This is a genomic window from Marinobacter sp. AN1 (assembly GCF_026013985.1).
GTDB classification, from domain to species: domain Bacteria; phylum Pseudomonadota; class Gammaproteobacteria; order Pseudomonadales; family Oleiphilaceae; genus Marinobacter; species Marinobacter segnicrescens.
The window spans coordinates 1436175-1549153 of the sequence record NZ_CP110342.1 but is presented as its reverse complement, the minus strand read 5'-3'; the positions used below and the strand labels follow the sequence as shown (position 1 = coordinate 1549153).

Genomic DNA, 112979 nt, shown 5'->3' with positions numbered 1-112979 from the left:
CAGGTATATTCTCCAACCACCGCCGGCGCCAGGCTCGACGCCCAGGTGGAGACGTTATCAAGGCTGGCAGCGGGATCATTACATTGCCAGGCATGCCCCATGGTGGCGGCCCCGACCGGTTCCACCCCGACAATTTCCACATCCGGGCGACAGGCCTTGACCGCCAGTCCCAGCCCGGAGACGAGGCCACCACCGCCCACCGGGCAGACAATGCGGCGCATATCCGGGCACTGATCCAATAATTCAAGCCCCACGGTACCCTGCCCTGCCATCACCCGCAGGTCATTGTAGGGGTGAACCAGGGTCAGCCCGCGGGTTGCGACGAGCTCATGGCAAAGCTCGACTGCCTGCTGAATGCGGCCATGGACGATCACTTCCGCCCCCAGCGCCCGGGTCCGACGGATCTTCAGCTCACTGGAACCTTCCGGCATGACCACCGTGAGTGGCGTCTTCGTCGTGGCAGCCGCCCAGGCCAGCGCAATGGCGTGGTTTCCGGCAGAGACAGTGACCAGGCCACCGGCCAGTTCGCTCCCAGAGGCGGTCAGTACCCAGTTGAGGGCTCCCCGGGGTTTGAAGCTCCCGGTGCGCTGAAGGTTCTCGCACTTCAGGTGAACCCTCTGGCCCGTGGCCTGGTCCAGGTCTTCCGAGTGCCACACCGGCGTTCGGGTCACCCGGCCGCGAAGTCGCTCAGCCGCTTGCCGGATGGTGTCAAAGTCCGGGAGTTCCGCCGGTTCCATAGGTGCCTCCTGGCTCTATTTCCTGAAAAACCTCGGGTTACGTTCGACAAATTCACCGATCCATCGTTCCAGGAATGAGGCTTTTTCCGGGGCCCGCAGATAGCGCCAGCCCAGCAGGGAAATTATCAGCGCCCCGAGGGCATCCACCACCAGGTCCCACATGGTATCAGTGAGTCCTGAAGGGTCACCCAGCATGGGCTTTTGCATATTCATGCCGAACAGCGAATCCATGGTGAATTCGAAGATTTCCCACAGGGCACCGATACCAAGGGCGAAGAGAAAGGCGAAGAAGGCGACGAAGCCGGGCTTCATGTGGACTTCGATCCGCTCCACCTCGTTCATGATATGTACAAGCAGGAATCCGAGGATGCCAAGCAGGACGCCGGAACTGGTGTGCAAGGCAATATCCCACCACCAGAACCGGGTGTAATAGTCTCTCACCTCACCGAGAAACAGCGAGGCGAAAACAAAGCCGATGGCCAGCAATTGCAGTTCCGGGGGGATATGTATCCGGAACCGCCGCTCGAGCAGCACCGGCAGGAAGGTCACCACGATAATCAGGGCAGTGAAAAAACCGGTAAACCAGCGTCCCGCCCAGATGGCAGCCACCACCTCAAGGAGAAGGATAAACTGCAGGAAAAAGGTGATTCTCTGATGGGTAATGCGAATTCGCACTGCCTAGCGAAGCTCCGGTTTTCTCAGGTCAAGGGGCTCATGGAGCGGAGGATGGCGTTCCCGGCACTCCATTCGTTCATACAGGGGCAGGCTATCACACTCGCTGGCATCGCCAGGATAACGCCCGTCCGTTGGCATACCAGTGCCACAACCACCCGCTGCCAGTAGCGACAGAACCACGAGGATAAACCGGGCCATCACAGGGTCAGCACAAAACCAACGGCGACCGCCAGCAGGAGCAACAAAAACCACCGGGCATAGAACTCGCCGGCATCGTTCACCGGGGGAACACTGCGGCCATCCTCCGTGGCGGCGCCTTCGTACTCTGCGATCAGACGCCGGGCCTCCAGGTAATCGTCTTCGTCCACCTGCACATTGGTAAAGCCAGCGGCGCCGATTTCCCCCAACCCGCCCTGGAGATAGTGGCCGCCCACGTGGGCACTGATGCCGTGGGCCCCCAGCAGACCGGCAATGATATGGGCCTCGGTAAGGTCCCGGGCGTTATAGGCTATCTGCATCGTCCGCCTCCCCTGATGGGTACGGGAAAACCCGAAGCAAAGAAGCAGCTCCGGACACCTTGTCAGTGTAGTCACTGCGGTGAGTGCCTGCCTCGCTATTTACGGAATCGTCACCGAATTCGATTGATCGCGGCGGGATTCGCGAATCTGCAGCATGGGGAACTATACTGCGGGACAACGTCTTCCATACGATTTCAAGGACACCGTGTCATGGGAATACTTGTACTCGGACTGATTATTTTTCTCGGTATCCATTCTCTGTCCATCGTAAACGAACCCCTGCGCAACCGAATGGTGCAATCGATGGGCGAAGGGGCCTTCAAGGGGATCTATTCCGTGATTGCCCTGGTGGGCCTGGTGCTGATTGTCTGGGGATATGGCGCGGCAAGGCTTGACCCGGTACTGCTGTACAGCCCGCCAGCCTGGCTTCGTCACCTGGCCATGCTTTTGCTGGTGCCGGTGTTCCCGCTGTTGTTCGCCGCCTACTTCCCCGGCCGGATCAGCCGCACCCTCAAGCATCCCATGCTGGTGGCGGTCAAGCTTTGGGCCGTAGCTCACCTGCTGGCAAATGGCATGGCCCACGATGTGCTATTGTTCGGCGCCTTCCTGGCGTGGGCCGTAGTCGACCGCATCTCCCTCAAACGCAGAACAGCCCGGGACATCCCCACACTTCCTGCACAACCGTTCAACGACCTGATCGCGTTAGTAGGCGGCCTGGCGGTTTACGTGCTGTTCGTGGTCTGGGCGCACCAGTGGCTTATCGGAGTCGCCCCGGTGTAACGGGCCGCGACTATCTGTCACGGACAACCCGGGCGTAAAAGATGACGAAGGGCGGATTCCGGGCTTAACTGTAGTCACAGGCACCAACAATAAAGTGTCAGACGGCAGGAGTAAGACCATGAAAATCGGAATCCCCAGGGAAGTCTATCCAGACGAACGACGGGTGGCTGCAACGCCGCCCTCGGTGCAGAAACTCATCAAACTCGGATACGAGGTGGTCATCGAGGCCGGTGCCGGCGAGGCGGCGGATTACAGCGATGAGAGCTACCAGGACGCCGGCGCCGCCATCGCTGTGGACACCCTCTCCCTCTGGAAGGAATCGGACTTCATCCTCAAGGTGCGGGCACCGACCGAACATCCCGGCACTCACAAACACGAACTCGACATGATTCGTGAGGGTGCGCACCTGGCCGGCTACATCTGGCCAGCCCAGAACCCTCAGCTGCTGGAAAAACTGGCGGAGAAACAGGTCAACGCCTTCGCCATTGATGCCCTCCCACGTATCAGCCGGGCCCAGAAAATGGACGCCCTCAGCGCCATGGCCAACATTGCCGGCTACCGCGCGGTGATCGAGGCAGCCAACCAGTTCGGGCGTTTCTTTACCGGCCAGGTCACCGCCGCAGGCAAGGTCCCCCCGGCGAAAATCATGGTCATCGGCGCAGGCGTAGCTGGCCTGGCTGCCATTGGTACCGCCAACAGTATGGGGGCCGTGGTGCGGGCCTTTGACACCCGCCTGGAGGTCAAGGAACAGGTGGAAAGCATGGGCGCTGAGTTCCTGGAACTGGACTTCGGCGACGAGGAAGGCAGTGGTGGCGGTGGCTACGCCAAGCAGATGAGTGATGAGTTCATCAAGGCGGAAATGGCCCTGTTCGCCGAACAGGCCAAAGAGGTGGATATCATCATCACGACCGCCCTGATTCCCGGCAAGCCAGCGCCGAAACTGATCACCGCCGAGATGGTTAAGTCCATGAAGCCCGGCAGTGTCATTGTGGACCTCGCCTCCGAACGCGGCGGCAACTGCGAGCTGACCGAGCCTGGCAAGGTGGTTGAAAGGCATGGTGTACGCCTGATCGGTTATACCGACCTGCCCAGTCGCATGGCCAAGGTGGCCAGTGATCTCTACGCCACCAACCTGGTCCACCTGATGACCGAACTGACGCCGGAGAAGGATGGCCAGCCAGTGGTGAATATGGAGGACGCCGTGATTCGCGGGGTGACGGTGGTCCACCAGGGCGATGTCACCTGGCCACCACCTCAACCGGAAACACCCACCAGCACCGCACCACCTCCTGGTACGGAAGAACCCTCGCCCGCCACGGCAACAGCGGCAAAGGGTCCGTCACCAACAAAGCGCCTGGCTGGCAAAGTCGCCCTGCTGGCGGTAACTGCGCTCGCCCTCTACGGTGTGGGCGCCTATGCCCCGGAGAGCTTCCTGAGGCACTTTACGGTTTTCGTGCTTGCCTGTTTCATCGGCTGGCAGGTGATCTGGAATGTGACGCCCTCGCTGCACACCCCCCTGATGAGCGTGACCAACGCCATCAGCGGCATCATTGTGATTGGCGCCCTGCTCCACCTGGCCCAGGCTGAACATGCCGCGGTGGGCATCCTGTCCTTTGTGGCGGTGCTGATTGCCATGATCAATGTGTCCGGAGGGTTCCGGGTGACCCATCGCATGCTCAAGATGTTCCATCGATAGGAGGCGTGAATCGTGAGTAGTGGACTGATCAGCGTCGCCTATGTGGTGGCCAGCATTCTCTTTATCCTCAGCCTGGGGGGCCTCGCGCACCAGGAATCTGCCCGCCGGGGTAACTGGTACGGGGTCGCGGGTATTGTTATTGCCCTCGCCGCAACGATGGCCGGGTTCGAGACCGCCGACCTGACCTGGGTTATTGCCGCCATGGTGATCGGTGCAGCTATCGGGCTGCCCATTGCCAACAAGGTGGAAATGACCCAGATGCCCCAACTGGTGGCTCTGCTCCACAGCTTTGTCGGGCTCGCCGCGGTGCTGGTGGGCTTTGCCAGCTATATCGACCCGCTGGTGATCATGGTGGGGGTCGAGCACACCATCAAGCTGGTGGAAATCTTTGTGGGCATCTTTATCGGCGCGGTCACGTTCACCGGCTCACTGGTGGCCTGCGGCAAGCTGGACGGCCGCATCGACAGCAAGGCCCTCACCCTGCCCGGACGCCACTGGATGAACCTGGCAGCAGTGGTCGTATGTGTGCTGCTTGGCGCCGCGTTCCTCGGCAGCGGCAGCATGGCCCTGAGTATTGCCATACTCGTATTGATGACGGTCATCTCAGCTGTACTGGGCGTCCATCTCATCATGGCCATCGGCGGCGCCGATATGCCAGTGGTGGTTTCCATGCTCAACAGCTATTCCGGCTGGGCAGCGGCCGCTATCGGCTTCATGCTGGGCAACGACCTGCTGATCGTCACCGGCGCGCTGGTGGGCAGCAGCGGCGCCATCCTCAGCTATATCATGTGCCGTGCAATGAACCGCTCTTTCATCAGCGTGATTCTCGGGGGCTTTGGCCAGACCTCGTCCAGCAGCACGGCGGCTGATGAGGACCAGACCGTCCAGGAAATTTCAGTGGAGGAGCTGGCCGAGGAGCTGCGCAATGCGGATTCGGTGATTATCGTGCCCGGTTACGGCATGGCCGTAGCCCAGGCCCAGAACGGCATCAGCGAGATCACCAAATTGTTGCGGGACCGCGGTGTCGAGGTGCGATTTGGCATACACCCGGTGGCCGGGCGTTTGCCAGGACATATGAACGTGCTGCTGGCCGAAGCCCATGTGCCTTACGACATCGTGCTGGAAATGGACGAGATCAATGAGGACTTCCCCAAAACCGACGTGGTTCTGGTGATTGGCGCCAACGATACGGTGAACCCGGCCGCCGCCGAGGATCCGGGCAGCCCCATTGCCGGCATGCCGGTGCTGGAAGTATGGAAGGCCCGCCAGGTGGTGATCCTCAAGCGGGGCATGGCTACCGGCTACTCCGGCGTGGAGAACCCGCTGTTCTTCCGGGAAAACAGCCACATGTTGTTCGGCGATGCCAAGGACTCGGTGGACCGGCTGCTGGGCGCACTGAGATAGCACCCGGATATGACGGACCGGCCCCCCGGTCCGTCACGGTCGACCCCGTCTTGCGATAATCGTGTGCAGGCTCGGCGACTGTAAAGACTCCGCAAAACTGGCCGCGAACGCCTGACAGGTTCACCCTGTGCAGGTAAAGTCTTTAGATACAGACACCGAGCAGGACTGAATCCATGCCCACATTCCACCAGATTCCGGTCAAGGCAAACGTCCGTGCAACGCGCAACGCCCTGTTGCTGGTTCTGGCAGTGGTGCTGACCGGCTGTGCCTCCTCGCCGGATGTAGCGGACCGCCGCCAGTCACCCGTCCCGGTTTACGGTACGCCGGTGGCAGGCGATAACGAGCGGGTAAGCCGACTGCAGGACGTGTTCGATCGTTACGAGGGTACTCCCTACCGCTACGGTGGCACTACCGCCAGGGGGTTCGACTGTTCCGGCTTTATCGGACAGGCCTACCAGGAAGCGTTTGGCATGGAACTGCCCCGAACCACCTCGGCCATGCTCAGCCACGGCACGCCCATATCACCGCGGGAGCTTCAGCCGGGGGATGTGGTGTTTTTCCGGATTCGGGGCAAGGAGCAACACGCGGGGATCTTCATGGGCGGTGATGACTTTATCCATGCGTCCACCTCGGTAGGCGTCACCCGCTCATCCCTGAATGGCTATTACTGGCGGGACCGCTTCACCCAGGCCCGACGGTTCGACTGAGCCCGAACAGCTGAGGGTAACGACGCAACACCAGGATCACCACCAGGTCGTACACCGCATGCCACACCATCACCAGCTGAATACTGTCGGTAACAGCATAGGCAATCCCGAATACCGCCCCCAGTGCCGTCGCCACCAGGAAATAGGCCCTCGACATGGCATGGGCAAGTCCGAAAACAACGGCCCCTGCGAGAACACCCGCTGCAGTTCCCAGATGCGCCCCAACCCATCCCTGAATGACCGCCCGGAACAACAGTTCCTCACCAACGCCAGCCAATACCGCGAGGCCAATCAGGACAAGCCATGACTGGGAGCGCACGAAGCGGTGCAGGTCGCGGATGTGTTTCTGCAAACTGTCGGAGGACAGGACATCTGTGACCGAGAATAACAGCAGCAGGCCATAGGTCAGCACGCCACCGGCAACGCCCCAGACAAGATAGCCCAACACCGGCAGACCTTCAGTAGCCACCGGAATATCAAACAGCCACAGGGGCAGCAGCCCCAGGACAACGATGCCCGCCTGGAACAACAGCCCCACCGCCGGAGAAAAACCACGTTTCCGCTTTACTGCCATCGATTACTGCCTGTTGCACCTGTTGGAAAGCCGTTTCGGACCGTGATCACGCGTTGCCGCAAAGGCCTGGGTCTCGAGTCACGGGCCGCCACAAAACTGATCAGAAAATAGACACTCCCGCAGATTCCGCTAGTATTGAGTCAACAGGCACACAATCAGGGAGAGTGAGCCATGAACCTGCCCGTATCCATTCGCCACCTTTGTCTGATAATGACACTTGCACTGACCTTTCTGCCGTTCTCAGCCAGCGGACAGTCGGCTGAAGAACTACTCAAGCAGATCAACGAGCGCAAGGAACGGATCAATCAGTTCAGGGCGCTGCTCAATGACCCGGACCAGACCACCCGGCTCGCTGCACTGGACGTGATGCTCAAATCGGAGGATCCCGCCATGAAGGAGATCGCCTACGGAGCCGGCTTCAGCAGTGCCGATGATGCCATGCGGGCCCTGGCGCTAAAAGGCAAATTCAGGGATCTACAGGTAATTCCTTTCAAGTTGACCTTACAGCAGGAGACCACTGAGACTGAAGAAAAAATACTTCAGAAGTGGGCCGGTACCTACCGCTTCCAGTTGGCTGAATTCGACGAAGCCTCTGGGCGATTCGTATTTGTGGGGAATGACCATAACAGTCGTAACAATGGCCAGGTCAGCGGAACCGGCATGGAATTTCAAGGAGGCTATTGCCGGGGTGATTTTACGCTCGGGGATGGCGCATCACTGATTGGCGAAATACGCTGCCAAGGTGGTTACGAAGGTACCTACATAGCCAGCGCCCGGCTCCACTGAAAGTGCACACTACATGGGCGGAATCCGCAGTTCAGCCAGCCCGACAGAGGATGGGTCACCCCAATGGGAGTGAATTCGCAGCATAACCTGTCTGGCCCGCACTGGCGCAAACCGGACAGTGCGGGCTGGTTCGTTCTGAAAGTAGGTACCCGTATACACGGGCATCCAGCCCCCCTCCCCGGTTGTCCGGATCAACACCTCGAAATCCCTTGGCAGCCGTTCTGGTGGTGCCACTCCCTCGCCCACCAGTTCAACCCGGTCAATGGCCACGGCCCGGTCACCCGCCAGGTCCACAATAACTTCAAGGGGGAACTCTCCTGCCCGGGCCAGCCAGGGTGCCTTGCCACTGCGCAACAGGTTCGTCGCCCGGTGATCGGCGTCCAGCGGTGCGCTGGACCAGCTCAGAACCTCGGTAACAAGGTTGCCTGACCTGGCCGGGCCAGCCTCCGGAGGTTGCTCACTGGCAGGCTCACGCTTCGCGCTGGCCAGTCCGAAGAACGGTCTCAGGGTTTCCAGGGCGCGGTCAAACCGCAAAGCACGCCCCTCACCGGTGTCCGGGTCCACCGACATCAGGAGCCCGACAGGCTGGCTGCCCAGCGTCACCAGGCTGCCACTCAGTCCCTTGAACAACTGGTCCTGTTCACCAACAGGGCTGACGCGGATGTACAGGATGCCTACGTCGGAAATCAACACATGCCTCCGACTGACACTGCCATCGGGGTTTACTGAAACCACCTGACCAGAACCGGCGGAGGCCAGATGGCTGTCAAGGCTCACCACCTGGTCAATGGCGGTGCCGCACCCCGAGGTAATTCCACCGGTAACCCGGAGAATCGCCAGGTCATAGCCGAACACCTGCAGAAGGTCCCCGTCGCCCCGGGGCCGCCCATTGCCTGTGCCAACCAGCGTTGAGAAGAGACTGTCGCCAACAACGTGGGCCGGCGTAACCGCGTAGCACTCACCAAGCCGCCCCATCAGTACCGCCTGGCCCTGCTCTCCAGCGTTGATAAAAGCCTGGCTGGGCGTGGCAGCGAAGGCAGGGGTGGCCAGGGCCAGACATAGCAGCAACCCCTGGATCAGGGTGACAAAAAACCTGTTCTCAGCCATCTCGTCGCTCCCTCAGGTGGATGCCTATTTCGCGGCTTTTCGAGTAGATCTCCAGGGCGGCGAACAGGACCGCCCCCAATGCTGCAAGGGACGCAAGCAACGGATCGTAGAGGAAGCGTGCCCAGCGGTGCGCATAGACCTGGTACCCCGTGCTCCCAAGGCGTTGTACCTGGACATAGCTGGCCGCGCCGTGGGCGATCAACTGCATGGCGTTGAGGGCCTCGGTAAATCGCTCCTGATTGGTGGGCTCCACCCGGATAAACCCTTCCACGACTGCCTGCTTGGGCCCATTTCCGTCAGACTCGTCCCAGAACCGGATGCGGTCACCCGGATCCAGCGTCGTATTCCCGGCGACGTAGCGCGTATTCCTGATCCACTGCTGCTCCAGCACACTGATGCTGCCGGACAATAAAATACTGTCGACCTGCGAGGTGACATCGTCGCCAACGGTCAGCACGCCCCGAAAGGGCAGGATCAGGGGCGTAAGCTCCGGTTCAAAAATCACCACGGCCCAGCTTCCGAGCGTCGTCTCCAGCGGTTCAACACTGTTAAGTGTCCCCAAAGGGCCTGACGGATTCTGGAGCTTGATCCGCAGTGCCTGGATGCCGTGTCGTTGCACCGTTACCTCGGTTCCCCTGCTGATGTTCAGATACGTGTCTGCAGGCAACAACACCGAGTCATCACTGGATGCCAGTGGATCGGTCATCAGCCGACCGCCACCCACAAACCACTGGGAGAAAACCTCATCGGACGTCACCAGGGAGAGGGTTTCCGTGGTCGCCTCTACGGTAAAGATATTGTCCCGGTCTTCGCAAAGGGCTCCCACGGCAGCCAGCAACAGGGCGAACGCGAGAAACGCGGGTATCAAAATGCCACGTTGCCAGGCGACACCCATCACCCTCCCAAATCCAGAAGCCGCCGCTGCTAACCACCCTTTGACGCCACTTTCCCGGGGCCGATCGGTCTGTTCCATTACCGTATTCCGTTTACGGGCAGGTGAACGACCAGGCTGGTAGCCGGCATCATACGATCAAAGCGGCGCCTCATGATCCGGATTTCCAACAGACCGTTGTCCGGTGTTTCCGCCAGCGGCACAGTGCAAACCGTGTCATAGCCGGTGCGCCGCCCAGCGGTAATGGTCTGGCAAGCGAGTGTCTTCGGACCATTCGCCAGGTTGGTCAGCACAGCGAAGGTATCGGACCGACCCGAGTTCACCAGGATGTCCAGGGTGGCGGGTTGTTGCTGGTCAGTACCCCGTGCCGCGACCAAGACCGGACCATCCGGCACCTGCCGGCAATCGCCTTCGTAGCCCAGTATTGCCAGGTCCTTCGCGTCGTAACCGGCGAGCTGGTCCCGGTAACGACTCTGGTACTCCAGGGGAACCACCCCCGAGTCTGCGCCGTCTGGCCAGGTGAATGTATTCTCGGACCAGTACAGGCCGTCCCGGGAAATCACACGGACGCAGATATCATCACTGGCCCGGGTCGCCGAGGCATAAAGTGCCAGGGCGTCACTGGCCGTTGCAGATCCGGCGAGCACACCTGCCACAACCCGACCACTGACCGAGGCCTCCTCGGTAAACCTTTCCTCAAGGCCTTCACCCTTGAGTCGGGCCACAACATCCTGCGCTGACGAAAGGGAAGGAAGTGAAACCAGGGCCGCCATAAGCAACAGCCCGAACCGAACAGCCATAGCATCAATCCTGTTCCTCTGGATTATGCGGCCTGCCTGTACAACCCGGCCCAGAATCAAACCACGGTTATGTCCATAAATATAGCAGGTAACCTGGCGTCGGCATGCGCTTAGCCCAGCCCACTGATGGCCAGGTGCAGGGCGATACCCGCCATCATCAGGCCAATAAGCCCGTCGATGATTCGCCAAGCCACCGGTCGGGACAGCAACGGGGCCAGCGCCGAACCACCCCAGGCCAGCCCCCCGAACCATAGGATCGAGGCGCTGCTGGCACCGGCGACGAACGTGGTGGCACTCTCCTGCTGGGCGCCAATGGCCGGTATCAGCAGCAGCGTATCCAGGTATACCTGGGGATTGAGGAGGGTAACCGCCAGAGTGGTGAACAACACGCCTTTGAGACTCTTTGCCCCGACTTCGCCGGTCTCCAGCCGGTTCCGCCCCTGGCCTGCCCGGACAAACGCCTGCACCGCCAGCCAGCCAAGAAAAACGACGCCGAGCCAGCGCAGCACCTCCAACGCTTCCGGCACGGCCATCAACGCCGCGCTGACCCCGAGCATTCCGGCGCTGAACAGGGCGACATCCGAAATCATACAAAGCCCGGCAGACCACCAGTGGTGCTCCCGCCGGATGGCCTGGCTCAGCACGTAGGCATTCTGGGCGCCGATGGCGATGATAATGCCGCCACACACAAGCAAACCAGTAAGATAGCTTTCCAGCACACCTGCCTCGATGGGTTTTCGGGGAAAAGACGAAAGGATACTCCACCGGCCCGGCATCGCAAGCCTGCGTTTGTTACACTCCTTGTCCAATTCTGTTGAGGTTCATCATGGCAACGTTGCTACGCCTGTCCAACGCCGTAGAACTGGCTGACTGGGAAGTGGAGATCACCCAGATCCGCGCCCAGGGGGCCGGCGGACAGAACGTGAACAAGGTGGCCAGCGCGGTTCACCTACGCTTTGATATCAACCGGTCCTCCCTGCCGCCCTTCTACAAGGAACGTCTGCTGGCCCTGTCCGATCACCACATCACCAAGGATGGGGTTATTATTATCAAGGCACAGTCCTTCCGCACCTATGAGCAGAACCGCCAGGATGCCCTGGATCGGCTGCAGGAGCTAATCAAGGATGCAGTGAAAGTTCAGAAAAAACGTCGGCCGACACGCCCTACCCGCTCGTCACAGCGCAAACGGGTGGACAAGAAGACCCAGCGGGGTAAGACAAAGGCCCTTCGGGGCAAGGTGATGTGATCAGGGCAGAACCTGTTCGGCTTCGTCTTAGTCTTCCGGCTCCCAACCAGCGCCCACCTGCACATGAATATCCCGCGCTGTGACAGGTTCCCCGCATTCCGAGCATACGGTTACCGGTTGCATGACCTTGCCGCAGGCCTTGTGAACATGTTCTATGGGCGCGCCACGCTCGTCAGCCATGTGGCGGTCACCCCAGTTCACCAGCGCCAGGATGACCGGGTGGAGGTCAAGGCCTTTCTCGGTCAGCCGGTATTCCTCACGTAAGGGCCGCTGTTGATAGGGAACCTTCTTCAGTACACCCTCTTCCACCAACTTCTTCAGTCGATCGGTGAGCACGTGCCGGGTGATTCCAAGCCGCTTCTCGAACTCATCAAACCGCCGGATACCCAGAAAGCAGTCCCGCAGGACCATCAGGGTCCACCGATCTCCGACTACGGACAGGGTTCGGGCCAGGGAACAGGGTTGTTGATCAAGCTCTTGCCAGCGCATGGGTGACCTCACCAAGACATTCAGATACAGAATAACTTGACAGGTTCTTTTTTGGAACCGACTATTAGTTAGTTCCAAAAAAGAACTCTTACAACATTCTGGAGGACCCGTCATGTCCAGCAACGAAGTCGCCGTGGTCATTGGCGCAGGCGACGCCACCGGTGGTGCCATTGCCCGCCGCTTTGCCCGGGAGGGTTATACGGTCTGCGCCACGCGGCGTACCGCCGAGGCCCTCTCCCCCCTGACCGAATCCATCGGGGCTGAGGGTGGCTCAGCCCATGCCTTCGGTTGTGACGCCCGCGACGAAGAGGCGATGACCGCCCTGTTTGAACACATTGAGCAAGACATCGGCCCGGTGGCCGTGGTGGTATTCAACATTGGCGCCAACGTCCGCTTTCCCATCACAGAAACCACCGCCCGGGTCTACCGCAAGGTTTGGGAAATGGCGGCCTTTGCCGGCTTCCTCACCGGGCGGGAGGCGGCCCGGGTCATGCTTCCCCGCCAGCGGGGCACCATCATCTTTACCGGCGCCACGGCGTCCCTTCGGGGCAGTAGCGGATTTTCGGCCTTTGCCGGCGCGAAATTCGCTCTGCGGGCCCTGGCCCAGAGCATGGCCCGGGAGCTGGGCCCCCAGGGGATCCATGTGGCCCACAGTATTATTGATGGCGCCATCGACACCGACTTCATCCGTAACAACTTCCCGGACCGTTACGCCCTGAAGGACCAGGATGGCATCCTGAACCCCGACCACATTGCTGAGCAGTATGTGCAACTCCATCGCCAGCCCCGGGATGCGTGGACCCACGAACTGGACCTGCGACCCTGGATGGAAACCTTCTGACCGAAAACAAAACCGGAGCCGAACCATGAGCAAAACCATAGAGTGTTACTTTGACGTAGGAAGTCCTGCCAGCTACCTGGCCTGGACCCAACTGCCTGACCTGGCCCGGCGGCACAACGCCGAACTGGTTTGGAAGCCGATGCTGCTAGGCGGCGTATTCCAGGCCACCGGCAACCAGTCCCCCGCCGCCATCGAGGCCAAGAGCCTTTACTCCCGCATGGACATGCAGCGGTTCGCGAGACGCTATGGCGTTACCCTGAACCAGAACCCGTTTTTTCCGGTGAATACCCTCCAACTGATGCGCGGTGCCGTAGCCTTTCTGGATACGCCCCGTTTCAACGACTATCTGACGGCCGTCTTTAACGCCATGTGGGTGAATGAAGAAAATATGGGCGAACCGGAAGTTGTCACTCGTGTGCTTACGGCTGCCGGCTTCGATCCGGACGATGTGATGACCCGCGCCAGCGACCCGGCGGTGAAGGAACGCCTGAAGGATATAACGACCGAAGCGGTAAATCGGGGTGTGTTCGGAGCACCGACACTGTTCGTGGGCGACGACATGTTTTTCGGACAAGACCGGCTGTGGATGGTGGAGGAGGCCCTGGCCTGAACCGGCAGCCGGTTACCGGGTGTGGCGAGTGCCCTCAGCGAAGCTGGGAATCCTTGCTGCCCCGGCGGTTGAACAGGCTGTTATCGGCCTGTTCCCTGTCCCGCTCACTCTGACAACGTACACACAGTCGAACCCCTGGCAGTGCCTGTCGGCGAGCCTCAGGAATAGGCTCGTCGCATTCCTCACAATGCGTCAGGCTCTCCCCTTGAGGGAGATTGGCTCGGGCCCGTTCGAGGGCGTCTTCCACGGTGCTGTCGATCTGGTCCTGAACCGCACCGTCCTTTGACCAGCCTCCGGCCATATCAGGACTCCTTCCGGTCGGGGGGGATCACCACCCACTCCGGGTCTTCAAATTCACCAATGGGCTTGATTTCCACGAACGGCGCTGCGCTGCGGATAATCTCGGCAATTTCCGGGTTATGCTGCCCTTCCATCGCATCGCGCTGGGCCTTGCTTTCCCAGCTGGCAATGGCGATCAGGCTATTGGGATCACCAATCTTGCGGTGCAGCTCGGTACCCCGGGCGCCCGGAGCCTGCTGAATCAGCTCACTGGCCCTTACCCAGGCATCCGCATACTCCTCCGCGGTGTGTCCCTCTTTGATGCGAACCTCGAAGATAAATTTCACGGGTCCTCCCGGTCAGTCCTCGTAGATCATCTTGCGGGTCATGCCACCGTCCACCACGATATTCTGCCCGGTGACAAACCCGGCATTATCCGAAATCAGAAAGGCCACGGTAGCCGCAATATCGTCGGCCCTGCCGACCCGCCCCGCGGGGTGCTGCTCATGGTCGCGTTGCGACAGGGGCTCAACATTTTCCCCGACGCCAGGCTGTTCGGCCCGCACGTCTATCCAGCCGGGACTGATGCAGTTGACCCGGATATCCGGCCCCAGGCTGACAGCAAGGGCATGGGTCAGCGCCACCAGCCCACCCTTAGTGGCGGCATAGGCTTCTGTGTCAGGCTCAGACTGGAGCGCCCGGGTGGAGGCAATATTGACGATGCTGCCCCGGGTTTCACGAAGATGCCTGATACCATGCTTCGTCATCAGCAGTGGGCCGGTGAGATTCACATCCAGCCGTCGCTGCCAGACTGACAGGTCCAGGTCTTCCACCGGTCCGTTATCCGGGTCGGCAAGCCCGGCATTATTGATCAACGCATCAAGCCGGCCGGCCCACGCCATGGCCTCACCGAGGGCTTGTTCAACCTGGGCTTCCACCGAGACATCTGCGTGAACAAAATACAGATCCCTGGTACCGGGATGCTGTGCAAGGAAATCGCTGGCTGCCTCACCATCGACGTCGCAAAACACAACCCGCCAGCCCTGGTCCAGCAGATGCCGACTAATACCGCGGCCGATACCCCGGGCACCGCCCGTCACCAGCGCAACCTTTTTTTTCTGGCTCAATACTCCCCCTTAAAAAATTTGATGCAGCGCAAGGCCTGTATAGCTACCCGGCCGGACACCGGCCGGGCGACTAATCAAGCGCCAAGTGGCATTGGCGGGGAACTCAGTAGGTAATACCGTGACGGTCGAAGATCTCGTGAACCTCCCGGGCCTCTTCCGGAGGCATCTTGACCCGGATCACCTGTGCTTCTTCATCAATGTAGATAAGGTCCTGTGGGATATCGCTTCCGATCAGGTCCTCCCTTGTGTTGCGGGCCTGTTCAATGCTCTTGAACTTTCCGTTGACGGCTTTGCTCATAATCCATTCTCCTTGTGTCAGGTGCACCTTAAAGAATAGTTGTCCGTCTGATACCTGTAAAACAGCGACAGAAATACCCGGTCGGGGCGCAAGGGCGACCAATTCAAAAATTAAACATTTCTTTACAATCATATACCTCGTTCAGGGGATTCCTGCGTCACCAACACCTGACAGCATGACATGGCGGTAATAATCGAATTAACCATGTCACAGGAGTTCCCATGGAGCAGTTCAAGAAGATCCTCTTAGTCCCGGCCATTGCCTCGGCTCTCGCCCTCACCGCCTGCGGTGGGGGCAGTAGCAGCAGTAGTGACAGCACTGATGGCACTGATGGCACTGACTCGACCGCCAGCGTCAGCGGTGTTGTTGAAGTACCCGCAGCGTCCGCCAGCGCCTTTGCTGACCAGGGCTCGCTGGCATCGCTCGCCAATTTCTTCATCAGCCCGGCCGCTGCCGCGATTCTGGGGCTGGAAGCCGTGGAAGGCGCGCGTGTAGAGCTGATTCGAATTGACAATGATGGCAACCAGGTGGGTGACGTTATCGCCACCACCTATACGTCTACCGATGGAAACTACGAACTGGACCTGCCCACAGGGGTTGACCTGTCCGGCGACCTGATTGTTCGCATCACCGGCACGAACAACGCCACCATGAGCGCGATGGTGGTAGAGCAGGCGATCGACATCAACCCGGCAGCGGATTTCGTTGCCCGCAAGTTTATTGAAAGCGATGCCGACCTGGGTTCGCTCGAACTGTCTGAGGTGGTGGAGTTGCGTGGCCAGGTGGAGGAGTTCGACCTGACCGCTGACCCGAGCGCCGATATCGAAGCCATGCTGGCGATCCTGGACAGCGAACTGGGTGAGTTCGTGGAATCAAGTGTGACCAAGATCTCCACGGAGGAAGGTGATACCAGCAGCATTGCCGGGAACTACTACAGTTCCGCGTTCAGCTACGACCTGCACGACAGCGACCTTGGCCAGGGGGCAACCCTGGGGATCGAGATCTGGCTCAATGACTTTGCCTTTGCGACCGGCACCGACGGCCAGTTGGATATCACCCTCGGCTCCGAGGAGGGCGCCGATGCGGGTCTTAACGGCTACAGCTATGTCTGGTTCGACACCTGGATGGAGGAGATGAACGAATCCTTCCCCGGCACCTATCTCGCCAACGGCGTGCTGACCATTGAAAGCAAGTTCAGCGAAGAGCTGGATACCGATGATGGTTATGGATGGCGCTGGCTGCCCGTTATGCTGAATCTCCAGCAGGTAGGCGACAAGGGGCTGTTCGTATTGCTGTCCCAGGAAGCCAGCGCGCGCTACGCGTTAACCGAGGACAATTCCGGGATCGACCCAGACGCCAAGGAGGGTGATGAAATTTCCAGGGCCCTCGAAATCTTCGCCCGCCAGCCCTCTGGTATGACCGATGCGGACCTGGACGGCGACTTCGGGCGTGTCTATCTCGAGTCCTACCTCAATAGTGGCACCATTGAGGTTCTGACAGAGACCAACACCCTGACCTTTGACGGCGAAGGCACCCTCAATGTGGATGCCCTCTCCGGACACCGTCTGTCGATTTCCCCCTCAGGTGCTGCCTATGAAACAGTATCCGATGTAGCCGAGACCGGTCTGCCGGTGGTGCTGAGCGAGTCCGGTGACGGGGATATCGTCTCCATTGGCGGCGAAAACCAGGACGGATTTGTCAACGATACGTTTGATTTCATCTCGATCGTCAGTGCGGAAGGAACCGATGGTAGTGATGGCATGGTAGGCCAGACCCTGATGGTCAAGTTGCCCGCCAGCACGCCGCAAGTCTCCGGCAAGCGCTATCGCCTGATGTCCCTGTCACTGGGACTGGCAGGCAATACCAGCGATGGCAGCTCAGAAGTGGAAATCAGCAACAGCCAGTTCAACACTTACCTTTCCATGGACAGCCAGACCGAAGCCACTGTTGAAGGGCGCTTTACCAACGCCAGCATTACCGGCCTGGCCGGTGACATGGAAATTGACAAGAGTGCGGATACAGAGACCCTGAGCGGTGCTGTGTCCATCGGTTCCAATGGCGCTCTGACCATTACTGTTCCGGAAGGCGAAGAAACCACCATCATGGAAGGCTTCTTCAACCAAGACGCCAGCATGGCCCTGCTGACCAACCGGTATGGTCTCACCGGCGGTGATCCCAGTGAACTGGGCCTGGTCGTCCTGATCGAAGTGACCGACTGACCTGTAAGCAACGGATCCTCTGGCCCGCCCCGGCGGGCCTTTTTTATGGCACCAGTCGCAGAAGCTGGCCGGATGCAGCGTCCGTAAGCAGGTAAACCAGTCCATCCGGACCCACGCGGACATCCCGGATGCGTACACCAAGCTCCCCCAGCAGACGATGCTGCCCAGGTGGTTGTTCCGCCAGCGATACCCGGTATACCGCCTGGTCGGCCAGTGCTCCAACCAGCAACTGTCCCTGCCAGTCGGGAAACGAATCGCCGCTATAGATAGCCAATCCCGAAGGGGCAATCGAAGGCGTCCAGTGCAGCTCGGGCTGACGTGTGCCCGGGTATTCGGTGAAGGGCGTCACCCGTGCCCAGGTATAGTCCAGGCCATGGGTGGCCACCGGCCAGCCATAATTGACGCCAGCTTCGATGACGTTGATTTCGTCGCCACCCCGGGGCCCGTGCTCATGGGCAATCAGGCGCCTCTTTTCGTGGTCGAACGCCAGACCCTGAATATTGCGGTGTCCATAGCTGTAGATTTCCGGCAATGCCTCCGGGTCTTCAACAAAGGGGTTGTCGTCCGGCACAGAGCCATCCGGGTTCAGCCTTACCAGGGTGCCGAGGTGGCTGGACAACTTCTGGGCTTCCTCCCGGTAATCAAAACCATCCCCCAGGCCCATCACCAGGGTGCCGTCCGGCAGCCAGGTGATTCGGCCGCCATAGTGAGCTGCACCAACCTTGGCTGGCACGGCACGAAATACTTCCTCAACACCCTGCAACTCGCAGTTTGCGAGCCGCCCACGGGCGAGACAGGTATGGTTTGCCTGTTCTGTGCCGCAGGCATAGCTCAGATAGAGATAGCCACTCTCAGCGAAGTCCGGGGCGGGCAGCACCTCGAACAAACCGGCCTGGGCCTGGTTGAACACCTCTGGCATACCGGCGACAGGCTCAGGTAGCAGCTCACCATCCCGGGTAATGATCCGCAACCTGCCCGGGCGTTCTGTAACCAGCATCCGGCCATCAGGCAGGAAGGCCAGGGACCATGGATGCTCAAGGCCGGAAACCACCGTCTCCAGCTGATAACCCGGGCCAGACTGAGCCGAGGCCTGGTCAAATGGCAGAGCCGGCACTGCGACAAGCAGTACAGCCGCAACCGCACTTGCATTGCCTTTGCGACGGGGAGCTGCAGAGGCCATGGCGGCGAATACCCAGCCGGCGATGGCGGCCGTCACCAACATGGCCAGCATTCCTACCGGGGCCCGGGTAGCGGCGATCAGCGTGGGCGGTGGCGCCATGGCATCCACCAGGGTGAAGGTCACCCAGAGACCGACCGCCGCTGCCAGTGCACAGCTTACCCTGCGCCAGGATTGCAGCACACGGCGGGTCAAGGCCATAGCCGTCACCTGTGAAACCAGGAAGCCGACACCAAACACCATCAGGTACACCGGCCCGAACTTGGCCGCGTCTTCGAGGGTGGTACCTAACCAGGTCCCTATACCGATCTCCACACCCAGTCCTCGCAAAGCCAGCAGGTTGATCTGTGTCTGCACGATGGAACCCAGCAGGGCGCCAGTCACCAGGGCAGTAGCAAAGGCCAGGACCACTTTCGACCAGGGTAGACGGTTACTCATAGAACCTCGCTGTCCGGTATTTTGTTATGCTCGTACTGCGACCTGGACGTCCGGGCGATGTCCTGCCGCCCAGTATCCTCGCGTTGACGACTCCAGTGTAGTTTAAGGACGCATCAGTGGAACTCACTTTCCTCGGCACCTCAGCCGGCACACCCACACGGGCCCGCAACGTTACTGGCCTTGCACTGCAACATGGCGGCCCAAGGCATTGGTACCTGGTTGACTGCGGCGAGGGTACCCAGCATCAGCTGCTGAGAACCCGCCTGTCCGTTATGCAGTTGCAGGCCATTTTTATTAGCCACGTCCATGGCGACCACACCTTCGGCCTTCCCGGGCTTCTGTCCAGTGCCTCAATGAATGGGCGAACAACACCGCTGCCGATCATCGGTCCACCCCAGCTGCGGAACTTCCTGGAAATCACCCTTGCCAGTACCGATTCCAGACTGGGTTTTGAACTGCAGTTTATCAACGCCGAGGCCGATGACTTTCACTGGCAGGACGACGCCGTCAGAGTGACCAGCATTCCCCTGTCCCACCGAGTCCCGTGCCGCGCCTTCCGCTTCGAGGAGCTGAGGGTTGAGCGCAAGTTGCTGACCAGCAAACTGGAAGCTGATGGTGTGCCCGCCGGACCGGAATGGGGGCGCATCCAGAAGGGCGAGGACGTCACCCTGCCCGATGGCCGCTACATTGCCAGCAAGGATTACACCGAGATCCCGCGACCACCACGGCGGGTAGTGATCGCCGGTGACAATGACACCCCCGAGTTGCTGGCGGGGGCTTGCAGAGAAGCCCACCTGCTGGTCCACGAAGCCACCTACACCCGGAACGTGGCAGAGCGTGTTGGACCCTGGCCCCAGCACAGCTCTGCCGAACAGGTAGCGCTGTTTGCCCAGGCAATCGGGCTGCCACACCTGGTACTGACCCACTTCAGTTCCCGCTACCAGTTTCGGGCCGGTCGCGGCCCGGTCATCGATGAACTGGCCGGCGAGGCCAGAGGGTTCTATGACGGCAACCTGGTGCTCGCGCGGGATTTCATGCAACTTCGCCTGAACCGGGATCTCTCCCTGGAAGCACTGGATGCGTAAATATACCCACCAATGAAAATAACAGTAGCTTTTCCCGGGGAAGGTGCGTAGATTGGGCGACGTAGGAAAGAGTTAGCAAAGCAGTTCATCAATAAGACGCCCTGTCAGTAATTGTAGTGTACGTCCTGTTTTTGATCCCGCGCGTTTCTTTTCCGCACAATGCTGACCAGCCCAACAATGGTCCCTGGCGGCACATTAATCAGATTGATTTCAGGATATTAAAAGATATGTCTACAGTTACCGGTACCGTCAAGTTCTTCAACGAATCCAAGGGCTTCGGCTTTATCACTCGTGAAGGCGGCCCCGACGTATTCGTTCACTTCAGCGCTATTCAGAGCAGCGGTTTCAAGACCCTGGCAGAAGGCCAGCAGGTTGAGTTTACCGTTACTCAGGGCCAGAAAGGCCCGCAGGCGGAAAACGTTGTTGCCCTGTAAATAACAGGCCACAGCACGTAAAAAGGCAGCTTCGGCTGCCTTTTTTAATGCATGTTATTTATCCCTGACAACTTGCCAGGCAGGCCTGCGCAGGCTGCGCGCGCTACCCAAAGTAATGCCGCAATATCCCCAGAATCAGCACCGCCGCCATCAACGGAATAATCCACCGGGAAATCCGGCTTTCTTTGATCGCATCCCCCTTCGATGCGTGCTTCTCCAGCAGCGGTACCAGGATGAACAGGGCAGCGAACAGAACCACCAGTACAATAAATAATGTCGTCATGTTAGCTACTATGGTGTGCCGGCCGCCAGGTTTCAACGTCGGACACAGGTCCTGTTACCCGTTCGAATCAACAGCAAGGCCCTCCACCAGTGCAGCCATGAACCTTGCCGCCTCACCACCGGTGGCGGCCCGGTGATCAAAGGTTACTGACAGCGGCATGATACGGCGCACAGCAGGTTTACCCTTGTGTGGCACCACCTTCTCCCGGATTTTCCCCGCCCCCACGATCGCCACCTGTGGCGGGCTCACAACAGGGTTGGCGTACTGTCCTGTCATGGTACCGAAGTTGGACAGGGTAATGGTGGCGCCCTGCATTTCCCGGGGCGGAATCTTGCGGGTTGCCACCGCCTCCCGGAGGTTTTCCAGCCCCTGACGCAGGTCTTCCATGGAGCGGTGATTGACGTCCCGCAGCACCGGCACAAAAAGTCCGTCGGGCGTGTCGACGGCAATGCCGATATGCACCTCATCCAGCAGGCGCCGACTCAGGTTATCGCCGTCGAACCAGCAGTTCAGGGCCGGCGATGCCTCGCAGGCGCGGGCTATGGCCTGCACCAGGCGCATGGTAATGTCGGTCCCCTTTGTCCAGTTGTGGATGTCGGCATCCTCAAAGATCGACACCGGCACCACCTGGGCATGGGACAGCGCCATGTTCTTCGCCATGGTGCGCCTTGGGCCTCGTAGTGCCTCTGCCTCTCCCAACTGCTTCTGGTGGCTGGCCTGGCGGTGTACGTCGTCATTGGTAATGAGACCACCGGGGCCACTGCCCTTGATGTTTTCCAGGCTGATACCCAGCCTCTCAGCCAGGGCCCGTACCCCTGGGGTGGCCCGGTTGGCGCGGGCGCGCTTGCTGGAGGGGGCTGCGCCGATAATGAAGGAGTCCGCCTCGCCCTGACCGTCCCTTGTCTGCGAGGACTTGAGTTCGCCCACGACCGTACCGCTGTCGTCGCCTTCTCCCTCGAACGCCAGCAGTGGCTCTCCGGTATGGATAATATCCCCCGCCTCACCGAACAACCTGGCAATAATGCCCGCCTCCGGGGATGGCACTTCGACGATGGCCTTGGCGGTCTCCACGCTCACCAGCACCTGGTCCACTTCAACGGTGTCGCCGACCTTCACATGCCATTCCACGATCTCGGCTTCCGGAAGGCCCTCGCCGAGATCGGGCAACTTGAAATTCCTCATGACGTTACTCCCTGCTAACCCTCGCACACTGACTCAGAGCGCTATCACCTGCTCTACGGCTGTCACGATATCGTCCACTTGCGGCAGGTAATGCTGCTCGTTGCGGTAATAGGGCATCACCGTGTCATAACCGGTCACTCGCACTACCGGTGCCTGGAGGTCCAGGAAGGCGCCTTCCGCAATCGACGCAGCCACCTCGGCACCCACACCACCATTGCGGCAGGCTTCGTGGACAATCACCGCCCGGCCGGTCTTGGCAACAGAGCACAGCAGGGTTTCCCGATCCAGGGGGCTGATGGTGGCCACATCGATCACTTCCGCCGATACACCCTGTTCCGCCAGACGGTCGGCAGCCTGCAGGGTTTCCATGATCGACGCGCCCCAACTTATCAGGGTAATGTCGTCGCCCTCCCTCAGGGTAAAACAGGTGTCCAGGGGCAAGGCCTCGCCATTGTCCATTACCGTCTGGGTCACAGCCCGGTAGATGCGCTTTGGTTCCAGGAAGATCACCGGGTCCGGGTTACGGATGGCGGCCAGTAACAGGCCGTAGGCACGCTGGGGCGAGCTGGGAATGACCACACGCAAGCCTGGAACATGGGCAAACAGCGCCTCGGTGCTCTCGCTGTGGTGCTCAGGTGCATGGATGCCGCCGCCAAACGGAGCCCGGTATACCAAGGGGCAATGGAGCCTGCCACGGGTGCGGTTACGCATACGTGCAGCATGGCTGATAATCTGCTCACAGCCGGCGTAGATAAACCCCATGAACTGGAATTCCGCCACCGGCTTGAGCCCCTGGGTAGCCATGCCTACCGCGGTGCCGGCAATCAGGTTCTCGGCCAGTGGAGTGTCCATCACCCGCTTGTAGCCGAAGCGCTCCTTCAGACCTACCGTGGCACGGAATACGCCGCCATTGGTGGCGATGTCCTCTCCGAGAACCACCACCGAATCATCATTGGCCATTTCCCTTGCGAGGGCCAGGTTGACCGCTTCCACCAGGGTGACCTTGTGGGCAACCGGTGCGCCCTCCCCGTGCCGGATGGCATTCTCTGCAGACGCATTCATGACCTTACTCCTTCGACCTTGCGGGCAAGCCGCTCACGCTGGCCGGCGAGGGCAGCAGGCAATGTCTCGAACAGGTAATCCACCATGGCAACAGGCGGCTCCGGCGCTTTTTCAAGGTAAACATGAACCGCCTTATCCACCTTGTCCCGGCAGTGAGCCTGGAGCTCTTTCTCCTTGTCTGCGTCCCAGTGCCCGGCCCGGTGAAGGTAACTCTGCAGGCGCTTGATACCGTCCTTGTCCCAGGCACTTCGCAGCTCGTCCGCGCTACGGTAGCGGGTGGCGTCATCAGCAGTGGTGTGGTCACCCAGGCGATAGGTCACTGCCTCGATGACCGTAGCGCCCTTGCCCCCATGTGCCCGTTCAAGTGCATGCTCTACAGCCTCGCTGACGGCAAAGTAGTCGTTGCCGTCCACGATGTGCCCGGGCAACCCGCCGCTGACAGCCTTCTGGGCAATGGTTTCGCTTCCGGTCTGCAGGCCACGCGGGGTGGAAATGGCCCACTGGTTGTTGGCCACCACAAACACGACTGGCAGGTGCCAGGCCCCTGCCAGGTTAACGCTCTCCAGGAAATCCCCCTTGGATGTGGCACCATCCCCCAGGGTAACCACGACCGCCCGCTTCTCGTCACGGATACGCATGGCCGAAGCGATACCCACGGCATGGCAACACTGGGTAGCAATCGGAACCGATATCGGCAGGTCCTGGGGGCAAAGTTCCCAACCTGCACTGCCGCGCTCGTCGCCGCCCCAATAGAGCAACATGTTGACCATGGGCACCCCTCGCAGCAACTGCGTAGCCTGGTCACGGTAATAGGGTACAAATACGTCGTGCCGTTCCATGCACTGGCCAATGGCGGTCCCGATAACCTCGTGGCCCAGCACGGAAGGGTAGGTACCGCATTTGCCGGTTCGCTGCAGGGCGATGATCTTCTGGTCCAGGGTGCGGGCAAGCACCATATTGCGGTAGGCATCGAGCAGACGATCTGCATCAGCGGACAGTGCCGGTAATTCATCCAGCGGCTCACCGGCATCGTTCAGGTAGCGGACATAGTCCACCGTAAGCTCATAACGGTCTTTCATCCCCGTCTCCTCACACCGTGGCTTCCCGGGCTTGTGGCCTGTTGCGTCACGATGGCTGTTGGTGGGTGCCCCGTGGATCTCACGGGCCTGTCCCTATTTTCTAGTCGATGGTCAGCAATTGTTCAACGGAAACGAGACACGGTTCTCGCTAATGACCACAAACTGAGACGTTATCAGCTATCGTCTTGTTAATGACAGGGAATCGCACCAGAATTCGCGGCAGCATACTACCTGACGCTTGTCCGGGGCTGCTGCCCTGACACGACAGGCCCGTTCAACAGGACACAAGGACTGAACTCCATGATCCGAAGATTTCCCACCTGCTCTCTTCTGATAGCCCTTGCGCTTTTGTCTCTGTCAGCCCGTGCACTGGAGCTCGGTGACCAGGCGGAAGTGCTAACCAGTGAAAGCGGGATCTCGGCCACCCTCGTGCCCACGGCAGATGGCAGCAAGGCACTGCTCAGGCTCAATGGTGTAGACCATCCGCTGGATGGCGTGGTGATGCTCACTGAGGTGGAGAAACGCCCGAACGACGAACGGGCCTACCGGGCAGAAATCAATGGCAAGCTTCGCTCGGTCGTGGTGTTTGCCCGCTCCTACTGGGCACCCACCGACTACACCGCCTATATTCCGGGGCGTGAAGAGCCCTATGCACTGGTCGCCGACGAAGCGGGCGGTGCATCGGTGGACCGGAAGGCGCTGATGGCTGAATACCAGCAGCAAATGGAACAGGGGGTTCAGGCAGAGCTGGCGCGGTTCGATCGTGACGAAGCGCTGAAGCGGCAGCGCCAGGCACTTGCAGCCATCGACAAGTCTGCCAGCACCGTCTGCGGCACCAGGGTGAAGACCCGGGTGAACTGGGATGGTCTGGGCGATGAGCAACTCAACAATCTGAGCATCTCCGGATACTGCGGCCAGGTCGCGGCGGAAATGGAATACCTTTGCCGCAAGGATAGCGGGTTCAAGCAGAAGGTGGCCGAAATTTCCGAGGTGGATTGCGGATTCGGGGACGCCCTGGACCTGCGCCGGAACGCAAACAAACTGGTCTTCCAGACCCGGGAGGAGGCCGACAATCAGCGTGAAGCCATCAATGGCTTCCTGCAGAATCTCTGAAATGGCTCTGCAAATCCCTGGTGACCTATGGCCTGCCGCCTTTCGGGCTACCCGGAAGGCTCAGGGCATAACCGTGGCCAGTATTGTGGGGTTGTCCGATAACGGCAGGGCGATGATCACACCTTCACCCGATGACGGATACACTCCGGTAAGTCGGGTAATATTCACCTGGTGAGATACCAGCACCACTGGTAACCCCGGCTTCAGCGCGTTCACCAAGGCAATGGTCTGACGCGTCTGCATATCACCGTTTCCCCGTCCGGCAAAGAACGAGTTCAGTGGCGGCCATTCGGTAACCTTCCCTATAGCCATTTCCGTTGCCGTGTCCCGGCTACGACACCATTGGCTGGTATAGACCCTGGCCTCGCCAATACCATGTTTCCAGAGCAATTCCTTCCAGGCGCGGGCCTGCTCGCGCCCCCGGTCATTGAGATTGCGCTGGGTTGAACAGTCATCCAGGGCAAAATTCTCCGGGTCACCCGTACCGGGGGCCAGGGCGTGGCGCAGCATCAGCAAGGCCCTGCCCTCCTGCAGAGCTTTCCAGGCTTCCTCATCAGCCGAGACCGCCGAAGCCGTCATCGCCGAAAGCAGTAACAGCAGAACAGAACAAGCCAGGCGACGCAGGGTCATGGTTTGGACCTCCAATTTCAACCAGCCCTATTATCTACCGTAACCTGCGCCCAACGGACCATCGGCTACCATTACCATCCACACGCGGTTACACTCCCGCCAATATCCAAACCGGAACCGTTACCATGCCAATATGGGTCGATGCCGATGCCTGCCCAGTCCCCATCCGCGAGATTCTGTGCCGGGCCGCCGCCCGCTGGCAGATCAACACCACCTTCATCGCCAATCACTTTATCAAGCTGCCCCCGAGCCCCTGGATTCACGCGCGGCAGGTACCTCACGGATTCGATGTGGCCGACCAGGAAATCGTCGCCCAACTGACCACCGGAGACCTGGTCATCACCCAGGATATCCCCCTGGCTGCGGAGGCCATCGAACAAGGCGCTGATGTCTTCAACCCCAGGGGGCAGGCTTTCACCCGCGAGAATATCCGCCAGCGACTGGCCATGCGGAATTTTATGGAAGAGATGCGCAGTGCGGGCCAGGTTACGGGTGGGCCAGCAGCGTTCAGCCAACAGGACCGAAAGGAATTTGCCGACCAGCTCGACCGCTGGCTGCAGAAGAATCACCGCAAACCCTGACCGAATAATACGCTCGGTTGAAAGTGAGAGGCGCAAGCGTCGGGCAGTAGCATGGAGGCCATAAATAACCAGGACACCCCGGGTATTTACCCCCATAGAAAGGCAGCCAGCACCCGGCCAGTGCGGAACAAGGTAACCGGGACTGGCTTTACCTGACTGGCCTGCGAGATTAGCTGTTTTCGATCCGGAACCCGACCACGAGGCTGACCTGGTAATGGCCTACCTTGCCGTTCTCGATATGCCCCCGGGTTTCCGTCACCTCGAACCACTCCATATTGCGGATGCTTTTGGCGCACTCTGCGAGGGCATTTTCGATCGCATCCTCGATACCGGTTTTCGACGAACCTACCACTTCGGTCTTTTTGTACACGTGATTGGCTGACATAGGATAAACCTCCTGTCGTTTGCTGCATGAAAAGCCACGGCTGTGGCGTTTTGCTCAAGGCTCACGTGTTCAGTGTAGCCCTGACCGGGGAACTTCAACGGTCAGCAGGCATTACGTATGCTTAAGCTCTACGTATGCTTGAGCTCTGCTGGTTCACCCCATGACCAGCAATGATGCGATCAGCATGATGACCATCGCTGTCGCAGCCAGCTTGATACCCTCCTTCACTTCCTGTTCGAACATACACTTCTTCTCCTGTGATGATTCCTGGACCGGCAAACCCGCTTTGGGCCAGGGTAGTAACAAGTCTCCCCTATATTTTAATGATAGTCATTCTCGTTTGCAAAGACTATCTCACAGACTCGTCGTATATACCCTCGTTAGGGACTTCAAACATAACTCGCCGGTAATGTTTCTTTGGTGGCTGGCCCGGTACGGTTGATAAACTCAGGTATGTCCCGCAAACAGCACTCTATGGAGGCTCCCATGTCAAAGGCGCTCACTATGGCGACAACACTGGCGGTAGCAGCCCTGCCTGCATCCCTGGCGGCGGCAACGGTCCACGACTCTGATCAGGCACGGTTCCAGGTCGAAACGGTGGCGTCCGGGCTTGAACACCCATGGGCCATCGCCTTCCTGCCCGATGGCAGCAAGCTGGTTACGGAGCGAGCGGGACGCCTGCGCATCATTCGTGACGGAAAGCTGGCGGATGAGCCGGTTGCCGGCGTGCCGGGAGTCGCAGCCCGTGGTCAGGGGGGGCTACTGGACATCCTGCTACACCCTGATTTTGAGCAGAACCGGGTCGTGTTTCTCAGCTATGCCCACGCCAACGAGGCGGGCATGACCACGCGGGTGGCACGGGCTGAACTCCGGAATGACTCCCTTGAAAACCTTGAAGTGATCTTCGAGGCGGAGCCCCGCTCGGGTACCACCCGACATTTCGCCGGACGCATGGTCATTCCCGCCGATGGCTATCTCTACGTGGCGGTCGGCGACCGCGGGGAGATGGATCGCGCCCAGGACTTCAGCGACGATGCAGGTGCGGTCCACCGGATCACGGTCGACGGCGAGGTGCCTGCCGATAACCCGTTCATGGACCGAGAGAACACCCGGAAAACCCTGTTCACCAAAGGCAACCGTAATATTCAGGGGATGACCCTGCACCCGGACACAGGAGCCATCTGGAGTCACGAACACGGCCCCCGCGGCGGTGACGAGATCAATATCATAGAAGCAGGCACCAACTATGGCTGGCCGGACATTACCTACGGCATCAATTACAGCGGCACACCCATAACCGACGACACCCACAGGGAAGGCATGGCACAGCCGCTGCACTACTGGGATCCGTCCATAGCCCCCTCGGGCATGGCGTTCTATACCGGCGAGGACTTTCCCGACTGGCAGGGAGACCTGTTTGTCGGCGCCCTCAAGATGCAGAAGCTGGTGCGACTGGAGCTGGACGATCGCAGTATAGTTGAGGAGGAAGACCTGATCGCCAGCCTCAACAAAAGGATCAGAGCCGTCGCCATGGGCAACGATGGCCACCTGTGGCTGCTGACGGACTCGGCCGATGGCGAGGTCCTGAGGCTGGTACCGCCCAGCCCCTGAGACGGGTTACCTTACGGAAAGCAACCCTGTGACCCGGAGCCGCAGGGTCCAGGGTTTAATGAGGGTCGTTGGTTCGCTCGGTTTTCTCGTACTGGGGAACGTCATCGGTGATTGGGAACCAGTCAGCCTTGGAACCGGTAAATACATGGGCGCCCGGGCCCTTGCCCAGGGGCTCGTTAATGACACCCGTTCGCAGCCTCAGAATACCTGGAATCGCATCAACCCGGCTATATAGCTGACTACCACAACGGCTGCAGAACGCCCGGTATTTTCCGGGCCGGGACTCAAACTCGGTAATAAGCTCTTCGCCGCCGGTAAAACGGAAATGCACCCGCTGCACCGGAGCGCTGGCTGAAAAGGCGCTGCCATGGGCCCGGCGACACTGGCTGCAGTGGCAAAGTGCTATGGGCCCGAGGGGACCGTCGTACTCAAAAGATACTTCGCCACAAAGGCAGTGCCCCGTCAGCATCGTTTCCAACTCCTTGATTGAACTCTATGAAATACGGTTCTGGTCCGCGCATTCTAGCAACCTCTGCCGGTCCGGGCAGCCCTGTACAAACCGTTGACTTCCCGACATCGGATAACCGGTTCCCTACACTTCGTAACCCGCTGTCACAAAAATGCTTTAATTCCCATAGTCTGCTGTCATTTTTTAACGTTATGTATAGGCCGGGAACATAGTCGCCATACAGAAATTAAGCTAAGGTTAGATAATCAGCCCCCACCACGATGGATGTTCCTGCCATGCTTCTTCGAACACTGACCACAACCGGACTGAGCATCCTGGCCCGCTCGCTGGGAGCAGGCATTATTGCGACCAGCCTGCTGGCAGGCATGGCAACGGCAGCCCTCGCCGAGGGAATGGACAAGCGTATCTGGGGCAGTGAGGTACGCGGCTTCGCGGAGGAGTCCCTGAAGGACCTCAACGGCCTGAGCGTCGCTGCCATTCCAATGGATGGCCCGGGTATCGAACAATACGTCAACGCCGACGCGGTGATGAGCCCCGGCTCCATCATGAAGGTACTCACCACCTATGCGGCGCTGGAAATCCTCGGCCCCAATTACCGCTGGACCACCAGCTTCCTGACTGACGGCACCTTCGAGGGAGACACCCTCAAGGGCAACCTGTATGTCCGTTTCGGTGGCGACCCGAAACTCACCATTGAACGCCTGTGGACGGTGATCCATGAACTTCGTTCGCTGGGGGTCAATACCATCGAGGGGGATATCGTACTCGACGGACAGGTGTTCCTGCTTCCCGACGGCCTGCCGCGATTCAATGATAACGGCAACAACCCCCATCGCCCGTTCCTGGTGGAACCATCGCCGGTGCTCCTTAACATGAACCTGGTGCACTTCCAGGTGCGTGCAGATGAACGAGGTACCCGCGCCTGGTCCACGCCTGCCCTGCCATCCGTCACCATTGACAATCGCATCACCTCCGTGGCGTCGGGCTCCTGCCCCGGTCGCCGGCAAATCGACTGGACCCCGGTATTCGACCAGGCCGGCAAGGTCACCGTCAGGGTGGAGGGCGAACTGCCCGAAGGCTGTCGCACCACAACCTACCTCTCGCTGCTGCCCCACGACCGCTACAGCGGCGAGATTCTCATGTCCCTGTGGCGTGAGCTTGGCGGCACCATCACCGGTACCTGGCGGTCCGGCACGATTCCATCTGACTCCCGGCTGGTGACCAGCACCACGTCACCGGACCTCGTCACCATGATTCGTGATATCAACAAGTGGAGCAGTAACGTGATGGCCCGCCAGCTGCTGCTGACCATTGGTGCCAACAATCGTCACGAGGCAGATAAAGACGACCGGGTTTCAGGCATCCGGGCGATCTATGACTGGTTGGAGGGCAAGGGCATTGACACCCGTGGCATGGTCATTGACAACGGCAGCGGGCTTTCCCGGCATGCCCGCATGAGTGCACGACAGATGTCTGCCATACTGGCCCAGGCCTGGTCGAGCCCCTATGGTCCCGATCTCATGACCTCAATGCCGCTGACCGCGATGGATGGCACCATGGCAAGGCGCTTGCGCAACCTTGGTATGGAAGGCATGGGTCGCATCAAGACCGGCCTGTTGCAGGACGTTCGCTCTGTTGCCGGTTTCACCCGGGACGACAACAACACAACCTGGGCTGTGGTGGGCATCGTCAACCACTCACCGGCCTGGAACGGACAGGCGCTTCTGGACAAAGTGCTGTATTCACTGCACCGCAACCCGCCCACCGGGACAGCACTATCCCAGGCTGATACCCGATAACACCGGCGCCAGCAAAAAAGCCCCGGCCTGACCATCAGGACCGGGGCTTTTTTTGGCGCTGGACTGGCAGGAGCCGGACGGATCAGACTGTCAGGTAACCGCCATCCACATTGACACAGGTACCGGTGGTGTAGCTGGAAGCATCAGAGACCAGGTACAGGACCGTGCCTGCCATTTCATCCGGATGCGCCATACGGTGCATGGGAATATGCTCCATGGCACGCTCACGGATGCTGTCATTGGTGGTCAGGGCGCTCGCAAACCTGGTGTCGGTCAGGCCGGGCAGCAGCGCGTTGACGCGGATATTGTCCGGGCCGAGTTCGCGGGCATAGGCCCGTGTCATGGCAATAACCGCCGACTTGGTGATGGAGTAAATGCCCTGCATGAAACCCGGTGTCACGCCGTTGACCGATGCCACGTTCACGATGGCCCCCGGCTGGCCCTTCTCCTTCATCAGCTTGGCCGCTTCGGCACACATGAAGAAATAACCACGGATATTCACGTCCACTGTCTTCTGGAAGGCCCCCAGATCCGTTTCCTCGATCTTGCCGAAGTACGGATTGGTGGCTGCATTGTTCACCAGGATATCCAGCTTGCCATGCTTTTCGCGTATGTGTTGCCAGATGGATTCCAACTGTTCCATTTCCCCAATGTGGCAGGCCACCGCTTCAGCGCTGCCGCCATTTTCGCGGATACTGCTGGCCACGGCCTCGCAGCCATCGATCTTGCGACTGCTGACAATGACGTGGGCGCCATTGTCCGCCAGCAATCGGGCAACGCTTTCACCGATACCCCGGCTGGCACCGGTAACCAGGGCCACCTTGCCATCAAGGTCGAACAGGTTCTGTTTGCTCATGTATACGCTCCTTCAGTCAATCGTTGATCCATCAGCGGAAAGTGACCAGGTCCTGCCCTTCCGCCTCCAGGTGGCTGTAATTGTTGAATACCGCCAGACTGCGTCGCCGTCCCGAGTACAGCACACGGGTAACACTGGTATTGGCTATCACCTCGTTCAGCGCCAGTGCCTTGCTGTCACTGAGTTCCAGCAGGCTCTGTATGATCACAGCGATAGGGCCGCCGGAGGTAGACACGAAAACATCGCCACCATTGGCCCAGCCGATCAGCTCATCCAGCGCGCCATTAACCCGGGCCTTGAACTCCACCCAGCTTTCCGGGTACTCACCATCATGGTCGCCACTGACCCAACGCTGGACCGCCTGCGTAAAGGTCTGCTGGAAGGCTTTCGCCGGATGCCCGGTAGCGGCCAGGTCCGCCTGCATGCGCTCCCGGTCTGCCCACTCGGGCCGGAAGCGGTGCACCACAGAGGTGTGATCGAATTCGTTGAAGCCGACAGCCACCTGCATGTCGGGAAACGGTGCCCGGTAGCCAGATGCAATGGCCTCCACGGTTTCCCTGTGGCGCTGCATATCCCCACCAATCACCACGTCCGGGTGTACCCTGCCCGCGAGCCAATGTCCTAGTACACGTGCCTGTTCCCAACCCGTTTCAGACAACTGGTCATAATTGTGATTGCCAAAACTGGCCTGGCCATGCCGTATCAGATAAATCGTCGCCACAAGTCAGCCCCCTGCCATGCGTTTGATCCAGCGCCGGCTTTCCCGGTGCATGATATAGTCAAAGGCCCAGGGTGCATGGCGTTTGAGAACCCACAAGCGCCTTTCCTTCTGATGGGGCAGAACCCAGAAATCCCCCTGGCGAACAGCCCGGGCGATATCGTCCGCGACATCCTCCGCACTGACAGACGACCGCTTCATCAGTCCATTGATATTCTGCTGGATTCCCGGCAGGTCCGAGCGCATACCGCTGGCCAGGTTGGTGCGGAAGAACGACGGACACACACAACAGATGTGTATGCCAGCGTCCCGCAACTCCAGGCTCAGGGTTTCTGACAACGCGATCACGCCTGCCTTGGACACGTTGTAACTGCCCATCATGGGCGCAAGCATGAGACCTGCCATGGACGCGACATTGACAAAGGTACCGCTGCCCTGGTGCTTGAACAGCGGGGTAAACACCTTGCAGCCTCGAACGACTCCCAGCAGGTTGATGTCCAGTATCCATTCCCAGTCAGCAATGGTGGAGTCCTCGATGGACCCGGCGGTGGCCACGCCCGCATTGTTGACCACGACATCCACGCCACCCCAACGTTGCTCAAGTTCCGACCGCACTTTTTCCAGGTCCGTCAGCCTGCGTACATCGCAAGGCAGGAACAGCCCTTCGCCACCTGCCGCATTGATCTCGTCCTCCGTAACCATGCCGTCTTCCGGGTTGACGTCACCGATGCAGACTTTCGCACCCTCACGGGCATAATGCAGCGCCAATGCCCTACCCAGGCCGCTGGCACCACCGGTAATAAAGATTCTCTGGGACATTCCGGGAAATCCACTCAAATTTGTCGTAACGGGCCAGTCTAGTGGGGCACCAAGTATTACGCGACTGAATTATTCTAATCCGTTACTATTATCGAAATTCATTCAGTAGCGAGACAGCACCCTGATGGCCTCAAACCGGTTAGATCTTAACCTGCTTCACGTATTCGATACCATTTACCGGGAAGGTAGCCTGACCCGTGCGGCCCGGGCGCTGAACCTGACCCAGCCCGCGGTCAGCCACTCTCTAGCCCGCCTGAGAGACCATTTCGACGACCCGTTATTTTCGCGCCAGGGCAACCGGATGGTCCCTACACCACTGGCACGACGTTTCGTGGAGTCCATGCGACCTGGCCTGAACCAGATTCACAGTGCCGTAAACCAGTTCCATGCCTTTGACCCTTCCAGCCATCGCAAAACCTTCGCCCTGGCTCTGCGCGACGTGCTGGAATCCACTTTCCTGCCCCAGCTGGTTACCCGGCTGAACGACTACCCGGAGATCGAGATCAACAGCCAGCGGGTGGCCCGAAGGGATATGGAAAGTCTGCTGGCTGCAGGCCGACTGGATTTCGCTGTGGACGTGCTGCTACCGATCAGCGACCAGACTGCCCACGAGCAACTGCGAAAGGATCGGCGCGTGGTCATCGCCAGGAAGGGGCACCCGCTGGAGGGTCAGGACCTCACCATGGACAAGTACCTGTCCGCAAAGCACATCCTGGTGTCATCAAGGAATGAAGGGCCTGGTATCGAGGACTTCGAACTGTCCCGAATGGGACTGCAACGCCAGATCCGCCTCCGGTGCCAGCATTACTACGCCGCCTGCCAGGTCGTCGAGGGTTCGGACCTGCTACTGACAATGCCGGAAGGCTACGCGCGTCAGATGACTGCGCGGTCCGATACCTGCATCCTCAACCCACCCGAGGGGTTGCCAGACGTTGATATTCACCTTTACTGGCACCAGGCTTACGAGAAAGAACCAGCACTATTGTGGCTGAGGGAGCAGTTTCACGCCGTGGCGACGGACTACTAGGGCGGCGCCTGAGCCAGGTCACCTGCGAAAAGGCTCAGAAAACCCCGACCACCCAGAGGAAACCGGCAAAGCCGGCACCGGTCAGCACCAGGGCCAGGCTAACAACGCCGAGCCCCCACCAGACCGCGGCAGCGTCTGACACGCCGACATCATGGGCCCTGACAGTGCGGTAAAACGCCCAGGGCCCCAGCAGGAAGGCACCGAAAACCGCAAACACCAGCCCCAGGCACACGCCAGTGAACGTCCAGGTAGCCAGCGCCGTGGCTCGGTCGTTCAGGTTATCAGTGACCTTGTGGCCCTGCAGGAACTTCCGGCAAAGCAACCAGATGAGGCCGTAGAGCACAGCAACAAAGGCAATGCCGCCAATCAGCGTAATGAGACGATAAAGCACCGGGCCTAGCCCCCCTGCCCAATATCCGGAAAACAGGGTTCCGGCAGGGTCTCGAACCCGGGCCTGGCAAAGAGATAGCCCTGGAACAGGCGAATTCCCCGGGTGCGGAGCCAGGCATACTCCTCCACGGATTCAACACCTTCTGCGACGATGCGCCCGCCAAGCTGGGTCATCATGGTAATTATTCCGTTGACGACAGCCTGTTTGTTGGGCTCACGGTCGATATCGCGGATCAGCCCCATATCCAGTTTGAGCAAATCCGGGGGGCTGGCCGTCATCAGGTTGTAGCGGGAAAAGCCGGCGCCGAAATCGTCGATCGCCGTACTGAAACCCATCCCCTGGTATGCCTTGATGATAGACACCAGGTGATCGACCGAAGACAGGTCTTCACCTTCCGTCAGTTCGAAGATGATCTTTCGGGTGTCAAAATTGTAGGTTTTCGCGGCAGCCAGCGTGGTACGGATACAATATTCCGCCTGGTACACAGCGTTGGGCATGAAGTTGATACTGAGCATGGCCTTCATACCCAGGCGGGCGGCGAGCTTGACCGCCTTGACCCTGCAAACCTGGTCAAAGGAATAACGATTCTGCTCGTTTACCTGTGACAGAACGCTCCAGGCACTCTCACCACCGGTGCCCCGCACCAGCGCTTCATAGGCAAAGACAGACTCGTCAAACACGTCAACGATTGGCTGGTAAGCAAACGAAAACTGGAAATCCAGGCCCTCCCCACAAGCACACTGGCCACAATGGGATTCATCAAACAATACTTCTGGCCGCTCCACGCATGCTCCTATGTGTTAGCGAGTAGGAAAGCCTGCTCCTGCATGAAGCTTTACACACAGGAACCCCGTTTCACTATAGACACCCGGCGGGGGTCCGTAAATGTATTAAAAGACTGACGAATCCAGCCTGCCTGACTACACTGATCCAGAGGCCCGGAAGGCGCCTTGGCTCTGCTCCCGGAGCCCTTGCGTTTTCAGTCTGACAAGAGTACCCGTATCCGGGTACCCGTTCTGCAAACAGTTGTAAATTCGCAGCTCATGGAGTGTTGATCTATGCCCGAGCCCCTGCGCATCGCCGTAACGCCCGGCGACGGAATTGGTCCGGAAGTCGTGACCGAGGCGGTTCACTGCCTGGAACGACTGCGGGAGAAACACCAGCTTCCCCTGGAGTGGACACGGTTCCCCTGGCCATCCCACGCCTGGCATGAGCAACATGGCGAGGTAATGCCCGCTGACGCCTTGCAGCAGCTTGCGCGCTACGATGCCATTCTGTTGGGGGCATTGGGTGACCCGGGGCCCATGGATGACCCGGATCGTTACCTGCTTCCGGACAGCGTATCCCTCGCCCCGTTGCTGGAAATGCGCAAAGGCTTCGACCAGTGGGTTTGCGAACGGCCAGCCCGGCTGCTGCCCGGCGCGCGACAATACCTGGCCGACGACCGGGCGCGGGACATTGACATGCTGGTGATTCGGGAGAACAGCGAAGGCGAGTACGTAGGCCAGGGTGGCCGCCTGCGTCAGGGCACCGAACATGAAGTAGCGACCCAGATGGAGGTGTTCACTCGCCGGGGCACAGAGCGCATTATCCGCTATGGCTTTGAACAGGCCCGCCAAAGGGCCGAAGCGAGGCGTGCCGAGGGCCGCAAGAGGGAGTTTCGCAGCCCCCAATGCCGGGTCAGCGAAAGCCAGGTCTGCTTGATCACCAAACGCAACGCCCTCCGCTACTGGGGCGACATGTACACCGAAGTCTTCCAGGAAGTTGCCCGGGACTACCCCGATGTCGCCACCCACCATGAACTGATCGATGCAGCCTGCATGAAATTCGTGCAGGCCCCCTGGGCCTTTGATGTGGTTGTCGCCAGCAACCTGCAGGGCGACATCCTTACCGACCTGGCCGCAGTGCTGTCCGGCGGCATGGGGGTAGCGCCCTCCTGTAACCTGAACCCGGACAACCCGGACATGCCATCCATGTTTGAGCCCACCCACGGCAGCGCGCCGGACATCGCTGGCCAGGGCCTGGCCGATCCCACCGCGATGCTGTTTACGACTGCCCGCATGCTCGACTGGCTTGGCCGTAAGGAACCGGTGTTGGCAAAGGCCGGGCAGGAACTGTTTGACGCCATGGCCGCGGACCTGGCGGAAAACGGCGGCACACAGCGGGATACCCGTACAATCGGAGACTCGGTCCTGGCCAGGTTGGGTTAAACCGGACATAAAACAATGATGCATCCGGCCTCGGGTCCGTGGCAGAATCCTCACCCACTGACCCTTGGGGCGTAGGCAATCCTTACGCCTCCCCGGAAAACAACGAACGAGGTATCGATGGGCAAGCCTGCGGTAATCGGCCTGACCGGTGGCATCGGAAGCGGAAAATCCACTGTAGCAAAGATGTTTGGTGCACTGGGTGTGCACTGGGTAGACGCCGATATCGTGGCGCGAGAAGTGGTAGAACCGGGGTCACCCGCACTGGCAAGGATTGCTGAACACTTCGGCGACCATATCCTTCAGCCCGATGGCAACCTTGACCGGGCGGCTTTGCGCACCATTGTGTTCAGGGACGCCAATGAACGTGAATGGCTGGAAGCCCTGCTCCATCCTACCATTCGCGATGAGTTGGCCCGCCAGCTGCAACCGGACCACTACGACTTACCCTACGTGTTACTGGTTTCTCCCCTTCTGCTGGAGACGGATCAGCATACCCTTGCAACCAGTGCCATCGTGGTGGATGTGCCAGTGGAAACCCAGATCGACCGGACCATGAGCCGCGACGATAATGACCGCGAACAGGTGGAACGGATCATCGCCGCCCAGATGCCACGGGAGCACCGCCTCAGCCGCGCTGACTACGTGATCCGTAATGACCAGCCCCTGGCTGAGGTGGAAAAACAGGTGCAGGAACTGCACAAGCAACTTCTGGACAGCTGTCGGGGATAGATATTGGCGCTCCTTCAATCTGCTGTCCATCGCTACCGGCTGCCGGCCATCGCCCTTATGCTGGCGTTGGGGCTGGGCACACCGGTCCTGGCCGAGCCGTCGGTATCGGAATCCCTGTCACCGGACAACCTGCCTGCCGACTTCTACACCTTTACCCCGGAAGAGTTCTGGCGGGAACCCCGCGACTCCTACTGGTTGAATTTTTCCAACTGGGTGATCCACCACGAGCACGTACAGTCTGAACGTATCCAGATTCTGGGGGCCTGGGCTGATCGCACGTTGTCCGGCAATGCCCGGTCACTGCCCGGCAACGAAAGTTACCTGAGGCTGGGGCTGGCCGCCGAGTCCGAAACCGGCAAACTGGCCAGCGTTGAGCCTGAAGCCCGCTTCAGACTCGACCTGCCCACGGCCGAAGAGCAGCTGAGGGTAGTACTGGAGAGCGAAAGCGATGAACTGGTTCCCCTCGGAGAGCGCCGTCGCAGCCGACAGCTTACTGATGACCAGCGCTCCGACAGCGATGCCACCGGGGCACTGCGCTATCTGTCGGTCATCTCGGACACAATCAACCTGAGCAACGATATCGGTGCCCGGCTGCGCTTTCCCCCGGACGCTTTCTGGCGAGCCACGGCGCGGGGGGACTGGCGGCTGTCGGACTGGCGCGTGGGCGCACGTCAGCGGGTCTATTATTTCCACCAGGACGGCTGGGGCGCATCGTCCTGGCTCGGATTCGGCAGGGACATTGGCAATGGCTGGACCTTCCTGGCCAGCTCCGAGGCAGTATGGGTACACGATGAGCGCCAGTTCGACCTGGCCCAGATCCTGGATTTTCACAAACGGCTCAATAACCGCTCGGAGCTGAACCCCCGGTTAGGTGTACTCGGTGAAAGCCAGCCCACATGGCGGCACACCGGCTACTTTGCAGATGTTACCTGGCGTTACCGTCTCTATCAGGACTGGCTCTTCGGGGAGGTCATTCCCTCGGTTGAATTCCAGCGAGACAATGACTTCAAGGAACACACCGCCTTGCTCGTGCGCCTGGAGATGTTCTTCTCGGGCCGCATCCTGTCACGCTGAGTTTCCCGCAAGCCAAGGAGCTACTGTGCCGCGCCACCCTGCCAGACCTGCCCAAGAAGCTCTCACGCTGACGCCCATCGCAATAACCCGGTCCTGCTTCCGGGACAAGTTTGGCGTGCCCCGCCAGCCTGGCCTGACCCGTCACGCCTGGGCGGAGCTGGTTATCCAGCCCCCGTTCAATCGGGAGGATGCGTTCAGGGGACTGGAAACCTGCAGTCACCTGTGGCTCACCTTCCAGTTCCACGAGGCGGTCAGGGCTGACTGGCGACCAGTGGTCCGACCTCCCCGACTCGGCGGCAACCGCAAGGTCGGCGTTTTCGCCAGCCGCTCGCCCTTTCGCCCCAACAGCCTTGGCCTCTCTGTCGTCCGCAACGAGGGACTGACCCGGCGTGAAGGCGAGCTGATATTACGCATCCGCGACCACGACCTCATAGATGGCACCCCCATACTGGACATCAAGCCTTACCTGCCCTTTGCCGACGCCATCCCGGATGCTCGCATCGGCTGGGCCGGCGAAACGGCACCGGACCGGCTGCCCGTCCGGTTTTCTGATGAAGCCCTGTCCCAGCTTGCCGCCCTCCCCGGAGAGCACTACCCTGATCTGAAAGGGTTGATCGAGGATGTGACCTGCTATGATCCAAGGCCGTCGTTCCGCCGTGGCCGGCAGGACGAAGAACGGATCTACGGCGCTCACCTTTATGACCTGAATGTCCGTTTCAGGTTTGACACTGTCGGTGTTGTTATATTGACAGTCTGTTAGACTGCCGTATGGAATTCTGTATCACAGGGAAACATGTGCCTTGTCTGCATCCAGAGTGATTGCTGCCGTGACCCGAGCGCTCAGCGTACGCCCGCTGGCCGCGCGGCTGCTGGCCTATGTATTACTCTTCAGCCTGGTGGTCGCACTTGTCGCCACAGGGCTGCAGCTGGCCGGTGAGACCAACCGTCGCTTTGATGAAATCCGTAATCTCCAGCAGAAGACCGCCGAGATTATTGAAGGCAACCTCAGCCAACAGCTGTGGCTGATGAACTTCGACGAGGTGGAAAGTATGCTGGGTGACCTGCTCGCCTTCGAAGTCATCCAGCACGCGGAGATCACCACCACCAACGGGCAACAGTTCAGCATCGGCGAGTACCCGGAAGGCGATGTTATCACCCACGAACACCCGTTACGGATTACCGGCTCCACGGTAATCGACACGCCGACGCTCGGCCGGCTCGTGCTGACCTCATCATCCGACCAGGTCCAGACTGCGGTACGGGACCGGGCGCTCACCCTGCTGCTGTTCCAGTCCATCGTGGTCATGCTGGGCACCCTTGGCCTGCTGGTTATTGTGCGCTTCATGCTGTCCCGCCACCTGGAGGCCATGGCCGCCTATACCACCCGGCTCAACCTGGATGCCCTGATCGAACCCCTGCGCCTGCAACGTAGGCCACCGTCACGACCGGACGAGCTCAGCGAGATGGAACAGGCCCTGAACCAGATGCGGGAACGCCTTCTCGAGGAAACCCGGGACCTGCGCCAGGCCAGCCGACAATCCATGGACGAGCGGGACGAGGCGGTTCGCGCCAACCACGCCAAGAACCTCTTCCTGGCCAACCTGAGTCACGAGTTGCGGATACCCCTGCAATCGGTGCTGGGCTATGGCAGTCTGTTGCAGGACACGCGAATGGACCAGGAGCAGAGGGATTACGTTGACACCCTGCTGAACGCGGCAGAAGGCCTGTCTGCCATCATTAACGATTTGCTCGATATTTCCAGCATCGAGGCCGGCAAACTTGAGCTGGATGAAATCCCGTTCGATCTGCGCGAAACCCTCCATGACCTGATCAGCATGCTTGGTCCCAGGGCGCGGGAAAAGGGCCTGGCGCTGGAGCTGAGAGTGGATGACAGCCTCCCCGCCCAAGTCGTGGGAGACCCGATCCGCATTCGGCAGATACTGCTCAACCTGACGTCGAACGCCATCATCTATACCGATTCAGGCCACGTCCTGATCAGTGCGGAAGTGCTTGGGCGCAAGGGTGGCCGATCCCAGGTGCGGTTGTCGGTGGAGGATACCGGCACCGGGATCAGCGCGGAAAACCTGCCACTGATTTTCGAGCCCTATGTCCAGTTCGACGTCCGGGCCCGGCGCCAGTTGCCAGGTGCCGGCCTCGGGCTGACCATTTGCCGGCAACTTGTCAGCCTGATGGATGGCCACCTGGACGTGGAAAGCACCCCCGGCGAGGGTTCAACCTTCTGGGCAGAACTGTCCCTGGCGGAAGCCAGCCAGGACGCCCCCAGAAGCCGTACCAGCCTTGGCCATGTCCGGGGGCGCCGTATCCTGGTGGTTGATTCCTATGCGCTGTCCAGGAAAATCACCCTGGAGATGCTCGCGCGGCTGGAGGTCGATATCGAAGCTGTACGCTCCGGCGCTGAGGTACTGGCCACCCTGACCACCGCCGGCGAAGCTGGCACGCCCTTTGACGCCGTCATACTGGACGGCTTTGTCCCGGACATGGAGAGCGATCTCCTTTGCCGCAAGATCCGCGAGAACCCGGCATGGCAGGACACCCGAATCTTTGTCCTCTCCGCCAACCCCCAGCGGGGCGATGGCGAACATTTCCGGGAAGCCGGGGCTGACGCCTTCCTCAGCAAGGCGCTGCGAGAATCCCGGCTGGCGCCCATGCTTAACCAGTTATTCGAGGATGCGGATCAGGGTGATCGCCGCTTCCTGACCCGCTTCTCGTTGCAGAAACCGATGCCGCCCCTGCCTGTGCCAGCTCCGCTACCCTGCGGCCCGATGCAGGTCTTGCTGGCCGAGGACAACCCGGTTAACCGGGCGCTGACACAACGATTACTGGAAAAACTGGGTTGCCAGGTAACCACTGCGACCGATGGCCAACAGGCCCTGGAGGCCTGGCAGCAAGGCAGCTTCGACCTGATCTTCATGGACTGCATGATGCCCCGGCTTGATGGCTACGAAGCCACGCGGCAGTTACGGGCACAGGAAGCCCGGAGCGGAGCGGAGCACACACCGGTGGTCGCCCTGACAGCCAGCGCCATGGAGCAGGACGAAGAGCACAGCCGCCAGGCAGGCATGGACATCTTCGTGGCCAAGCCGGTTAACATCGACATGCTGAGGGCAGTTCTGGAACAATACTGCGCGGAACACAAACCGGAAACTGCGCGAGAAACCTGATGCAAGTAGATTGCCCCACCTGCAAGAAACCCGTTGAGTGGAACGACAAGAACCCTCATCGTCCGTTCTGCTCCGACCGTTGCCGCCTGATCGACCTCGGCGCCTGGGCCAGCGAAGACTACCGTATCCCCTCCCAGCAGCCGGTATCGGAAGACGATCTGCTGGACTCACTGCAACAGCAGGGCTCAGACAAGCCCCACTGAATCGTCCGCCGGCTGAACGGAGTTTAAGTTGAGCACCACCAGCACCGTCGGTAGTATGCGGAAGCGTAACTGACGTGATCCGAGAAGAATGATACAACCAACTTTCAGAGGTATCCCATCATGCTGTTCAGGACTTCTGCCATTGCCCTGCCTGTCGCCCTCTCCCTGGTGGCAGCGCCAGCCATTGCCGCCGATGCAGACTTCAGCCTGACCAATGAGTCCGTAAAGGGTCAGATGAATTTCTTTGACGCCCGCTCGGACATCCAGGCAGGCGCAGGCTATACCTATCATGAAGGCAGCCGCCACCTGATCAACGGCGACTTCCACGCCCAGGGGCGCACGGCGTTGGGCAATCTGCCCACAACAGCCGGCATCGGTTTCCGCGGCCTTGCGTGGGACGACGACGATGACCTGGATGGCGGCGCGGTGGGTATCGGCGGCTTTGCCACCGTGAATATCCCCAACGTTCCGGGCCTGTCCTTCACCGGCAGCGCTCACTATGCGCCCAGCATCCTGTCGTTTGGCGACTCCGATGACCTGACGAACCTGGAACTTCGTGCCAGCTATCGCGTTATCCGCAACGCGGATGTCTTTGCCGGTTACCGGTACATTAACACCGACCTGGATAACAGCAACGGTGATATCAACCTGGATGAAGGCGTCCTGGCTGGCATCAAGATTTTCTTCTGATACAAACCTGAACAGAATTATCCTCGTAGTCACTGGTACACTCCCGATTACCGGAACCAGCTGCGAGGATTCGAATGTCTGCAGGTTTGAGAAGTCTGATGTTGTTTGTGCCCCTGGCGGCGGTAGCGCTCTGGGGCACACTGTACTCTCCCCCTCCCCTGGACCGCACCGCTCCGGACGACGATATCGAGCTAGCCTCCTTGCCAGACCTGCCGGACTGGATTCTTGAACCCCTGCCCAACTTCGACCTCTACCAGGATGTCACCGAGAAAAAGGCCGCCTTCTTCTCCTACCTCTATAGCCGTACCGTGCTGGTTAACAGCCGGATATTGCTGGAACGTCAGCATCTTCAGGCACTTCAGGCCAAGGAGTCACTTGATGATGCCGACAGGGACTGGCTCGCAGCCCAGGCCGAACGACTGCGGGTGGACGAAGACAATGGTAGTGATGAGATGTTCCGTTTGCTGTTGAGACGGCTGGATACCGTCCCGCCTTCACTGGTACTCGCCCAGGCCGCAAACGAATCGGCCTGGGGTACCTCCCGCTTTGCCCGGCAGGGCAACAACCTTTTCGGCCAGTGGTGTTTCTCCCGTGGCTGCGGCCTGGTGCCGCTCAACCGCCCTGAAGGAGCCAGCCACGAAGTTGCGAGTTTTCGCTCTGCCTACCACTCAGTGCGGGCCTACGTGCAGAACCTGAACCGACATCCCGGCTACAGGGCGCTTCGGGACCTGCGAGCCACCATTCGTGAGAAGGGTGAGCATCCCACCGGTGTGCAACTGGCCGCCGGTCTGGGCAGCTACTCGGAACGAGGCGAGGAATACATCCGGGAAATTCGCAGCATGATCCGGTACAACAACCTGGTGTGGTACGACCAGAAGTACCGGGACATCATCGTCCACCGGGACAACATCGAGGGCCTTCTGGAGCTGGCAATAGCCCCGGAAGAGCACCTCCAGCCTGACTATCAAACATCACCGGATACAACATCGGCCAACTGAAAAGGCGCCCTGACGTCAGGCCTTGTGCGGAGCCCCCAGGTACTCCCGTGACTGCATTTCCAGCAGCCGGGACTCGGTCCTCTCAAACTCAAAGCCCAGGCGACCGCCGGCATAGAGGTCGGTGATCGGCGCTTCCGCGGAAATGATCACCTTGACGTTGCGGTCGTAGAACTCGTCAATCATATTGATGAAGCGACGGGCCTGGTCGTCCTTGTCACGACCCAAAACCGGCACATTCGACACTATGATGGTCTGGAACTCCCGGGCCAGCTCGATGTAGTCATTCTGGCTTCGGGGGCCATCACACAGCTCCCGGAACTCAAACCAGACCACATCATCGGCATGGGCCCTGGCCTGCAACTTGCGGCCATTCACTTTCAGGTTAAGGGAGTGGCTGGCAGCCTCCACCGCCAGGCTGTCAAAGCTCCGCCTGAGGCTGATATCCGCCTGCTCGTCCAGTGGCGAGTGGTAAAGCTCTGCCTGTTCAAGGGTCCGCAGACGGTAATCCACGCCACCATCCACATTGACCACGTCGGTGTACTTCTTTACCAGGTCAATGGCAGGCAGGAAGCGGGCGCGCTGCAGGCCATCCCTGTAGAGACCGTCCGGCTGGATATTGGAAGTGCACACTAGCGAGACCCCCCGACTGAACAGTCCGTCCATCAGGGTAGCCAGGATCATCGCGTCGCCGATGTCGGACACGAAGAACTCATCAAAACAGATTACCCGGGCCTCATCGGCAAAGCGGGCGGCGACCTTCTCAAGGGGGTTCTTCTCCCCCTTCAGCTGCTTCAGTTCATTATGGACCCGTTGCATGAAACGGTGAAAGTGGACCCGCATCTTGCGTTCGAAGGGCAGCGACTCATAGAAGGTATCCATGAGATAGGTCTTGCCACGGCCGACGCCTCCCCAGAAATAGAGGCCCTTGACCGGCTCTTCCCGCTTTTTACGGACTTTCAGGGAAAACTTCTTCAGTGGCCTGGCGCGCTCGTTTTCCGCTTCCACCAGTCGCTCGTACAGAGACTGCAGCCGTCTTACGGCGTCTTCCTGCGCCGGATCCCGTTCAAAATCCGGTCGCTCAAGGTCTTGCTGGTATCGTTCCCAGGGTGTCATTCAGAGCCTTCCCCTTTCAGGATCAGGTATCGGGATGAAAAATCGGCGCGGTATTGTCGCAGATTTACGGAGTTGCCGCCATTTTACGGAGCGCGACGGCATTAAGACTTTCGCAGGGACACCAGCCCATGGGCAGGCCCGGTGCTAAACGGGTATACTCTTTTTCATAAGGACTTCCAACAGGACGAGCACTCTATGACAAACCTGATTCTGGCCGCCGTTGCCGCTCTCGCCGCAGGACTGATCATCGGTCTGCTGATTGGCCGTTCCAGCCAGGGTTCCACCCTGCGCCAGCGCCGTGCCGAGCAACAGATTGAAGAACTGCGCAACGAATACACCCGCTACCAGGCCCAGGTGAACGAGCACTTCATGGAGTCGGCTCACCTGCTACGCCGGTTCAACGATGCTTTCCGGGATGTAAACCACCATATGGCCCGTGGTGCCAACCGCCTGGCCAACGACGACGAATGGCTGGAAGAACTGGAGCAGGAGAAGCGCCGAGCCCGTCTGACAGACACCAGCGCCGATTCGGGCGATGTAGCGGAACCCCCGCGGGACTATGCCCCGAAAAAGGATCCGGAAGAGAAAGGCACCCTGGCGGAAGGCTACGGCCTCACCGATGAGGAAAAGGCAAAGGCCTGATGCCAGCCTGCGCGGCTCTTCACGACTGAGGAGCCGCCAGCTTGCCTGAAGCCTATACCGGGTTGTCGCAGTCGATAAACCGGTGCTCTATCCCGAACTCCCTGGCCAGCGCCTCTCCGAGCGCCTGCACACCGTAGCGCTCCGTGGCATGGTGACCAGCGCCAAAGTAGTGGATGCCACATTCCCGCGCCGTGTGGGTCGTCGGCTCCGAGGCTTCACCACTAATATAGGCATCAACGCCAGCCTCTACCGCCAACGGAAGGTAACCCTGAGCCGCCCCGGTGCACCAGGCGACGCGCCGTATCACTCCGGACCGGAACCTACATGGAGCGGCCTTCGTTCCAGCCTCTCTTCAAGGTGCCTGGCAAATACCCCTGCCGACATAGCCTGCGGCAACTGCCCCTCCCACAGAAGCCCCGAAAGCGGCCTCGGGTCAGCAATACCAAGCACATCCGCCAATTGCCGGTTGTTACCATAGTCCGGATGATCGTCCAGGGGGAGGTGGTAGGCGACCAGGTTGATATCGTGGTCAAGCAGGGTCTTGATACGGGCTTTTTTCATACCGGTGACAGGCTGGGGTTCACCTTTCCAGAAATAACCATGATGTACCAGGACCATGTCTGCACCAGCGCCCACCGCGGCATCAATCAAAGCCTGGGAAGCGGTTACGCCGGTCACCAGGCGGCTGACCTGGTCACTGCCTTCTACCTGGAGCCCGTTGGGACAGTAATCCTGGAAGTTCTCCGGCGTCAGCCAGTTGTCCAGGGTTTTCAGGATATCGCTTCGTGTCGCCATGAAATCCTCCTGTCGGTGAGCTTTGAGTATGCAGTGAACGCCCTCTGACGCTCAGTCCACCAGACCTTTCAGGGCCTGCAACAATTCATCGTTCTGTTCGGCGGTACCAATGGTAATTCTCAGGAAGTCATCAATTCTTGGCTTGTCGAAATGGCGAACGATGATGCCCCGCTCGCGGAGACGGAGCGCCAGGTCCGCGCCCTTCTGGCTGGCGTGGCGAGCGAAGATGAAGTTTGCCGAGGAAGGCAGAACCTCGAAACCCATGGCAGTCATGGCCAAGGTAACCCGCGCCCGCTCATCCATTACCCGCTGCCGGGTTTCGTTAAACCAGGCTTCATCCTCAAACGCCGCAACCGCTCCCGCCTGGGCCAGGCGGTCCAGGGGATAGGAGTTGAAGCTGTTCTTGACGCGATTCAGGGCCTCGACAAGATCCCGGTGACCTATTGCCAGGCCAACGCGCAGCCCGGCCAGGGAGCGAGCCTTGGACAGGGTCTGGCTTACCAGCAGGTTCGGGTAACGGTCCACCAGTGTGACCGCCGACTCGGCGCCAAAATCCACGTAGGCCTCGTCTACCACCACGACACTGTCAGGGTTACCTGCCACGATCCGTTCAACCTCAACCAATGGCAGTGCCCGGCCAGTAGGTGCGTTAGGGTTTGGGAAGATAATGCCACCATTGGGCACCAGGTAGTCCTGCGGATCGATCTCAAAATCGCCCGTCAGCGGCACCAGCTGGCTTTCCACGCCGTACAGTCCGCAGTAGACCGGATAGAAGCTATAAGTAATGTCAGGAAACAGAATCGGTCGATCCTGCTTCAGCAGGCCCTGGAAAATATGGGCCAGCACCTCGTCGGATCCATTACCGACGAACACCTGCTCCGGTGATACCCCGTAACAGGTGGCAATCACGGAGCGCAACTGCTCGCTCTCCGGGTCCGGATACAGGCGCAGGCGCTCATCCAGCTGCGCCCGGATCGCCTCCAGCACCCGGGGCGAGGGACCGTAGGGATTCTCATTGGTGTTGAGCTTCACCAGCCGTTCCATCTTCGGCTGTTCACCCGGAACGTACGGCTTGAGCTGACTGACCAGGGAACTCCAGAACTTGCTCATGGTCGCTCCTCAGCCCTCGTCCCTGATGCGGTACTCGGCGGAACGGGCGTGGGCGGTCAGCCCTTCACCACGGGACAGAACGGAGGCAACACGCCCCATCCGGTCAGCACCGGCGGCCGAAAAGCCAATCAGCGACGAGCGTTTCTGGAAATCATAAACGCCCAGTGGCGATGAAAACCGGGCGGTACCGGAAGTCGGCAGCACATGGTTGGGGCCGGCACAGTAGTCCCCGAGAGCTTCAGCGGTATAGCGACCCATGAAGATCGCTCCCGCATGACGGATCTTCTCCACCAGCGACCGGGGCTCTTCAACGGATAGCTCCAGGTGCTCCGGTGCAATCCGGTTGGAGACCTTCGCCGCCTCCTCCAGGTCCCTTACCTTGATCAGCGCGCCCCGATCAGACAATGAACGGGCAATGATATCGGCCCGCTCCATGGTGGGCAGCAGCTTGCGGATACTTGCTTCCACTGCGTCCAGGAACGCGCCATCCGGGCTGATCAGAATCGACTGGGCCTGCTCGTCGTGCTCCGCCTGTGAGAACAGGTCCATGGCAATCCAGTCGGGATCGGTCTTGCCGTCACAGATCACCAGGATCTCGGAAGGGCCGGCAATCATATCGATACCCACGGTACCGAACACCTCACGCTTGGCAGTGGCAACGAAGATGTTTCCCGGACCCACGATCTTGTCCACCGCGGGTACTGTCTCGGTACCGTAAGCCAGCGCACCGACAGCCTGCGCCCCACCCAGGGTAAATACACGGTCAACCCCGGCAATCACCGCAGCCGCCAGTACCATGTCGTTGACCACACCGGCCGGTGTGGGCACCACCATAACCACTTCCGATACCCCTGCCACCTTGGCGGGAATAGCGTTCATCAGCACCGAAGAGGGATAGGCCGCCTTGCCGCCGGGCACGTAGATGCCGACCCGGTCCAGTGGCGTCACCTTCTGCCCCAGCACCGTGCCGTCGACGTCCTCATACTGCCAGGAATCCTGCTTCTGACGCTGGTGGTAATCCCGGATTCGCCCAGCCGCCGCCTCCAGGGCTTCCCGCTGCTCCGCCGGAATCCGCTCCAGGGCCTGCTCCATACGGGTGATGGACATCTCCAGCTCGGCCATGGACGCCACTTCGAGCTGATCAAACTTCGCGGTAAACTCCAGCACCGCCTGGTCGCCCCGCAGCTTCACCTCACCGAGAATATGACGGACCGACTCGTTCACCTGATGGTCGACACTGTCTTCCCATGCCAGGAGGCGGGACAGCGCATCATCAAAACCTGCATCGGAAGCAGACAATCGGGTCATCGAAACGTCGGTCATAACAATCACCTGGAAGCAACACAATGTGTCAGTAAACGGGAACGTCAGGCTTCAACAGCCCGGCGAGCCTCTACAGCCTGCCCCATCTTCTCGATAATGGGCTGCAACAGGGCGTGCTTCATCTTCATGGACGCCCGGTTGGCTATCAGGCGGGTACTGATGTTCTCGATCAGGTCCCGCGCCTCCAGCCCGTTGGCCTTCAGCGTATTACCAGTATCCACAATATCCACGATCTCATCGGCCAATCCCAGGATCGGCGCCAGCTCCATCGCCCCATAGAGCTTTATGATATCCGCCTGGCGTCCCTGGGCCGCGTAGTAACGACGCGCCAGATTCACGAACTTGGTGGCCACCCGCAAGCGCCCCTGAGGGGCCGGCTGTCCCTTGACCCCGGCGGTCATCAGCCGGCAGCGGGAAATATTCAGGTCAAGTGGCTCATAGAGCCCCTCACCCCCGTGCTCCATCAGCACGTCCTTGCCGGTCACACCCAGGTCGGCACCACCATACTGGACGTAGGCAGGAACGTCCGTCGCGCGGATAATCAGCAAACGTACATTGGGGTCGGTGGATGGGAACACAAGCTTGCGGGACTTACTGATATCGTCCACGAACTCGATTCCAGCTTCCCGCAACAACGGAATGGTCTCGTCGAGTATGCGCCCCTTCGAGAGCGCAATGGTAATCGAAGTCTCGGTCATCGGTAATCCGTCCGGTTCGAATGTCTTGGCCGCCCGTCTCACCCCGGTATGCGGCGGATACTCGCGCCCAGCAACTGGAGCTTCTCTTCAATACACTCATAGCCCCGGTCGATATGGTAGATGCGATCCACGATGGTATCGCCGTCGGCCACCAGGCCGGCAATGACCAGGCTGGCCGAGGCACGCAGGTCTGTCGCCATGACTGGCGCGCCGGTCAGGTGGGGCACCCCCTTGATGATGGCTGCATTACCTCGAGGGTAATATCTGCGCCCATCCGGCTCAGCTCCTGGATGTGCATGAAGCGGTTCTCGAACACCGTCTCAACAATCGTACCGGTACCTTCCGCCACCGTGTTCATGGCGGCGAACTGGGCCTGCATATCGGTGGGGAAAGCCGGATAAGGCGCGGTCCGCAGGGAAACGGCCTTGGGTCGGTTGCCTTTCATATCCAGCTCGATCCAGTCCTTACCGGTACTGATATGGGCACCGGCTTCCTCAAGCTTGAGCAATACCGCTTCGAGCAGGTCTTCCCGGGTGTCTTTCAGCCGTACCCGGCCACCAGTTGCCGCCGCCGCCACCAGGTAGGTACCGGTTTCCACGCGATCAGGCAGTACGTCGTAATGGCAGCCATGGAGACGTTCCACCCCATGGATTTCGATCGTGGCGGTACCGTATCCTCGGATGTCTGCCCCCATGGCAATCAGGCACTCGGCCAGGTCCACTACCTCCGGCTCACGGGCAGCGTTTTCCAGAATAGTGACGCCATCCGCCAGGGCCGCCGCCATCATCAGGTTCTCGGTGCCAGTCACCGTCACAGTATCCAGGAAGATATGGGCACCCTTCAGACGACCGTTGGATTTCGCGTGGATGTAGCCGTTCTCAACCCGCACTTCGGCGCCCATCTGCTCAAGGCCGTGGATATGCAGGTTGACCGGTCGGCTGCCAATGGCACAACCGCCAGGCAAGGATACTTCGGCAGAACCGAAATGAGCCACCAGCGGCCCCAATACAAGGATGGATGCCCGCATGGTCTTGACCAGCTCATAGGGGGCGACGGTTTCCTTGAGGGTACCGGCGTTCACCTGCACGCTCATCTTCTCGTCGATCATCACCTCGATACCCATGCGGCCCAGCAGCTCGATCATGGTGGTAATGTCGTTCAGGTGAGGCAGGTTGCCTACGGTTACCGGCTCGTCGGCCAGCAGTGTGGCGGCAAGGATCGGCAGTGCCGAGTTCTTGGCACCGGAAATACGGATCTCGCCATTGAGCGGCTTACGACCCCGGATCAGTAATTTGTCCACATCGAATTCCTGTTGTCGTGCGCCGGCATTACTGCTGACGGGCTGCCCACTGGGCCGGGGTGAATGCGCGAATGGTCAGAGCATGAATTGTGCCATCATCCAGCTGCTCCCGCAGGGCCCCGTAAATCAGCTGCTGCTTTTTGACCGGAGACATGCCTTCGAAGCGGTCACCGACAGCCACCACCAGGTAGTGGTTACCATCGTTCTGAACCTGAATTTCACAGTCGGGCAGCTCCTGGCGGACCCGTTCGGCAACGTCCTGGGCTTGCATACGCGGTTTAACCTCAAAGTTTTACGAAACGAAGGCAGAATTGTACCGGATTATAGGGAGCCGGTCAGCCAGCTGGAAACGCCATTCAGACGGGAGAGTTCAAGCAGGTCAGGGGAGGCCCCCTCATAGGAAAGAATCTGGGACCTGGCTGCTGCCGCCCGGTGCCAGCACAGCAATAACGACAGCAGCAGGCTACTGGCTGTAGACACCGATGACAGGTCAATGGTGACCACCGACTGCCCTGACTGCTGCGAAAGCCAGTCTTCACCCTGCTGCCGCAGACACACTACGTTGTCTGCGGTCACCTGGCCGGCGAGCTCGAGGCGCTCACCGGCGACACGGACTCTGGCCGTCATTCCTGATTCGCGCCCTGGTCCATTTCGTCATCCAGGTTGAGGGAAGCCACTGCCTCGCCCCAGTTATCGATGACGGCATCCACATCGCCTCGACGAGCCTCCATTTCCTGGGCAAACCGGTCACGGAAGGCCAGGCCAATGTTGACCCCTTCAACAATTACGTTTTCCATCAGCCAGTCACTGTCACTGCCCTTGCGATACATGGAGTAGGTGACCTGGTAGCGGTCACCTGACTCGGTGGTCACCAGCAGGTTCACCGACGCGCGATCATCGTCGCGGGGGTTGATCTCGGCCTGCTGAACCTCGATCTCGAAACTGTCGGAATTGTTCACCAGCGCCTGGGCATAGCTGTCAAACAGGCTGCGCTTGAAGCGAACGACGAACTCATCCCGCTGTTCGGGGGTAGTCTGGCGCGCGTAACGCCCCATTACCCGGGCAGCAATCCGGCGAAAATCCACAAAACCGGTAAGGGCCTCTTCCATCTCACCGTAAAAGGATTCGGGGTCCTGTTCGTACAGGCCCTTCTCTTCGTTCAGGCGCTCGACCAGTTTCTGGGTGTTCTCATCCACGTACTTGGCCAGGTCCTGGTTGTTGGCAACAGCCGGACGAGCCAGCAAGGCGGACACCAACACCATGGCAAACAACGCCAGTGTATAAGGTGTGAGACGAACTGTGTGGCGAACCGCGGTCATGGGTTTCTCCTGAGTTGCTTTCCTGACTTAGTCGCCACCCTGACCGGAGGCGAAATTGCTGATCATGCGCTCAATATTGAGCGCCGACTGGGTTTCGTAAAAAGTATCTCCATCCGCCAGCGACTGCATATCAGCACCCGGGGATATATCAATATACTGCTCACCCAGCAAACCCGATGTACGTATGATCGCTGAGCTATCGGCAGGGATGGAATCGATGGCGGCAGAGATATCCATCACCACCCTTGCCTGGAACGTCTCCTGGTCAAGCGTCACTTCGCGGATCTGCCCTACCTGGACACCCGCCATGGAAACCCGCCCCCTGGGCCCCAGCCCGCCGGCGTCGTTGAAATAGGCGTCGACCGTGTAGGTATCACCGGCCGGCTTGAAGGTCAGCCCGCTCACCTGCAACGCCAGGAACAACAGCGCTGCGCCACCGGCCAGGATGAACAGACCAACGATAATCTCTGTCGTTCTCTGAGCCATCAGAAACTCCCGAACATGACGGCGGTCAGGACGAAGTCGAGACCAAGTACCGTCAAGGATGAAAATACCACCGTTCTGGTAGTGGCGGCGCTGATGCCCGCGGACGTCGGCACACAGTCGTAGCCCTGATAGACGGCAATCCAGGTGCAGGCGACACCGAATACCAGGCTTTTGATAACACCATTGACCACGTCATCCGCGAACGCCACAGATGCCTGCATATTGCCCCAGTAGGAGCCCTCAAACACACCCAGCCATTCCACACCAACCAGCATACCGCCCCAGATACCCACCACCGAAAAAATCAGCGCCAGCAGCGGCATGGAAATAAACCCGGCCCACAGGCGTGGCGCCATGACCCGGCGCAGAGGGTCGACCCCCATCATTTCCATACTGGACAGCTGTTCCGTTGCCTTCATCAGACCGATCTCCGCTGTCAGCGCCGACCCGGCCCGGCCGGCAAACAGCAAGGCGGTGACCACCGGCCCCAGTTCCCGCAAAAGCGTGAGCGCGATCATCTGGCCAATGGCGCTTTCAGAACCGAAATCAGTAAGAATGGTATAGCCCTGAAGCGCGAGCACCATGCCAATAAACAGCCCGGACACAATGACAATCGCCAGGGAAAGTACGCCAATCCTGTAGATCTGCTGTATCAGCAAAGGGCCACCCACCGAAGGGTTCGGCGCGCCCACCAGCGACCTCCACAGGAAGAAGCCGGCCCGCCCGAGGGAAGCCAGGGTGTCCAGGCCCCGGCGCCCCACACGGGCAATACGGTTCATCAACGCACTAGCCACGACCAGCACCTCCCTCGACGGTGCCACCCCAGTCCGCCCGGGCATCCGGCGCGGGATAATGGAAGGGTACCGGGCCGTCCGGATTTCCATGCAGAAATTGCTGGACCTTGGGCGAGGCGTGGTTTCTCAATGCTTCCGGGGTACCCTCGCCAATCACCTTGCCGTCGGAAACAATACAGGCGTAGTCGGCAATGCTCAGCGACTCAGGCACGTCGTGGGATACCAGCACACTGGTCAGGCCCATGATGGCGTTCAGCTCACGGATCAACTTGACCAGCACACCCATGGCAATGGGATCCTGCCCGGCGAAGGGCTCATCGTAGAGAATCAGCTCCGGGTCCAGGGCAATACTCCGGGCCAGGGCCACCCTCCGGGTCATACCGCCAGACAGTTCCGCCGGCATCAGGTTGCGCGCCCCCCTCAGGCCCACGGCTTCGAGCTTCATCAGAACGATATCCCGGATCATGTCGTCGGGGAGCCTGGTGTGCACTCTCAGCGGAAACGCCACGTTTTCAAAGACACTCAGGTCGGTGAACAGCGCTCCACTCTGGAACAGCATCCCTATATCCTCGCGCAGCCGGTACAGGTCCCTGCGCTTGAGGGACGGCACATCGTGGCCTTTTACGCGGATACTGCCGCTGTCCGGGCGCAACTGCCCGCCGATCAGCTTGAGCAATGTGGTCTTGCCGGTGCCGCTGGGTCCCATGATGGCGGTGATGCGGCCACGGGGCACAGCGAGCGACACCCCATCGAAGATACGACGGCTGCCCCGGGTAAATACAACATCGTCCAGAAGAATGTAGGAACTGTCAGTCATGCCCGAAACCACCGGAAATTTGGCGTTACATTATGCCAACTTGCCCCGCGGCTCAATGACTGCGGGCGTTAAACTTTGTGAATAGTCGATTTACCGGTGGCTGCGCCGGGCCCCTGCCGCCAGTCCACCCCTGTTGATGATATACTTCCCACCCTATAATCGGGATTTATCAACCAGGGCCTGCCCTGTGCTCACAGCGTCTGAATCAGGAGCCCCATGACTAAACCGTTTGTTGCCGCCGCACTCAACGCCATCGACATTGAACGCCAGGCGGTCGAAGCCCTCTCTGACCGCATCGACGACGACTTTATCCGGGCCTGCGAAGTCATCATGGCCTGCAAGGGCCGTGTTGTGGTGACCGGCATGGGCAAGTCCGGTCATATCGGCAACAAGATCGCCGCGACCCTGGCCAGCACCGGCACCCCCTCCTTCTTCGTTCATCCCGGGGAAGCCAGCCACGGTGACCTGGGGATGATCACCAGCCAGGATGTGGTCCTGGCCATTTCCAATTCCGGTAACACCGGCGAGGTCCTGACCATACTGCCCCTGCTCAAGCGCATGGGCGCACCACTGATCAGCATGACCGGCAACCGGGACTCAACACTCGCCCGGGAGGCAGTGGCAAATCTCGACGTCAGCGTCGCCAAGGAGGCCTGCCCATTGGGGCTGGCACCCACTTCCAGCACTACCGCCACCCTGGTGATGGGCGATGCCCTTGCAGTCGCACTGCTCGAGGCCCGTGGATTCAGCGCTGAGGACTTCGCATTCTCCCACCCCGGGGGCGCCCTCGGTCGCCGCCTTTTACTGCGGGTCGCCGACATCATGCATACCGACGACCGTATCCCCCGGGTCCGGGACACCACGCCCCTGGCCGGGGCCCTGCTGGAGATATCACTCAAGGGGCTGGGAATGACCACCGTCGTCAACGAGGACGGTCAGCTGGTGGGTATTTTTACTGACGGTGACCTGCGCCGCACCCTGGACCGCTCCATTGATATCCAGAAGACGCTGATCCGGGATGTCATGACCCGTAACGGCCGCGTTATTCACGATGACCAGCTGGCCGCAGAAGCACTGCATGTCATGGAGGAACTCAAAATCAACGCCCTGCCTGTCCTGAATCGTGAGGAACAACTGGTGGGCGCCCTCAACATGCACGACCTGCTGCGGGCGGGGGTGATCTGAGATGGTGATGACCACCCAGGGAGCAGCGACACAGAGACCAGCCTGGCCCAGAGAGGCCCTCGACAAGGCGTCAGGCATTACCCTGTTGGCACTGGATGTAGACGGCATCATGACCGATGGCTCACTGCTGTTTTCCGCCACAGGTGACGAGCTGAAAGCCTTCAATATCCTCGACGGGCTGGGCATGAAACAGGCCATGGCAGCGGGCATCGATATCGCGGTCATTACTGGCCGCACCTCACCACTGACTGAGCGGCGCATGCAAAGCCTGGGGGTGGGCATGTTACTCCAGGGACGTGAAGACAAGGTAACAGCCCTGCAGGAAATCGCCTCCCGTCGCCAGCTGTCGCCGTCCGGGATTGCCTATATGGGGGACGACCTGCCCGACCTGGCTGCAATCCGCTATGCAGGCTTTGGCGTTACCGTGCCCAACGCACACTGGTTTGTTCGCCAGCACGCCGATTACTGCACCCACGCCACCGGGGGCAATGGCGCGGTGCGAGAGCTGACCGACCTGCTGCTGGCGGCCCGGGGCACTCTCGACTCAGAGCTGCAGCGCTGGCTTGGAGAGACCGAATGAGTGACCAGGATGATCGCAATCTCCTGATCCGTCTGCTGGATTTCCTGGCCCACCCACGCGTCCGCAATCCGGGCCTGGCCATTGCAGCTGTCGTGCTCGGTTACATGCTCTGGCAAAGCGATGACCCCCGCTCTGTGGATACCGCTGCCATTGCCCTGCGGGGCGAAACCGAGCCTGACACCTTTGTAAATCAGGGTATTTTCCGCTCCTTTGATGCGTCCGGGCGACCCGAAATCGTCCTCACCAGTCCCCGGACTGAACAGTTCGATGACCGTAAAGAGGCCTTTCTGGAGGCCCCTGACGGTACTCTGTATGATCATGAGGCAAACCTGCGCTGGCTGATCACCGCAAACACCGGCCTGTATGATATGGCCGCCGAGGTGATGGACCTGGAGGGTGACGTGGAAGTGATCCGTCGTACAGGCGGGGGTGATGCTGTCTTGCTTACCGAATACCTTCGCATTGATAATGCCTCCCGAACAGCGACGACTGATCGCCCGGTCACCCTGACATCACCGGGAAACATCACCCATGCCCGCGGCCTGACCGGCTGGCTCGATGAGCGGGTGCTGGAACTGGAGAACTCCGTTGAGGGAATCTATGAAACCCGTCAGTAGCCCGCTGCGCTGCCTGCTTGTCCTGGTAACGCTGGTTGCCACTCTGCCGGCTGGCGCTTTCGACATGAACTCGGACGAGCCTATCCGGATCACTGCGGACTCCGCCCGCCTGGACGACAATCAGGGCACCGCCATTTACCGGGGCAATGTCGACGTTCGCCAAGGTGACGTGCTGCTCACAGCTGACCGGGTCGACGTTTACAGGGGTAGCGAGGGACTGGACCGCATCCACGCCCGGGGCCGCCCGGCCACTTACGACCGGCCTGCGACCGCAACCGAGGGCCCCGTCCACGCCGAAGCGCTGGAGATCCATTACTCCGCCAGTGAGAACCTGCTTCGCTTTGAGCAAGAGGCCGTTGTTGAGCAGGGGGAAGACGAGTTCCGTGGCGCCATCATCAACTACGACACGGCCAACCGGATTGTCACCGGTGAAGGCCGCACTGAAACCGGTGAAGGATCCGGCCGGGTCGAATGGTGATCCAGCCCAGGGGCAACAGTTCATCCAGCAGTAACTGACGGCACTCGCTATGGCATTGTTACAGGCGAACCACCTCGCCAAGAGCTACAAACAGAAAAAAGTCGTCATCGACGTCTCCCTGAGTATCGAGAGCGGGCAGATCGTCGGACTGCTTGGCCCTAACGGGGCCGGCAAGACCACCTGCTTCTATATGATCGTTGGCCTGGTGCCGGCGGACCACGGCCACATCAGTATAGACGGCAAGGACATCACACCGTTGCCCATGCATGGGCGCGCCCGTCAGGGTATAGGCTACCTGCCCCAGGAGGCCTCTGTTTTCCGCAAGCTCTCCGTGAGCGACAACCTCATGGCCATACTGGAAACCCGCAAGGACCTGAACCGGCGCCAGCGGGAAGAAAAAATGGAAGAGCTGCTGCAGGAATTCCACATTACCCACATCCGTGACAGCGCCGGCATGGCCCTCTCCGGCGGGGAGCGTCGCAGAGTGGAAATAGCCCGAGCCCTGGCGATGGAACCAGCCTTCATCCTGCTGGATGAACCCTTTGCCGGCGTGGACCCGATCTCGGTGAGTGACATCAAGCAGATTATCCGCCACTTGCGGGACAAGGGCATCGGTGTGCTGATCACCGATCATAACGTGCGGGAAACCCTGGATATCTGCGAAAAGGCGTATATCGTCAGCAGTGGACACATTATTGCCTCGGGTTCCTCGGAAGAAGTCCTGGCCAATCAGCAGGTCAAAGACGTCTATCTCGGGGATGAATTCAGGCTCTGAGATCGGCGGCGATTCCGGTACGCCCTGCCCCGATCTGTAAACTGGCGCCGGTTGCAGCAATTGTCTTCAATGCGGCAAGGGGGTACACTCGGCAAAGAACTTGCTTGTTAATTCCAAGTATCCGGTAACACTGATATTTTTCCCTGATATTGCCAGTTTTTTGAGCTGGATCAGACAACTTCGGGCTAACACATGTTATCGGTAACCTCAGAAGGGTGATGGACGTGAACTCATGGTGATGAAAGCCTCCTTACAGTTAAAGATGGGTCAGAGCCTCACAATGACCCCGCAACTGCAACAGGCGATCCGTCTGCTCCAGCTGTCCACCCTGGACCTGCAACAGGAAATCCAGCAGGCACTGGACTCCAACCCCATGCTGGAAACCTCCGAGGACGACGACCAGGAAAGTTCTGATGCCGAGAGGGACAACGAGCGGGACGAGCGCAGCGATGAATCCGTGTCCGCCTCTGAGGGCGAAAGCGCAGCGGACAACACCTGGGAGGAATCCGACTGGTCGGCAGAGAACAACAGCGGTGACACCATTCCCGATGACCTGCCAGTGGATACCGCCTGGGATGACATTTACCAGTCGGCGCCAGCACCCGCCTCCCGCGGCGATGACGACAACGACATGGATTTTGACAGCCGCAACCCCGCCGCCGAAACCCTGCGGGACCACCTCGAGTGGCAGCTCAACCTGACTCCACTGAGCGAGCGAGACAGCGCCATTGCCCATGCCCTGCTGGACGCTGTGGATGAACGGGGCTACCTGACGGCCACGCCGGAAGACATACATTCCGGCCTGGAAGACGAAACCGATGACGACCCCGTCGAACTGGACGAAGTGGAGGCAGTACTCCACCGCCTGCAGCACTTTGACCCCCCGGGCGTATTCGCCAGGGATCTCCAGGAATGCCTGCTGATACAACTTAACCAGTTACCCCCGGACACCCCCTGGCTGGACAAGGCCCGGCTGGTGATCACCCACTACATCAACCTGCTGGGCAACCGTGACTACGCCCAGCTGCTTCGCCGAAGCCGCCTGAAAGAAGACCAGCTAAGGGATGTGCTGGCCGTCATCACCTCCCTCAACCCCCACCCCGGCAATGCACTGGACCGGTCCGAACCGGACTATGTCATCCCCGATGTAATTGTTCGCAAGGACAATGGTCGCTGGCGGGTGGAGCTGAACCCGGAGATTGCACCGCGTATTCGCGTCAATACGAGCTATGCTTCGCTTATACGCCGGGCGGACAGCAGCGCTGATAACACCTACCTGCGCGACCAGCTCCAGGAAGCCAAGTGGTTTATCAAGAGCCTGCAGAGTCGTAATGAAACCCTGTTAAAGGTCGCGACACGAATTGTTGAACATCAGCAGGGTTTTCTGGACCATGGGGAAGAAGCGATGAAACCGCTGATACTGTCGGACATCGCCCAGGCCGTGGAAATGCACGAATCCACCATTTCCCGGGTCACCACGCAAAAATACATGCACACCCCCCGTGGCATCTTCGAGCTGAAGTATTTCTTCTCGAGTCATGTAAGCACGGAGGAGGGCGGCGAATGTTCTTCCACAGCCATTCGTGCCATGATCCGCAAACTGATCGCGGCAGAAACCCCGAAAAAGCCGCTCAGCGACAGCAAGATTGCCACCATGCTGGGAGAGCAGGGCATAAAGGTGGCCAGGCGCACGGTAGCCAAGTATCGTGAAGCCATGCACATTCCGCCCTCAAACGAGCGGAAACGACTGGTCTGAACAAAGGGTCTGACAAACAGGAGAAGCCCATGCAAATGAACATTTCCGGTCATCACGTAGAACTGACTCCCTCGCTGAAGGATTACATCAACGAAAAATTCCAGAAGCTCGAACGCCACTTCGATCACATCAGTAACTGCCAGGTGACGCTGGAAGTGGAGAAGGTACGTCAGATTGCAGAGGCCACCCTGCATGTCGTAGGCGGCGAAATTCACGCCAAGGCCGAGAACGACGACATGTACGCTGCTATTGATGCACTGGTAGACAAACTTGACCGCCAGATCCTCAAGCACAAGGAAAAGAACGTTGATCGGGCGCACGGAGCCACGGCCCGCTAACGATTGTGACACTGTAACGGCTATAATCTGACTCACAACGCTGCGGTACGACCTCGTACCGCAGCATTTTTTTATCGGGACCGATGAGAATCCATGACCGATTCGACCTTGACCATCAACAACATCCTGGCGCCGGAACTGACGCTGTGCCGTGTTAATGGCACCAGCAAGAAGCGCATTCTGGAGTTCATTTCCGAAAAAGTGGCTGGCCAGTACCCGGAACTCGACGAAACCCAGATCTTCAACAACCTGATCGCCCGGGAGCGCCTTGGCAGCACTGGTATTGGTCAGGGTATTGCCATTCCACACTGTCGTCTGGATGGTTGCACCCGGGTTGTGGGAGCACTGGTAACGCTGGAAGAAGGCGTGGCCTTTGACGCCATTGACAACCAGCCGGTAGACCTGTTGTTTACACTGATCGTGCCCCGGGAAGCCACCTCTGAACACCTCGAACTGCTGAGCCAGTTGGCCGAACAGTTCAATGACCGTAGTTTCTGCGATGCCCTGCGGGCCTGCACCAGCAATGACGGGCTCTATCAGAAGATAACCGGAAACCGCTGATCCGGTCCGGATGTCGCCCGACGCCCACAACGGCTTCGGCAAAGCTACCAGAGGACCAGTCCCATGAAACTGATCATCGTTAGCGGCCGCTCCGGTTCCGGCAAGAGTACCGCACTCCACGTGCTTGAAGACCTGGGCTTCTACTGCATCGACAACCTGCCCATTGGCCTGCTGTTCCCGCTGACCACCGAGGCAATGGCCGGAACCTCCGGCAGCCGCCTGGAAAATATCGCGGTCAGTATCGATGCCCGCAACCTGTCCAATGAGATTGCCAACTTCGAAGCGATCCATCAGCGCCTGATGGAAGCTGGCATCGTGACCGAAATTATCTACCTGGATGCCACCGAGCAGTCGCTGCTGCAACGTTTCCACGCCACCCGTCGCAAACACCCCCTCAGCGACGACCAGACTTCCCTGACTGAGGCCATACGGTACGAAAAGAAATTACTGGAACCTATTGCCCAGCTGGCAGACCTCTACCTGGACACGACCGAGCTGTCCATGTACGAGTTACGGGATACCGTCAAGCAGCGCATTATCGGCCGGAGCGAGCAGGACCTGGCCCTGCTGTTCCAGTCTTTCGGTTTCAAACACGGGGTACCGGTGGACTCTGATTACGTGCTGGATGTGCGCTGCCTGCCCAATCCCTACTGGGATCCCCAGCTGCGCCGTTTCACCGGCGTCGACCAGCCGGTGATCGACTTCCTGGGATCGGACCCGATGACCAACCGGATGATCGACGACCTGACCCGGTTCCTGGAAACCTGGCTGCCCCAGTTCAGCAACAGCAACCGCAGTTATATGACCATCTCCATTGGCTGCACCGGCGGCCAGCATCGTTCGGTGTACGTCTGCGAACAGCTGTCCCGTTATTTCAGCAAATCCTACAACCAGGTTCAGACCCGGCACACGGAGTTGCCTCACCTGAACCCGCAACACCGTGGTAACCCATGATTCGCCAGTCCGTCACCATCATTAACAAACTTGGGCTACACGCCCGCGCTGCGGCGAAACTCGTCGAAACCGCGTCCCGGTACGACAGCCGCGTGGAACTGGTCAAGGGCAACCGCCAGGTGGATGCCAAGAGCATCATGCCCGTGATGATGCTGGCAGCGAGCCAGGGAACAGAGGTAGAACTGGTGGCCGAGGGGCCGGACGAGCAACAGGCGATTGCTGCCCTCGAGGCACTGATCAACGACTATTTTGGCGAGGGCGAGTAAGACGTGAGCAAACAGGAAGATAACCGGGTTCCGGAGGACGACGAGTCCATCAAGAGCAAATCCCAGTTGAAGCGTGAAATGCACGCTCTCCAGGATCTGGGTAAGCGCATGATGGACCTCAGTGATGACCAGCTCACGGGCCTGCCCATGAGTGAAACGCTGAAAGCGGCCATCGTGGAATCCCGGCGGATCCACCAGCACGAGGCTCGCCGCCGGCACCTCCAGTACGTGGGCAAGGTCATTCGCAACGAAGTAGATCCGGAGGCCCTGCGCCGGGCGGTAGAGGCCTTTGACGCAGGCAGTGAGGAGCACACTCGTCGTCACCACCTGGCCGAACGTTGGCGCGACCGCCTGATCGAGGAGGGCAACCCCGCGGTATCAGGATTCGTTGAGCAATGCCCTGCCACCGATGTGCAGCACCTGCGTAACCTGCTGCGAAACGCCCAGAAGGACGTCAAGACCGGCAAGAATACTGGCCAGGCCAGGAAGCTGTTCCGTTATTTGCGGGAGTGTATCGACGAATCCGAAAAATCCGCCTGAAAGCGTCAGAGCCGGCGGTGCTCCCATACCGGCATCCGCTGGCGCACTTCCTGCAGATAGTCCATATTAAGCTCTGCCGTGATCACGCCAGCGCCTTCGGCAAGTTCTTTCACTACCTTGCCCCATGGGTCCACAACCATCGAGTGACCATAGGTCCGGCGCCGCTCGCTGTTTTGACCACCCTGCCCCGGCGCGACCATCCATACCTGGTTCTCAATGGCCCGGGCACGAATCAGCGGATGCCAGTGGGCGTCGCCGGTCTGCCAGGTAAAGGCGCTTGGCAGGGTTATCCAGTCCACCTGCTGCTCCCGTAGTTGCCGGAAAATCTCCGGGAACCGCAAGTCGTAACAGATCGCCAGGCCCAGCCGTCCGGCGGGTGTATCCACGGTCACCAGCTGCTCACCAGGCTCAAAGGTATCCGATTCACGGTATTGCCCCTGACTGTCCTCCACCATGGCATCAAACAGGTGGACCTTGTCGTATCGGGCGACCTCGACACCGCTGTCATCCACCACAATACAACTTGCCCTCACCCTGCTCGCCAGGGGGCTACCATCAGGCCTGGCCGCAATGGGTAGCGACCCACCAACGATCCAGATACCGTGCTTGCGGGCCTGCTCAGAAAGAAAGCGGCGAATCGGGCCATCGACGCTGACCTCCCGGCCACCATGGACCGGCATATTCGCAGTATCCAGCACGGCAAAGTTTTCCGGCAGCACGGCTACCCTCGCCCCCTGCTTGCCAGCCTGGGCCAGCAACAGGGAAGCCTGGTGCAGGTTGTCATCAATATCATGGGTGCTGACCATCTGGATAGCGGCGACCATTGTCTTGGGCATAGCGTCCTCCTGGTGCAGGATTTCGATCGGATAGCGGTCCTTCGGAACCCTCAGTCCTGGTTGCCGGCGTCAAAGATATTGCGCAGGTTGACCTCGGGATCGTCCCAGGTGCCACCGACACTATAGGTTGCACTGGTCAGTTTACTCAATGGCTCCCCCAGCAGTTTGTCCAACACAAACAGCGCACCGCCAACGGGAGGTGATGCCCCCATGAGGATCGCCGCCAGTGGCAGGTTCTGGGTGAGGGGCAGGATCACTACCAGCCGCATGTCCAGCGTACGGTTTGCAAGGTTCGTGGAACCGGACATTCGCAGGGCACCTGAAGGGCCCGCCAGCTGGAGATCCGGATTCCAGCTCAGGGTACCCTGCTTCAGGGTTCCCTGGCCGGAGATGGCATCAAAGGCCACCCCGGCCTCGTATAGATCGGAGAAATCGAAGGTCAGCCGTCGCTGCAACGTGTCGGTATTGAGCAGGTTGAACAGGCGGAACAGTTGCGCAGTATCGTTATTTTCAAGAATGACACCATCTTCCAGGCGAAGACTGAACTCACCATTAAGGCGTCCGACGGCGAACTGATCCGGCCGCCCCGGCCAGGAAAGGCCAAGATCAATGACCGAGCTTTCACTGGTCAGGGGCGCCTCCATGCCCAACAGGGTCGCTGCGTCCTGCAGGTTGCCGCCCTCCAGCACGCCCTGCAGCACCGTTGCTTCCTCGCCTGAGGTGACTCCCCAACGGACCTGGCCATCAAAGGCCATTGAACCGATCTGGCCCTGAAGATCCTGAAGCGTCACCTGGTCCGGGGAGGGAGACAGCAGGAATGACCAGGCCCCGGCGGGATCGTCACCCAGCCACAGCGAGCCGATGCGCACATCCACTTCGGGCCATTGTCCGGCAGCCATATTACGGAACGTCTCAAGCTGCTCTGTGGGAGTCAACAGGGGCACAGCCTCGTCAGCAGCATCATCGTCGGAACGTGCCAGCCGCAGTCTTTCCAGGTCCACCAGGACCGGCTTGCCGTCGGCAGGGATACGAACCACCCCGGTAGCCCGATAGGAGTCCGTAGTCAGCAGCCAACCGCCCGGCTCAGGGGTCAGCGTTGCGGTCACCCCTGGCAGTGCGTGGTCGCCCAGAACCAGTTCCTCCATGGACACTTCTACCCGCGTGAGCCAGTCAAAACCGGAACCGGCCGACTGGCTGCCCGTTCCGCGACCTCCTGCACCGGAGTTAGCCATTATCTGGTCAAACCAGGATTGCCATTCTCCGGGGACAAATCGATCCACATTCGCCCTGACCACCAGGCCTGCCTCTTCCGGCAGTAGGCACCAATTCCGCCTACAACCACCTGGCCATTAAAGAAGCCCTGTTGGCGCCATTCCAGTGCCACAGATAATCGCTCTCCCCAACGCCCTTCGATTTGCACACGGTCACCGTCCGGCCAGCGGACCAGGGCCTCGATGCGTTCTTCCGGGCCCGCTTCCCGCCCCAGCGGGGTGGGCCAGTCCGACCAGAGACCGGCACTGCTGGCATTAATCAACAAGCGGGCCGGGACGCCGGATGAGAAATCAAGGGTTGCCCCATATGGCAGTCGCCCTTCGATGCCTTTGATAACCTGGCCTTCCGGTAGCAGCCTTGCGGCCAGGGTGGCCACATCGGTCTGCCCGGTCTGGCTGATGGTCAGGCCTTTGTTGCCGCCATTGCCGGCCAGCTTTATCGTTACGGGCTGACCAAGGAAGCGGGCGCTCAGGGGATCGTCTGAGAACCCTCCGACCGAGCTATAGGAAAGATCGCCACTGATTCCCTGCCAGCGCAGATCCGCTGCCGGGTAGTAAACCTCTCCGTTACTGGTGTGGACACGGGCATCCACGTCAACATCAGGGTCGGGACCGAGCGGAAACCGCAACGAAAGGTCTACGTCATAATCACCAGACACCGAGAGGGCCTCCCCGGCCCCACCGGCCATCTCTCCCAGCGGGGTTTCCGCCAGCCAGTAGGCAATCCGTTGACCATCGACAGCAGCCCGGGTCGTAACACTGACCACTGGCGAAGCTTCCTCGGGGCTGACAACCACTTCAGCTTGCGGTAGTGACAGGCCACCGGTTTGTGCCTGGTCCAACTCCACATGGGTACGGCCATTGTGGATACGGACGCGGCCATTGGCATCGATAACCTCAGGCCACGCGGGATCGTAGGCGATGCGCCCGTTCCGGAATTCGTATTCCATGGCCGTGCTGAAGGCGAACCGGGGCGTGTCCTTGCCGATCTGGCCATGCCCGTAGAACTCGCCGCGGGTAATATCACCCTCGAGGATAGCCGTTGTCAGCCAGTCATAGAGTTCCGGATCGACGGCACCCACCGGAACAAAGTCCGCCAGCATATTGGCCACGCCATTCTCGACCGATACCTTCAAGCCCAGGTTATCCTCCCCGTAACGGTCCAGACGGAGATCAAAGGCGCCTTCGAGACGGGTCCGGTCCTGGTAGGTCATCTGCAGGTCACGGGCGAAAACCCGGGTGATCCCCCCGTCCAGGCGCCACCCAACTTGGCCGGACGCCCGGCCGAAAGCCCAGGGGCCAGCGAAGAGTTCCGGAAAGTGCAGGGTCGTATCCTCACCGTCGACCCGCACCTGCCCGCCATGGCGATTGAGCCATAGCCTGCCCTGTACATTGCCGCCACCGGGTGCGCCCTGATGGGGCTGCACCGATACACCTTCAAGGCGGGCGGACAGGTGGAATTCCTCAGGCAGTTTACGGGGGATCTCCAGATCGAAAGCCGACAGATCACCTTCAGGAGCGAGTGCAGCAAGGTGGTACTGGGCTCGGGCTGGCAACAGCTCCGAAGCCACAGCCAGCCGAGCCAGGGGACCTACCGCTACCCTGGGCGCCCTGACGTGGAACGCCAGGCGATCATAGTCAATTCGTCCCTCCACACCGGTCACCTGGTCCTCCTGCCAACGCCAACCCAGCTCCTTGACGTGGAAGCTGCCGCCACCGTCGGTGCGCCGCCAGCCAATCCGGGCAGACAGCCCTCGCAGGGGGGCCAGGGTATCCAGCTCGCTATCCAGCTGCACCCGGTGCACCTCAAGCTGACCGTTCAGGCGCTCTAACTGGCCATTCTGGAAGCTTAGCCAGGTGCGGGCATCGGCGTTAAGCTCACGAATCTCGAAGCCGCGCCACTGAAGTCCCCGAGTGAGTCCTTCAAAGAAGGCACCCGGAGTCAACTCCGCCCAGACCTGGCCCGTAAAGCGGCCGTCAAACAGGTCCTGGCCCGTAACCGAAAACGTGGCCAGTTGCTCGAGCGTACCCTGGCGCATGGCACGGCCAGAGGCAGACATCCGCTGATTACCGTAAGCCAGGTCCAGCTGTGGAACGTCCAGGAACACCGTGTCAGCGTCTGGCGTCTTCAGGCCGACGGTAAGATGGGTAAGACGAATGTGTGGGTCAGAGATCCTGGCCGTCAGTTCATCCAGCCAGCGTCGCGGCTCCAGCCACTGTTCTCTCTCCAGGGGCTCTCCGCTCAGACCCGGCCCTGGCTCAGGAAGGGTCAGCCCCTCAATGGCAAGGCGCCCGTCAGAGTCCTGCTCAACCACCAGGTCCAGGCCGTCGGCTTCCATCCGCTGGAACACCAGCCCCATGCGTAACAGTGACCTGGGCCCGTCCAGGCGCAACAGCAGCTGTTGCAGCGCTACCGCACTACGGTCCGGCGCATCCTGGTAGGCGATGCGCAGACCTTCCGCCAGCAAAATCGGATCCGCCCCCTGCCAGCGGGCCGAGAGCGACTCGATAGACACCTCCTGGCCCAGCCGCTGGCTGAGCAAGGCTTCCAGCCGGGGCCGGTAATCATCAACGTGCTCGGCGGTGTACCTCGCCCAACTGGTCAGCACAGCGATCACCAGCAACAGGACGATGGACAGCCACATCAGGGCCAGCAGCAGAAAACGGGACAGGGACCGTCCCCCGGACTCCCGGGCTGGGTCAGGAGAGGGGGACGCTGGCCGGGCCATTGTGCTCAGAGTAACACCACATCGTACTGTTCCTGGCTGTAGAAGGGTTCAACCTGGAAACGAATGGACTTTTCGATGAAGGTTTCAAGGTCCGCGACATTGTCAGCCTCCTCATCCAGCAAACGATCTACCACCTTCTGTGACCCCATCACGAGGTAACTTTCCGCATCATAGGCGCGATTGATCCGCAGGATTTCCCGGAATATTTCATAGCATACGGTCTCGGCCGTCTTGAGGAAGCCGCGGCCATCGCAGATGGGACAGGGCTCACACAGAATCTGACCAAGACTTTCGGTGGTGCGCTTGCGGGTCATCTCCACCAGGCCCAGCTCGGAGACACCGGTAATCTTGGTCTTGGCGTGGTCCCGCTCGAGCATCTTCTCCAGCATCCGATGTACCTGGCGCTGGTGTTCAGGGTCTTCCATATCGATAAAGTCGATGATGATGATGCCCCCAAGGTTCCTCAGCCGGAGCTGACGGCTTATGGCCCGCGCGGCCTCAAGGTTGGTCTTGAAGATGGTTTCTTCCAGGTTGCGGTGGCCGACAAACCCTCCGGTATTGATATCAATGGTGGTCATGGCCTCGGTCTGGTCGATGATCACATAGCCACCGGATTTCAGCTGGACCTTGCGGCTCAGGGCTTTCTGGATTTCATCCTCAACGCTGTAGAGATCAAAGATCGGGCGCTCGCCGGGATAGTACTCCACCTTGGTTTCGAATTCGGACACAAATTCACGAACAAAATCCATCACCCGCTGATAGCTTTCCCGCGAATCGATGCGAACCTTTTCGGTTTGAGGCCGGATCAGGTCACGAATGGTGCGGATAAACAGGGGCAGGTCCTGGTAGATGATGGACGGCGCCATCACATGCTCTATCCGGTCCACGATAGACTGGTTCAGGCGCTGCAGATAGACCATGTCCGCCAGCAGGTCCTCCTCGGACACCCCTTCCGCTGCCGTCCGGATGATAAAGCCGCCGGCACAGTCTTCCTGCTCGCTGATGGCACTTTCCAGGATGCCCTTCAGGCGGGTCCGCTCATCGTCATCCTCGATGCGCTGAGAAATCCCGATGTGGTGAACACCCGGCATGAACACCAGGTAACGGGAAGGAATGGAAAGCTGGGTAGTGAGCCGCGCGCCCTTGGTGCCGATGGGATCCTTGGTGACCTGAACCACCAGGGACTGCCCCTCCCGTAGCAGCGTACGAATGTCCGGTACCGTTCTGGGACCATCCCCGGTATCGCCATTATCCCCTGCAGAGGTGGATGGCATGACGTCGGAAGCGTGGATAAACGCAGCCCGCTCCAGTCCGATGTCGACGAAGGCCGCCTCCATACCCGGCAAGACGCGGACTACCTTGCCCTTGAAAATATTACCGACAATCCCCCTGCGGGTTGTCCGCTCGACATAAGCTTCCTGAAGCATCCCGTTTTCAACCAGTGCCACCCTGGTTTCCACCGGGGTCACGTTGATCAGGATTTCCTCGCTCATGTCATTCTCCGTTGTTGGATGTCCAGTAGTGCCAGACCGGCAGACCTGCCCCTGTCAGCAGGCCCGCGGTCACGTCCAGGGGCAGCCCTACAACTGCACTGTAACTGCCTTTGATGGATGCCACAAAGGCGCCGCCGCGGCCCTGTATGCCGTATGCACCGGCCTTGTCCATGGGCTCGCCCGTATCGCAGTAGGCGTCAATTTCACGTTCATCAAGGGAACGGAATTCCACATCGGTTGTGCTGACGGATACTTTTGTACCATCACTGGTCGTCAGGGCAACGCCGGTCATTACCTGGTGTGTGCGGCCTGACAGGGCCTGAAGCATTGATTTCGCTTCTTCCCGATCCACAGGTTTACCCAGGATCCGGTGTTCCAGCACCACAGTGGTGTCGGAGCCGATGACAAGGGCTTCCGCCTGCCCCACCTGTTGATAGCCAGCGAGGGCCTTCTCCCGGGCCAGCCGCTGCACATAAGCTTCCGGCTCCTCCCCCGGACGTGGGGTTTCATCGATAGCCACTGGCTGTGTATCAAAGGATAGCCCAAGCTGCCTGAGAAGGTCTGCCCTTCGCGGCGATGCCGAGGCCAGTATGACCGAGTGTTTCATCATGCGTTTTCCGACAGGACAGTCAGCCGAGTTTCAGGTTCAGTTTGTCCAGCAATGGGCATAACACCAGCCACAGCCCGGCACTGGTCACGGCTGGCCACAGGTAGGCAAACCCTGACGTCTCTGCTCCCAGTATCTGTTTGATAAAATGCACCAGCATCTGGTTGATCCCCACCAGGAGGAAAACGATTATGCTCTGCTGGATCAGCGGGAACATTCGCAGGCGCTGGTGGACCGTCAGCACCAGGAACGCCACTACCGCCATGGCGAGCCCGTTAACCCCCAGGGGCGTCGCCTCGAGCACGTCCAGCAAGAGACCCAGCACCCAAGCTGTCAGAATGCCGAACTGGGCCGGTGCCCGATAAGTCCAGTAGAACACGACCAGCGCCAGCCATTCCGGGCGGAACTCGAACCAGCCCTGGGGGAACAGGGAAATACTTGCGACCAGCGCCAGCAGGATACTGAGGAACATCACCGGATAACTGATTATCGACAGCATCAGTTGGTCTCCCTGCCGGTTTCCGGGCCAGCGTCCGGGGCCATACTGCCGGCTTCCTGCTGGTCGTACAGCTCCTCAGTACCAGCCGCCCCGGCCTCAGAGAACACCACCAGCACCAGCTTGCTTCTGCTCAGCCGGGCCATCGGAGTGGCGTGAATAGTCACAAAGGGGGCACCGGGGTCCTTGGTAATGTGGGAGACTTCAGCCACCGGATACCCCTTCGGGAAACGCCCCCCAAGGCCAGAGCTCACCAGGACGTCTCCTTCACGGATATCGGCGGTATCCGGCACATGGACCAGCTCCAGCTGACCGATATCACCATTGCCCAGCAAAATAGCCCTCAGGCCATTCCGCAGGACTTCTACCGGTACTGCATGGCTGCTGTCAGAAATGAGCAATACACGGGAGGTAAACGCCGCGGTATAAAGCACCTGGCCCATCAGGCCATTGGAGTCCAGGATTGCCTGACCGGCCTCCAGACCATCCCGGGCACCCTTGTTGATGATCACCTCATGGGAGAAGGGATCCGGGGACACCCCGACAACCTCGGCGACCACGACCCGGTCATCAAGCGCCCCAGAGGCATTCATCAGTTCCCGCAAGCGGTTGTTTTCTGCGGCCAGGGCACCGTACTTGAGGGCACGGCGCTCAAGGATCATCAGGCGGGCCTTGAGGGCTTCATTTTCGCTGAGCAGGTCTTCCCTGGGGGTAACCACGCCTGCAAACCAATCCCCGAAACGATCCGGGGCGTTACCCAACCAGAATACCGGCGCAAGCGCACTGGCAATACCACTGCGCAAGGGTTCGAGCCGTTCAAAGCGGTCATCTGCCACGATCAGGACCGCCGACAACACCAGCACTATAAGCAGACGGAATCCCGGAACAGGACCCTGCACGAAAATGGTCTTAATGGCGCAACCCCCTTGCCCCGATAACGCAACCGCCGCTGGGGCGTAACCCCAGCGGCGGTATCGGGCATGAGTCAGTCAGGCCGGAACCCGGAATCACGGTCACCCCTCCTGGGAGAACATGCCAATTCCGCCACGGTCGATAACTTCCAGGGCCTTGCCGCCACCGCGGGCGACACAGGTCAGGGGATCCTCCGCTATGATCACCGGCAGGCCGGTTTCTTCGCTGATCAGCTTGTCCAGGCCCCGCAACAGGGCGCCGCCACCGGTCAACACAATGCCGCGCTCGGCAATATCCGATGCCAGCTCAGGAGGGGACTGCTCCAGCGCGCTCTTGACGGTCTGGACGATCTGCGCCAGGGACTCCTGCAGAGCGTCGAGAATCTCTTCGCTGTTGAGTGTGAAAGCCCGGGGAACACCTTCCGCCAGGTTGCGGCCACGAACATCGATCTCCCGGATTTCAACGCCTTCGTAAGCGCAGCCGATCTCGTGCTTGATGCGCTCGGCGGTAGAATCACCGATCAGGCTGCCGTAGTTACGACGGACATAGGTGACAATAGCTTCATCAAACTTGTCACCGCCAACCCGCACGGATTCTGCGTAAACGATACCGTTCAGTGAGATGATCGCAATCTCGGTGGTGCCACCGCCAATGTCGACGATCATGGAGCCACTGGCCTCTTCAACCGGCAGGCCGGCGCCAATCGCTGCCGCCATGGGCTCCTCGATCAGGAACACCTCCCGGGCACCGGCGCCCAGGGCGGATTCACGAATCGCTTTCTTTTCAACCTGGGTGGACTTGCTGGGCACACACACCAGCACCCGCGGGCTCGGAGTAATAAAGCTGTTCTCATGCACCTTGTGGATAAAGTGCTGCAGCATTTTCTCGGTGACCACGAAATCGGCGATAACACCGTCCTTCATGGGACGGATAGCCGTAATGTTACCGGGGGTCCGGCCAAGCATTCGCTTCGCCTCGGAGCCGACGGCGGCAACCATCTTCTGGGAGTTGTTGGTCCGGATCGCAACCACCGAAGGCTCATTCAGCACGATCCCCCGCTCACGGACATAAATAAGGGTGTTTGCGGTACCAAGATCGATCGAGAGATCGCTGGAGAATAGGCCTCGGATACGTTTCAACATTCGCGTTATTTCAACCTGAGAAATGCAGTCTGGAAATGATGCGGCAACTTTAGCAGTGAGCACCCCCGCAGGCAAGGCGCGATGCGCCGGGTTACAAGCCTTTACAGCTTTACCGGGGTACTGCGCACAACTCTGAATCTGTTAACATATCGCTTTTCCATTAATTCCGGAGGCAATGCGTGACCATTTCCCGCAAGGACATTGAAAAAGTTGCGGTGCTCGCCCGCATCCAGGTGGATGATGCACAGGTGTCCGCCCTGGAAAAGGACCTGGGCAATATCCTGGATCTGGTGGACCAGCTCAGCGCCGCCGATACCGAGTCCGTCGAGCCCCTGGCCCACCCCCTGGACGCCGTCCAGCGCCTGCGGCCGGACGAAGTTACCGAGACCGACCAGCGTGCCGAGTTCCAGGCCATTGCTCCGGCAACGGAGAATGGACTTTACCTTGTCCCCCGCGTTATCGAGTGACCGACCAGCGACCCAGGAACCACCATGCACAACAAATCCGTAGCCGAACTTTCCCGTGCGCTGGAACAGGGCACTGTCTCCAGCGTCGAACTGACCCGTCAGTTTCTTGATCGCATCCGTTGTGAAGATGGCAAATACAACAGCTTCATTACCGTAACCGAAGACCAGGCCCTGGCAGACGCCAGGGCCGCTGACGAGCAGCGCGCCAATGGTAACGCGACACCCTGGACCGGTGTCCCCTTTGCCCACAAGGACATCTTCTGCACCCGGGGTGTGCGCACCACCTGCGGCTCGAAAATGCTGGAAAACTTCGTTCCGCCCTATGACGCCACAGTTACCGCCAATTTCCGCAAGGCTGGCGCAGTATGTCTGGGCAAGACCAACATGGACGAATTTGCCATGGGGTCGTCCAACGAATCCAGCTATTTCGGGCCGGTAACCAACCCCTGGGGCGCCAAGCGTGTCCCCGGAGGCTCGTCCGGTGGTTCCGCGGCAGCCGTAGCCGCATGCCTGGTACCGGCGGCCACGGCCACTGACACCGGCGGCTCGATCCGCCAGCCCGCCGCCCTGTGTGGCGTCACCGGCCTCAAACCCACCTATGGCCGGGTATCCCGTTATGGCATGATCGCGTTCGCCTCCAGCCTGGACCAGGGTGGCACCATGGCCCGCACGGCAGAAGACAACGCCCTGATGCTGAACGTAATGGCCGGCTTCGACCCGAAAGATTCCACCTGTGTGGATCGCGGGGTACCGGACTACACGGCCACCCTGGACGAGCCCCTGAAGGGCCTGAAAATCGGGCTACCAAAGGAGTATTTCTCCGAGCAGCTCAGCCCGGCCATGGAGCAACAGGTCCGTGACGCGGTAAAAGAATACGAGAAGCTGGGGGCCACGGTTAAGGAAGTGTCCCTGCCCCACGCAAATTTGGCCATAGCCGCATACTACGTGATCGCCCCGGCGGAAGCCTCCGCCAACCTGTCCCGGTTTGACGGCGTTCGCTATGGCTATCGCTGTGAAGACCCGAAGGACCTGATGGACCTGTACACCCGCACCCGGGCAGAAGGCTTTGGCAATGAGGTGAAGCGGCGGATCCTGGTGGGTACCTACGCCCTTTCCGCCGGCTACTTTGATGCCTACTACCTGAAGGCCCAGAAAGTCCGCCGCCTGATCCAGCAGGATTTCATCAACGCCTTCCGGGAGGTAGACGTCCTGATGAGCCCGACCTCCCCGTCGCCGGCGTTTGTCCAGGGTGAGAAGAGCACCGACCCGGTGACCATGTACCTGGAGGACGTGTTTACCATTGCCGTCAACCTGGCCGGCGTGCCGGCCATGTCGGTCCCGGCCGGTTTCATCGACGGCCTGCCGGTTGGCCTGCAGATCATCGGGGACTATTTCTCCGAAGCCCGGCTGCTCAACGCCGCCCATCAGTTCCAGCAGGTGACCGACTGGCACCAGCGCGAGCCTAACTAAGCCCGACGGAGGAGAGTGTCACATGCAATGGGATATCGTCATCGGGCTGGAGATCCATGTTCAGCTCGCCACCCGTACCAAGATCTTTTCCGGCTCCAGCACCGCCTATGGCGCCGAGCCAAATACCCAGGCCAATGCCGTTGACCTGGCCATGCCCGGCACCCTGCCGGTACCCAACGAGCAGGCTTTCCGCTACGCGGTCATGTTTGGCCTGGCGGTGAATGCCGAGATCGAGCGCCGGTCTGTGTTTGAGCGAAAGAACTACTTCTACCCGGACCTGCCCAAGGGTTACCAGACGACCCAGCTGGCCCGTCCCATCGTAGGTCCCGGCTACGTGGATATCCAACTCGAGAACGGTGAATCAAAGCGGGTTCGCATCCACCATGCGCACCTGGAAGAAGACGCCGGCAAGTCCCTGCACGAGGACTTCCATGGCATGACCGGTGTAGACCTGAACCGGGCCGGAACCCCTCTGATCGAAGTCGTCACCGAACCGGATATGACTAACGCAGAGGAAGCCGTTGCCTTTGCCAAAAAGCTTCACGGTATTGTGACCTCCCTGGGCATCTGTGATGGCGATATGTCCCAGGGCTCCATGCGCTTTGACGTGAATATCTCGCTCAAACCAAAGGGCTCTGACACCCTTGGCACCCGCACGGAAACCAAGAACCTGAATTCCTTCCGCTTCATGGAACAGGCCATTCACCACGAGGTGGAACGGCAGATGGACATCCTGGAGGACGGCGGCGAGATCGTGCAGGAAACCCGCCTGTACAACGGCGACCGGGATGAATCCCGCTCCATGCGCACCAAGGAAGAAGCCAACGACTACCGTTACTTCCCCTGCCCGGACCTTCTGCCAGTGGTGCTCGATGAAGCCTTTATCGATGAAGCCCGCAACAGCCTCCCGGAGCTCCCCGACGCCCGCAAGGCCCGCTTCATGGACCAGTATGGACTGAACGACTACGATGCCGGCCTGCTGGCTGCAGACGCCAGGCTAGCCGCCTTCTTCGAGGAAACGGCCCAACACGGGAAGGATGCCAAGCTGTCCGCCAACTGGATTCTCGGTGAACTCTCGGCTCGCCTGAACGCGGAGGAAAGGTCCGTCAACGACTCACCGGTCAGCGGCATACAACTGGGCGCGCTGGTGACGCGAATTGCCGATAACACCATTTCCTCAGCAGGTGCCAAGAAAGTCTTCGAGGCGCTCTGGGAAGGCGACGGCAGCGACGTCGATACCATTATTGATGCCAAGGGGCTGAAACAGGTTTCAGATACCGGCGAGCTTGAGAAGATGGTGGACGAGGTACTGGCAGGCATGCCGGATCAGGTGGCCCAGTACCAGAGCGAGGAGGACCCGAAAAAACGCAAGAAAATGCTCGGGGGCTTTATGGGGCCCCTGATGAAGGCGTCCAAAGGCCAGGGCAATCCCAAGCTGTTCAATGAAATTCTGCAGAAGAAGCTGGACGCTTGAAGGGCCGGAGGAAAACCATGGATCATATTGTTCGCGGCGTTATCGATTTCAGAAAGAACGTCTATCCGGAACATAAGGACCTGTTTGGCGCCCTCGCCGATAGCCAGAATCCGGACGTACTGTTCTTTACCTGCTCCGATTCGCGCATTGACCCGAACATGGTCACCGGCTCCAACCCCGGTGACCTGTTTATCTGCCGCAACGCCGGTAACGTGATCCCGCCTCACAGCAACGAGACCGGAGGCATGACCGCCTCCATTGAATATGCGGTGGCAGTACTGCATGTGCGGCACATTATTGTCTGTGGTCACACCGACTGCGGTGCCATCAAGGGTGCGCTGGACATTCCGGCCCTGAAGGGCCTGCCCCACGTCAAGGAATGGCTCAGCCACTGCCGGTCTGCCATGGAAATCGTGCGGGAGCGCCACGGTATCGCCGGTGACGAGCCACTGGACACGAAATATCTCAACGAGGCCATTGAAGAGAACGTACAGCAGCAGGTCCAGCACCTGCGCACTCACCCGGTGGTAGCCGCGAAACTGGCTACCGGCAAAATCGAGATTCACGGCTGGGTGTACGATATCAAGTCCGGCAACATTCGCTGTTGCGGCCGCGACAGCATCCAGTTCAAGGACTTCGACGAGTACTATGCCGACATCGTTGCCAGAGTCAGCAACGACTGAGGAGGAACGACGAAGCCCCGGAGAACCGGGGCTTCGGGTTTATAGGTACCTGGCCCTCGCGTCAGGCCAGCACAGCCCACAGATCGTGCTCGTCAGCATGCTCTACCACCACCTGGACAATCTGCCCCGGCTGCAGTTCGGTTTCGCCATTCAGGTAAACCATACCATCAATTTCCGGAGCATCGGCCCTGGAGCGGCCGATGGCGCCTTCCTCGTCCACCTCATCAATCAATACGTCGATGGTCTTGCCAATCTTCGCTTGCAGACGGGCGGTGGAGATTTCCGCTTGCCGGGCCATAAACCGGGCAAGGCGCTCTTCCTTCACGTCCTCCGGGACGGCGCCCTCCAATTCATTGGCCTTTGCGCCTTCCACCGGGCTGTAGGTAAACGCACCAACCCGGTCCAGCTGGGCCTCATCGAGCCAGTCCAGCAGGTACTGGAAGTCTTCCTCGGTTTCTCCCGGGAAGCCAACGATGAAGGTGGAGCGAATGGTCAGCTCCGGGCACATTTCCCGCCATTTCCTGATGCGCTCCAGGGTTTTGCTGTCGTGGGCCGGACGCTTCATGGCCTTCAGCACTTTTGGGCTGGCGTGCTGGAAAGGTATATCCAGGTACGGCAGGATCTTGCCCTCCGCCATCAGTGGAATGATGTCGTCTACGTGCGGATAGGGATAGACGTAATGCAGGCGTACCCAGACGCCCATCTCACCCAGCGCCTCGCACAGGGACTGCATCCGGGTTTTCAGCGGCCGGCCTTGCCAGAATCCGGTGCGGTACTTGATATCCACGCCATAGGCTGAGGTGTCCTGGGAGATTACCAGCAACTCTTTCACCCCGGCATCTACCAGGCGCTGGGCTTCGTCCATGACATCGCCAATCGGACGGCTTACCAGCTTGCCACGCATGTCCGGAATGATGCAGAAGGTGCAGCTGTGGTTGCAGCCTTCAGAGATTTTCAGATAGGCGTAGTGACGGGGTGTCAGTTTGATGCCCTGGGGCGGCACCAGGTCCACGAAGGGATCATGGTCCTTTTTTGGGGGGACATACTGATGGACTGCGCCCACCACTTCCTCGTAAGCCTGGGGACCCGAAACTGCCAGCACACCGGGATGGGTTTCCCGGATCTTTTCAGCGTCCACCCCCATGCAACCCGTGACAATGACCTTGCCGTTCTCATTGATCGCTTCACCAATGGCGTCCAGGGACTCCTGCTTGGCCGCATCAATAAAGCCACAGGTGTTCACAACCACGATGTCGGCATCGTCGTAGGTTGGCACGACGTCATAGCCGTCGAGACGGAGCTGGGTCAGGATGCGTTCCGAGTCCACCAGGGCTTTGGGACAGCCAAGGCTGATAAATCCGACTTTGCCACTACCAGTGGCGGGAGTTTTCTGTGTCATCAGGGGGCCGCTCAAGGTCAGAAAGTGAAACCCGGGCATTCTACCTCACCAAGGCCAGCCACCAGAAGGTGTGCAATCCTTGTCCAAACGAATGTTTCATAACATGACAGCCGTCACGACACACTCTCTTGCTGGTCACTAAACCACCAGTTACACTCGATGGATAATAAAAACTGTAATCTCCGCCCGAAGTTACAGACTTGTTCTCCGAGCCTCCGAAAAGAGGCCTGGTACCGGCGAGGGAAAATCGCCACACAGCACTGATCGACAGCAACGCCATTGTCAGGATGCAGGACGCGCACCAGGTTTTTCAGAGCGCCGTTACCTAATTTTCGGGCACGACAGGTAACACGATCGAACAGGATATGACCATGGGAAAGCCGCTCAACGTCGAGTCCGCCCCGGCCAAGCCGATGCGGGTCAAACCCCGTTCCGCCGAACCGAACCTCCGTGACCAGCAACGGGTCGAGGTCTCCCTGACCGTGACCGTGAACCGCCCGGGCCAGCCCCCCATCGAGTGCGAAATGTGCAACCTTTCCCGCGCCGGCATGATGCTGCGCTGCACCAACGAGGTCACGGCAACCCTGATCCCGGGCAAGCGTCCACCGGCTCCCGGCGACTGGATTGACGTCCACGCCCGCTTCGAGGTACCGGTGCTGGCCCAACAAACCGTTAGCCTGTCAGCTCGATGCCATATCGCCCATTTGCGCCGGGTGGCCAGGGACGAGTTCCACCTGGGCATCCGCTTTGTTGATTTCGACGGCCGTGGTTTTGACTACGTAGACCAGTACGTCCATCGCCTGCTGACCGACGGCACTCACTGAAACCCGCTGACAACGCAGCCCGGGGCCTATAACCGGCTGGCCGCTCTGCGCATATTGTTATAGCCGGAAACTCTACTAGCTCACCTTCTTATAAGCACCCGCCACTGGTATAGTAGCCTTCCTCTGACAACGCCTCTTTATCCCTGTTTTGGGCATGCTTCCGCCATGCCCCGGTGAGCTGAACTATGACCACGTACAACCTGACCCATCTCAAACAGCTGGAAGCTGAAAGTATCCACATCATCCGGGAGGTCGCCGCAGAGTTCGACAACCCGGTAATGCTCTACTCCATCGGCAAGGATTCCGCGGTCATGCTGCACCTGGCACGCAAGGCCTTCTACCCGGGCAAGCCGCCATTCCCACTGATGCACGTGGACACCACCTGGAAGTTCCGGGACATGATCGACTTCCGGGACCGGAAGGTAAAGGAATATGGCCTGGACCTGATCGTCCACATCAACGAGGACGGCGTGAAGCAGGGCATCGGTCCATTCACCCACGGCAGCGCCAAGCATACCGATGTAATGAAGACCCAGTCCCTCAAGCAGGCCCTGGACAAGTACAAGTTTGATGCCGCCTTCGGTGGTGCCCGCCGGGACGAGGAGAAATCACGAGCCAAGGAGCGGGTCTACTCCTTCCGGGACGAATACCACCGCTGGGACCCCAAGAACCAGCGCCCGGAGCTGTGGAACATATACAACGGCAAGGTTAACAAGGGCGAAAGCATCCGCGTGTTCCCGCTGTCCAACTGGACCGAGCTGGATATCTGGCAGTACATCTACTTGGAAAACATCGAGATTGTCCCTCTCTATTACGCCGCCAAACGGCCGGTCGTGGAGCGGGACGGCACCCTGATCATGGTGGACGACGACCGTATGCCACTCAGGGAGGGCGAGAAGCCGATGATGAAATCCGTCCGGTTCCGCACCCTGGGGTGCTACCCGCTGACCGGTGCCATCGAGTCCGAGGCGGACACGCTGCCGGAAATCATCCAGGAAATGCTGCTGGCTACCAGCTCCGAGCGTCAGGGCCGCGTGATCGACCACGATTCTGCCGGTTCCATGGAACAGAAAAAGCGGGAAGGGTACTTCTGAGATGTCACACCAGTCTGATCTGATTGCCGAAGATATTCAGGCCTACCTGAAGCAACACGAGAACAAGGAACTGCTGCGCCTGCTGACGTGCGGCAGTGTGGATGATGGCAAGAGCACCCTCATTGGCCGCCTGCTCCACGACACCAAGATGATCTACGAAGATCACATGGCCAGCCTGAAAACCGACAGCGCCAAGATGGGCACCACCGGCGAGAAGCTGGACCTGGCGCTATTGGTGGACGGCCTGCAGGCTGAGCGGGAACAGGGCATCACCATTGACGTGGCCTACCGTTACTTCAGCACCGACAAACGCAAGTTCATTATTGCTGACACCCCCGGTCACGAGCAGTACACCCGCAATATGGCCACCGGCGCGTCCACCGCACAGCTTGCGATCCTGATGATTGACGCCCGCTACGGTGTATTGACACAGACCCGCCGGCATTCCTATATCGCGTCCCTGCTGGGCATCCGCCACATTGTGGTTGCCATTAACAAGATGGACCTGGTGGACTTCAGCGAGGAACGGTTCAACGAGATCAAGGAAGACTACCTGGCCTTCGCGGCCAAGCTGGGCCTGAAGGATATCCGCTTCGTACCGATCTCCGCCCTTGAGGGGGACAACGTGGTGAACCGGAGTGAGAACACGCCCTGGTTCAGCGGCCAGCCCCTGATGGAAATCCTGGAAACCGTAGAGGTGTCCCGGGACAAGAACCTGGAGCACTTCCGCTTCCCGGTACAGTACGTCACCCGCCCCAACCTGAATTTCCGCGGTTTCTGCGGCACAATCGCCTCAGGCGTGATCCGCCCGGGGGATGAGGTCATGGCCCTGCCCTCACGTCGCAAGAGCACCGTAAAGGATGTGGTGACCTTCGATGGCAGCCTGGAAGAAGCCTACATTGACCAGGCCGTTACCCTGACCCTGAATGACGAGATCGACATCAGTCGGGGCGACATGCTGGTGAAAGTTGAAGACGAGCCGGAGGTGGGCAACCGCTTCAACGCCAATATCGTTTGGATGACCGATGCACCGCTGGAAACGGGCCGCCTGTATGACATCAAACTGGGACCAACCTTTACTTCGGCAACGGTAAAGAAGATTCATCACCAGACAGATGTAAACACCCTGGAACAGAGCGCCAGCCCCTCACAACTGGCCCTGAACGAAATCGGTCTGTGCGAGCTCACCCTGAGTCAGCCCGTCGCCTTCGATGCCTACCCGCGCAACCATGCTACCGGTAGCTTTATCGTCATCGACCGTCTGACCAACGTCACCATCGGCGCTGGCATGATCGCGGGCACCGCCAGCGACGTGGAGTCCCTCGACCCGGTTACCGCCGAAGAGCGGCAACGCCGCCTGGCGCAGACGCCTGCCATCATCGCCTGTAACGGGCGCAAGGCGGGCGACCTGGCCATCGCTGTAGAGCGAACACTGTTCGACCAGGGCAAGACGTCCGTGGTCCTCACCGAAGAGAACGCCGGAACCGCCGATGACCGCCGTCGCACGGCCCAGTTGCTGGCGTCCCATGGCCTGATCGCCGTTGCGGTCAACCTGGGTACCGACGTAGCCACTATCAGTGTAGAGGCGGACAGTGGTGACGACATTCCGGGGGCGGTCAACGACCTGCTCCAGGGCCTCATCCGGAACCGCCGGGCCTGAGACCCGGCGGATCATCCGCCCACTACCCTTCCCCTGCGTCCCGCAAGCGGACCGCAGGGGAAGTCACGTTGCGGGAGGCCACTGGCCCGTTACCCGCTCAAAATAGTGACTCTCACACGCCTCACAGGGCCCCAACTGGCTGGTTGCGGTAAGGCATGTCATGTGACCGCAATTCAGGCAACGGAACATGCCAGCGGTAGCTACCTCCCCCGTCATATAATGGGTAACGTCTTCGTTCTTCAGCTTCTGGTCCAGCTCAAGGGTGTCCAGCCGCGTCTTGTCGGCGATGGAGAACAGCAGGTCCTGGAGCTTGTGCTCCAGTAGTGACAGGTCCAGTTGCAGCCATTCCCTGAGCCCCTCCCCCGTGCCGCCAACAAAGGTGACCAGGTGTTCCAGGTCCCGCCTCAGGTAAGCCGCCAACAGGCTGGCCTCATCCCGGGTCAGGCGTTCCAGTTCCGTTTCGAACTCTACCGCATCGTCGATCTCCTGCCGCAGGGTATCCAGCGTGCGTTCTTCGGCGTCTGCGAGCCGGCTTTCCACCCGCTCCAGCATACGGTCGTAGGCTTCAAGCGCCTGGTTGGAAAGCTGTTTCGGCTGATCTTTGCGTTCCTGGTCGGTCATGGCCACTCCTTACGGTGTCGTTTCACTCAGTGTGGCATAAAGCCGGGCGTTTGGCAGGCTACCTGTTGCCGCGCCAGTACGTTAGAATGTCCGGCCAATTTAACAACACTTCGGCAACATTTTTCTGATCGAAGCCCGCTGGCGGCTTCTTTCCGACACAAGGTACCAAACGGCAATGGCAGGAATGGACGAGCAATACAATCCCCGCGATGTTGAACAGAATGCCCGCAAATTCTGGGAAGACAACGACACCTTCATGGTGAAGGAGGAGCCCGGCAAACCCAAGTACTACTGCCTGTCCATGTTCCCCTACCCCAGCGGCAAGCTGCATATGGGCCATGTGCGCAACTACACCATCGGCGACGTCATCTCCCGCTACCAGCGCATGCAGGGCAAGAACGTCATGCAGCCGATGGGCTGGGATGCGTTTGGCCTGCCCGCCGAGAACGCCGCCATTGCCAACAAGTCCGCGCCGGCCAAGTGGACCCGTTCCAACATCGATTACATGAAGAAGCAGCTTAAACAGCTGGGCTTCGGTTATGACTGGAATCGGGAGCTGGCTACCTGTGACCCTGATTATTACCGCTGGGAGCAGTGGTTCTTCGCTCGCCTGTATGAAAAGGGCCTGGTGTACAAGAAGATGTCCACAGTGAACTGGGACCCGGTGGATCAGACCGTACTGGCCAATGAACAGGTGGTTGATGGCCGCGGCTGGCGCTCTGGTGCCGTAGTGGAACAGAAGAAGATCCCGCAGTGGTTCATCCGCATCACCGATTACGCCGAAGAGTTGCTCAAGGACCTGGACCAGCTGGAAGACTGGCCGGAACAGGTCAAAACGATGCAGCGTAACTGGATCGGCAAGTCCGAGGGCACTGAGCTGACCTTCCCCCTCAAGGATGCCGGTGACGGGCTCACGGTCTACACTACTCGCCCTGACACCCTGATGGGCGTAACCTACATGGCCGTTGCTGCCGAACACCCCTTGGCCAAAAAGGCCGCCGACGAGCACTCCGATGTCGCTCGCTTTGTCGATGAATGCCGCAACAGCAAGGTGGCCGAGGCCGAACTGGCCACCATGGAAAAGAAGGGTATCGACACGGGTTACAAGGCCGTTCACCCACTGACCCAGGAAGAAATTCCAATCTGGATCGCGAACTTTGTGCTGATGGACTATGGCACGGGTGCCCTGATGGCAGTACCGGCTCACGACGAGCGTGACCACGAATTTGCCCGCAAGTACCGTCTGCCAATCCAGCAGGTTATCGCCGCCAGCGATGGTCGCGAGCTGGATGTGCAGGAAGAAGCCTTCACTGAGAAGGGCACCCTGGTTTCCTCAGGCAGCTACAGTGGCCTGACCAGCGAGGAGGCTTTTGACGCCATCGCCGCTTACCTCGAAGAGAACAGAATTGGCAAGCGCACCGTAAACTACCGCCTGCGGGACTGGGGTGTTTCCCGCCAGCGCTACTGGGGCGCACCGATTCCGATGATGACCCTGGACGACGGCACTGAAATGCCGGTTCCGGACGACAGGCTCCCGGTACGCTTGCCGGAAGACGTGGAAATGGATGGCGTTCAATCTCCCATCAAGGCCGATCCGGAGTGGGCGAAAACCGAGTACAACGGCCAGCCAGCCACCCTGGAAACAGACACCTTCGATACGTTCATGGAGTCGTCATGGTACTACGCCCGCTTCTGCAGCCCCAACTATGACAAGGGCATGCTGGACCCGGCCGCAGCCAACTACTGGCTCCCTGTCGATCAGTACATCGGTGGCATCGAACATGCCATCCTGCACCTGCTGTACGCCCGCTTCTTCCACAAACTGCTGCGGGACGTAGGCCTGGTAAACAGCTCCGAGCCGTTCAACCGCCTGCTCTGTCAGGGCATGGTGCTGGCAGAGACCTACTACCGTACCGACGAGTCAGGCAAGACCAGCTGGATCGCTCCGGCTGACGTGACCGTGGAGCGGGACGGCAAGGGCCAGGTGATCAAGGCCATCCACCGGGAAGACGGCCAGCCGGTAGAAATCGGCGGCGTCACCAAGATGTCCAAGTCCAAGAACAACGGAATTGACCCCCAGGCAATCATTGACCAGTACGGTGCCGACACCGTGCGTCTGTTCATGATGTTCGCGGCACCGCCGGAGCAGTCACTGGAGTGGTCCGACAGCGGCGTCGAAGGGGCCAACCGTTTTCTCAAGCGCCTGTGGCGCCTGGTGCGGGAACACACCACCGGCGGTCCGGTACAGGCCATCGATGTGGAACAACTGAACGATGCGCGCCGTGACCTGCGCCGCAAGACCCACGAAACCATCGCCAAGGTCAGCGACGATATCAGCCGCCGCCTGACCTTTAATACCTCCATTGCCGCGGTCATGGAACTGCTTAATGAAGTCGGTCGACTGGACGCCACCGAGGAGCAGGACCGCGCGGTCATACAGGAAGCGCTGGACGCAGCCGTGCTGATGCTCTCGCCCATCGCTCCCCATGTCTGTCACACGCTCTGGCAGGCCATGGGCCATGAGGAGCCAGTCGTGGATGCACCCTGGCCAATCGCCGATGAGAGCGCCATGGTTCGCAGTCAGATTCAGGTGGTACTGCAGGTGAACGGCAAGGTTCGCGGCAAGGCCGACGTACCCGCGGGCATCGGCAAGGACGATCTGGAGAAACTGGCCCTGGAACACGAGAACGTTACCCGCTTTACCGAGGGCAAGACGGTACGCAAGGTCATCGTAGTGCCCGGCAAACTGGTCAACGTAGTCGCCAACTGATATCCGGAGACGGTGATGAGAAAGCTCGGCACGGCATTCAGTCTTGGCCTGGTGGCAGTACTGGTCAGCGCCTGTGGTTTTCAGCTTCGGGGCGCATCGCCAGTGCCTCCGGCGCTGGAGCCACTCTGGGTGGGCTGTCAGTCCGGCGTCCCCACAGACCTTTGCCAGGCGCTGAAGTCACAGTTCATCATTGGTGACGTGGCCCTGTCTGAAAGTCGTGAAGACGCGGCGCACCTGCTCCTTGTGGGTAATTTCAGCCAGACCCAGCGCACCAGCGCTATCTCAGCCCGAGCCGAGGCCGCCGAATACGAGTTACGCCAGAGTGTCAGTATCATGCTGCAAACCCGCGAGGGTATTCCCCTGCTGCCGGACACGGATGTGAGTGCCTCCCAGAGCTATCGGTTCGACTCTACCAGTGTGCTGGCCAAGCGCCGGGAGCGGGAGGAGATCGAAAGGCAGCTTTACGACAACCTCGTAAGGCAGATTGGATACCGTCTGGCGCCCTTTGACCAGCGGCGGATTGACGAGATCCTCGACGCCTCCGAAAAAGACAGCGGCGAAACGTCGCCATGAAGATCAACCCGGGGCAGCTCAGCCAGGCACTGGAGAAATCCCTGGCGCCTGTCTACCTGGTATCCGGGGATGAGCCACTGCTTGTCCAGGAAGCCTGTGACCGGATCCGAACAAAGGCCCGGGAAGAAGGCTTCAACGACCGCCAGGTCTACCACGCCGACCAGCACCTTAACTGGGGCGCCCTCCGGGACGAACTGGGTGCCATGTCACTGTTTGCCGAGCGGCGTCGCATCGAGATCCACCTGCCTAACGGCAAGCTCGGTGACGGCCGCGATGTGATCGAGCACGCGTTGTCCCAACCTGCCGACGATATCCTGCTCCTGCTGATCAGCACTCGCCTGGACGCCGCCGAAACGCGCCGAAAATGGTACAAACAACTGCAGAAAGCCGGCATACACGTCACTGTGTGGCCGGTGGATCCGGACAAGTTTGCCGGCTGGCTCCAGCAACGGGCCCGGTCGCGGGGGCTGACACTGACCCAGGGAGCACTGAACCTGCTGAGCGAACGACTTGAAGGCAACCTCCTGGCGGCGAGCCAGGAGCTGGATCGGCTGAGCCTGCTGGCCAGCGAGAAAACCATCAATGAGGATGTGGTGGAAGCAGCCGTTCAGTACAGCGCCCGCTTCAATATCTTTGAGGTCATTACAGACCTTCTGGCCGGAAGGGCCGCCCATGCCCGGAAGGTCATCACCACATTGCAGCAGGAAGGGGAAAGTCCGTTGGGGTTGCTGGCGGTGCTGGTCCGGGATCTCAACATGACCCTGGAGCTTCAGCAAGCGATGAAGCAACGAGAAGCCCCGGCTGCATTCCTGAAGAAGAATGGCGTATTTCAGCCACAACGGGCCCGTGCCATCGAGCAAGCGGCCCGCCGGTTAGCACTCCCTGTCCTCCACCAGGCCCTGACTCTGTGCAGTGAGGCCGACCGGGCAGCCAAGGGCTACGGTGACTTGTCCCCTTGGCACCATCTCTCCGACCTTGCCGTGGCACTGCGGCAGAGCTGACGCTGGCTGGCGGTTACTTTATACGCTGACGTATCCGTTCATACCCGGATTTGAGCTCTTCACCGAGTTTGTGGGCCGTCTGGCGGGTTTCGTCGCTGACACCCTCTGCATCATGACGAATATCGTCCAGTTTCTGCCGGAACTTGTCCCAATATTCATCGAGGTCATCCCATTCGTCCCGGACGTCCTGACGAGCGAGGTGCAGCTGGACACGAAGCTCATCCCGATATTGCTTGAGGGTTTCGGACAGTTTGTTCAGGTCCTCTTTCATGCTCATGGTTACCTCCTTGGCAAGGGACTGTAGCGATGAGCTTAAAGATGCGCCTGTTACGCGAATGCTGTCAATACACCCAATACACGGAGGCCGGCAAAAGCCGGCCTCCAGTGACATTTTTTGCCCTGATCTGACCAGGATCAAAACTCGTTGTCAGCATGCTCCATCATCGACTGACTACCGCTACGGATACTTTCCGCCAGTGACACCGTCTGGGGCAGCAGGCGCTCATAGAAGAACCGGGCCGTTTTCAGCTTGCCACTGTAGAAGCCAGAGCTGTCACCCTCTGCTTTGGGGGCAGCCGCAACGACCATCTTGGCCCACATGTAGGCCAGTGCCGTCAGGCCGAACAGGTTGGTGTAGTCGGCAGAGGCGGCACCCGGAGCGTTGGGGTCGTCCTTGGACTGGTTCAGAACCTGCTCGGTAACGTCAGACAGACGCTCCAGGGAAGCCGCCAAAGGCGCCAGGAACGGCTCCAGGGCGACGTTGCCCTGCTCTTTCTCAATGAAAGCTGCCAGGTCGTCGGCAAACAGCTCATAGAGTTTGCCCTGGCTGCCAACAACCTTGCGCCCCATCAGATCCAGCGCCTGGATGCCATTGGCACCTTCATAGATCTGGGTAATACGGGCATCGCGAACCAGTTGTTCCTGGCCCCACTCGCGGATATAACCGTGGCCACCAAAGACCTGCTGGCCAACAACGCACATATCGAAGCCCCGGTCGGTCAGGAACGCCTTCGCCACCGGTGTCAGAAGGGCAACCAGGCCCTCGGCCTGTTCCCGGTCTGCGTCCTCGTCAGAGAACTTGGCAATATCCAGCCATTGACCCACGTAGGTGGAGAACGCGCGCCCCCCTTCCACATAAGCCTTCATGGTCAGCAACATGCGTCGCACATCCGGGTGGACCACCAGCGGATCAGCAGCCTGCTCCGGATTACGGGCGCCGGTAGGGGCACGGCTCTGGATGCGCTCAAAGGCATACTCACGGGCACTCTGCAGGGACGCTTCCGCAGCGGCCAGGCCCTGGATACCCACGCCCAGGCGCTCATAGTTCATCATGGTAAACATGGCGGCCAGGCCCTTGTTTTCCTCGCCAACCAGCCAGCCCTGGGCTCCGTCGAAGTTCATGACGCAGGTAGCAGACCCCTTGATGCCCATTTTCTTTTCAATGGAACCGCAACTGAAGGCGTTGCGCTCGCCCAGGGAGCCGTCGTCGTTAACCAGGAACTTGGGCACCAGGAACAGGGAAATACCCTTGGGTCCCCTGGGGGCATCCGGCAACTTGGCCAGCACGAAATGGATGATGTTCTCCGCCATGTCGTGCTCACCCCAGGTAATGAAAATCTTGGTACCGGAGAGGCTGTAACTACCGTCTTCCCGAGGGACTGCACGGCTGCGCATGATGCCCAGGTCGGTGCCACAGTGAGGCTCGGTCAGGTCCATGGAACCAGACCAGACACCGGAATAGAGGTTGGGCAGGTATTTTTCCTTCAGCTCCTCGCTGCCATGCGCGTCCAGGGCCAGGCAGGCGCCGGCGGTCAGCATGGGCGCGAGGCCCAGGGCCATATTGGAAGCCTGCAGCATCTCTTCGAACTGCACCACCAGGGTCTTGGGCATACCCATGCCGCCGAAGTCCGGGTTGCCACCCAGGCCGTTCCAGCCACCGTCCACGATAGTCTGGTAGGCCTCACGGAAACCTTCCGGTGTTGTGACCTTGCCGTCATTCCACTGGCAACCCTGCTCATCACCTTCACGGTTGAGGGGAGCGATCACGTTGGTGGTGACCTTGCCGGCCTCCTCAATAATGGCATCCGCCGTGTCCGGGTCCACGCGCTCCGCCAGCCGGGGCATGGATGCCCACAGGGACGGGGCGTCGAACACGTCGTTCATAACGAATCGGATTTCCTGTAACGGGGCCTTGTAGTCAGCCATCAGGTTCTCTCCACGTCTGTAACTAAGGGGGTGTTGTATGTACTGAACCGAAGCGGGTTCAGATTATTATGAATTCAAGGTGCCACAGTTTAACGCATCGAACGCGTTGAACCAGCCAAATTGGCCAATCGCCGCCTGCAAAAAAGCCCGCCTCACAGGGAGAGCGGGCTGGACTGGCGCGAGGCCAAAATCTTCAGCGTTTTGCCACTACCGGCACCCAGGGTGCCGGTAGTTATAACATGCCTCAGAACGCGAAGTGCTCTTCCGGCAGGTCCAGCAGGGTATCGGCACCCGCGAACATGGTTTCCACGTGGGTGCGGGTCCGCGGCAGCAGGCGCTTGAAGTAGAAGCGTGCGGTCTGGACCTTGGCATTGTAGAAGGCCTCCTCGCTGGTGCCGTCGGCCATGGTGTCCAGCGCAACCTTGGCCGTGCGGGCCCACAGGTAGGCAAATACGGCATAGCCGGAGTACATCAGGTAGTCCACCGCAGCGGCACCGACTTCCTCACGGTTCTTCATGGCGCTCATGCCCAGCTTCATGGTGATCTCGCCCCACTCCTTGTTGATCTGCTGGAGCGGTTCAATGAATTCCTTGAGCTGTTCGTTGTCCGCGTTTTCCTTGCAGAACACGTGGACCAGTTTGGTGAACTGCTTGAGGGCCTCGCCCTGACTCATCAGGATCTTGCGCCCCAGCAGGTCCAGCGCCTGGATGCCGGTGGTACCTTCGTAGATCATGCCGATGCGGGCGTCACGAACGTTCTGTTCCATGCCCCACTCTGAGATGAAGCCGTGACCACCAAATACCTGCATACCCAGGTTGGCGGACTCGTAACCGATCTCGGTCAGGAAGGCCTTGGCGATCGGGGTCAGGAATCCCAGCATGGCGTCGGCTGCCTTGCGCTCTTCCTCGGTCTTGCCACGGGTCACGATGTCAGCCTGCTGAGCGGCCAGGTAGATCAGTGCGCGGGCGCCTTCAGCCACGGACTTCTGGGTCAGCAGCATGCGACGCACATCCGGGTGAACGATGATCGGATCCGCCGGGCCGTCAGGGTTCTTGGGACCGGACAGGGAGCGCATTGCCAGTCGCTCCTTGGCGTAGGCCAGGGAGCCCTGGAAGCCCAGCTCGGCCGCGCCCAGACCCTGGATCGCAGTGCCAATACGGGCGGTGTTCATAAAGGTGAACATGCAGTTCAGGCCCTTGTTCTCCGGACCGATCAGCCAGCCCCTGGCGCCGTCAAAGTTCATGACACAGGTGGCGTTACCGTGGATACCCATCTTGTGCTCGATGGAGCCGCAGGAAACCGCGTTGCGCTCGCCAGCAGAGCCGTCTTCGTTGGGCAGGCACTTGGGTACGATGAACAGGGAAATACCCTTGGTGCCTTCCGGCGCCCCCGGCAGGCGTGCCAGTACGATATGGACGATGTTGTCGGCCATGTCGTGCTCACCGGCAGAGATGAAGATCTTGGTCCCGGTGATGCTGTAGGTGCCGTCGCTGTTGGGCTCGGCCTTGGTGCGCAGGGTGCCCAGGTCGGAGCCGCAGTGTGGTTCGGTCAGGCACATGGTGCCGGTCCACTCACCGCTGATCAGCTTGGTCAGGTAGGTCTGCTTCTGCTCTTCGGTACCGTGGGCCTCGATCGTGTTCATGGCACCGTGGCTCAGGCCCGGGTACATGCCCCAGGACCAGTTGGCGGTACCCACCATTTCACTCATGACCAGACCGACAGAGCCCGGCAGGCCCTGGCCGCCATATTCCGGATCAGAGGTCATGGACGGCCAGCCGCCTTCCACGTACTGCTGATACGCTTCGCGGAAACCGGTGGGCGTCTTCACACCATCCTCGCTCCAGGTACAACCTTCACGGTCACCAACCTGGTTGAGGGGAGACAGCACCTGCTCACAGAACTTGGCACCTTCCTGGATGATGGCGTTCACCATGTCCGGAGTGGCATCCTCTGCACCTTCCAGGGCGGCGTAGTGCTGTTCGCTGCCAAGCAGCTCGTTCATTACGAATTGGATATCACGCAGGGGCGCTTTGTACTCGGGCATGAAACTCACCTCACTTCGGTCCGGCCCTGGGTATCAGGGCCCGGAGTCCAACTGGTTAAGCCGGCTGTCACGGTAGCGGAGCAGGCCGGGCGGTGCCGGGTCTGAAGCTTTCCCGGTGGCACAAAAGCAGGTTGGTTCGGGCGCTTCAAACGGTTGTTTGAAACATACGTTTATAGCGCTCAGCTTGTCAAGGGTTTTACAGGACAAAAGACGCAACTTGTCGACCGGGTGCTGAGAAAATATGGGCAGCATGACGCAGGGCGCCAGGTTCGCACTGCGGGTCTTATTTTGAATGAGCCGGAAGATGTGCGTCCTGGTTCAGGAACGGTTTCAGGCGACGGCGGTAAAGCCAGGGTCGGCCATGTCATAGCCACCCATACCGGAGATGGACCGGTAGGTACTGGAGGCGACGTTACGATCAGTGGGACCGGTATCACTTTCTGTGGCTTTCGGGGAGACAGACTGGCCTTCGAGAGCCAATTCTGACTGGGCCTGTAGCATGATTTGCATGGCCTGGGCGGCTACGGCCCGGTCCTGGCCGGACGGCTGGGCCGGAGCCATGGCGGCAGCGCGCACCTGACGCATTTTGTCGATGGTGGCCTGGGGATCACCTGCTACCGGGCTGAGGTCTATGGAGACTTCGCCACCGACGGCGTACTGGTTACCATCGGGGCCTCGCTGGTAGGTGTAGCTGACTGAACCAGCGTACTGGCCGCCGACGGCCTGGTGGGCCTGTTCGTGGGCGCGGACCTCTCGGTCGCGGGCCTTGAGGTCGCGAAGCTCCTTGAGCAGGGCTTCGTCCAGGGTCTGACGTCCGGTGGGCTCACCGCCAGGTTTGTCGCCCTCGGCCTTGCCGTTTCGTTCCCCCCGCTCGCCCCGTGTTTCGGTGGGCTGGTCTGTCGCCCTGGGTGTTTCGGGATCTCGGGATTCGGATATCGTGCGGCTGTCGGAGCTGGTGGCAGGTGCCATGGTTCCCCGACCGGTTGCCGGAGGTATGGTGGTCGGGCTGATGGATGGCAGTGCCGGGGAGATTGCCATGGCATAGTGGAGGGGGGTTCGGTTACCGGGTGAAAGGCCGGGGTCAGGCGCGGATGTCGAGCAGTGTGCCGAGGGTTTCGTCAGCAGTCTTGACGACCTGGGCGGAGGCTTCGACGCTACGTTCGTAGAGTTTGAGGTCGACGATGGATTCGATCATGCCGTTGCTGCCGCCATCGGCGGTACCGCGGGGGCCATCGACGCCGCCCCTGGCGATTTTGCGGGCAGCCCCTTCCACACCCTGCATGCCGTCCTGGATGCCCTGGATACCGATGTTCAGTGCGTTATTGATCATCATGGGGGTGTCCTCCCGGACTTTCTATCAGGCTTTATTGGGCCACAGGTGTGTACAATTTTCAAACACACTTGGTTACAGAATGTTGCCGGCTTTTTCGCTAAGAACGGGGTGCTTTTCAGATCTCGCCTAAACTTTCAGGTATTTGCTGAAGGATTATGCCGTCTAGCTTATGGTGCATGAGCAAGGTGGGAGGGGGGTTATATCCGGGACACGCCGTGAACCCATCCATGGGGGCTCTTCAAAAACGTCCCTGTTTTTGAAGGTCCCGGATATAACCCCCCTCCCCCCTCACTCCAGGGTTATGGTGCAGGCCTCTGGAATCAAGCTCGATCGTTTCGGGTAGTCACTCCCTTAGTGCCGGGCTTAGCCGACCGGATGAGGCTTTCCAACAAGCGGCTGAATATCCAACTGACTGGCCAGCTTGGCTATATCCAGTTTCGGCAACCACGGGAGCACGCCCAGGCAGGGGGCGCCCATGTGCGCCTTCAAATAGTCCAGGGTTTCTTCCTCGCAGCTCATGACCGCTTCGTCCGGCCGGTTGGCGACCCAGCCGGCGACGGTGAGGCCGTCGTGGCGGATGGCCTCGGCGGTGAGCAGGGCGTGGTTGATACAGCCCAGGCGCAGGGGAACCACCATGACCACACCGATACCGAGTTCGATTGGCAGCCGCGAGTAGGTTTCGCGCTCGTTAAGGGGGACTCGCCAGCCGCCGGCGCCTTCTATGAGCATCAGCTCAGCGGGTTTCATCATGAGGCCCCGGGCCAGCCCCACCAGGCGCTGTGCCGCGAGTTGTCGGCCGGCCTGTTTGGCCGCCACGTGGGGGGCGATGGCCGGTTCCAGTGCGATGGGGTTGACCTGTTCGTAGGGAAGCACTTCGGTCATGTGCTCCATGAGTAACAGGGCATCTTCGTTTTTGAGGCCGTCCGGGGTTTGTTCGCAGCCGGACGCCACGGGTTTCATGGCGACGGTGCGCAGGGAGAGATCGGCGGCTTTTTTCAGGATGGCAGCGGAGACGACGCTTTTTCCGACTTCGGTGTCGGTTCCGGTGACAAAGTAGGTTCGACGGGCCAAGGTGGTGTCCTCCCGGGATTGGGGTTAGTCGGGCCCAGGTACGTCGGGCATGGCAACTGGGGCTCATTATAGAGTGTGGTGTGCCCGCGCGCTTTCAGGCGGTGACCAGGGCCTGTTGACGGATGGGTTGGGGCGCGCAGTCTGCCAGCGCCGCCAGTAGCTGATCGAGCTGTTCGTCGGTATGGGCTGCACTGAAGGTTACCCGCAGCCGGGATTCCCCTTGCGGTACCGTCGGTGGCCGTATCGCGGTAACCAGGATGCCCTGCTGCTCCAGCGACTGGCTCAGCCGGACGGCTTCATGGGGATTGCCGATCATGATGGGCTGGATGGGCGTGGCCGAGGGCATCAGTTCGTAGCCCATGGCGGCTGCTTCCGCACGGAAGCGGTTAATCAGCCGGGACAGCTGATTACGACGTTGCTGGCCGTGTTCCACCAGCTCGACGCTCTTACAGGAAGCCGTTGCCAGTGCAGGCGGCATGGCGGTGGTGTAGATATAGGAACGGGCTTTCTGGACCAGGTAGTCGAGCAATAGCGGGGGCCCGGCAACAAAGGCGCCGCTGGTGCCGAAGGCCTTGCCGAGGGTGCCCACAACCAGGGGTACCTCGTCTTCATCCAGGCCAGCCTCCAATACCGAGCCACGACCATCAGGACCCACACAGCCAAACCCATGGGCATCATCGACAATCAGCAGGGCATCATACTGCCGGCAGAGCGCGGCCAGCTTTCGCAGAGGTGCTACGTCCCCGTCCATGCTGAAGACACCATCGGTAACCACCAGTTTGTGACCGCCGGTTCCGGCCAGTTGCGACTCAAGGGTGGTCATGTCGCAGTGGGGATAGACCTGAACCCGGGCGCCGCTGAGCCGGCAGCCGTCGATGATCGAGGCATGGTTAAGGGCATCTGAAAAGATGGTGTCCCCTTTTCCCGCCAGGGCGGTAATGACGCCTACATTGGCCATGTACCCGGTCGAAAAGAACAGTGCACCCGAGCGACGGGTAAACGCCGCCAGTGTCTCCTCGAGTCTGTGGTGTTCGCTGTGGTGGCCACAGATGAGGTGGGAGGCGGCACCTCCCAGGCCATGCAGGGACAGGCCGGCTGATGCTGCGGCTACCAGTTCCGGGTGGGACGCCAGGCCCAGATAGTCGTTGGAGCAGAACGCCAGTACCGGCTCACCGTCGGCATTGAGAGCCGGACGATGGGGACCGTCGATGTGACGGCGAACCCGGTAAAGACCCGCGTCGTGTCGTTGCTGCAGTTCGGCGGCGAAGTCGCGCATGTCAGGCGCTCTTGGCGGCATCGTAGAACAGGTGCCGGTTGCGTTCCTCTTCCAGGGCGTGCACCAGGGCCTCCTCGTGCTCTTCCTCGGTGTGCTTCACTGCGCGCTCTTCCGGACGGATACCCAGGCGGTTAAACAGCTGCCGGTCGTGGTCAGCTTCCGGGTTGGCGGTGGTCAGCAGTTTTTCGCCGTAGAAGATGGAGTTGGCCCCGGCCAGGAAGCACAGGGACTGCATCTGGTCGTTCATGTCCTCACGGCCCGCGGACAGGCGCACATGGGACTGGGGCATGAGGATACGGGCGACTGCAATGGTGCGCACGAACTCAAACGGGTCCAGGTCCTCGACATCCTCCATGGGCGTACCGGCGACTTTCACCAGCATATTGATGGGAACGCTTTCCGGGTGATGGGGCAGGTTCGCCAGCTGCATCAACAGGCCCGCGCGGTCGTCGGCGTCTTCACCCATACCCATGATGCCGCCACAGCACACCTTCATACCCGCCTTGCGGACACGCTCCAGGGTGTCGAGCCGGTCCTGGTAGGTGCGGGTGGTGATGATGTGGTTGTAGAACTTTTCTGAGGTGTCGAGGTTGTGGTTGTAGTAGTCCAGCCCCGCTTCCGCCAGTTCGCCCGCCTGCTCATCGTTGAGCATGCCCAGGGTCATACAGGTTTCCAGGCCAAGGGACTTCACCTGGCGCACCATCTCGGTCACATAGGGCATGTCCTTCCGGGTGGGGCTACGCCAGGCGGCGCCCATGCAGAAGCGGGATGCACCCTTCTCCTTCGCGGCGCGGGCTTCGGCAACCACTTTCTCGATTTCCAGCAGCTTTTCCTTTTCCAGCCCGGTGTTGTAGTGACCGCTCTGCGGACAGTACTTGCAGTCCTCGGGGCAGGCCCCGGTCTTGATGGACAACAGGGTGCTGACCTGGACTTCATTGGGGTCGAAGAACTGCCGGTGAACAGTCTGGGCCCGGAAGATCAGGTCATTGAACGGGAGAGCGAACAGGTCGCGGATTTCCTGCAGGGACCAGTCGTGTCGAACGGCGGTAGCGGTCATGGCATTATCCTGTTAACTTTTGGGAGATTCAGGTTTACGGATAAACCGCATGATAAAGCCCCCAAACTCCCTGTCAACCAGATTAACAACTCTGGTTAACCAGGTTCCAGCTGTTCTCGCCCGCCTTCATAAGGCCCTGCTGCCGGAACTCTGCGTCACCTGTCTTGCACCTGATGCCCGAAATGGCCTGTGTGACGGCTGCCGCGGCGACCTGCCCGTGAACGACCGCTGTTGTACGCGTTGTGGACTGCCTTTATTGCTCGCCCGCCCCGGCCGTGAACGTACTTGCGGCGAATGCCTCAAGCTTCAACCCGGTTACCACCGCGCATTCATTCCCTGGCGCTACGAGTTTCCGGTGGACCGGATGATCAGCCGTTACAAGTATCAGGGGCAGAGGCAGTACGCGCGCCCGCTGCTTGGTGACATGGCCGTCCAGGTCCGGAACCTGCTTTCCCGACACCCCTGCCGCCGGCCAGACCTTTTGATAGCTGCACCCATGCACCGCAAACGACAACGCGAGCGGGGCTTCAACCAGGCGGCGGAGATTGCGGAAGCGATCAGTCAGGGAACGGGCATCCCCTGGTCTGACCAGTTGTTACAACGAACCCGATCAACGCGCCCCCAGTCCGGGCTTGGCCGGAGTCAGCGACTGAACAACCTTAAGGGGCTCTTTGAAGTCCATGGCGAGGTCCCACGGCATGTCGCACTGGTGGATGACGTGGTGACCACTGGCGCCACGGCCGGGGCGCTAGCGGCATTATTGCGCAAGCATGGCGCGGAAACGATTGAAATCTGGGCCCTGGCCAGGACCCCGGCCGGCAATACCCGGTCAGCTCAACCGTTCCCTGACGTAGCGGGCAATCGCCAGGCTGGCGGTCAGGCCCGGTGACTCGATACCAAACAAGTGCACCAACCCTTTGATGCCATGATCACCGGCGTCGTCGATCCGGAAGTCGGTAAAGCCGGCATCAGGACCCGCCAGTTTTGGCCGTACCCCGGCGTAGGCAGGCTGCAGGCGATCCGGTTCCAATGCTGGCCACCACCGGCGCACAGAGTCCACGAAGGCCTGCTTCCGGGCCGGGTCTACGGTGTAGTCAGGCTCGGCAACCCACTCCACATCCGGACCAAAGCGTGCCTGGCCAGCCAGGTCCAGCGTCAGGTGAACGCCCAGTCCACCGGGTTCCGGTACGGGGTAAACCAGGGTATTGAACGGGTGACGACCGCTGTAGGAGAAATACACACCCCGGGCATACCAGGGTTCGGGGCACAGTGCGGCATCATAGCCCGACCACCCCCGGGCCAGGCCGATGGCTCCCAACCCGGCCGAATTGACTACCCGGCGGCAGCGGAGCCGGCAGGGTGCCTCGCCACCCACCTCCAGGTGATGTCCATGACCATCACTGGTCGCCGCAAGTACCGGCGCCTGGCACACCAGTTGCCCGCCCGCTGCCTCCAGCTCCCCCAGCAGGGAGACCATCAGCTCATGGCTGCTGATGATACCGGTACGGGGAGAATAGAGACCTGACGAGGCGGTGATGTCGGGCAGTGCCCGGGCCAGTTGGTCAGGCCCGACGGACTCAAGGGTAACCCCATTGGCCGAAGCGGCCCGGAGCACCTGGTCCAGCTGTTCCTGCTGCGTTTCACCAGCGATGATCCACTTGCCGGTCTGCCGGTAGCCCACCGGACGATTGGCGCAGTAATCGTAGAGCAGCTCCCTGCCCTGCAGGCACAGCTTGGCCTTGAGGGAGTCTGCCGGGTAATAGAGCCCGGCGTGGATCACTTCACTGTTCCGGGAAGAAATACCCTCGCCGAAGTGCGCCTGCCGCTCCAGTACAATGACCTCCTGTCCTGCCTGCGCCAGCTCCCGGGCAATGGCCAGCCCCACCACGCCGGCACCAATGACGACTGTATCAATATCCAGGGTTTCCAAAATCTTCCTCTCCGGACTACTCAACTGTGGGGAACGGAACCGGTATACTGTAGCTCAATTCTTGCAAGCGCAATCGGGAGCCCCATGTCCGCGGACGATCAATCGGCCAGCAACAGCAGCCACCCCTATGACGATCTGACACCGGACCGTATCCTGGATGCCGTGGAAGGCGAAGGCTTCCCGGTCAGCGGGCGCCTGTTTGCCCTCAACAGTTACGAGAACCGGGTCTACCAGGTAGGGCTGGATGACCAGCCACCGGTGATTGCCAAATTCTACCGCCCGGGCCGCTGGAGTGAAGACCAGATCCGCGAAGAGCACAGCTTTTCCCTGGAGCTGGCCGAAGCCGGGGTACCGGTCGTTGCGCCACTGCCGCTGGCATCCGGGGATACCCTGGGGCGGGAAGGTCCCTTCCTGTTCGCCCTGTTCCCCCAGCGTGGTGGACAGGCACCGGATACCAGCACACCAGATACCCTTTACCGGCTGGGCCAGTGGCTGGGCCAGCTCCACAACATTGGCGACCGGGAGCCCTTTCGTCACCGGCCGGCCATGTCGATCCTGCCTGCCATCACCGATTTCAGCCATTACCTGACGGAAAACGACTGGATACCCACGGACCTGCGCCCGGCCTGGGACAGTCTGATTCCAGACCTGATCAACGAGTGCGCCCGACTGGTGGATCAGGCGGGGGATGTGCATAACCTGAGGCTGCACGGCGATTGCCACGCCGGCAATATCCTGGTTCGGGAAGATCAACTGTTGTTCGTGGACATGGATGACTGCCGCAGCGGCCCGGCCATCCAGGACCTCTGGCTACTGCTGAATGGCGACGACCAGGAGCGCAGCCAGCAGTTTGGAGAACTCCTGGAAGGCTACGAAATGTTCCGGGATTTCAATCGCCGCGAGCGTTACCTGATTGAACCCCTGCGCTGCTTCCGGCAGCTCTCCCATTGCGCGTGGCTGGCCCAGCGCTGGGACGACCCGGCCTTCCCCCGGTTTTTCCCCTGGTTTGCCCAGCCCCGGTTCTGGTCTGACCAGGTCCTTTCCCTGCGTGAGCAGCTCGCTGCCCTGCAGGGCCCCGTACTGAACATTCCCGGTCAGTACTGAACCGCTTTTACCCCCGTTATCGATCCGGAGACGCCATGAGCAAACCCGAGGCCACCTACACCGTCCGTAGCCTGATTGTGACGGCTATTGCCAGCATCATCGCCACTGTCCTGGTGCTGGAATTCAGCGGCAAAATTGCCCACAGCGAGAACAAGGACCACGTTCCCGTAGGCGATTTCAAGGCCATCCATGTGCAGCCCGGTGAGGACTTCCGTATGTCCTCGAAGGCATCCGAACTCCATGCGGTCTGTCAGAATGGCTACCTGGCCATCGCGGCGGACGCTGACCCCGACTACCGGGGCATTGTCGTGGATTACAAGAATCGTGGCGTCCGGTGCCAACGAGCGCCGAACACCGACGAGTAACGGGAGCACGCATCCATGAGCCAGCAGCGCAAACACGGTCCGAGCCATCGCCTGGACACCATCTATGCCACTGACCAGCCCCGCCAGGATTTCCGGTTTGATGAGTCCGTAGCCCGTGTGTTCCCGGATATGATTCGCCGCTCTGTGCCGGGCTACACCACCATTATTCCGATGATCGAGGTGATCACCGAGCAATATGTGCAAACAGGCTCCCATTGCTACGACCTGGGCTGCTCCCTCGGCGCATCCACCCTGGCCATGCGCCACGGAATGCCCGCCTCCGGTTGTACCCTGGTGGGCGTAGACAACTCCCCGGCGATGATCGATCGCTGCGAGCACTACATCGCCCTGGACGATCATCCGCTGCCTGTCACACTGCGTTGCGAAGATATCCTGGACACGGACATTGTGGATGCGTCGGTTAGTACCCTGAATTTCACACTCCAGTTTGTGGACCCCGGGCGACGGCTGGAACTGCTTACCCGCATCGCGGAGGCAACTCGCCCCGGCGGCGTGCTGATCCTGTCGGAGAAAATCCGCTTTGACTGCGAGCGCGAACAGGAGACCCAGACCCGGCTACACCATGAGTTCAAGCGAGCCAACGGCTACTCAGACCTGGAGATCAGCCAGAAGCGCAGCGCACTGGAACAGGTGCTGATTCCGGAAACCCTGGGCGAACACACACGACGGCTCGAAGCGGCCGGGTTCCGGGATGTAACGGTCTGGTACCAGTGTTTCAACTTTGTATCCATGCTGGCATTCAAGCCGGACTGAAGAGGACGAGGACGTACCATGCTGGACTGGCAGACTACCTGGTCGGACATGCTGCTGCGACTGGAAAAGGAGGGCTGGCAGGACTGGGCTGACAAGATCCGCGACCAGCTACACCAACACTTTGTAGAGAATCCCCACGGCGACCTGCGGCGCTGGCAGGCTGCCCTCGCCAGGCTGCCAGAGCGTACGGACGGACTGGTCTGGTGCGACCGCAGTGAAGTCACGGTGGACAGCCTTGTACCCCTGTCGTCCCCGGAGGCAGAAGAGCTGGAACAGGGCCTGCGGGGCCTGATGCCATGGCGCAAGGGGCCGTTCCGCTTTTTCGGAACCCTGGTGGATACCGAATGGCGCTCGGACTGGAAGTGGGAGAGGGTAGCCCCGGCACTGAGCGACCTCAATGGGCGCCGTGTCCTGGACGTAGGCTGCGGCTCTGGCTACCACCTCTGGCGCATGTACGGCGCGGGCGCCAGCGAGGTAATTGGCATCGATCCGGGCCTGCTGTTCCTGTGCCAGTTCCTGGCGGTGAAACGCTATCAGCCGTCGGCACCCGTGGATCTCCTGCCCCTGCGCATTGAGGATCTTGCGCGACCGCTGGAGTATTTCGATACCACGTTTTCCATGGGCGTGCTCTATCACCGGCGCTCACCCATTGACCACCTACTGGAACTGAAAGACACCCTCAGGCCCGGCGGCGAGCTGGTACTGGAAACCCTGGTGGTGGACGGCCCGGAGGGCTACGCCCTGATGCCCGAGGATCGCTACGGCCGTATGCGCAATGTATGGTTCCTGCCCTCGTGCCCCACCCTGTTGCGGTGGATGGCCAGGGCCGGCCTGGAAGACGCCAGGGTCGTTGACGTGACCGTTACGACCAAGGAAGAGCAGCGATCCACCGACTGGATGCAGTTCCAGTCACTGGAACACTTCCTGGATCCGCAGGACCCGAGCCGCACCATTGAAGGCTACCCCGGGCCAAAACGGGCAACGGTCATTGCCCGCAAGCCAGGGCGATAAGTAAAGGAGGGAAGCGCTGCCAGGCATCGGGCTTAAGCCCCCGCCCGGCAGTTACTGACTATTATGCGCCGAAGGGGTGGCGCATGGTGATGGTTTCCACCCGGTCCGGACCGGTGGAAATGATATCAATGGGCGCCTCGATCTGCTCCTCAAGGAACCGGATATAGGCCCGGGCGTTGGCCGGTAGCTGATCAATAGCGGTCAGGCCGACGGTACTCTCGCTCCAGCCGGGCAGCTCCTCATAGACCGGCTCGATCAGGCTGTACTCTTCCACATTGATAGGTGGGCGGCCTATTTCACCGTTCGGCGTCTTGTAACCTACACAGACCTTTACGGTTTCCATCCCGTCCAGCACATCCAGCTTGGTCAGGCAGATACCGGACACGCTGTTGATCTGGATCGCGTGACGCAGTGCGACCGCGTCAAACCAGCCACAACGACGGGAACGACCCGTGGTGGTACCCACTTCATTGCCCTTGATCGCCAGGTGCTGGCCCATGTCATCGAACAGCTCCGTGGGGAAGGGACCTGAGCCAACCCGTGTGGTGTAAGCCTTGGTAATACCCAGCACGTAGTCCAGGAACAGCGGGCCAAACCCGGAGCCCGTTGCTGTTCCCCCTGCAGTGGTGTTCGAGGAGGTGACATAGGGGTAGGTACCAAGATCGATATCCAGCAGGGAGCCCTGAGCCCCCTCAAACAGGATGTTCTCGCCACGCTTGCGGTAGTCGTGCAGAAGGTCGGTGACGTCTGCCGCCATGGGAAGGATCTCTTCACCCATCTGGCGCAGCGTAGCCAGTGCCTGGTCGATGTCCTCCGGCTCGTCCCGGAAATACTCCGTCAGCACGAAGTTATGATAGGTCATGATTTCCCGCAGTTTCGCCTCGAAGGCCTGCGGGTTGCACAGGTCACCAAGGCGCAGGCCACGGCGGGAGACCTTGTCCTCGTATGCCGGGCCGATACCGCGGCCGGTGGTGCCGATCTTGTCGTTGCCGCGGGCACGCTCGCGAGCCTGGTCGATACGAACATGGGTCGGAAGAATCAGCGGGCAGGCGTAGCTGATGCGAAGGCGATCACGGACGGCTACGCCCCGCTCTTCAAGCTCACGAACCTCCTTGAGTAGCGCGTCCGGGGAAAGCACGACACCGTTGCCGATAAGGCACTGGACATGCTCCCGCAGGATACCGGACGGAATCAGGTGCAGGGCGGTCTTCTTGCCCTCGATCACCAGGGTATGGCCCGCATTATGCCCCCCCTGGAAGCGGACAACCGCCGCGACCTGGTCCGTCAGCAGATCAACGATCTTGCCCTTGCCTTCATCACCCCACTGGGTGCCCAGCACTACAACGTTCTTTCCCATGACAATCTCTCATATGGCCCGGTCAGCGACCGGTCACTGTCAGTATGAATCGCAGAGATAGGCAGGTGTCGGCCCTGCCTACTGAATCTCGAGTTGTTCCACTACCCACTGGCCATCGCGCTTGACCAATACACGGTCGCAACCCCGCTCAGCCGGGTTGACGCTGACGTCCTCAGGCAGTGCCCTTACAACGGCTTCTGTCGTACGTAGCCTTGCGACAGCCGCATCCAGGGACGGATCCGGGTCCGCCGGCGCCCAGATGACCGCGCTTCGGCGTACAGTGCGGCGACCGAGCGCCACAAGGGCCCTGACATCAAGGCTGAAACCGGTGGCTGGACGGGCGCGACCGAAATCCTGGCCGATGGCATCGTAGCGGCCGCCCTTCCCGACCGCATCACCGTGGCCAGGGACGTAGGCCGCGAAAACCAGCCCGGTGTGATAGTTGTAGCCCCGCAGCTCGCAGAAGTCGAAACCGAGGCGGAGGTCCGGATGGCTCTCCCGCAACCGCTCAGCAATCCGTTTGAGCTGATCCAGGGCGCCAATCACATTGGCCGGTGCCCCTGCCAGTACCCGGCGGGCCTCTTTCAGGGCATCCAGGCCGCCACTCACCCTGGCGAGAGCGCGCAGATAGGCCCCCGGGGTGTCCGGTGGACACTGCCCCAGCAGCTGGTCAAGCTCGGGAATGGACTTCCGCGCCATGGCGTCAAAAATGGCGGCCTCGGTGTCCTCATCAAAATCCGCAGCTTCGATCAGTGACTGGTAAACCGCCACGTGGGCAAGGTCGAGGTGCACCTCAGGAACGCCAGCAACACGCAGGGACTCCAGCATGAGCCGGATGACTTCCAGGTCGGCCTCTTCCGAGGAGCTGCCAAATAACTCACAGCCTGCCTGGATAGGGGTTCGGCCTGTCAGCATATGTTGGGGGCGTGCATGGAGCACGTGTCCGGCGTAGCACAGACGGGTGATGCCGTCCTGGTGCAGGGTGTGGGCATCGATACGAGCCGCCTGGGGTGTCATATCTGCGCGCACCCCCATCATACGCCCTGTCAGCTGATCGGTCAGCTTGAACGTCTGCAGGGCCAGGTCGTGGCCGGTACCGGTAAACAGGGAGTCGAGGTATTCGATCAGTGGCGGGATCACCAGCTGATAACCCCAGCGCTGGCACGTGTCCATGACTTCCCGGCGCAGGGACTCAATCTGGCCGGCCAGCGGCGGCAGGATGTCTTCTACGCCGTCAGGAAGCAGCCAGCGGTCAGAAACCGTCATAACCTGTTTACCTTCTGCTGAATTCAGTTGGGGGCGAGATTACCGGATGCAAACATTTACCCAAAACCCGGCGGATTCTACACCTTTGCCGGCCACAAAAAACCGGACCGCCCCAGCCAGTGCCGAAGGGGTCCGGTTTCATTCAACCGGTGCGGGCTGATCAGTTCGCGGCCGGGTTGGCGTCCTTGAAGTAGCGCATGAATTCACTGTCGCTGTCGATGACCATCACGTCGTCCTTGCCAGAGAACGTCTTCTGGTAGGCTTCAAGGCTACGGTACAGGCGGTAGAACTCAGGATCATTGCCATAGGCGTCCGCATAGATTCTGGCGGCCTGACCATCCCCTTCACCACGGGTTTCCTCGGCGGTGGCAAAGGCTTCGGCCAGGGTCACGGTACGCTGCCGGTCGGCATCGGCGCGGATACCCTCCGCCAACTCACGGCCCCGTGAGCGGAATTCCTGCGCCAGTTTCTCGCGCTCGGTCGCCATGCGCCGGTAGACGTTTTCACTCACCGACTGAGGCAGCTCGATGGCCTTGACCCGGATGTCCAGCACTTCAATACCGAAAGCTTCACGCACCCGCTCATTAACCCTGTCCCGCAGGGTTTCCATCAGCTCATCCCGCTGACCCGAGACCACCTCGTGCATGGTACGGACACCGAACTCGTCCCGCAGCCCGTTGTCGATACGGGACAGCAGCAGCGACTGGGCACGCAGCTCGTCACCACCCGTCGAACGGTAATACTCGTCTACGTCCTGGATCCGCCAGGCCACGTAGGAATCCACGTCCAGCGGCTTTTTCTCAATGGTCAGGTACTGCTTGGCCGGCAGGTCCGTTGTCAGCACCCGGATGTCGAACTCCCGGACCTGGTCAACCACCGGCACCTTGAAGTGCAGCCCGGCAGGCACGTCGGTTTCGATCAGCTCACCGAACCGGAGCACCACGCCACGGTGGGTTTCCGGGATGATATACACGCTGGACAGAACCAGCAGGATGACAACGAGGGCACCTGCAAGGCCCGCTATGCTTTTAGGCCCCATGATTATCGACTCCTCCGGCTGTTATTCAATTCCTGGCGGCTGCGCAGCTCTTCAATCACCCTGTCCGTCAGTGCCTGGATGCTTTGTTCATCCTGGCGCTGGCTGCTGTCCAGAGAACCGGAGTTGCTGGCACCACTGGAGCTACCGCCCTGACTGCCGAACATGCGATCCAGCGGCAGGTACATCATGTTGCCGGTGCTGGCGGTATCCACCAGAACCTTGGTGGTGTTGGAGTAGACGTTCTCGAGCGCCTGCAAATACATCCGCTCACGGGTCACCTCAGGTGCCATCTGGTAGACCGACAGTAACTCGGTGAAGCGCGCAGTTTCACCACGGGCGCGCTCGATGACCTCATCGCGATAGGCGTTGGCCTCCTCGATCAGCCGTTGGGCACGGCCCCGGGCTTCCGGAACGATCCGGTTACGATAGGTCTCGGCCTCTTCCTTGAAGCGCTGCTCGTCTTCCCGGGCACGCTGAACTTCGCGGAAGGCATCCTGCACCGCTTCAGGGGGCTGGGTGCTTTCCACGTTGACCTGGACGATTTCCAGACCAGTACCGTAGTCGACGAGGAAGCGCTGCAGGCGCTGCTCGACGCGGATGGCCAGCTCGGCACGCCCCTCGGTCAGCACGTCATCCAGCACCGAGCTGCCCACTTCGTGGCGCAGCGCGCTGTCGGTGGCGAAAGCCAGGGCCTGGTTTGAGTCCCGGACATTCAGCACATAGGCCTTCGCATCGGACACCCGGTACTGAACCTGGAGGTCGACGGTAACGATGTTCTCGTCCTCAGTCAGCATCTGGCCCTGGGACTCGGCGTTACGAACGTTGGTGACACGAACCTTGGTCGCCTGTTCCACCAGCGGCAGCTTGAAGCGCAGACCCGGATTTTCCGTACGATGGTATTCACCAAAGCGAAGGACCACGGCCCGCTCCTGTTCGTCGACGGTATAGAACGACTGGAAGACGACATAGCCCACGACGATGATGGCGCCCAGGGCAAACACGGCGCCCAGGCCAGCACCACCGCCCTTGCCGCCGGACCCGCCGGAACCACCGGAGCGATTACCACCCTTGCCGCCCAGCATGCGGTTGAGCTTGTCCAGCCCCTTTTTCAGGGCCTCATCCAGGTCAGGGGGCCCCTGATCGTTGCCGCCACGACGACCACCACCGGTGCCCCAGGGGTCGTTGTCGTTGCGATTTCCACCCGGTTCATTCCAGGCCATAGGTCTCTCCGTCTATGCGTTTAAAGCGTTGCGAATGGCTGCAAATACTAGGGATTTATACGTGCCCCGGCAATAGCCAGCGGTGTTTTCACAGGCAACAGACCCGAATCCTGTGATCAGGGAGCGTCAACCCTCACCTGATCCGCCGACAGGCCGGCGCGACTGAGCAACTGGAACCAGTCACGGCTCTGCAGGCGGACTTCCACCGCCACATCACCGTTCTCCAGATAATCCTCCCTGAGCACCGAGCCCGCCTCATGAAGCAAGGCCCGGAGCTTGCCATCGGCTGGCCCCAGTACCACTCGCTGGTGGAGCAGGTCTTCCGCAAGGCGCTCAACAATCGCGTCAAAGAGTAACTCCATGCCCTGCCCGGTCTGGGCAGATACCCACACCCGCACTGGGTCACCACTTTCATTACGCTCGACCCTCGGCGTGAAGTCTTCAAGCAGGTCTATCTTGTTGAACACCTGGAGGAATGGAACTTCGTCAGCGCCAATCTCGTGGAGCACGTTTTCCACCTGCTCCATGTTCTCTTCCCGGCGCTCATCGTGACAGTCCACGACGTGCAACAATAATGATGCCTGGACGGTTTCTTCCAGGGTTGCCCGGAAAGCTTCCACAAGCTTGTGGGGAAGGTGGCGGATAAATCCCACTGTATCCGCAATAACGACAGGTCCGATGTCGGGAAGTTCCAGCCGTCGCAATGTCGGGTCCAGGGTGGCGAACAGCTGGTCTGCCGCGTAGACGCCAGACTCAGTGATACGATTGAAAAGCGTCGACTTGCCGGCATTGGTGTAGCCCACCAGGGAGACAGTAGGAATATCTGCCTTTTTTCGGGCACGGCGCCCCTGGTCCCGCTGCCGGCGCACCTTCTCCAGACGCTTGTGAATCGCCTTGATGCGTTCTCTCAGCAGTCGCCGATCAGTCTCCAGCTGGGTTTCCCCCGGGCCGCGCAGGCCGATACCGCCTTTCTGGCGCTCCAGGTGGGTCCAGCCCCGCACGAGACGGGTAGACATGTGCTCCAACTGGGCAAGTTCCACCTGCAACTTGCCCTCATGGGTTCGGGCCCGCTGGGCAAAGATATCGAGGATAACACCGGTACGGTCAAGCACCCGGCACTTCAGTTCCCGTTCAATATTCCGCTCCTGGCTGGGGCTAAGGGCGTGGTTGAACAGCACCACGTCAGCCTCGCACGCGGCCGCCATATCACGGATTTCTTCCAGCTTGCCTTCGCCCACGAACAGCCTCGGGCTGGGCTGGTTGCGGGACCCCGTGACTTCCGCCACCGGCTCAACGCCTGCGGACGTCACCAGTTCCCGGAATTCGCCAAGGTCTTCCATGGCACTGCCATGGGAGCTGAATTCGATATGAACAAGCACGGCTCGCTCACCGACATCAGGACGCTCAAACAATCAGTCTTTCTCCCGTCTCTTCAGACAGCTTCGGAGAAGATCTTTCCCCAACACCGAAGCAATAATCTAATGGATAAAAATGTAAAAACCCGCACAGCCTGAACCAGCATTACCTGGTCAGCCTGTGCGGGCCTGACGACAAAACCCCGAGGTGCTGTCAGTCTTCCGATTCATTCTCTCCAGCCGGGTTCTGCTGGGGAATGCGAACATTCCGGGCAGGTACAACGGTGGAAATCGCATGCTTGTAGACCATCTGGCTGACGGTATTCTTAAGCAGAATGACAAACTGGTCGAAGGACTCTACCTGGCCCTGAAGCTTGATACCGTTCACCAGGAAGATGGAAACCGGGATACGCTCCTTGCGCAGTGCGTTGAGGTAAGGGTCTTGTAGAGAGTGCCCTTTTGACATGTTATTTCTCCTGTATTTTTCTGATAGTGCAGATCGTCGTTGTGTTACAGCCGCCAAACGCACCAGCATTAACCAATGCCAGGTCAGCAGCCAATCGGGACCGGATACCTCCAGTGAAGTTCCCGGTGAACCTCCGGCAAAGCCTGAAGCCCTGATCCTCAGCGCCCCGACTTCAATGTGGTGTGAGATTCGAGTTTTTTCAAGGCAATGGCGAGATTTTCACCGGCTTCAGTTTCGAGCCAGGTCACATCCTGCCACTTTCTCAGCCAGGTCAGCTGGCGTTTCGCCAGTTGCCGGGTGGCAGCAACACCCCGTTCCACCATGTCCCCGTAATCACCCTCGCCGGCCAGCCATGACCAGACCTGGCGATAGCCCACGCTCCGCATGGAGGGCATGTCCGGCGTGAGGTCAGCACGAGCCATCAGCCCCCTGACCTCTTCCAGAAAACCCTGTTCCAGCATGGCCTGGAAGCGGTCCCGGATACGGTTATGCAGCTGCTGGCGCTCTGGCGGCGTCAGGGCAAACTGGACAACAGTATACGGCAGCCGGTGGACCGCGTCTGCCTGCCAGTTGGTCAAATACGGGTAATCCTTGATATTTGTCCCGGTTTGCCAGAACGACGAGATAGGGCGCCCGGTTACCCGGTAAACCTCCAGTGCCCTCAATAGCCGCTGACGGTTATTGGGGTGAACCAGTTCCGCCGCTATTGGGTCTGCCTCTGCCAGTTGTCTGTGCAATTCCGGCCAGCCCTCACGGGAGGCCAGTTGCTCCAACTCCTGGCGGACCCCGGGGTTAGCGGCAGGCAGATCACCCATACCCTGCAGCAGGGCCTTGAAGTACATCATGGTACCGCCTACCAGCAACGGGATACGACCAGCCCGGGCAATGGCGTCCATTTCGCGCAGGGCGTCCCGGCGGAAGTCTGCCGCCGAGTAGGTCTCCGCCGGGTCGCAGATATCGATCAGGCGGTGGGGTGCCCGCGCCAGCTCTTCCCTGGAGGGCTTGGCGGTGCCGATATCCATGCCCCGGTAAATCATCGCTGAGTCAACGCTAATGATGTCGCAGGGCAGATGTTCACACAGCTCCATAGCGAGGTCTGTCTTGCCGGACGCGGTTGGGCCCATCAGCAGGATGGCGAGGGGCGGCTGCGGGGATGACACTGCCATCAGCGGCCCCGCAGGAACAGCTTGTCCAGTTCAGGCAGGGTCACCAGGGTCCAGGTGGGCCGGCCATGGTTACACTGACCGCTGCGTTCAGTGGCTTCCATATCCCGCAAAAGGGCATTCATCTCGGGAATCGTGAGCTGGCGATTGGCCCGTACTGAGCCATGACAGGCCATGGTGCCGAGCAGCTCGTGGGTCTGGGCCTCCACCCTGTCACTCTGGCCGTGGGTTATCAGATCCGCCAGCACGTCCCGCAGCAACTGCTCGGCGTCTGCCCCCCGCAACAGCGCCGGCAACTGCCTGACCGCCAGGGTTTCCGGACCGATCCGCTCCACCACCAACCCGAGGGTCGCCAGGTCACCGGCACAGTCTTCCGCCAGTGCTGCCTCCTTCTGGCTAACGGCAACGGAGACCGGTACCAGCAAGGGCTGGCTGGTCAGGTCCTGGGCGTCCAGCGCACGCTTCATTCGCTCATAGGTGATACGCTCGTGAGCGGCATGCATATCCACGATGATCATGCCCTGGCGACCCTGGGCCAGGATATAGATACCGTGCAACTGGGCAATGGCATAGCCAAGGGGCGGTTCGCCATGCTCTCCCTCTTCCGGGACCGTGGATCCCATGGCCGGGGTTGGCTGGGTCTGGGGATAGGGTCTCGGCCGGGCCTGGAGCTCCCCGGCCTGTGCGGGGCCACCTCCTTCACTCAGAGACCGGTAGAAGGCCATCTGATCCCTGGCTTCCCAGGGTGACCGGGGCTGCCCCTGGTTGCGGGCCTTCCAGGCCTCGGTACCCGCCCAGCCCGGGCCGGCTTCCGGTCCCGCAGCGGGAGCTGACGCACCACCCGTTGCCTGCATGGCAGCTGGCTGGGGATGATCGGTGCCAGCTTCGCGCCCCAGGGACTGGGCAACAGCGCCGCGGAAGTGGTCATCCGGGCGCACATCCGCCAGCGCCCGGTGAAGGGTGCGGAAGATAAAGTCATGGACCAGGCGCCCGTCGCGAAAGCGGACTTCGTGCTTGGTAGGGTGCACGTTAACATCCACGTTGGCCGGGTCCAGTTCCAGGTAAAGTACAAAGGCGGGATGGCGGTTATTATATAAAACATCCCGATAGGCCTGGCGCACCGCGTGCGCGACCAGGCGGTCGCGAATAACACGGCCATTGACGAAAAAGTACTGCAGGTCCGCCTGACTGCGGGAAAAGGTGGGCAGGGCAACCCAGCCGCGAAGTCTCAGCCCGGTAGCTTCAGCGTCGATCACCACGGCATTGTCGATGAACTTCTGCCCGCACAGTGAACCAATGCGACGCTCATGGTCCAGGTCGCTCTCCGCCGGCCTCAGGCTGTGGACCACTTTCTGGTTGTGCCGAAGGGTAAAGCCGGTATCGAACCGGCCCAGCGCCTGCCGCCGCAGCACTTCTTCCACGTGGCCGAATTCGGTCTTTTCGGTTCGCAGGAACTTGCGCCGTGCCGGTGTATTGAAGAACAGATCCCGCACTTCCACGGTAGTGCCTACCGGGTGGGCGGCCGGCGAAACCCGGGCGTCCATATCACGCCCTTCCACCTCCACCCGGCTGGCTGCTTCCTGCTCTACCGTTCGTGAGGTGAGTGTAAGCCGGGATACGGAGCTGATACTGGCCAGTGCCTCGCCGCGGAAACCCAGGGACGCCACTGCCTCAAGGTCATCCAGGGTTGCGATCTTGCTGGTAGCATGGCGACTCAGCGCCAGGGGCAGCTCGTCCTCCGGGATACCAACACCATCATCCCTCACCCGGATCAGGCGAACACCCCCCTGCTCCACCTCCACGTCGATGCGACGGGCTCCGGCGTCCAGGGCGTTTTCGACCAACTCCTTGAGAACCGAGGCGGGACGTTCGACCACCTCCCCGGCCGCAATCTGGTTGGCCAGCCGGGGGGACAGCAGCTTGATGGAAGGCATTGAGGGATGAGTCTCCGGCAATCAATGAATGGTGAAACTGATGGCCGGATGATAACAGATTCACGGGGGCGTCAGCCGCCCCCGTTTGTCATGAACTGGGAATCTGCAGGGTCTGGCCAACCATGACCACGTCATTGGTCAGGCCGTTGACCCGCTTGATAGCTTCAACACTGACCTGGTTGCGACGGGCAACGGCCGACAGCGTGTCACCCCGCTGCACCCGGTATTCGCTGACAGCGGTTCCCCCTTTCTGGCGTTTTTGCCACGCCAGCAAGGTACCGGGGGGTGGCACGTTGTTGAAGTATTCGTCAATGCCCTCGAACACAGCTTGGGCGACCTTGTTCTGGTGGGCAGAGCTGAGCAGGTTCCTCTCTTCCTGGGGGTTGGAGATAAACCCGGCCTCAACCAGGATCGAGGGGATGTCCGGGGACTTGAGCACCACAAACGCCGCCTGCTCCACACCGGACTTGTGTAGCCTGGTGACATTACCCAGCTTTTTAAGGATATAGTCACCCACGCCCACACTGGCGTTGATACTTGCCGTCATGGACAGGTCCAGCAGAACGCCGGCCAGCACATCATCCTTGTCCCCCAGGGTGACCCCACCTTCGCCACCGATCAGGTCCGAGCGGTTCTCACTGCGGGCCAGCCAGCGGGCGGTCTCACTGGTCGCCCCCCGCTGGGACAATGCAAATACCGACGCACCCCTGGGCTGGGGACTGTGGAAGGCATCCGCATGGACCGATACGAACAGATCCGCCTTGTGCTTTCTCGCCAGCAGCGTGCGCCGGCGCAGGTCGATAAAGTAGTCCCCTGTGCGAGTCAGCCGGGCCTCATACCCGGGCTTGCTGTCGATCAGCTTTTCCAGGCGACGGGCAAGGGCGAGAACCACGTCCTTTTCCCGGGTCCCGGAAGGCCCGATAGCCCCCGGGTCCTCACCGCCATGGCCGGCATCGATCACCACGATGACATCCCGCTTGCCGCCGGTATCCTCACGGACGATGGGGCGGGTCATGTCGCTGAGGGACTCCCGGTCTTCCTCGATCAGGTCGATGACCAGTCGATGGCCATACTGCTGATTGGGTTCGAGCTGAAAACTGCGGGGCTTGATGTCCTTGCTCAGGTCCAGCACTACCCGCAGGTCGTCGCCATTGCGGGCAGCGCTGCGAATCCTGCGTACAGGGCTGCCTTTCAGGTCAAGTTGATCCAGCCGGGCCTTCAGGCTGGCATCTTTCAAATCAATCACCAACCTGGACGGGTTCTCCAGCGAAAAAATGGTGTGCTCCACCGGCGACCGGGTGTCAAACACCAGCCGGGTGTGATCCGGTGCCGGCCAGATACGGGCACCCTCAACCTCGGTGGAAGCCAGGGCCGGCATAGCCGTGAGCGCCAGGGCGAAAAGCGGTAGCAGTAACCTGCGCAATGAGCCTGTAATCAATCCTGTTATTGTCATATGCGGGCCCTCAATCCTGGTCCGTCTCTGTTTGTTGCCGCCCGGCACTGGCAGCGAAATCGGCCTGTTCTGCCAAGTGGCTCAGTAGCGCCCTGCCGATGGCACTTCGGGCCCGGAAAGCCAGCGAACGGCCACCACGCTCCGGCGCCAAGGTCAACTTCAGGTCCGGTACCGGCAGAATACCCTCACCGCGTTCCGGCCACTCCACCAGGCAGACATTACCCGGCGCCAGGTAATCCCGGATACCCATGAATTCCAGCTCTTCCGGGTCGCCCAGCCGGTACAGATCAAAGTGCCAGGTGGCGGGCTGTAACTGTTCGTAGGGCTCCACCAGTGTGTAGGTTGGACTTTTCACCGCGCCCTGGTGACCCAGGCCCTGGATAAAACCGCGGCTGAACGTGGTCTTGCCGGCGCCCAGGGTGCCATGAAGGAATATAACAACCCCGTCAGCGGAAGCCACCGATTTCACCGCATTTGCAAGACTTTTACCGGCCGCCACAGTGGCCGCCTCATCCGCCAGCCAGAACCTCTGCTCAGTCATCCGATACCCCCATGGCAGTCACCCCGGTTTTTTCCAAACGGAACTCTGCACCAGCGAGAACGCCCGGCAGCGTATCGATAACATCCATTGGCAAGAGTCCACGATAGCCTCGACAGCGGGAAGCCCGGTCAGCGGCGGCAAGGTGGAGTGAAGCCCCAAGCACGACTCCGTCAGCCAATGACATGCTCTGCGCCTTGAGGGCCTGTGCCATGAACGCCCCCAGAATACCGGACAACACATCCCCCATTCCTCCGGTGGCCATACCAGGATTTGCGCCTGCGATGAGAACCGGAAGCTGGTCCGGGGCAGCGACCAGGGTGCCTGCGCCTTTCAGCAGGGCCACACCGCCAAATCGCTCCTGCAGGGAGCGGGCCGATGCACAACGGTCCGCCTCAATATCAGAAACACCGCACGACAACAGCCGGGCCGCTTCTCCCGGATGAGGGGTGATGACCTGCTGGTCCGAAACCACCGGTACCCGGTTCGCCATCAGGTTCAGGGCGTCCGCATCCAGCAAGCGGGGTTTGTCAGCCTCCAGTACCTGCTGCAACATCTGCTGGCCCCAGGCGGACTGACCCAGACCCGGCCCGCACACCACTACATCCGCCTTGCTGAGAAGCGGCGCCAGTTCATTGCCATGCACAACGCCGCGAACCATCAATGATGGACACCGGGACAGCGCGGGGGCGACATGCTCCGGCCGGGTGGCCAGGGTGACCAGCCCAGCCCCGCTGCGAGCTGCGGCCTCGGCCGCCAGCAGCCCGGCACCGCCAAAACCCCGGTCACCAGCTATCACGAGAACATGCCCGAAATTGCCCTTGTGGGCGGAACGGGACAGTGGTGGCAGCGAGTACTGGCAACGCTGCCAGTTGGCCAGCGAAGCCACGGCCGCTATCGGAAAGGTCTCGCAAACCTGATCGGCACCCAGGGTGTCATGGACAACCTTGCCAGCGAAATGCGGCCCTTGCCCCGTCAACAGCCCCAGCTTCTGGCCAATAAAGGTAACCGTAATGTCCGCCACCACTGCGTCACCCTC

At 60.2% G+C, this 112979-nt stretch carries 118 protein-coding genes and 3 pseudogenes (2 of these 121 cut by a window edge); 52 read left to right on the top strand and 69 right to left on the bottom strand.

Annotated elements, in window-relative coordinates; genetic code table 11:
- The 4 genes in view from LJ360_RS07115 to LJ360_RS07100 are tightly spaced (at most 15 nt apart) and all read right to left on the bottom strand, a layout consistent with a single transcriptional unit that may run on beyond the window.
- Positions 1-737: the 5' portion of a threonine/serine dehydratase gene (locus LJ360_RS07115; RefSeq protein WP_264995690.1), read on the bottom strand. The gene continues 238 nt to the left of window position 1, outside the view; the window shows 737 of its 975 coding nt (coding positions 1-737); it begins with the start codon at positions 735-737; its stop codon lies beyond the left edge, outside the window.
- Positions 738-752: 15 nt separating this feature from the next.
- Complete coding sequence (locus LJ360_RS07110) at positions 753-1412, bottom strand: hypothetical protein (protein WP_091849042.1); 660 nt, start codon at positions 1410-1412, stop codon at positions 753-755.
- 3 nt (positions 1413-1415) lie between these two features.
- Entirely contained in the window at positions 1416-1610 is a 195-nt protein-coding gene (locus LJ360_RS07105) for a hypothetical protein (RefSeq protein WP_143066562.1), read from the bottom strand.
- Positions 1610-1930, bottom strand: coding sequence for a DUF2007 domain-containing protein (locus tag LJ360_RS07100; RefSeq protein WP_091849044.1), 321 nt, complete (start codon positions 1928-1930; stop codon positions 1610-1612). Before LJ360_RS07100 ends, LJ360_RS07105 begins: the two co-directional genes overlap by 1 nt.
- 210 nt (positions 1931-2140) lie before the next feature.
- Between LJ360_RS07100 and LJ360_RS07095 the strand changes: the two genes are divergently transcribed.
- The 4 genes from LJ360_RS07095 to LJ360_RS07080 all read left to right on the top strand — a co-directional run bounded on the left by LJ360_RS07095 (position 2141) and on the right by LJ360_RS07080 (position 6517).
- On the top strand, positions 2141-2710 hold the full coding sequence (locus tag LJ360_RS07095) for an NnrU family protein (protein WP_264995689.1): 570 nt from the start codon (positions 2141-2143) through the stop codon (positions 2708-2710).
- A gap of 118 nt (positions 2711-2828) precedes the next feature.
- Positions 2829-4406, top strand: a complete 1578-nt coding sequence (locus LJ360_RS07090) for a Re/Si-specific NAD(P)(+) transhydrogenase subunit alpha (protein ID WP_264995688.1) — start codon at positions 2829-2831, stop codon at positions 4404-4406.
- 12 nt (positions 4407-4418) lie between these two features.
- Positions 4419-5810 carry a Re/Si-specific NAD(P)(+) transhydrogenase subunit beta gene (pntB, locus tag LJ360_RS07085; RefSeq protein ID WP_264995687.1) on the top strand — a complete coding sequence of 464 codons (1392 nt, stop codon included), beginning with the start codon at positions 4419-4421 and terminating at the stop codon, positions 5808-5810.
- 173 nt (positions 5811-5983) lie between these two features.
- Positions 5984-6517 carry a C40 family peptidase gene (locus tag LJ360_RS07080; protein ID WP_264995686.1) on the top strand — a complete coding sequence of 178 codons (534 nt, stop codon included), beginning with the start codon at positions 5984-5986 and terminating at the stop codon, positions 6515-6517.
- Here LJ360_RS07080 and LJ360_RS07075 read toward each other — a convergent pair.
- The gene (locus LJ360_RS07075) at positions 6492-7091 is read right to left on the bottom strand and encodes a CPBP family intramembrane glutamic endopeptidase (RefSeq protein WP_264995685.1); all 600 of its coding nucleotides are present in this window, start codon (positions 7089-7091) and stop codon (positions 6492-6494) included. The genes LJ360_RS07080 and LJ360_RS07075 overlap by 26 nt on opposite strands.
- A 171-nt stretch (positions 7092-7262) precedes the next feature.
- Between LJ360_RS07075 and LJ360_RS07070 the strand changes: the two genes are divergently transcribed.
- Complete coding sequence (locus LJ360_RS07070) at positions 7263-7877, top strand: arsenical pump-driving ATPase GET3 (RefSeq protein ID WP_264995684.1); 615 nt, start codon at positions 7263-7265, stop codon at positions 7875-7877.
- A 9-nt stretch (positions 7878-7886) separates the two neighbouring features.
- On the opposite strand, the gene LJ360_RS07065 is transcribed toward LJ360_RS07070, so the two are convergent.
- The 4 genes from LJ360_RS07065 to LJ360_RS07050 all read right to left on the bottom strand — a co-directional run bounded on the left by LJ360_RS07065 (position 7887) and on the right by LJ360_RS07050 (position 11395).
- Positions 7887-8984: a hypothetical protein gene (locus LJ360_RS07065; protein WP_264995683.1), complete on the bottom strand. Its 1098-nt coding sequence runs from the start codon at positions 8982-8984 to the stop codon at positions 7887-7889.
- Positions 8977-9957, bottom strand: coding sequence for a hypothetical protein (locus LJ360_RS07060; protein WP_264995682.1), 981 nt, complete (start codon positions 9955-9957; stop codon positions 8977-8979). Before LJ360_RS07060 ends, LJ360_RS07065 begins: the two co-directional genes overlap by 8 nt.
- On the bottom strand, positions 9957-10676 hold the full coding sequence (locus tag LJ360_RS07055; protein WP_264995681.1) for a hypothetical protein: 720 nt from the start codon (positions 10674-10676) through the stop codon (positions 9957-9959). Before LJ360_RS07055 ends, LJ360_RS07060 begins: the two co-directional genes overlap by 1 nt.
- A gap of 110 nt (positions 10677-10786) precedes the next feature.
- Positions 10787-11395 (bottom strand): LysE/ArgO family amino acid transporter, encoded by a 609-nt coding sequence (locus LJ360_RS07050; protein WP_264995680.1) that lies wholly within the window; start codon positions 11393-11395, stop codon positions 10787-10789.
- A gap of 116 nt (positions 11396-11511) precedes the next feature.
- Here LJ360_RS07050 and arfB point away from each other — a divergent pair, with 116 nt between their 5' ends.
- Positions 11512-11922 carry an alternative ribosome rescue aminoacyl-tRNA hydrolase ArfB gene (arfB, locus tag LJ360_RS07045; RefSeq protein ID WP_264996006.1) on the top strand — a complete coding sequence of 137 codons (411 nt, stop codon included), beginning with the start codon at positions 11512-11514 and terminating at the stop codon, positions 11920-11922.
- Positions 11923-11949: 27 nt separating this feature from the next.
- On the opposite strand, the gene LJ360_RS07040 is transcribed toward arfB, so the two are convergent.
- Complete coding sequence (locus tag LJ360_RS07040; protein ID WP_264995679.1) at positions 11950-12411, bottom strand: winged helix-turn-helix transcriptional regulator; 462 nt, start codon at positions 12409-12411, stop codon at positions 11950-11952.
- A gap of 112 nt (positions 12412-12523) precedes the next feature.
- Between LJ360_RS07040 and LJ360_RS07035 the strand changes: the two genes are divergently transcribed.
- Both LJ360_RS07035 and LJ360_RS07030 read left to right on the top strand, forming a co-directional pair.
- Positions 12524-13252 (top strand): SDR family oxidoreductase, encoded by a 729-nt coding sequence (locus LJ360_RS07035; protein WP_264995678.1) that lies wholly within the window; start codon positions 12524-12526, stop codon positions 13250-13252.
- 25 nt (positions 13253-13277) lie between these two features.
- A complete protein-coding gene (locus LJ360_RS07030) occupies positions 13278-13862 on the top strand; it encodes a 2-hydroxychromene-2-carboxylate isomerase (RefSeq protein ID WP_264995677.1) in 585 nt (194 codons plus the stop codon).
- 34 nt (positions 13863-13896) lie between these two features.
- On the opposite strand, the gene LJ360_RS07025 is transcribed toward LJ360_RS07030, so the two are convergent.
- From LJ360_RS07025 to LJ360_RS07010, 4 genes are all read right to left on the bottom strand, one after another.
- Positions 13897-14163 carry a DksA/TraR family C4-type zinc finger protein gene (locus tag LJ360_RS07025; protein WP_248235820.1) on the bottom strand — a complete coding sequence of 89 codons (267 nt, stop codon included), beginning with the start codon at positions 14161-14163 and terminating at the stop codon, positions 13897-13899.
- A 1-nt stretch (position 14164) separates the two neighbouring features.
- Positions 14165-14488: an antibiotic biosynthesis monooxygenase family protein gene (locus LJ360_RS07020; protein WP_264995676.1), complete on the bottom strand. Its 324-nt coding sequence runs from the start codon at positions 14486-14488 to the stop codon at positions 14165-14167.
- Positions 14489-14500: 12 nt separating this feature from the next.
- Entirely contained in the window at positions 14501-15268 is a 768-nt protein-coding gene (locus LJ360_RS07015; RefSeq protein ID WP_264995675.1) for a glucose 1-dehydrogenase, read from the bottom strand.
- A gap of 103 nt (positions 15269-15371) precedes the next feature.
- Positions 15372-15566 carry a hypothetical protein gene (locus tag LJ360_RS07010; RefSeq protein ID WP_264995674.1) on the bottom strand — a complete coding sequence of 65 codons (195 nt, stop codon included), beginning with the start codon at positions 15564-15566 and terminating at the stop codon, positions 15372-15374.
- Positions 15567-15787: 221 nt separating this feature from the next.
- On the opposite strand from LJ360_RS07010, the gene LJ360_RS07005 reads away from it, so the two are divergent.
- A complete protein-coding gene (locus tag LJ360_RS07005) occupies positions 15788-17785 on the top strand; it encodes a hypothetical protein (RefSeq protein ID WP_264995673.1) in 1998 nt (665 codons plus the stop codon).
- 43 nt (positions 17786-17828) lie between these two features.
- Here LJ360_RS07005 and LJ360_RS07000 read toward each other — a convergent pair whose 3' ends face one another.
- Positions 17829-19400: a PQQ-dependent sugar dehydrogenase gene (locus LJ360_RS07000; protein ID WP_264995672.1), complete on the bottom strand. Its 1572-nt coding sequence runs from the start codon at positions 19398-19400 to the stop codon at positions 17829-17831.
- Positions 19401-19516: 116 nt separating this feature from the next.
- Between LJ360_RS07000 and LJ360_RS06995 the strand changes: the two genes are divergently transcribed.
- Both LJ360_RS06995 and LJ360_RS06990 read left to right on the top strand, forming a co-directional pair.
- Entirely contained in the window at positions 19517-20485 is a 969-nt protein-coding gene (locus LJ360_RS06995; protein WP_264995671.1) for a ribonuclease Z, read from the top strand.
- A gap of 227 nt (positions 20486-20712) precedes the next feature.
- Positions 20713-20919: a cold-shock protein gene (locus LJ360_RS06990; protein ID WP_091849065.1), complete on the top strand. Its 207-nt coding sequence runs from the start codon at positions 20713-20715 to the stop codon at positions 20917-20919.
- Between the two features lie 103 nt (positions 20920-21022).
- Here LJ360_RS06990 and LJ360_RS06985 read toward each other — a convergent pair whose 3' ends face one another.
- The 4 genes from LJ360_RS06985 to LJ360_RS06970 are packed head-to-tail and all read right to left on the bottom strand — an operon-like array spanning position 21023 to position 24525.
- The gene (locus LJ360_RS06985; RefSeq protein WP_264995670.1) at positions 21023-21202 is read right to left on the bottom strand and encodes a hypothetical protein; all 180 of its coding nucleotides are present in this window, start codon (positions 21200-21202) and stop codon (positions 21023-21025) included.
- Positions 21203-21256: 54 nt separating this feature from the next.
- Positions 21257-22384: a dihydrolipoamide acetyltransferase family protein gene (locus LJ360_RS06980; protein ID WP_264995669.1), complete on the bottom strand. Its 1128-nt coding sequence runs from the start codon at positions 22382-22384 to the stop codon at positions 21257-21259.
- A gap of 33 nt (positions 22385-22417) precedes the next feature.
- Complete coding sequence (locus tag LJ360_RS06975) at positions 22418-23446, bottom strand: alpha-ketoacid dehydrogenase subunit beta (RefSeq protein ID WP_264995668.1); 1029 nt, start codon at positions 23444-23446, stop codon at positions 22418-22420.
- A complete protein-coding gene (locus LJ360_RS06970) occupies positions 23443-24525 on the bottom strand; it encodes a thiamine pyrophosphate-dependent dehydrogenase E1 component subunit alpha (protein WP_091849069.1) in 1083 nt (360 codons plus the stop codon). Before LJ360_RS06970 ends, LJ360_RS06975 begins: the two co-directional genes overlap by 4 nt.
- 300 nt (positions 24526-24825) lie before the next feature.
- Here LJ360_RS06970 and LJ360_RS06965 point away from each other — a divergent pair, with 300 nt between their 5' ends.
- Complete coding sequence (locus LJ360_RS06965; RefSeq protein WP_091849070.1) at positions 24826-25638, top strand: hypothetical protein; 813 nt, start codon at positions 24826-24828, stop codon at positions 25636-25638.
- Between the two features lie 60 nt (positions 25639-25698).
- Here LJ360_RS06965 and LJ360_RS06960 read toward each other — a convergent pair whose 3' ends face one another.
- A complete protein-coding gene (locus LJ360_RS06960) occupies positions 25699-26268 on the bottom strand; it encodes a histidine phosphatase family protein (protein WP_413774401.1) in 570 nt (189 codons plus the stop codon).
- Positions 26269-26393: 125 nt separating this feature from the next.
- Here LJ360_RS06960 and LJ360_RS06955 point away from each other — a divergent pair, with 125 nt between their 5' ends.
- Positions 26394-26849: a YaiI/YqxD family protein gene (locus LJ360_RS06955; protein WP_091849071.1), complete on the top strand. Its 456-nt coding sequence runs from the start codon at positions 26394-26396 to the stop codon at positions 26847-26849.
- Between the two features lie 169 nt (positions 26850-27018).
- Here LJ360_RS06955 and LJ360_RS06950 read toward each other — a convergent pair whose 3' ends face one another.
- The gene (locus LJ360_RS06950) at positions 27019-27234 is read right to left on the bottom strand and encodes a dodecin (protein ID WP_091849072.1); all 216 of its coding nucleotides are present in this window, start codon (positions 27232-27234) and stop codon (positions 27019-27021) included.
- A gap of 486 nt (positions 27235-27720) precedes the next feature.
- On the opposite strand from LJ360_RS06950, the gene LJ360_RS06945 reads away from it, so the two are divergent.
- Positions 27721-28845 carry a PQQ-dependent sugar dehydrogenase gene (locus LJ360_RS06945; RefSeq protein ID WP_264995667.1) on the top strand — a complete coding sequence of 375 codons (1125 nt, stop codon included), beginning with the start codon at positions 27721-27723 and terminating at the stop codon, positions 28843-28845.
- Between the two features lie 55 nt (positions 28846-28900).
- Here LJ360_RS06945 and LJ360_RS06940 read toward each other — a convergent pair whose 3' ends face one another.
- Positions 28901-29314 carry a GFA family protein gene (locus LJ360_RS06940; RefSeq protein ID WP_091849074.1) on the bottom strand — a complete coding sequence of 138 codons (414 nt, stop codon included), beginning with the start codon at positions 29312-29314 and terminating at the stop codon, positions 28901-28903.
- Positions 29315-29589: 275 nt separating this feature from the next.
- Between LJ360_RS06940 and dacB the strand changes: the two genes are divergently transcribed.
- Positions 29590-31113 (top strand): D-alanyl-D-alanine carboxypeptidase/D-alanyl-D-alanine-endopeptidase, encoded by a 1524-nt coding sequence (gene dacB, locus LJ360_RS06935; RefSeq protein WP_413774400.1) that lies wholly within the window; start codon positions 29590-29592, stop codon positions 31111-31113.
- An 82-nt stretch (positions 31114-31195) separates the two neighbouring features.
- Here the strand turns inward: dacB and LJ360_RS06930 are convergent, their stop codons facing one another.
- From LJ360_RS06930 to LJ360_RS06920, 3 genes are read right to left on the bottom strand one after another with little or no spacing between them, the layout of a single operon-like run.
- Positions 31196-31969, bottom strand: a complete 774-nt coding sequence (locus tag LJ360_RS06930; RefSeq protein ID WP_091849076.1) for an SDR family oxidoreductase — start codon at positions 31967-31969, stop codon at positions 31196-31198.
- 31 nt (positions 31970-32000) lie between these two features.
- A complete protein-coding gene (locus LJ360_RS06925; protein WP_264995666.1) occupies positions 32001-32690 on the bottom strand; it encodes a histidine phosphatase family protein in 690 nt (229 codons plus the stop codon).
- Between the two features lie 3 nt (positions 32691-32693).
- Positions 32694-33506: an SDR family oxidoreductase gene (locus LJ360_RS06920; RefSeq protein WP_091849078.1), complete on the bottom strand. Its 813-nt coding sequence runs from the start codon at positions 33504-33506 to the stop codon at positions 32694-32696.
- A gap of 124 nt (positions 33507-33630) precedes the next feature.
- On the opposite strand from LJ360_RS06920, the gene LJ360_RS06915 reads away from it, so the two are divergent.
- A complete protein-coding gene (locus tag LJ360_RS06915) occupies positions 33631-34533 on the top strand; it encodes a LysR family transcriptional regulator (protein WP_264995665.1) in 903 nt (300 codons plus the stop codon).
- Between the two features lie 34 nt (positions 34534-34567).
- On the opposite strand, the gene LJ360_RS06910 is transcribed toward LJ360_RS06915, so the two are convergent.
- A complete protein-coding gene (locus LJ360_RS06910) occupies positions 34568-34924 on the bottom strand; it encodes a hypothetical protein (RefSeq protein WP_091849080.1) in 357 nt (118 codons plus the stop codon).
- A gap of 5 nt (positions 34925-34929) precedes the next feature.
- Positions 34930-35709, bottom strand: coding sequence for an EAL domain-containing protein (locus tag LJ360_RS06905; protein ID WP_177185994.1), 780 nt, complete (start codon positions 35707-35709; stop codon positions 34930-34932).
- Between the two features lie 273 nt (positions 35710-35982).
- Between LJ360_RS06905 and LJ360_RS06900 the strand changes: the two genes are divergently transcribed.
- From LJ360_RS06900 to LJ360_RS06865, 8 genes are all read left to right on the top strand, one after another.
- Positions 35983-37134: an isocitrate/isopropylmalate dehydrogenase family protein gene (locus LJ360_RS06900; protein ID WP_264995664.1), complete on the top strand. Its 1152-nt coding sequence runs from the start codon at positions 35983-35985 to the stop codon at positions 37132-37134.
- 117 nt (positions 37135-37251) lie between these two features.
- Entirely contained in the window at positions 37252-37863 is a 612-nt protein-coding gene (coaE, locus tag LJ360_RS06895) for a dephospho-CoA kinase (RefSeq protein ID WP_091849082.1), read from the top strand.
- 3 nt (positions 37864-37866) lie between these two features.
- Positions 37867-38937 (top strand): hypothetical protein, encoded by a 1071-nt coding sequence (locus LJ360_RS06890; protein WP_264995663.1) that lies wholly within the window; start codon positions 37867-37869, stop codon positions 38935-38937.
- A gap of 25 nt (positions 38938-38962) precedes the next feature.
- Positions 38963-39697: a tRNA (N6-threonylcarbamoyladenosine(37)-N6)-methyltransferase TrmO gene (gene tsaA, locus LJ360_RS06885; RefSeq protein ID WP_264995662.1), complete on the top strand. Its 735-nt coding sequence runs from the start codon at positions 38963-38965 to the stop codon at positions 39695-39697.
- A 40-nt stretch (positions 39698-39737) separates the two neighbouring features.
- Positions 39738-42119, top strand: a complete 2382-nt coding sequence (locus LJ360_RS06880) for a response regulator (RefSeq protein WP_264995661.1) — start codon at positions 39738-39740, stop codon at positions 42117-42119.
- Entirely contained in the window at positions 42119-42322 is a 204-nt protein-coding gene (gene yacG / locus LJ360_RS06875) for a DNA gyrase inhibitor YacG (RefSeq protein WP_091849092.1), read from the top strand. Before LJ360_RS06880 ends, yacG begins: the two co-directional genes overlap by 1 nt.
- 120 nt (positions 42323-42442) lie before the next feature.
- Complete coding sequence (locus LJ360_RS06870; RefSeq protein ID WP_091849093.1) at positions 42443-43012, top strand: YfaZ family outer membrane protein; 570 nt, start codon at positions 42443-42445, stop codon at positions 43010-43012.
- A 74-nt stretch (positions 43013-43086) separates the two neighbouring features.
- Positions 43087-44010, top strand: coding sequence for a glucosaminidase domain-containing protein (locus tag LJ360_RS06865; RefSeq protein ID WP_091849094.1), 924 nt, complete (start codon positions 43087-43089; stop codon positions 44008-44010).
- 15 nt (positions 44011-44025) lie between these two features.
- Here the strand turns inward: LJ360_RS06865 and zapE are convergent, their stop codons facing one another.
- The gene (gene zapE / locus LJ360_RS06860; protein WP_091849095.1) at positions 44026-45123 is read right to left on the bottom strand and encodes a cell division protein ZapE; all 1098 of its coding nucleotides are present in this window, start codon (positions 45121-45123) and stop codon (positions 44026-44028) included.
- Positions 45124-45318: 195 nt separating this feature from the next.
- Between zapE and LJ360_RS06855 the strand changes: the two genes are divergently transcribed.
- A complete protein-coding gene (locus tag LJ360_RS06855) occupies positions 45319-45765 on the top strand; it encodes a YhcB family protein (RefSeq protein WP_264995660.1) in 447 nt (148 codons plus the stop codon).
- Positions 45766-45817: 52 nt separating this feature from the next.
- Here the strand turns inward: LJ360_RS06855 and LJ360_RS06850 are convergent.
- From LJ360_RS06850 to LJ360_RS06800, 11 genes and pseudogenes are all read right to left on the bottom strand, one after another.
- Positions 45818-46560: pseudogene (locus LJ360_RS06850) on the bottom strand (Nif3-like dinuclear metal center hexameric protein).
- Positions 46561-46611: 51 nt separating this feature from the next.
- Entirely contained in the window at positions 46612-47670 is a 1059-nt protein-coding gene (hisC, locus tag LJ360_RS06845; RefSeq protein ID WP_264995659.1) for a histidinol-phosphate transaminase, read from the bottom strand.
- 9 nt (positions 47671-47679) lie between these two features.
- Positions 47680-48993: a histidinol dehydrogenase gene (gene hisD / locus LJ360_RS06840; RefSeq protein WP_091849099.1), complete on the bottom strand. Its 1314-nt coding sequence runs from the start codon at positions 48991-48993 to the stop codon at positions 47680-47682.
- A 44-nt stretch (positions 48994-49037) separates the two neighbouring features.
- Positions 49038-49691 carry an ATP phosphoribosyltransferase gene (gene hisG, locus LJ360_RS06835; RefSeq protein ID WP_091849100.1) on the bottom strand — a complete coding sequence of 218 codons (654 nt, stop codon included), beginning with the start codon at positions 49689-49691 and terminating at the stop codon, positions 49038-49040.
- Positions 49692-49729: 38 nt separating this feature from the next.
- Positions 49730-50991: pseudogene (gene murA, locus LJ360_RS06830) on the bottom strand (UDP-N-acetylglucosamine 1-carboxyvinyltransferase).
- A gap of 28 nt (positions 50992-51019) precedes the next feature.
- Positions 51020-51262, bottom strand: a complete 243-nt coding sequence (locus LJ360_RS06825) for a BolA family protein (RefSeq protein WP_091849102.1) — start codon at positions 51260-51262, stop codon at positions 51020-51022.
- A gap of 50 nt (positions 51263-51312) precedes the next feature.
- Positions 51313-51618 carry an STAS domain-containing protein gene (locus tag LJ360_RS06820; RefSeq protein ID WP_264995658.1) on the bottom strand — a complete coding sequence of 102 codons (306 nt, stop codon included), beginning with the start codon at positions 51616-51618 and terminating at the stop codon, positions 51313-51315.
- Positions 51615-52310 (bottom strand): phospholipid-binding protein MlaC, encoded by a 696-nt coding sequence (locus tag LJ360_RS06815; RefSeq protein ID WP_091849104.1) that lies wholly within the window; start codon positions 52308-52310, stop codon positions 51615-51617. Before LJ360_RS06815 ends, LJ360_RS06820 begins: the two co-directional genes overlap by 4 nt.
- 27 nt (positions 52311-52337) lie before the next feature.
- Entirely contained in the window at positions 52338-52796 is a 459-nt protein-coding gene (mlaD, locus tag LJ360_RS06810; RefSeq protein ID WP_091849105.1) for an outer membrane lipid asymmetry maintenance protein MlaD, read from the bottom strand.
- Positions 52796-53575 carry a lipid asymmetry maintenance ABC transporter permease subunit MlaE gene (mlaE, locus tag LJ360_RS06805; protein ID WP_245742486.1) on the bottom strand — a complete coding sequence of 260 codons (780 nt, stop codon included), beginning with the start codon at positions 53573-53575 and terminating at the stop codon, positions 52796-52798. The genes mlaD and mlaE overlap by 1 nt, the downstream gene beginning before the upstream one ends.
- A gap of 7 nt (positions 53576-53582) precedes the next feature.
- Positions 53583-54407 carry an ATP-binding cassette domain-containing protein gene (locus LJ360_RS06800; protein ID WP_091849106.1) on the bottom strand — a complete coding sequence of 275 codons (825 nt, stop codon included), beginning with the start codon at positions 54405-54407 and terminating at the stop codon, positions 53583-53585.
- A gap of 216 nt (positions 54408-54623) precedes the next feature.
- On the opposite strand from LJ360_RS06800, the gene LJ360_RS06795 reads away from it, so the two are divergent.
- The 11 genes from LJ360_RS06795 (at position 54624) to yjgA (ending at position 62457) form a co-directional block, all read left to right on the top strand.
- A complete protein-coding gene (locus LJ360_RS06795; protein WP_177185996.1) occupies positions 54624-55592 on the top strand; it encodes a KpsF/GutQ family sugar-phosphate isomerase in 969 nt (322 codons plus the stop codon).
- A 7-nt stretch (positions 55593-55599) separates the two neighbouring features.
- Positions 55600-56172 carry a KdsC family phosphatase gene (locus LJ360_RS06790; protein WP_264996003.1) on the top strand — a complete coding sequence of 191 codons (573 nt, stop codon included), beginning with the start codon at positions 55600-55602 and terminating at the stop codon, positions 56170-56172.
- Positions 56169-56789 (top strand): LPS export ABC transporter periplasmic protein LptC, encoded by a 621-nt coding sequence (gene lptC / locus LJ360_RS06785; protein ID WP_264995657.1) that lies wholly within the window; start codon positions 56169-56171, stop codon positions 56787-56789. The genes LJ360_RS06790 and lptC overlap by 4 nt, the downstream gene beginning before the upstream one ends.
- Entirely contained in the window at positions 56773-57267 is a 495-nt protein-coding gene (gene lptA, locus LJ360_RS06780; protein ID WP_264995656.1) for a lipopolysaccharide transport periplasmic protein LptA, read from the top strand. The genes lptC and lptA overlap by 17 nt, the downstream gene beginning before the upstream one ends.
- Positions 57268-57316: 49 nt before the next feature.
- Entirely contained in the window at positions 57317-58042 is a 726-nt protein-coding gene (gene lptB, locus LJ360_RS06775) for an LPS export ABC transporter ATP-binding protein (RefSeq protein ID WP_091849111.1), read from the top strand.
- A gap of 238 nt (positions 58043-58280) precedes the next feature.
- Complete coding sequence (locus LJ360_RS06770; protein WP_091849343.1) at positions 58281-59798, top strand: RNA polymerase factor sigma-54; 1518 nt, start codon at positions 58281-58283, stop codon at positions 59796-59798.
- 29 nt (positions 59799-59827) lie between these two features.
- Entirely contained in the window at positions 59828-60136 is a 309-nt protein-coding gene (gene hpf / locus LJ360_RS06765) for a ribosome hibernation promoting factor (RefSeq protein WP_091849112.1), read from the top strand.
- A gap of 93 nt (positions 60137-60229) precedes the next feature.
- Positions 60230-60697 carry a PTS IIA-like nitrogen regulatory protein PtsN gene (gene ptsN / locus LJ360_RS06760; RefSeq protein ID WP_264995655.1) on the top strand — a complete coding sequence of 156 codons (468 nt, stop codon included), beginning with the start codon at positions 60230-60232 and terminating at the stop codon, positions 60695-60697.
- Between the two features lie 63 nt (positions 60698-60760).
- Positions 60761-61651 carry an RNase adapter RapZ gene (gene rapZ / locus LJ360_RS06755; protein ID WP_091849114.1) on the top strand — a complete coding sequence of 297 codons (891 nt, stop codon included), beginning with the start codon at positions 60761-60763 and terminating at the stop codon, positions 61649-61651.
- Positions 61648-61917: an HPr family phosphocarrier protein gene (locus LJ360_RS06750; protein WP_091849115.1), complete on the top strand. Its 270-nt coding sequence runs from the start codon at positions 61648-61650 to the stop codon at positions 61915-61917. Before rapZ ends, LJ360_RS06750 begins: the two co-directional genes overlap by 4 nt.
- A 3-nt stretch (positions 61918-61920) precedes the next feature.
- Positions 61921-62457 carry a ribosome biogenesis factor YjgA gene (gene yjgA / locus LJ360_RS06745; RefSeq protein WP_264995654.1) on the top strand — a complete coding sequence of 179 codons (537 nt, stop codon included), beginning with the start codon at positions 61921-61923 and terminating at the stop codon, positions 62455-62457.
- Positions 62458-62462: 5 nt separating this feature from the next.
- Here yjgA and LJ360_RS06740 read toward each other — a convergent pair whose 3' ends face one another.
- The 8 genes from LJ360_RS06740 to LJ360_RS06705 all read right to left on the bottom strand — a co-directional run bounded on the left by LJ360_RS06740 (position 62463) and on the right by LJ360_RS06705 (position 71943).
- A complete protein-coding gene (locus LJ360_RS06740) occupies positions 62463-63293 on the bottom strand; it encodes a carbon-nitrogen hydrolase family protein (protein ID WP_091849116.1) in 831 nt (276 codons plus the stop codon).
- Positions 63294-63343: 50 nt separating this feature from the next.
- Positions 63344-64525 (bottom strand): YhdP family protein, encoded by a 1182-nt coding sequence (locus tag LJ360_RS06735; protein WP_264995653.1) that lies wholly within the window; start codon positions 64523-64525, stop codon positions 63344-63346.
- Entirely contained in the window at positions 64525-67293 is a 2769-nt protein-coding gene (locus LJ360_RS06730; protein ID WP_264995652.1) for a YhdP family protein, read from the bottom strand. Before LJ360_RS06730 ends, LJ360_RS06735 begins: the two co-directional genes overlap by 1 nt.
- Before the next feature lie 5 nt (positions 67294-67298).
- Positions 67299-68786, bottom strand: a complete 1488-nt coding sequence (rng, locus tag LJ360_RS06725; RefSeq protein ID WP_091849118.1) for a ribonuclease G — start codon at positions 68784-68786, stop codon at positions 67299-67301.
- A gap of 1 nt (position 68787) precedes the next feature.
- The gene (locus LJ360_RS06720) at positions 68788-69396 is read right to left on the bottom strand and encodes a Maf family protein (RefSeq protein ID WP_320108786.1); all 609 of its coding nucleotides are present in this window, start codon (positions 69394-69396) and stop codon (positions 68788-68790) included.
- A gap of 19 nt (positions 69397-69415) precedes the next feature.
- Positions 69416-69892 (bottom strand): rod shape-determining protein MreD, encoded by a 477-nt coding sequence (mreD, locus tag LJ360_RS06715; protein WP_264995651.1) that lies wholly within the window; start codon positions 69890-69892, stop codon positions 69416-69418.
- Entirely contained in the window at positions 69892-70788 is an 897-nt protein-coding gene (gene mreC / locus LJ360_RS06710; protein WP_264995650.1) for a rod shape-determining protein MreC, read from the bottom strand. The genes mreD and mreC overlap by 1 nt, the downstream gene beginning before the upstream one ends.
- Before the next feature lie 114 nt (positions 70789-70902).
- A complete protein-coding gene (locus LJ360_RS06705; protein ID WP_091849121.1) occupies positions 70903-71943 on the bottom strand; it encodes a rod shape-determining protein in 1041 nt (346 codons plus the stop codon).
- Positions 71944-72122: 179 nt separating this feature from the next.
- On the opposite strand from LJ360_RS06705, the gene gatC reads away from it, so the two are divergent.
- The 4 genes from gatC to LJ360_RS06685 are packed head-to-tail and all read left to right on the top strand — an operon-like array spanning position 72123 to position 76037.
- Positions 72123-72410 (top strand): Asp-tRNA(Asn)/Glu-tRNA(Gln) amidotransferase subunit GatC, encoded by a 288-nt coding sequence (gatC, locus tag LJ360_RS06700; protein WP_091849122.1) that lies wholly within the window; start codon positions 72123-72125, stop codon positions 72408-72410.
- Positions 72411-72434: 24 nt separating this feature from the next.
- The gene (gene gatA, locus LJ360_RS06695) at positions 72435-73880 is read left to right on the top strand and encodes an Asp-tRNA(Asn)/Glu-tRNA(Gln) amidotransferase subunit GatA (RefSeq protein WP_264995649.1); all 1446 of its coding nucleotides are present in this window, start codon (positions 72435-72437) and stop codon (positions 73878-73880) included.
- A gap of 22 nt (positions 73881-73902) precedes the next feature.
- Positions 73903-75354: an Asp-tRNA(Asn)/Glu-tRNA(Gln) amidotransferase subunit GatB gene (gene gatB, locus LJ360_RS06690; RefSeq protein WP_264995648.1), complete on the top strand. Its 1452-nt coding sequence runs from the start codon at positions 73903-73905 to the stop codon at positions 75352-75354.
- Positions 75355-75371: 17 nt separating this feature from the next.
- Complete coding sequence (locus tag LJ360_RS06685; protein WP_264995647.1) at positions 75372-76037, top strand: carbonic anhydrase; 666 nt, start codon at positions 75372-75374, stop codon at positions 76035-76037.
- Between the two features lie 61 nt (positions 76038-76098).
- Here the strand turns inward: LJ360_RS06685 and rimO are convergent, their stop codons facing one another.
- A complete protein-coding gene (gene rimO / locus LJ360_RS06680) occupies positions 76099-77436 on the bottom strand; it encodes a 30S ribosomal protein S12 methylthiotransferase RimO (RefSeq protein WP_264995646.1) in 1338 nt (445 codons plus the stop codon).
- A 371-nt stretch (positions 77437-77807) separates the two neighbouring features.
- On the opposite strand from rimO, the gene LJ360_RS06675 reads away from it, so the two are divergent.
- From LJ360_RS06675 to cysN, 3 genes are all read left to right on the top strand, one after another.
- On the top strand, positions 77808-78260 hold the full coding sequence (locus tag LJ360_RS06675; RefSeq protein ID WP_245742475.1) for a PilZ domain-containing protein: 453 nt from the start codon (positions 77808-77810) through the stop codon (positions 78258-78260).
- A 185-nt stretch (positions 78261-78445) separates the two neighbouring features.
- Complete coding sequence (gene cysD / locus LJ360_RS06670) at positions 78446-79354, top strand: sulfate adenylyltransferase subunit CysD (RefSeq protein WP_091849126.1); 909 nt, start codon at positions 78446-78448, stop codon at positions 79352-79354.
- A gap of 1 nt (position 79355) precedes the next feature.
- Positions 79356-81014, top strand: coding sequence for a sulfate adenylyltransferase subunit CysN (cysN, locus tag LJ360_RS06665; RefSeq protein ID WP_264995645.1), 1659 nt, complete (start codon positions 79356-79358; stop codon positions 81012-81014).
- Between the two features lie 63 nt (positions 81015-81077).
- Here the strand turns inward: cysN and LJ360_RS06660 are convergent, their stop codons facing one another.
- Positions 81078-81635 (bottom strand): zinc ribbon-containing protein, encoded by a 558-nt coding sequence (locus LJ360_RS06660; protein ID WP_091849128.1) that lies wholly within the window; start codon positions 81633-81635, stop codon positions 81078-81080.
- A gap of 184 nt (positions 81636-81819) precedes the next feature.
- Here LJ360_RS06660 and leuS point away from each other — a divergent pair, with 184 nt between their 5' ends.
- The 3 genes from leuS to holA are packed head-to-tail and all read left to right on the top strand — an operon-like array spanning position 81820 to position 85979.
- Entirely contained in the window at positions 81820-84405 is a 2586-nt protein-coding gene (leuS, locus tag LJ360_RS06655) for a leucine--tRNA ligase (RefSeq protein ID WP_091849353.1), read from the top strand.
- A 15-nt stretch (positions 84406-84420) separates the two neighbouring features.
- Entirely contained in the window at positions 84421-84978 is a 558-nt protein-coding gene (lptE, locus tag LJ360_RS06650) for an LPS assembly lipoprotein LptE (protein ID WP_091849129.1), read from the top strand.
- Positions 84975-85979, top strand: a complete 1005-nt coding sequence (gene holA / locus LJ360_RS06645; RefSeq protein WP_264995644.1) for a DNA polymerase III subunit delta — start codon at positions 84975-84977, stop codon at positions 85977-85979. Before lptE ends, holA begins: the two co-directional genes overlap by 4 nt.
- A gap of 13 nt (positions 85980-85992) precedes the next feature.
- Here holA and LJ360_RS06640 read toward each other — a convergent pair whose 3' ends face one another.
- From LJ360_RS06640 to bioB, 8 genes are all read right to left on the bottom strand, one after another.
- Positions 85993-86256 (bottom strand): hypothetical protein, encoded by a 264-nt coding sequence (locus tag LJ360_RS06640; protein WP_091849131.1) that lies wholly within the window; start codon positions 86254-86256, stop codon positions 85993-85995.
- A gap of 137 nt (positions 86257-86393) precedes the next feature.
- Positions 86394-88184, bottom strand: coding sequence for an acyl-CoA dehydrogenase C-terminal domain-containing protein (locus LJ360_RS06635; protein WP_091849132.1), 1791 nt, complete (start codon positions 88182-88184; stop codon positions 86394-86396).
- Between the two features lie 244 nt (positions 88185-88428).
- Entirely contained in the window at positions 88429-90228 is a 1800-nt protein-coding gene (locus tag LJ360_RS06630) for an acyl-CoA dehydrogenase C-terminal domain-containing protein (RefSeq protein WP_091849133.1), read from the bottom strand.
- A gap of 330 nt (positions 90229-90558) precedes the next feature.
- On the bottom strand, positions 90559-91197 hold the full coding sequence (locus tag LJ360_RS06625; protein ID WP_245742476.1) for a putative metalloprotease CJM1_0395 family protein: 639 nt from the start codon (positions 91195-91197) through the stop codon (positions 90559-90561).
- A 112-nt stretch (positions 91198-91309) separates the two neighbouring features.
- Complete coding sequence (locus LJ360_RS06620; RefSeq protein ID WP_264996001.1) at positions 91310-91558, bottom strand: flagellar biosynthesis protein FlgE; 249 nt, start codon at positions 91556-91558, stop codon at positions 91310-91312.
- Positions 91559-91924: 366 nt separating this feature from the next.
- Positions 91925-92632 carry a dethiobiotin synthase gene (gene bioD, locus LJ360_RS06615; protein ID WP_264995643.1) on the bottom strand — a complete coding sequence of 236 codons (708 nt, stop codon included), beginning with the start codon at positions 92630-92632 and terminating at the stop codon, positions 91925-91927.
- A gap of 94 nt (positions 92633-92726) precedes the next feature.
- Entirely contained in the window at positions 92727-93908 is a 1182-nt protein-coding gene (bioF, locus tag LJ360_RS06610) for an 8-amino-7-oxononanoate synthase (RefSeq protein ID WP_264995642.1), read from the bottom strand.
- 1 nt (position 93909) lies between these two features.
- A complete protein-coding gene (bioB, locus tag LJ360_RS06605) occupies positions 93910-94965 on the bottom strand; it encodes a biotin synthase BioB (protein ID WP_091849137.1) in 1056 nt (351 codons plus the stop codon).
- A gap of 49 nt (positions 94966-95014) precedes the next feature.
- Between bioB and LJ360_RS06600 the strand changes: the two are divergent.
- Both LJ360_RS06600 and LJ360_RS06595 read left to right on the top strand, forming a co-directional pair.
- Positions 95015-95206 (top strand): annotated as a pseudogene (locus LJ360_RS06600) (ComF family protein); the annotation flags it as partial.
- A 15-nt stretch (positions 95207-95221) separates the two neighbouring features.
- On the top strand, positions 95222-95854 hold the full coding sequence (locus LJ360_RS06595; RefSeq protein ID WP_177185998.1) for a ComF family protein: 633 nt from the start codon (positions 95222-95224) through the stop codon (positions 95852-95854).
- On the opposite strand, the gene LJ360_RS06590 is transcribed toward LJ360_RS06595, so the two are convergent.
- Positions 95795-96898 carry an NAD(P)/FAD-dependent oxidoreductase gene (locus LJ360_RS06590; protein WP_218144776.1) on the bottom strand — a complete coding sequence of 368 codons (1104 nt, stop codon included), beginning with the start codon at positions 96896-96898 and terminating at the stop codon, positions 95795-95797. The two genes, LJ360_RS06595 and LJ360_RS06590, sit on opposite strands and share 60 nt — an antisense overlap.
- Before the next feature lie 81 nt (positions 96899-96979).
- Between LJ360_RS06590 and LJ360_RS06585 the strand changes: the two genes are divergently transcribed.
- Genes LJ360_RS06585 through cmoB form a run of 4 tightly spaced genes read left to right on the top strand, consistent with a single transcriptional unit; the run spans position 96980 to position 100149 of the window.
- Positions 96980-97999 (top strand): serine/threonine protein kinase, encoded by a 1020-nt coding sequence (locus LJ360_RS06585; RefSeq protein WP_264995641.1) that lies wholly within the window; start codon positions 96980-96982, stop codon positions 97997-97999.
- A 35-nt stretch (positions 98000-98034) separates the two neighbouring features.
- Positions 98035-98364, top strand: coding sequence for a kinase (locus tag LJ360_RS06580; protein ID WP_091849140.1), 330 nt, complete (start codon positions 98035-98037; stop codon positions 98362-98364).
- A 15-nt stretch (positions 98365-98379) separates the two neighbouring features.
- Positions 98380-99138 (top strand): carboxy-S-adenosyl-L-methionine synthase CmoA, encoded by a 759-nt coding sequence (cmoA, locus tag LJ360_RS06575; protein WP_091849141.1) that lies wholly within the window; start codon positions 98380-98382, stop codon positions 99136-99138.
- 18 nt (positions 99139-99156) lie between these two features.
- Positions 99157-100149 (top strand): tRNA 5-methoxyuridine(34)/uridine 5-oxyacetic acid(34) synthase CmoB, encoded by a 993-nt coding sequence (gene cmoB / locus LJ360_RS06570; protein ID WP_413774399.1) that lies wholly within the window; start codon positions 99157-99159, stop codon positions 100147-100149.
- Positions 100150-100210: 61 nt separating this feature from the next.
- Here cmoB and LJ360_RS06565 read toward each other — a convergent pair whose 3' ends face one another.
- From LJ360_RS06565 to LJ360_RS06515, 11 genes are all read right to left on the bottom strand, one after another.
- Positions 100211-101506 (bottom strand): adenylosuccinate synthase, encoded by a 1296-nt coding sequence (locus LJ360_RS06565; RefSeq protein ID WP_264995640.1) that lies wholly within the window; start codon positions 101504-101506, stop codon positions 100211-100213.
- Between the two features lie 78 nt (positions 101507-101584).
- Positions 101585-102772 (bottom strand): ATP phosphoribosyltransferase regulatory subunit, encoded by a 1188-nt coding sequence (locus tag LJ360_RS06560; RefSeq protein WP_264995639.1) that lies wholly within the window; start codon positions 102770-102772, stop codon positions 101585-101587.
- 160 nt (positions 102773-102932) lie between these two features.
- Positions 102933-103811 (bottom strand): protease modulator HflC, encoded by an 879-nt coding sequence (gene hflC, locus LJ360_RS06555; RefSeq protein ID WP_091849149.1) that lies wholly within the window; start codon positions 103809-103811, stop codon positions 102933-102935.
- A gap of 2 nt (positions 103812-103813) precedes the next feature.
- Positions 103814-105031 carry an FtsH protease activity modulator HflK gene (hflK, locus tag LJ360_RS06550; RefSeq protein WP_091849150.1) on the bottom strand — a complete coding sequence of 406 codons (1218 nt, stop codon included), beginning with the start codon at positions 105029-105031 and terminating at the stop codon, positions 103814-103816.
- A 116-nt stretch (positions 105032-105147) separates the two neighbouring features.
- The gene (gene hflX, locus LJ360_RS06545) at positions 105148-106443 is read right to left on the bottom strand and encodes a ribosome rescue GTPase HflX (protein ID WP_264995638.1); all 1296 of its coding nucleotides are present in this window, start codon (positions 106441-106443) and stop codon (positions 105148-105150) included.
- A 157-nt stretch (positions 106444-106600) separates the two neighbouring features.
- Entirely contained in the window at positions 106601-106852 is a 252-nt protein-coding gene (gene hfq, locus LJ360_RS06540) for an RNA chaperone Hfq (RefSeq protein ID WP_091849152.1), read from the bottom strand.
- A gap of 158 nt (positions 106853-107010) precedes the next feature.
- Positions 107011-108018, bottom strand: a complete 1008-nt coding sequence (gene miaA / locus LJ360_RS06535) for a tRNA (adenosine(37)-N6)-dimethylallyltransferase MiaA (protein ID WP_091849153.1) — start codon at positions 108016-108018, stop codon at positions 107011-107013.
- Positions 108018-109949 carry a DNA mismatch repair endonuclease MutL gene (gene mutL / locus LJ360_RS06530; protein ID WP_264995637.1) on the bottom strand — a complete coding sequence of 644 codons (1932 nt, stop codon included), beginning with the start codon at positions 109947-109949 and terminating at the stop codon, positions 108018-108020. The genes miaA and mutL overlap by 1 nt, the downstream gene beginning before the upstream one ends.
- An 88-nt stretch (positions 109950-110037) precedes the next feature.
- A complete protein-coding gene (locus LJ360_RS06525) occupies positions 110038-111402 on the bottom strand; it encodes an N-acetylmuramoyl-L-alanine amidase (RefSeq protein ID WP_091849156.1) in 1365 nt (454 codons plus the stop codon).
- A gap of 10 nt (positions 111403-111412) precedes the next feature.
- Complete coding sequence (tsaE, locus tag LJ360_RS06520; protein ID WP_264995636.1) at positions 111413-111943, bottom strand: tRNA (adenosine(37)-N6)-threonylcarbamoyltransferase complex ATPase subunit type 1 TsaE; 531 nt, start codon at positions 111941-111943, stop codon at positions 111413-111415.
- A protein-coding gene (locus LJ360_RS06515; RefSeq protein WP_091849158.1) for an NAD(P)H-hydrate dehydratase crosses the window boundary here: on the bottom strand, positions 111936-112979 show its 3' portion. Its footprint extends 543 nt past the window's final position; the window shows 1044 of its 1587 coding nt (coding positions 544-1587); the start codon falls outside the window, past its right edge — the gene reads right to left on this strand; it ends in the stop codon at positions 111936-111938. The genes tsaE and LJ360_RS06515 overlap by 8 nt, the downstream gene beginning before the upstream one ends.

Coding starts and splice junctions, on each gene's coding strand:
- LJ360_RS06660 (WP_091849128.1), bottom strand. CDS start 81,635: ATGACCGACCAGGAACGCAAAGATCAGCCGAAACAGCTTTCCAACCAG.
- LJ360_RS07075 (WP_264995685.1), bottom strand. CDS start 7,091: ATGGCAGTAAAGCGGAAACGTGGTTTTTCTCCGGCGGTGGGGCTGTTG.
- LJ360_RS06930 (WP_091849076.1), bottom strand. CDS start 31,969: ATGAGCAAACAGAACCTGTTCGACCTTGATGGCAAGGTGGCCCTGGTT.
- LJ360_RS06735 (WP_264995653.1), bottom strand. CDS start 64,525: ATGGCTAACTCCGGTGCAGGAGGTCGCGGAACGGGCAGCCAGTCGGCC.
- LJ360_RS06825 (WP_091849102.1), bottom strand. CDS start 51,262: ATGCAAGCCCAGGACGTTGCCGAACGGGTCCGCCAGGAGCTGCCCGAC.
- hfq (WP_091849152.1), bottom strand. CDS start 106,852: ATGTCAAAAGGGCACTCTCTACAAGACCCTTACCTCAACGCACTGCGC.
- yacG (WP_091849092.1), top strand. CDS start 42,119: ATGCAAGTAGATTGCCCCACCTGCAAGAAACCCGTTGAGTGGAACGAC.
- LJ360_RS06965 (WP_091849070.1), top strand. CDS start 24,826: ATGATCCGAAGATTTCCCACCTGCTCTCTTCTGATAGCCCTTGCGCTT.
- lptB (WP_091849111.1), top strand. CDS start 57,317: ATGGCATTGTTACAGGCGAACCACCTCGCCAAGAGCTACAAACAGAAA.
- LJ360_RS06800 (WP_091849106.1), bottom strand. CDS start 54,407: ATGACTGACAGTTCCTACATTCTTCTGGACGATGTTGTATTTACCCGG.
- LJ360_RS06675 (WP_245742475.1), top strand. CDS start 77,808: ATGGGAAAGCCGCTCAACGTCGAGTCCGCCCCGGCCAAGCCGATGCGG.
- LJ360_RS06815 (WP_091849104.1), bottom strand. CDS start 52,310: ATGACCGCGGTTCGCCACACAGTTCGTCTCACACCTTATACACTGGCG.
- rapZ (WP_091849114.1), top strand. CDS start 60,761: ATGAAACTGATCATCGTTAGCGGCCGCTCCGGTTCCGGCAAGAGTACC.
- cmoB (WP_413774399.1), top strand. CDS start 99,157: ATGCTGGACTGGCAGACTACCTGGTCGGACATGCTGCTGCGACTGGAA.
- LJ360_RS06820 (WP_264995658.1), bottom strand. CDS start 51,618: ATGACGGCCAGAGTCCGTGTCGCCGGTGAGCGCCTCGAGCTCGCCGGC.
- LJ360_RS06920 (WP_091849078.1), bottom strand. CDS start 33,506: ATGTCCCAGAGAATCTTTATTACCGGTGGTGCCAGCGGCCTGGGTAGG.
- LJ360_RS06915 (WP_264995665.1), top strand. CDS start 33,631: ATGGCCTCAAACCGGTTAGATCTTAACCTGCTTCACGTATTCGATACC.
- dacB (WP_413774400.1), top strand. CDS start 29,590: ATGCTTCTTCGAACACTGACCACAACCGGACTGAGCATCCTGGCCCGC.
- hflC (WP_091849149.1), bottom strand. CDS start 103,811: ATGGGGCCTAAAAGCATAGCGGGCCTTGCAGGTGCCCTCGTTGTCATC.
- LJ360_RS07090 (WP_264995688.1), top strand. CDS start 2,829: ATGAAAATCGGAATCCCCAGGGAAGTCTATCCAGACGAACGACGGGTG.
- mreD (WP_264995651.1), bottom strand. CDS start 69,892: ATGCTGTCGATAATCAGTTATCCGGTGATGTTCCTCAGTATCCTGCTG.
- coaE (WP_091849082.1), top strand. CDS start 37,252: ATGGGCAAGCCTGCGGTAATCGGCCTGACCGGTGGCATCGGAAGCGGA.
- rimO (WP_264995646.1), bottom strand. CDS start 77,436: ATGACACAGAAAACTCCCGCCACTGGTAGTGGCAAAGTCGGATTTATC.
- LJ360_RS06705 (WP_091849121.1), bottom strand. CDS start 71,943: ATGTTGAAACGTATCCGAGGCCTATTCTCCAGCGATCTCTCGATCGAT.
- LJ360_RS06750 (WP_091849115.1), top strand. CDS start 61,648: ATGATTCGCCAGTCCGTCACCATCATTAACAAACTTGGGCTACACGCC.
- hisG (WP_091849100.1), bottom strand. CDS start 49,691: ATGACCGAGACTTCGATTACCATTGCGCTCTCGAAGGGGCGCATACTC.
- holA (WP_264995644.1), top strand. CDS start 84,975: ATGAAGATCAACCCGGGGCAGCTCAGCCAGGCACTGGAGAAATCCCTG.
- LJ360_RS07060 (WP_264995682.1), bottom strand. CDS start 9,957: ATGGAACAGACCGATCGGCCCCGGGAAAGTGGCGTCAAAGGGTGGTTA.
- LJ360_RS07080 (WP_264995686.1), top strand. CDS start 5,984: ATGCCCACATTCCACCAGATTCCGGTCAAGGCAAACGTCCGTGCAACG.
- LJ360_RS07000 (WP_264995672.1), bottom strand. CDS start 19,400: ATGAGTAACCGTCTACCCTGGTCGAAAGTGGTCCTGGCCTTTGCTACT.
- hisC (WP_264995659.1), bottom strand. CDS start 47,670: ATGAGCAAGTTCTGGAGTTCCCTGGTCAGTCAGCTCAAGCCGTACGTT.
- LJ360_RS06635 (WP_091849132.1), bottom strand. CDS start 88,184: ATGGCTGACTACAAGGCCCCGTTACAGGAAATCCGATTCGTTATGAAC.
- gatA (WP_264995649.1), top strand. CDS start 72,435: ATGCACAACAAATCCGTAGCCGAACTTTCCCGTGCGCTGGAACAGGGC.
- bioB (WP_091849137.1), bottom strand. CDS start 94,965: ATGACCGCTACCGCCGTTCGACACGACTGGTCCCTGCAGGAAATCCGC.
- LJ360_RS06685 (WP_264995647.1), top strand. CDS start 75,372: ATGGATCATATTGTTCGCGGCGTTATCGATTTCAGAAAGAACGTCTAT.
- lptC (WP_264995657.1), top strand. CDS start 56,169: ATGAGTGACCAGGATGATCGCAATCTCCTGATCCGTCTGCTGGATTTC.
- LJ360_RS06950 (WP_091849072.1), bottom strand. CDS start 27,234: ATGTCAGCCAATCACGTGTACAAAAAGACCGAAGTGGTAGGTTCGTCG.
- LJ360_RS07040 (WP_264995679.1), bottom strand. CDS start 12,411: ATGCGCTGGCAAGAGCTTGATCAACAACCCTGTTCCCTGGCCCGAACC.
- rng (WP_091849118.1), bottom strand. CDS start 68,786: ATGAGCGAGGAAATCCTGATCAACGTGACCCCGGTGGAAACCAGGGTG.
- LJ360_RS06790 (WP_264996003.1), top strand. CDS start 55,600: ATGACCACCCAGGGAGCAGCGACACAGAGACCAGCCTGGCCCAGAGAG.
- LJ360_RS06940 (WP_091849074.1), bottom strand. CDS start 29,314: ATGCTGACGGGGCACTGCCTTTGTGGCGAAGTATCTTTTGAGTACGAC.
- LJ360_RS07105 (WP_143066562.1), bottom strand. CDS start 1,610: ATGGCCCGGTTTATCCTCGTGGTTCTGTCGCTACTGGCAGCGGGTGGT.
- LJ360_RS06975 (WP_264995668.1), bottom strand. CDS start 23,446: ATGAATGCGTCTGCAGAGAATGCCATCCGGCACGGGGAGGGCGCACCG.
- LJ360_RS06990 (WP_091849065.1), top strand. CDS start 20,713: ATGTCTACAGTTACCGGTACCGTCAAGTTCTTCAACGAATCCAAGGGC.
- bioF (WP_264995642.1), bottom strand. CDS start 93,908: ATGCGCGACTTCGCCGCCGAACTGCAGCAACGACACGACGCGGGTCTT.
- LJ360_RS06580 (WP_091849140.1), top strand. CDS start 98,035: ATGAGCAAACCCGAGGCCACCTACACCGTCCGTAGCCTGATTGTGACG.
- LJ360_RS06770 (WP_091849343.1), top strand. CDS start 58,281: ATGAAAGCCTCCTTACAGTTAAAGATGGGTCAGAGCCTCACAATGACC.
- tsaE (WP_264995636.1), bottom strand. CDS start 111,943: ATGACTGAGCAGAGGTTCTGGCTGGCGGATGAGGCGGCCACTGTGGCG.
- LJ360_RS07070 (WP_264995684.1), top strand. CDS start 7,263: ATGAACCTGCCCGTATCCATTCGCCACCTTTGTCTGATAATGACACTT.
- hflK (WP_091849150.1), bottom strand. CDS start 105,031: ATGGCCTGGAATGAACCGGGTGGAAATCGCAACGACAACGACCCCTGG.
- LJ360_RS06640 (WP_091849131.1), bottom strand. CDS start 86,256: ATGAGCATGAAAGAGGACCTGAACAAACTGTCCGAAACCCTCAAGCAA.
- LJ360_RS06955 (WP_091849071.1), top strand. CDS start 26,394: ATGCCAATATGGGTCGATGCCGATGCCTGCCCAGTCCCCATCCGCGAG.
- hisD (WP_091849099.1), bottom strand. CDS start 48,993: ATGACCGACGTTTCGATGACCCGATTGTCTGCTTCCGATGCAGGTTTT.
- LJ360_RS06565 (WP_264995640.1), bottom strand. CDS start 101,506: ATGGGAAAGAACGTTGTAGTGCTGGGCACCCAGTGGGGTGATGAAGGC.
- LJ360_RS07005 (WP_264995673.1), top strand. CDS start 15,788: ATGGAGCAGTTCAAGAAGATCCTCTTAGTCCCGGCCATTGCCTCGGCT.
- LJ360_RS06945 (WP_264995667.1), top strand. CDS start 27,721: ATGTCAAAGGCGCTCACTATGGCGACAACACTGGCGGTAGCAGCCCTG.
- leuS (WP_091849353.1), top strand. CDS start 81,820: ATGGACGAGCAATACAATCCCCGCGATGTTGAACAGAATGCCCGCAAA.
- LJ360_RS07030 (WP_264995677.1), top strand. CDS start 13,278: ATGAGCAAAACCATAGAGTGTTACTTTGACGTAGGAAGTCCTGCCAGC.
- LJ360_RS06865 (WP_091849094.1), top strand. CDS start 43,087: ATGTCTGCAGGTTTGAGAAGTCTGATGTTGTTTGTGCCCCTGGCGGCG.
- LJ360_RS06560 (WP_264995639.1), bottom strand. CDS start 102,772: ATGACGGTTTCTGACCGCTGGCTGCTTCCTGACGGCGTAGAAGACATC.
- LJ360_RS06620 (WP_264996001.1), bottom strand. CDS start 91,558: ATGATCAATAACGCACTGAACATCGGTATCCAGGGCATCCAGGACGGC.
- LJ360_RS06740 (WP_091849116.1), bottom strand. CDS start 63,293: ATGCCCAAGACAATGGTCGCCGCTATCCAGATGGTCAGCACCCATGAT.
- LJ360_RS06855 (WP_264995660.1), top strand. CDS start 45,319: ATGACAAACCTGATTCTGGCCGCCGTTGCCGCTCTCGCCGCAGGACTG.
- LJ360_RS06730 (WP_264995652.1), bottom strand. CDS start 67,293: ATGGCCCGGCCAGCGTCCCCCTCTCCTGACCCAGCCCGGGAGTCCGGG.
- lptA (WP_264995656.1), top strand. CDS start 56,773: ATGAAACCCGTCAGTAGCCCGCTGCGCTGCCTGCTTGTCCTGGTAACG.
- zapE (WP_091849095.1), bottom strand. CDS start 45,123: ATGACACCCTGGGAACGATACCAGCAAGACCTTGAGCGACCGGATTTT.
- mlaE (WP_245742486.1), bottom strand. CDS start 53,575: ATGAACCGTATTGCCCGTGTGGGGCGCCGGGGCCTGGACACCCTGGCT.
- LJ360_RS07055 (WP_264995681.1), bottom strand. CDS start 10,676: ATGGCTGTTCGGTTCGGGCTGTTGCTTATGGCGGCCCTGGTTTCACTT.
- LJ360_RS06720 (WP_320108786.1), bottom strand. CDS start 69,396: ATGATGAAACACTCGGTCATACTGGCCTCGGCATCGCCGCGAAGGGCA.
- mlaD (WP_091849105.1), bottom strand. CDS start 52,796: ATGGCTCAGAGAACGACAGAGATTATCGTTGGTCTGTTCATCCTGGCC.
- LJ360_RS06625 (WP_245742476.1), bottom strand. CDS start 91,197: ATGGCACCTGCCACCAGCTCCGACAGCCGCACGATATCCGAATCCCGA.
- mutL (WP_264995637.1), bottom strand. CDS start 109,949: ATGCCTTCCATCAAGCTGCTGTCCCCCCGGCTGGCCAACCAGATTGCG.
- LJ360_RS06960 (WP_413774401.1), bottom strand. CDS start 26,268: ATGACCCTGCGTCGCCTGGCTTGTTCTGTTCTGCTGTTACTGCTTTCG.
- LJ360_RS06985 (WP_264995670.1), bottom strand. CDS start 21,202: ATGACGACATTATTTATTGTACTGGTGGTTCTGTTCGCTGCCCTGTTC.
- LJ360_RS07100 (WP_091849044.1), bottom strand. CDS start 1,930: ATGCAGATAGCCTATAACGCCCGGGACCTTACCGAGGCCCATATCATT.
- ptsN (WP_264995655.1), top strand. CDS start 60,230: ATGACCGATTCGACCTTGACCATCAACAACATCCTGGCGCCGGAACTG.
- LJ360_RS07065 (WP_264995683.1), bottom strand. CDS start 8,984: ATGGCTGAGAACAGGTTTTTTGTCACCCTGATCCAGGGGTTGCTGCTA.
- miaA (WP_091849153.1), bottom strand. CDS start 108,018: ATGGCAGTGTCATCCCCGCAGCCGCCCCTCGCCATCCTGCTGATGGGC.
- LJ360_RS07095 (WP_264995689.1), top strand. CDS start 2,141: ATGGGAATACTTGTACTCGGACTGATTATTTTTCTCGGTATCCATTCT.
- cysN (WP_264995645.1), top strand. CDS start 79,356: ATGTCACACCAGTCTGATCTGATTGCCGAAGATATTCAGGCCTACCTG.
- lptE (WP_091849129.1), top strand. CDS start 84,421: ATGAGAAAGCTCGGCACGGCATTCAGTCTTGGCCTGGTGGCAGTACTG.
- LJ360_RS06900 (WP_264995664.1), top strand. CDS start 35,983: ATGCCCGAGCCCCTGCGCATCGCCGTAACGCCCGGCGACGGAATTGGT.
- hpf (WP_091849112.1), top strand. CDS start 59,828: ATGCAAATGAACATTTCCGGTCATCACGTAGAACTGACTCCCTCGCTG.
- LJ360_RS07035 (WP_264995678.1), top strand. CDS start 12,524: ATGTCCAGCAACGAAGTCGCCGTGGTCATTGGCGCAGGCGACGCCACC.
- LJ360_RS06630 (WP_091849133.1), bottom strand. CDS start 90,228: ATGCCCGAGTACAAAGCGCCCCTGCGTGATATCCAATTCGTAATGAAC.
- LJ360_RS06970 (WP_091849069.1), bottom strand. CDS start 24,525: ATGAAAGACCGTTATGAGCTTACGGTGGACTATGTCCGCTACCTGAAC.
- cysD (WP_091849126.1), top strand. CDS start 78,446: ATGACCACGTACAACCTGACCCATCTCAAACAGCTGGAAGCTGAAAGT.
- LJ360_RS06585 (WP_264995641.1), top strand. CDS start 96,980: ATGTCCGCGGACGATCAATCGGCCAGCAACAGCAGCCACCCCTATGAC.
- LJ360_RS07025 (WP_248235820.1), bottom strand. CDS start 14,163: ATGGCCGGAGGCTGGTCAAAGGACGGTGCGGTTCAGGACCAGATCGAC.
- gatB (WP_264995648.1), top strand. CDS start 73,903: ATGCAATGGGATATCGTCATCGGGCTGGAGATCCATGTTCAGCTCGCC.
- cmoA (WP_091849141.1), top strand. CDS start 98,380: ATGAGCCAGCAGCGCAAACACGGTCCGAGCCATCGCCTGGACACCATC.
- LJ360_RS06980 (WP_264995669.1), bottom strand. CDS start 22,384: ATGAGGAATTTCAAGTTGCCCGATCTCGGCGAGGGCCTTCCGGAAGCC.
- LJ360_RS06525 (WP_091849156.1), bottom strand. CDS start 111,402: ATGACAATAACAGGATTGATTACAGGCTCATTGCGCAGGTTACTGCTA.
- LJ360_RS06870 (WP_091849093.1), top strand. CDS start 42,443: ATGCTGTTCAGGACTTCTGCCATTGCCCTGCCTGTCGCCCTCTCCCTG.
- LJ360_RS07010 (WP_264995674.1), bottom strand. CDS start 15,566: ATGAGCAAAGCCGTCAACGGAAAGTTCAAGAGCATTGAACAGGCCCGC.
- LJ360_RS06795 (WP_177185996.1), top strand. CDS start 54,624: ATGACTAAACCGTTTGTTGCCGCCGCACTCAACGCCATCGACATTGAA.